Source organism: Gallaecimonas kandeliae, from assembly GCF_030450055.1.
In the GTDB taxonomy this organism is placed as follows: Bacteria; Pseudomonadota; Gammaproteobacteria; order Enterobacterales; family Gallaecimonadaceae; genus Gallaecimonas; species Gallaecimonas kandeliae.
This window is the reverse complement of sequence record NZ_CP118480.1, coordinates 2,899,938-3,013,420: the sequence shown is the minus strand read 5'-3', so window position 1 is coordinate 3,013,420 and position 113,483 is coordinate 2,899,938. Positions and strand designations below refer to the sequence as shown.

Below are 113,483 nucleotides of genomic sequence, written 5' to 3'. Positions count from 1 at the left end.
AGGGCAATATGGCCGTCGCTCATCTGGCTCATCCGCGACAGCAGCCGGGGCAGGGGCAGTGAACTGACCGGCACCCCCAGCCAGTTGGGTTTGATCTTGCCGTTGTGCTTCTGCACGAAGAGGCAGCTGGGCAGGGCAGAGGCGACGATGTTCTGGCGCAGGGCCCTGGCGATGGCGAAGCTGTTCTCGTCTTCGTCCAAGGGTTGCAGCCGCCCTTCATTGGCGTTGATCAGCTGGCTGAAGAAGCGCTTGGCCGGGTGGGCCTGGCTGGTGTTCTGGATCATCAGATGCACCCGGCCCGTCATCTGTTCCTGATGCACCAGCCGGTAGGGGAGCTGCATCAGGTCGAAACGGCTGGACAGCTTCTGCAGCTTGGGCAGGGCCACGTCCAGTTCGGCCGGCAGTTGTTCCTGGGGATTGGCCAGGGTCAGGCAGAGGCCCTGGGTGGAGAAATCGCTGAGCTCCGCCTCCAACTCCTTGCCCTCGAACAGCAACTGCACCTGGGTCTTGTAACGGTAGCGGGGTTCAATGCGCATATCGTTGAAACGCATGGCGATGCGCTGGACCCCTGGGCTGAAATTGATGCGAAAGGCCGTCAGGGCATTGGGATCCTGCCCCACGTCAGGCAGGGCCCGGCAGGCCTCGGTGAGCCAGGCCTGGGTCACGTCCCGCAGCAGGGCCACGCTGCCCAGCTGCTGCAGCTCGGGTGGCAGGGGGGCCAGTGTCGCGTCGGCCAATTGCAGCTCGTTGCCGGCGGCATTGGGATCCTGGTCCAGGGCCGACAGATCGCGTAAATGGGTGGGGTAGAGGTTGACCTTGTAGGCCCGCCAGCCGGGTTTGCGAACGGCGAAACGCAGGAAGCTCAGCAGCATGCCCTTGGTGGCCAGTTCCTCCAGGTCGGTGGCGAAATGGAACACCTTGCCCTGCTGGTGGTGCTCGAAGCAGAGCAGATAGGTCTCTCTTTTGCCCTCTTCCCTGGCCATCAGCGCCAGTATCCGTTGGGGAGGCAGCAACGCCGGCAACAGGCTCTGCTCCTGCTGGAAGAGCTGGTGCTGCAGCTGTTGGTTGTGCTGGGTGGTCAGGCAGTAGCGGGCCTCGCCGTCCTGGTCGAAGAACACCGGCAGGGTGGGGCTGTGGCTGAGCAGCATCTGTTCGAAGCCCCGGGAACGGGTCGTTTCCTGGATATGGCGGATATCCAGTTTGTAGCGGCGCTGGTGGTGTTCGATAAGGGCCTGCAGCAGCCCTTTGATATGGGGATCCGTCTCTTTCAGGCGCAGCCTGACCCGGTTTTCCTGCTGTGAGATCAGGGCATATTGCAGGGGCGGCCAGGGGCGGCGGTTGGCGTCGGTCAGCTTGGGAAAGATGAGCTCCAGATCCGCCTCTGGGTTGATGTAGGCCTGGTCCGACAGCTGCACCTGGGTGCCGCTGGCCGAGATGTCGGTGGTGGAGCCGGTCAGTTCCACCGAGCCCCCCTGGCGGATGATGACGGGGGTGGCGAAGTGCATCCTTTCACTGTCGCGGGTCAGCAGGCTGCCGAAGCGCACCAGCTCCAGCCAGTTGTTCTCTTCTTCCTCTTCCTCGCCGCTTAGCTGGCGCTCCTGGCGCACCGATTGGGCGTAAGCCTCTATGTCCTCATAGATGCCCATGGTATAACGGCCGGAAAACTCCTTGAGGCCCGCTTCGAAAATGCGCCTGGCGCCTTCGTCCAGGTAATGGGTCTGGCCCTTGTATTCCACCAGTTGGCAACGTTTGATGCCTTTGAGCCGCAAGTCTATGACCCGCTGGCAGGGAGCCGCCACGCGCCGCAGCTCCATGCGCAGCAGGAAGCGGGTGTTGTTGTCTTCGCCCTGGGTCAGCTGGTCAAAAAGGGATTGGAACTCTGGTTCTCCGACCAGAGCACGCAGCTGGCTGATGATGGGATGCTTTGACACATCCTTGAATTCAGAGCGGATCTCAAACACGGGCTATTCACTGGACAAGGCGTTACGCCACATTATGTGGCGCCGTATAAGGGCTGTCGAGTAGACCGTTAACAATGATGTCACGAGGCTTGGCATGGCAAAACGCAAAAGCGCTTATGTGTGCAGCGATTGTGGGGCTGACTTCCCCCGCTGGCAGGGGCAATGCAGTGAGTGTGGGGCTTGGAACACCATCAGCGAGGTGAGGCTGGCGGCGGCGCCTTCGAGCCGCGACGGCCGTAGCGGCTATGCCGGCACCACCGGCGCCAAGGTCACCACATTGGCGGACGTCGATCTCAGCGATCTGCCCCGGATCCACAGTGGCTTCGGCGAGCTGGACAGGGTGCTGGGGGGCGGCATAGTGCCGGGTTCGGCGGTGCTGATCGGCGGCCACCCTGGGGCTGGCAAGTCCACCTTGCTGCTGCAGACCATGTGCTTCCTGGCCGAACAGATGCCGACCCTCTACGTGACGGGGGAAGAATCCCTGCAGCAGGTGGCCATGCGGGCCCACCGCCTGGGGCTGCCCACCGGCAAGCTGCGGATGCTGGCCGAGACCAGCATCGAGGCCATTCTCGCCATCGCCGAGCAGGAAAAGCCCAAGGTGATGGTCATCGACTCCATCCAGGTGATGCACATGGCCGACATCCAGTCGGCTCCGGGTTCGGTGTCCCAGGTGCGTGAATCGGCGGCCTACCTCACCCGTTTCGCCAAGCAAAACGGTGTGGCCATCGTCATGGTCGGCCATGTCACCAAGGACGGCATGCTGGCCGGCCCCAAGGTGCTGGAGCACTGCATCGACTGCTCCATCCTGCTGGAAGGGGACAGCGACTCGCGTTTTCGCACCCTGCGCGGCCACAAGAACCGCTTCGGGGCCGTCAACGAGCTTGGGGTCTTCGCCATGACAGGCCAGGGCCTCAAGGAAGTCTCCAATCCCTCTGCCATCTTCCTGCAGCGGGCCGAAGAACAGGCGCCGGGTTCCATCGTCATGGTGGTCTGGGAGGGCACCCGGCCGTTGCTGGTGGAATTGCAGGCCTTGGTGGACGGCTCGCCCCTCGCCAACCCGCGCCGGGTGGCGGTGGGCCTGGAACAGAACCGCCTGGCCATGCTGCTGGCGGTGATGCACCGCCACGGCGGCGTGCAGATGGCGGACCAGGACGTCTTCGTCAACGTGGTGGGGGGCGTGCGGGTGGCCGAGACCAGCGCCGACTTGGCCATGCTGCTGGCCATGGTGTCCAGTTTTCGCAACCGTACCCTGCCGCGGGACATGGTGATCTTCGGGGAGGTGGGGCTGTCCGGGGAGATCCGCCCCGTGCCCAGCGGCTCGGAGCGCCTCAACGAGGCGGCCAAGCACGGCTTCACCCGCGCCATAGTGCCCAAGGCCAATGTGCCCAAGGCCTTGCCCAAGGGCATGGAAGTGGTGGGGGTCAGTAAGCTCTCTGAAGCGCTGGAAGCCTTGCTCTGAAAACTGCTGTGCTCGCCGAATACGGCGTTAAAAGCCCCCTCGAAGTGCTCACTTACTGAGTGTAAGCTGCGCTTTCTTGGGGGCTTTTGCCTTGTCTCTGCTTCGCTCGCGACGTTTTCGCCTGTCTTTTAATGATGGGTGTCGATCAGCTTGCCGAGGTTGCGCTCCAGCAGTTCGGGCGTACCCAGGTTCAGTTCCATCAGCCGGCGCAGGCGGCTGGCGGAGGTCACGTCCATTTCGTTGACCAGGAGGTGCAGGCGCCCCTCGCTGGTGCCCACCAGGGTGCAGTGCATCTCTATGTGGTCACCGCCCGCATCCAGCGGCAGTATCAGCTTGCACAGCTCGCCGATATTGGCCGGCCACTCCTCGGGCCTTTTCACCAGCGCCCCTTTCAAGGACAGATCCAATATGTCGGTATGCCAGCAGTGGGAACCGAGGTAGAGGTCTGCGTCGTGTTGGAAGGGGACGCGATTGAAATCGCGACGTTCTGTTGTCGTTACCATTGGTCCTCCCATAGGGTAAAGCAGTCCCTGTACAGCCAGTTGGTGGAGCCCAGGTACAGCGCCGCCATCCGTTTGAGGTGACCGGATGAATCGGGGCAAATACTCAAGCATTCCACGCCCAGGCAAGTTTCCCTGATAAAACGTATCTGCGCCTGCATCAGGATGAAGGCATCGCCTTCCGGCAGGCGCAGGCTGAGGCTGGCGTGATCGCCGATACGCAACTCCGAGGGAAGAGAGCCGGTCATGACGGCCCCCTGCAGCGACAGGTCAAGGAGGGAAAATTCCCAGCAGCGTTCACCTTTGCAAAGGCGCACTGGGGTGTTGCCAACGAATTGGATGAAACGACTTCGCTCAACCATGGCTTCTATCCGTTAGAGGTTGCCTAAGTATAGAAGCGACCAATAAAAATGCCGCCTGAAGGCGGCATCTCATTTAGCTTTCTGCGGGCTTAACCCAACTTCTTGTACTTGATGCGGTGCGGCTCCATGGCCTGGGCGCCGAACTTGGCCTTCATGTACTCTTCGTAGTCGGTGTAGCTGCCTTCATAGAAGTTCACCTGACCCTCGTCCCGGTAGTCCAGGATGTGGGTGGCCACACGGTCCAGGAACCAACGGTCGTGCGAAATGACCATGGCGCAGCCGGGGAAGTCCAACAGGGCGTTCTCCAGGGCGCGCAGGGTCTCGATGTCGAGATCGTTGGTGGGTTCGTCCAGCAGCAGGAAGTTGCCGCCGGATTGCAGCAGCTTGGCCAGGTGCAGGCGGCCACGCTCACCGCCGGACAGTTCGCCGACCCGCTTCTGCTGGTCGTTGCCGCGGAAGTTGAAGCGGCCCACATAGGCGCGGCTGGGGATCTCGATGTTGCCAACTTTCAGGATGTCCTGGCCGCCCGAGACTTCTTCCCAGACGGTCTTGCTGCCGTCCATCTTATCGCGGAACTGGTCCACGGCGGCCACCTGCACTGTCTCGCCCAGCACTATGGAACCGCTGTCGGGCTGTTCCATGCCCTGGATCATGCGGAACAGGGTGGACTTACCGGCGCCGTTGGGGCCTATGATGCCGACGATGGCGCCCTTGGGCACAGTGAAGGACAGGTCGTCGATCAGCACCCGGTCGCCGTAGCTCTTACGCAGGTTGGAAACTTCCAGCACCTTGTCACCCAGGCGCGGGCCAGGGGGAATGAACAGCTCGTTGGTCTCGTTGCGCTTCTGGAAGTCCTGGTTTTGCAGTTCTTCGAAGCGGGCCATACGGGCCTTGGACTTGGCCTGGCGCCCTTTGGGGTTCTGGCGCACCCACTCCAGTTCTTTCTGGATGGACTTCTGGCGGGCGGCTTCGGACTTCTCTTCCTGCTCCAGGCGTTTTTCTTTCTGTTCCAGCCAGGAAGAGTAGTTGCCTTCCCAGGGAATGCCCTCGCCGCGGTCCAGCTCGAGGATCCAGCCGGCGACGTTGTCGAGGAAGTAACGGTCGTGGGTGATGGCCACGACGGTGCCGTTGTAGTCGTGCAGGAAGCGCTCCAGCCAGGCCACGGACTCGGCGTCCAGGTGGTTGGTGGGTTCGTCCAGCAGCAGCATGTCGGGGCGGGACAGCAGCAGGCGGCACAGGGCTACGCGGCGGCGCTCACCACCGGACAGCTTGGTCACGTCGGCGTCCCAGGGCGGCAGGCGCAGGGCCTCGGCGGCGCGCTCCAGGGTGTTGTCGAGGTTGTGGCCGTCTTTGGCCTGGATCAGATTCTCCAGCTCGCCCTGCTTCTTGGCCAGCTTGTCGAAGTCGGCATCCGGCTCGGCGTAGGCGGCGTAGACTTCGTCCAGCTGGCGCATGGCGTCGATGACGTCCTGTACCGCTTCCTCGACGTTGCCGCGCACCGTCTTGCTGGGATCCAGTTGCGGTTCCTGGGGCAGGTAGCCGACGTTGATGCCGGGCTGGGGCCGGGCTTCGCCGTCGATCTCTTTGTCGACCCCGGCCATGATGCGCAGCAGCGTAGACTTACCGGCGCCGTTGAGGCCCAGCACGCCTATCTTGGCGCCAGGGAAGAAGGACAGGGAAATGTCCTTCAGGATGTATTTTTTGGGTGGTACGACCTTACTCACCCGGCTCATGGTGTAGATGTACTGGGCCATAGGCCTCTCTCTATTGAGGTATTGAACGGCGCTATTGTATCCCATCGGATGGGCCTTGCCAGCGATCCGGGATAGGAAACCGATTGCGTCTCGGGCTAAAATAGCGGCCACTTTTTCCTTGTTGATGAACTGACGGGTAACTTGCCCGGGAGAAACCATGCTGGACTCAAAACTTTCCATCGCCCAATTCGATCCCGACCTCTGGGAAGCCATGCAGCAGGAAGTGCGCCGCCAGGAAGAGCACGTCGAGCTTATCGCCTCCGAGAACTACACCTCCAAGCGGGTGATGGCAGCCCAGGGCTCCCAGCTCACCAACAAGTACGCCGAAGGCTATCCCCACAAGCGCTACTACGGCGGCTGTGAGTATGTGGACATCGCCGAAGACCTGGCCATTGAACGTGCCAAGGCCCTGTTCGGTGCCGACTACGCCAACGTTCAGCCCCATTCCGGCTCCCAGGCCAACAACGCCGTCTTCCTGGCCCTGGTCAAGCCCGGCGACACAGTGCTGGGCATGAGCCTGGCCCACGGTGGCCACCTGACCCACGGCGCCGCGCCGAACTTCTCCGGCCGCAACTACCACGCCGTGCAGTACGGTATCAACGAAGAGACCGGCCTCATCGACTACGAAGAAGTGCGCCGCATGGCCGTGGAGCACAAGCCGAAGATGATCATCGCCGGCTTCTCCGCCTACTCCCAGGTCATCGACTGGTCCAAGTTCCGTGAAATAGCCGACGAAGTGGGCGCCTACCTGTTCGTGGACATGGCCCACGTCGCAGGCCTCATCGCCGCCGGCCTCTACCCCAATCCGCTGCCCCACGCCCACGTGGTCACCACCACCACCCACAAGACCCTGGCCGGTCCCCGTGGTGGCCTGATCCTCTCTGCCTGTGGCGACGAGGACATCTACAAGAAACTGAACTCCGCCGTCTTCCCCGGCAGCCAGGGTGGCCCCCTGATGCACGTCATCGCCGCCAAGGCCGTGGCCTTCAAGGAAGCCCTGGACCCCGAGTTCAAGACCTACCAGCAGCGCGTGCTGGACAATGCCAAGGCCATGGTCAAGGTGATGCAGGACCGCGGCTACAAGATTGTCTCCGGCGGCACCGAGAACCACCTGTTCCTGGTCGACCTCATCGACAAGGACATCACCGGTAAGGATGCGGACGCCGCCCTCGGCCGCGCCTACATCACCGTCAACAAGAACTCAGTGCCCAACGACCCTCGCTCCCCCTTCGTCACCTCAGGTCTGCGCCTGGGTACCCCGGCCGTTACCAGCCGCGGTTTCGGTGTGGCTGAGGTGAGCGAGTTGGCCGGCTGGATCTGCGACGTGTTGGACAACATGGGCGACGAGTCCGTGGTCGAGCGCGTCAAGAGCCAAGTCCTTGATCTTTGCCGCCGCTTCCCCGTTTACGGTTAATAAAAAGCACCGATTCGGGTATCCTTCACTGGCCGCGCAAGCGGCCAGTTTTCTTTGGGAGGCCCAATGCATTGCCCTTTCTGTAGCGCCGAAGACACCAAGGTCATCGATTCCCGGTTGGTGGCGGACGGCCACCAGGTGCGCCGCCGCCGCGAATGCCTCCACTGCCACGAGCGCTTTACCACCTTCGAGACGGCCGAACTGGTGATGCCCCGCATCATCAAGCGCGACGGCGTCCGCGAGCCATTCGACGAGGCCAAGCTGAGGGCCGGCATCATGCGGGCCCTGGAAAAGCGGCCCGTCAGTGCCGAGAAGGTGGAGCTGGCCATCAACAAGATCCAGAGCACCCTGCGCGCCACCGGCGAGCGGGAGGTGAAATCTGCCATGCTCGGTGAACTGGTGATGGAGGCCCTGAAGGGCCTGGACAAGGTGGCCTATATCCGTTTCGCCTCCGTCTACCGCAGCTTCGAAGACATCAAGGATTTCGGCGAGGCCATAGCCCGCCTGGAGGACTAGGCCGTGTTCTCAATGACAGATACCCAATGGATGGCCCGCGCCATCGCGCTGGCGGCCAAGGGCCGTTATAGCACAGAACCCAACCCCGCCGTCGGCTGCGTCCTGGTCAAGGACGGTGAGCTGGTGGGAGAGGGCTGGCACCGGCAGGCCGGCAGCCCCCATGCCGAGGTCCATGCCCTGGCCATGGCCGGGGAAAAGGCCAGTGGCGCCACCGCCTACGTGACTCTGGAGCCCTGCGCCCACCACGGCCGGACTCCGCCCTGTGCCGAGGCCCTGGTCAAGGCTGGCGTCGCCAAGGTGATAGCGGCCATGGTCGACCCCAATCCCAGGGTGGCCGGCAAGGGGCTGGCCATTCTCGAGGCGGCCGGTATCGAGACGGAGCAGGGCCTGCTGGAGAGCGACGCCCGCGCCCTCAACCCCGGTTTTATCAAGAAGATGGAGTCGGGCCTGCCCTTCGTGCGTTTGAAGTTGGCGGCCAGCCTCGACGGCCGCACCGCCCTGAAAAACGGCCAGTCCAAGTGGATAACGGGCGTGGATGCCCGGGCCGACGTGCAGCGACTACGGGCTCTGAGCGGCGCCATCATCACCGGTGCCGGCACAGTGCTCAGCGACGAGCCGTCCCTGAACGTGCGCCCTGCGCAGTTTCCCGATCCCTATCCTCTGGACGAGATACGCCAGCCGCTGCGGGTGGTGCTGGACAGGCGCCAGCGCCTGGGCTCCGACAACGGCTTCTTCCAGGTGCCTGGCCCTACCTGGGTGGTCAGCCATCACAACGACCACAGGGATTTCCCCGACCACGTGGAAAAGCACAAGCTGCCGGAAGAGGGCTTCCTCAAAGCCTTGCTGAAGGCCTTGCCCGTCAATTCAGTGCTGGTGGAGGCAGGGGCCGAGCTGGCCGGCGCCTTCCTGGCCGAAGGGCTGGTAGACGAACTGGTGCTCTACCTGGCGCCGACCTTGATGGGCAGCCTCAGCCGCGGCCTGGTGGACCTGCCGCTCTTTACCGAGATGGGCCAGGCGCCGAGGTTTAAAATCAAAGATTGCCGCATGGTGGGTGAAGACCTGCGCCTGACCCTGGAGGTGTGATGTTTACCGGTATTATCGAAGCCGTGGGCAAGGTGCTGGCCATCAAGCCCGTGGGGGGCGACGTCACAGTGCGCATCCACGGCGGCAAGCTGGATCTCTCGGACGTCAAGCTGGGGGATTCCATCGCCACCAACGGCGTCTGCTTGACCGTCACCCAGTTGCATGGCGACGGCTACAGTGCCGACGTCTCCGGAGAGACTTTGAAGCGTACCGGCTTTGCCAAACTCAAGGCCGGTAGCCCTGTGAACCTGGAAAAGGCGCTGCTGCCCAGCACCCGCCTTGGCGGTCATCTGGTGTCTGGCCATGTGGACGGTGTGGCGACAGTGGAGAGCCGGGTTGAGGCCGGCCGGGCCATCGAGTTCTGGCTCAAGGCCCCTTCGGAACTGGCCCGTTACATCGCCGAGAAAGGCTCCGTGACGTTGGACGGCATCAGCCTCACCGTCAACGACGTCGAAGGGGCCCGTTTCAAGCTCACCATAGTGCCCCACACCCAGGGCGAGACCACGATCAAGGATTGGCGGGCCGGTAGCCTGGTCAACCTGGAGGTGGATCTGCTGGCCCGTTACGTCGAGCGCCTGCTGGCGCCGAGCGAGGCTTCCCAGGGAGCCGTTACACTGGATCTGTTGGCCCGAAGCGGCTTTATGAAATAAGGACTGAGCATGGCCCTGTCACCCATCAAAGACATCATCGAAGACATCCGCGCCGGTAAGATGGTCATCCTCATGGACGATGAGGACAGAGAGAACGAAGGGGATCTCATCGTCGCCGCCGAAAAGGTCACCCCCGAGATCATCAACTTCATGGCCACCCATGGCCGCGGCCTTATCTGCCTGACCATGACCCGTGACCGCTGCCAGCGCCTCAACCTGCCGCTGATGGCCAAGGACAACAACGCCCAGTTCGGCACGGCCTTCACCGTCTCCATAGAGGCGGCCGAAGGGGTCACCACCGGCATCAGTGCCGCCGACCGGGCCCGTACGGTGCAGGCCGCCGTGGCCAAAAACGCCGTGGCCGCCGACGTGGTGCAGCCGGGGCATATATTCCCGATCATGGCCCAGGACGGTGGCGTCCTGACCCGCGCCGGCCACACCGAAGCCGGCTGTGACCTGGCCCGGCTGGCGGGCTTCGAGCCTTCCGGCGTCATAGTGGAGATCCTCAACGAGGACGGCACCATGGCCCGCCGCCCGCAGCTGGAAGTGTTCGGCGAGAAGCACGGCATCAAGGTCGGCACCATCGCCGACCTCATCGAGTACCGCTCCCTGCACGAGACCACCATAGAGCGCATCACCCAGTGCAAACTGCCGACCCTCTATGGCGACTTCGACCTCTTCACCTACCGCGACACCATCGACGGCCGCCTGCATTTTGCCCTGAGAAAAGGCGAGGTCAGCGTCGAGAACCCGACCCTGGTGCGGGTGCATCTGCACAACCGCCTCACCGACCTGTTGCTCTCCGATCGCAGCGTCAGCCGCAGCTGGCCTTTGTACAAGGCCATGGAGCGCATCGGCCGCGAAGGCGGGGTGCTGGTGCTGCTGGGCTCGGAGGAGAGCGACAGCGACCTGGTCCGCAAACTGCTGCATTTCGCCGCCCAGGACTGTGGCCAGGAACCGGCGCCGGCCCAATGGTCCGGCACCAGCCGCCGGGTGGGTGTGGGGTCACAGATCCTGGCCGATCTGGGGGTGGGCAAGATGCGACTGCTGTCCAGCAGCGACAAGCGCTACCACGCCCTCGGCGGTTTCGGGCTGGAAGTGGTGGAATACGTCGCCGAATAAGGTGCTTCGAGTGGGGACGGCCCAGGTCGCGTGCCCTGGTCGAATCTGTAGGCCAATGTCAGGCGCTGTGCTACCATAGCGCCGTTTTTCTCGGGTCAAGAGTCAGCTATGAAGATCATTGAAGGCGGTTTTGCGGCCCCCAAGCACAAGTTTGCGCTGGTGGTATCCCGTTTTAACAGCTTTATCGTCGATTCCCTGGTGGACGGCGCCATCGATGCACTGAAACGCCACGGCCAGGTGCCGGAAGAGCACATCACCATAGTGCGGGTGCCGGGCGCCGTTGAGCTGCCCCTGGCGGCCAAGAAGGTGGCGGCCAGCAAGAAGTACGACGCCATCATCTCCCTTGGCGCCGTGATCCGTGGCGGTACTCCCCATTTCGAGTACGTCTGCGCCGAGTGCAACAAGGGCCTGGCGTCCGTGGCCATGGATTTCGACATTCCCGTGGCCTTCGGTGTGCTGACCACCGACACCATCGAGCAGGCCATAGAGCGGGCCGGCACCAAGGCTGGCAACAAGGGCGCCGAAGCGGCCCTATCCGCCCTGGAGATGGTCAACGTCCTTGATGAGCTGGAGGGCTGATGAAACCCGCATTCCGTCGTAAGGCGCGCCGCCTGGCGCTGCAAGCCCTGTACCAGTGGCAGATGACCAAGGATCCCATCGCCGAGGTGGAGCATCAGTTCCTGACCGAGCAGGACATGAACGAAGTGGACGTGGACTACTTCCGCGACCTCATCGTCGGCGTGGCTACCCACACCGACGAGCTGGACACCATTCTCACCAACTACGTCAGTCGCCCCCTGGATGACGTTGATCTGGTGGAAAAAGCCGCACTTCGTCTTGGCCTCTATGAACTCACCCGCCGTAAGGATGTCCCTTACAAGGTGGCGCTGAACGAGGCCATCGAATTGGCCAAGACCTTTGCTGCCGAAGACAGCCACAAGTTCGTCAACGGCGTACTGGACAAGTTTATCCGGGACCAGCACGGCAAATAGCCCGAACGGAACCCAGAGGAGGGCCAGCAGCAATGCTGGCTTTTTATTGATGGCAAGCCGTGAATTTTCGCTAATCGACAACTACTTCAAGGGAAAGGGCCACCAGCGCAAGGACGTGGTACTGGGCATAGGGGACGACTGTGCCCTCTTGAGCGTGCCCGAGAACACCCTGCTGGCGGTGACCACCGACACCCTGGTCAGCGGCGTCCATTTCCTGCCGGACATGGCCCCACGGGCCATAGGCCACAAGGCGGTGGCAGTGAACCTCTCCGACCTGGCTGCCATGGGCGCCGAGCCGGCCTGGTTGTCCCTGGCCCTGACCTTGCCCAAGGCCGATGATGCCTGGCTCAAGGAGTTTGCCGGAGCCGTCATCGAAGTCTGCGAATATTACGGCGTGACCTTGGTAGGGGGCGACACCACCCGTGGCCCCCTCTCCATTACCATCACAGCCCAGGGCAAGGTGCCTGTGGGAAAACAGCTGACCCGCGGCGGCGCCAAACCCGGTGACTGGCTTTATGTGACAGGTACCCTCGGGGATGCCGGCCTTGGCCTTGCCTTGCTGGAAGGGCGCGAGCAGGCCAGCGCCGATCACCGCGAATACCTCATCAACCGTCACTGCTATCCCACCCCCAGGCTGCTCGCAGGCCAGGCGCTGCGCGGTATCGCTTCCAGCGCCATAGACCTTTCCGACGGCCTGGCCTCGGATCTGGGCCATGTGCTCAAGGCCTCCCATTGTGGCGCCAACCTCTTCCTGGACAAGCTGCCCATGAGCCAGGCGCTGCTGGGGACAGTTTCCCTGGAGTCGGCCTGGCGCTATGCCCTGGAAGCAGGAGACGATTACGAGTTGCTCTTTACCGTACCCGAAGCCCAGAAGGGCGGCCTGGATACGGCCCTGGCCCACAGTGGCGTCAAGCACAGCTGTATCGGCCAGCTGAGAGGTGGCGAAGGGATAAGCTACCTCAACCACGGCCAGCCCGTGGTCCTCGAAGCCCAGGGCTACGAGCACAGCTGGGCCAGTTGATGACGGATCCCCTTAAGAAACTGTCCCTGAAGAATCCCTGGCATTTCCTGGCCCTGGGGTTCGGCTCAGGCCTTGCCCCCAAGGCCCCCGGCACCTTCGGCAGCCTGGCCGCCATACCGCTCTTCTACCTGCTTGCCCTGCTGCCTTGGCCGGCCTACCTAGCCCTGACCCTGGCCGCCGTCCTGGGCGGCATCGCCATCTGCGCCAGGGCCAGCCACGACATGGGAGTCCATGATCACGGCGCCATCGTCTGGGACGAAGTGGCCGGCATGCTGATCACCCTCTTCCTGGCCCCGACCCAGTGGTACTGGGTGCTGGCGGGCTTTGCCCTGTTCCGCTTCTTCGACATCCTCAAGCCCTGGCCCATCGGCTGGGCTGACCGCAAACTACACGGCGGTTTCGGCATCATGATGGACGACGTCCTGGCCGGCCTCCTCGCCTTCGCCTGCCTGCAGGGGCTGCTGGCTCTTCTTTAATCCTCATTCAAAGTCAGAGAATGTTTTTTGCTCAGCTATTTTAAATGCGTGAGTGAGGATTTACTCATCACAAAAAATTACCTTTGTCTAAATTTTAATTTTTTGTTATTTATTCTTGTTGGAATTGTGTTGTTAAAATTTTCTCATGCCATATTTTCAGCTGTTCGTCGCAATGGTGTTGGCCAATTAATGAATGGCTTTCTCTTGAAAATGGCCTTCATGGTGTGAGTGAGTGCTTATTATTTGTATTTTTTAGTTTCCTCTTTTTTATCATTTTATTTTCAAGGTTATTTACAGCCCTGTCTCATTTTTGTAGTTTCTTTCATTGCACTATGCCCTCGGGTGTTTGTGTATTAAATGTAAATAAAAATATAAAATTCATCAGGGAGATGAGACGTGAAAGCGAGTAAGTTGAATATGGCTATTCGTACAGCCATGACTTTGGGAGTGATGGCTGCTTATTCCGTGCCCAGCATGGCCAGCGCAGCCGATGGCAAAGTAGCCAAAGATGATGAAAAAACAGAGCGTATTGAAGTCACGGGCTCCAGGATCAAGCGTATGGGGGCGCTCTCCCCAACCCCGCTGACCGTCATCACTGGTGATGTCATTCAAGACATGGGGGTCACCAACGCTGCCGACCTGCTCAATAAGCTGCCCCAGTCCACCGTAGGGATCTCGCCTGAAACTTCCAACAACACCATTTTCGCCAACGGCCTGAACCAGACCGATCTGCGTGGTTTGGGCACTTCCCGTACTCTGGTGTTGGTTAACGGCCGCCGTTATGTGGCAGGCTCGGCAGGCGATACCGCCGTCGACTTGAACAACATCCCGACCACCATGATTGAGCGGGTGGAAATCATTACCGGTGGTGCTTCAGCCGTCTATGGCTCTGACGCTGTTGCTGGTGTCGTGAACATCATCACCCGCAAGCGGACCGATGGTCTGGAGTTTGACGCCTCTTACACCCAGCCCGAGCAAAGTGGTGGTGCCGAGTCCCAGTATTCATTTGCTTACGGTACAGATTTCCTGCAGGGCAAAGGCAACGTCATGATGAGTGCCGTTCTCGCCGAAGCCAAGCAGATAAAATATACCGATCGCGACTTTACGCGTGACCCTGTTGGCTACGTATATAACCCTGCCAATACTAACAACTCAGACGGTATCTCCAAGCAGATCCGGTATGAAGGCCGCAAACCGCTTAATTGGCTCAATGAGGCTGGCGTTATCAATGCTGGCGGTAACCGTTATACTTGGGACAAGAGCGGTAACCTGAAACTGTTCGATTATGGCAATGGCTCTCTGGACAAGGTTATCGGTGATGCCGGCACAAACCACAACTATTGTAGCGGTGCCTGTGATGGCTATGACCCGGTTAACTACGGTGTGATCCGCACCCCTCTCAAGCGTCAGGTCTATAACGTCAACGCCGACTATCAAATCAACGACGATTTGAAAGTCTTTACCGAGTTGACTTACTCCCACTACAAGTCATACGGCGAAAGCTCACCTGTTTTTCACCGCGGTGTGTCGCTGCTGGCGGATAACGCCTTCCTAAGCCAGGAAGCCAGCGACATTATCTCTGCGGCAGGCGGCAAGGTTTCCATGGCCCGCATGGACACCGAGTTTGGTAACCGCAAATACAACCAGAACCGTGACACTCTCCGTGCGCTGATCGGCGTTGAAGGTTATATCGGTGATTGGAGCTACTCTGCCTTCTATCAGGAAGGGCATCTGGAAGAGAAGACCCATTGGACCGGTGAGATCTTCGCCGATCGTTACTACCAAGCCTTCGATGCCATCAAGGACGCCAACGGCAACATCGTTTGTCGCGACCAGTCTGACGGCTGTGTGCCTCTGGACCTGCTGGGCCAGGGCCAAGCCAGCCAGGAAGCCATCGATTGGGTCAGTACCGATGCGCATCGTGTTGCAAAGACTGAGCAGAAGAATGCCGGCTTTGTGGTCAGCGGGGACCTCTATGAACTGCCCGCCGGTTACCTGAGCACCGCCATTTCCGGCGAATGGCGCCGCGAGCAGTCCCGTACCACTCCCGATAACAACATGATCAATGGGCTGATATTCGGCAACACTTCTTCCAAGTCCTATGGTGCTTACGAAGTAAGTGAACTGGCCGCTGAATTCAGTGTCCCGCTGCTGGCCGATGCCTTCCTGGTTAAAGAGCTGAACCTGGACATGGCCTATCGCTACATGGATTACACTACCGTTGGTAGCAACAATGCCTGGAAGTTGGGCCTGAACTGGGCCGTCAATGACGACCTGAAGCTTCGTGCCACCAAGTCCAAGTCGGTCCGTGCTCCCAACATCGGCGAACTTTTTGATCCCCAGGGGCAAACCTTCGTATCTTTCAAGGATGTCTGCGATGCCGATTTCATCAACGAAAGCGGAGCCAGCCCTAATCGTGCGACCAACTGCCATGCTGCTGGTTTGCCCGAAGGTTGGAAGCCCACGCCCGAGTGGTTCCAGGGCAACAGGCCCGGTTTCAACGCCGGTAACCCTGACCTGAAGGAAGAAACCTCCAACGACTACACCCTGGGCTTTGTCTATACCCCCAGCTATGTACAGGGCCTTACTCTGACGGCGGACTTCTGGAGCTTCGATATTAAGAACGCCATCAACTACATCGATGTCAAAACCGCTGTGAAGTACTGCTACGACTCTGAGAGTCTGGATAACCAATACTGCTCGCGTTTCACCCGTGATCCCAGTACTGGCGATATCATCAGCTTCGTGCAAAGCCCGATCAACGTCGCGACCTACAAGGCCAAGGGTGTGGATCTCGAGGGAGACTACAGCATCAGCCTGAAAGGCATGGGTGACCTGCGCTTCAATCTGCTGGCCACCTACCTGGATGACTGGCGCTACAACCCCACTGGTTTTGCATCCGATATCCAAATCGATGTGGGCGAGTACACCAACCCCCGTTGGAAAGGGCGCTTCACTACTACTTGGAGCTACGACAAGCTGACTCTCAACGCCGTTGCCAGCTATCGTCACCACGCTGTCGGTGATAACAACTATACGGTAGAGAATATTGACTACAACCACATCCCATCGCAAACCGTTTGGGACTTCACCGGTCGTTATGATCTGAGCAACAAGCTTCAGCTGCGTTTTGGCGTGAAGAATGCCTTCGACAAAGCGCCGCCGCGTAATCCCTATACCTACGACGGCGCTGGTTACTACGATACCCTGGGCCGAGCCTACTTCTTGGGCGCCAACTACGCCTTCTAAGGCCGTTGGAAACGGCTATTTCAAGCGGCGCACCTGCGCCGCTTTTTCGTTTCTAGCCTCAGTCGTTCTAACTTCAGGAATACAATGAACCACAGTCAGTCATGGTCACGCTGTTGCTGACAGTCTTGCACAGTCGGTTGGGGGGAACCCCTTCATGCTGTGTAGACCATTAAGCAGGGGTAGTTGGACACCCATGGTAAACAGAGCCAACCGTCGCTTATGCCAGCATGAGTACCTTTTAAAAGAGAAGCCAGAGAGTTGTGGTCGGCACTAGTGGGAGCATTCTGGTTGATAAGTTGCTATGGAGCATTTGTTTAGGTCTTTTGATATTAGTGCTGGCTAAATTTAATCTGAGATGAAGAGACCATATCTGTCGACGAAGTTAAGCGTATCCTTTTCACTTCATCCTTTTGATACAATTTGTTACAGATGTGCCTGATTTTTGTAACGCGTTGTTTGTTTGGGATTTTTATGTTGATTGTGCGTCAGTTGGTGGACGCTTCATGAAGCTATCGGTGAGGCATCTTTTTTCTCTTCTTCACATTGCCGTTTCATTTTTGTAACGTATGCGCGGGGTGCCAATCCTCCTCGCTAATGTAGCGGAGAAAAAATAAAAACTTCTTTCAGGGAGATGAGACGTGAAAGCCAATAAGCTGAATCTTGCCGTCCGAACGGCTATGGCCCTTGGGGTCATGGCTGCCTATGCGATGCCTGTTGTAGCCCATGCTGCTGACAATGCTGCTGCCAAGCAGGACGACACTAAGACCGAACGAATTGAAGTGACAGGTTCCAGGATCAAACGCCAAGGTGCGTTATCCCCGACTCCTCTCACTGTGATCAGCGGTGACGTGATCCAGGACATGGGGATCACCAACGTCGCTGATCTGCTGAACAAGCTGCCTCAATCTACTGTTGGTATTTCTCCCGAGACTTCCAACAACACTATCTTCGCCAACGGCCTGAACCAGACTGACCTGCGCGGCCTGGGCACTGCCCGTACCCTGGTACTGGTTAACGGACGCCGTTACGTTGCTGGTTCTGCCGGTGATACCGCCGTCGACCTCAATAACCTTCCCACCACCATGATTGAGCGCGTCGAGATCATCACAGGTGGTGCCTCTGCCGTTTACGGTTCTGACGCTGTTGCCGGTGTGGTCAACATCATCACCCGTAAGAAGACTGACGGCTTGGAGTTGGACGCCTCCTACACCCAGCCTGAGCAGAAAGGTGGTGCTGAGTCCCAGTACTCCCTGGCCTATGGCACCGATTTCCTGCAGGGCAAAGGCAGTGTCATGATGAGTGCCGTCTATGCCGAAGCCAAACAGATCAAATACGCCGATCGCGACTTTACTCGTAATCCTGTAGGCAGTATCTACAACTCCGCCAATACTGGCCCCAATGATGGCGAACCTACCAAGATCAGCTACACAGGACGTAAGCCCCTGAGCTGGATTAACGAGGCCGGTACCTTCTTCACCTCGGATAACCAGTACACTTGGGATACCAACGGTAATCTCAAGCCTTTCGACTACGGTGATGGCCTTATCCCCGGCCCAGGTACTAACGGAAACTATTGTACTGGTGCTTGTGAAGGTTATGATCCGGTCAATTACAACGTTATCCGTACGCCTCTGAAGCGCCAGGTATACAACCTGAACGCCGATTACCAGATCAATGACGATATGAAGCTCTTTACCGAGCTGACCTACTCTAACTACAAGTCCTACGGTGAAAGCTCTCCCGTATTCCATCAAGGGGTACCGATCTGGTCCGATAACGCTTTCCTGAGTGATGATGCCCGTAACATCATCGACGCCGATGGCGGTGTTGTGGGCATGTACCGTATCGATACCGAGTTTGGTAATCGTAAGTACAACCAGAACCGTGATACCTTCCGTGCCTTGGTGGGTCTGGAAGGTTACATCGGTGACTGGAGCTACTCCGTTTTCTATCAAGAAGGTCATCTGAAAGAGAAGACCCATTGGACAGGTGAGATCTTTGCCGATCGTTATTACCAGGCCTTTGATTCCATCAAGGATGCCAACGGTAATATCGTCTGTCGCGACCAGTCTAACGGCTGTGTGCCTTTGAACCTGCTGGGTCAAGGCCAGGCCAGCCAGGAGGCTATCGACTGGGTCAGCACCGACGCCCACCGCGTCGCCAAGACTGAGCAGAAGAATGCCGGTTTCGTGGTCAGCGGTGATCTCTTCGAACTGCCTGCGGGCGCTTTGAGTACCGCCATCTCTGGTGAGTGGCGCCGAGAGCAGTCCAGGACTACTCCCGATGACAACATGATCAATGGCCTCATCTTCGGCAACACTTCCGCCAAGTCCTACGGTGCCTATGAAGTCAGCGAGGCTGCGGTCGAGTTCTCCGTACCGGTTCTTGCCGATGTCTTCCTTGCCAAGGAAGTGAACCTGGATCTGGCCTACCGTTACATGGACTACACCTCTGTTGGCAACAACGATGCCTGGAAGCTGGGCTTGAATTGGTCTGTGACCAATGATCTGAAGCTGCGTGCCACCAAGTCCAAGTCCGTACGTGCTCCCAACATCTCTGAACTGTATGACCCGCCGGGCCAGACCTTTGAGTCTATTACCGATGTCTGTGACGTGGACAACATCAATGCACCTGAGGCCAGTCAGTATCGCGCATCTAACTGTCATGCAGCCGGCCTGCCCGACGGCTGGAAAGCCACCGATGACTGGTATCACGCCAACCATCCTGGCTTCAACGCTGGTAATGCTGATCTGAAGGAAGAGACCTCCGACGACTACACAGTGGGCTTCGTCTATACCCCCAGCTTCGTCGAAGGCTTGACCCTGACTGCGGACTACTGGAGCTTCGACATCAAGAACGCCATCAACTACATTGATGTCGGCACTGCTGTTAAGTACTGCTACGATTCCGCTAGCCTGGACAACCCCTATTGTTCACGCTTCACCCGTGATCCTAATACAGGTGACATCACCAGCTTCGTGCAGAGCCCCATCAACGTCGCGACCTTCAAGACCAAGGGGGTGGACATTGAGGGCGACTACGGTTTCTCCACAGAATCTGCTGGCAACTTCCGCATCAACCTGCTTGCCACCTATGTGGACGATTGGCGTACCAACCCCACCGGCTTCGCGTCCGATCTGGAAGTCGATGTGGGCGAATACACAAATCCCCGTTTGAAGGGACGTTTCAGCGCCATCTGGACCTACGACAAATGGACCGTCAACGCCGTGGCTGATTACCGTCACCACGCTGTTGGTAATCGGAAGAGCACTATTGAAAGCAACAACTATAACGACATCCCCTCCAGCACCGTGTGGGATTTCACCGGTCGTTATGCTTTCGATGAGCATTTGGAATTGCGTTTCGGCGTGAAGAATGCCTTTGACAAGGCGCCGCCGCGTAACCCCTACACCTACGACGGTGCCGGTTACTACGATACCCTGGGCCGAGCCTACTTCTTGGGCGCCAACTACGCCTTCTAAGGCAAGTTGGAATGGCTATTTCAAGCGGCGCTTCGGCGCCGCTTTTTTGTTTTCAGCCTTAAACCACCTCCTATGGAGGTGGTGATCTGTAGTGGTCAACAATTTCCGTACAGTAAATTAAGTTTTGCCTCGGCTTTTGCCGGAGGCAATCCGTCATTGTGTTGATGTGGCCGTTGCCAGTTGTAGTAGCCCATCAGATAGGCGCTGATGTCCCGGCTGGCTAGGGCCTGGCTGGGATAACCCATGGCCGGTATCCATTCAGATTTCAGACTGCGGAACAGCCTTTCCATCGGCGCATTGTCCCAACAGTTACCGCGCCGGCTCATGCTCTGGCTCATCCGGTAACGCCACAGCCGTTGCCGGAACAGTCGGTTGGCGTATTGGCTGCCTTGGTCCGAATGGAACATCACGCCCTTGGGGCAGCCTCGTTGCTCGTAGGCCATCTGCAGCGCCTTGACTGTCAGTTCAGCGTCAGGCTGCTCAGAGAGCGCCCAGCCCACCACGCGGCGGGTAAAGAGAGCCAGAACCACCGCCAGGTAGCACCAGCGGCTGCTCGCCCAGATGTAGGTGATATCGCCACACCAGACCTGGTTGGGCGTATCGACCTGGAATGAGCGCGCCAACTGGTTGGGGATATCAGGTCGCTCAATGGTCGCTTGCCGGTAGCGGTGGTTGCCGGGCTGCTTGCAGACCAGTCCCGCTTCCTTCATCAAGCGCCGCACCAGGAAACGCCCTATCTCGATGCCCTCGGCGCGGAGCATATCCTTGAGGGTCCGGCTGCCAGCCGCGCTGCGGCTGTGACTGAACAACCGGTTGACCTCGCTACGCAGGTGCAGGCGCCGGGCGTCGATGCGCCGCCCCCGTAGCCGGTGCTCGTAATAGCTGGACGTGGCGACCTCGAACAATGCGCAGATCCTGTCGACCGGCTCTTGCTCCCTTAACCGGTCTATCAGCGCGTACGTTCGAACTCGTCCGACATTAAGAGAGCGGTAGCCTTTTTTAAAATGGCCTTCTCGCGTTCCAGGCGGTTGATGCGCGCTTCCAGCTCCTGGATTTTCTGTTGCTCCGGAGTCAGTGCCTTGCTGGTAGGGGTTCGCCCGCTGCGCTCGGCCTGAAGCTGTTCAACCCAGCGCCGCAGGGCGGTTTCGCCGACATCCAGCGACTGGCTGGCCTGGCTGATGGCATAGCCCTGGTCCAGCACCAGCTTGGCGGCTTCAAGCTTGAACTCGGGAGTGAAGGTACGTCGTTGCCGTTTCATGGAACACCTCTTTTGCGGTGGTGACTCTACCACCTAAATCGGTGTCCGGGATTAGTAGACCACTACAAAGCGACTGAGAATGATGAGTCGCAATCAATAATGAAAAGGGGCCTTGAAGGCCCCTTTTCATTATTGGAAAGATAGGCTTTTCCGTTTCAAGCCTGCCTCAAGGAAGGGCGGGACGGCTCGGCGCATACCACCTGGTTGCGTCCCTGGCGCTTGGCGCTGTAGAGGGCGGCGTCGGCGCGGCGCAGTTGGTCCGAGAAGCTCTCGTTGGCCATCAACTGGGCGCAGCCTATGGAGATATGGACGGGCAGGCCTACGCCTTGCTCCGAGAAGTCGGTTTCGGCGATCAGGCGCCGCAGCTTTTCCGCGGCCTGGGCGGCGGCCTCGAGAGCGGTATCGGGCAGCAGCAGCACGAATTCCTCGCCTCCCCAGCGGGCCACCATGTCCTGACAGCGGCAGTGGCTGCGCATCAGGGCGGCCAGTCGCTGCAGCACCAAGTCGCCGACCCCGTGGCCATAGGTGTCGTTGATGACCTTGAAATGATCGATATCCACCAGCAGGGCCGACAAGGGAGGGCCGTGGCGATGGAAACGGGCCAGCTCCTGATCGGCGCGGCGTTCCAGGGCGTAGCGGTTGTAGGTCAGGGTCAGGGCGTCCTTGGTGGCCAGCAGTTCCAATTGCCGCTGGTAGCGGCGGCGGCCGAGGTCCACCTGATCATAGAGGATGGCCGAAACGGTGATCAGCACCACTGTCGCCTGGCTGACGGTCACTATCAGTATGCCGAGTGAAAGGTCCGGGGAATGTTGGACGGTATTGACCAGCAGGAACCCGGTCAGGAAGGGAATGGAAAAGCCCAGCAGCAGTTGCAGCCTGGCCACCCTGCCGCCCACCCTGGGGCTGAGCAGGGCCCGCAGACCACCTCTGTGGGCGCTGCACAGCAGTATGGCCATGGCCAGAGGGATGACCATGGACACTGTGGTCAGGGAGGTCTCGCCGTGAAAGCGGTTGAGTCCCAGGGCATAGCCGACGATGGCGACTTGGGGAACGGCCAGGCTAAAGGCCGCCAGCAGCTGTGACAATGTCAGGCGAAAGGCCTGGTAGCACAGCAGGGCGGCGGCGCTGGCGGCCAGGCTCAGGGCCGTTAACTCGCCAAGGGCGACGCTGTGGCCCAGGGCGTTGAGTTTGGCCAGGGCTTGTGGAAAGGGAGTCAGTGCCGCCAGCCAGGGGCCGCTCGGCTCGGCCAGGAACAGCCTCAGCAGCATCAGGGCCAGCACCATGGCGGCCAGCGCCGTGCCCAGCCGGTTGTTCCGCAGCAAGGTGGCCAGGGCCAGGGCCAGGGTCGCCGCTGCCGTTAGGGGGTGAGTCCCAGGCCCTGTCAACAAGGGGCGGATCAGCAAGTGCAACCCTAGGGGGTAGGCCAACAGTACCAGGGCTGCGCCTATCAAGGCCGTGGTGGCAAGGATGGGAGAAAGCTTGAGTGCTAAACGGATCAGAGGGTAACGGCTTCGCATTTTCTTATTGGCCTTGGCGAAGGTAAAAAGAAAGGGCTCTTTCGAGCCCTTCCGTCATTCAAGCCGTGCTTTGATGCGGCCTGTGATACCGGCGGCATCCAGCCTCAGCTCAGCCAGGATCTCCGCCTGGGTGCCATGTTTGATGAATTCGTCCGGCAGCCCCAACTGCAACAGCGGCTTGTTGATGCCCTGGCTGTTGAGGAATTCGGCGACAGCCGAACCGGCGCCGCCCATGACGGCATTTTCTTCCAAGGTTACCAACAGCTCATGCTGGGCGGCCATGTCTTGGATCAAGTCCTCGTCCAAAGGCTTGACGAAACGCATGTCGCAGAGGCTGGCGTCCAGGGCTTCTGCGGCCTGGCGTGCCTCGGCAAGCAGGGTGCCGAAGGCCAAAATGGCGACCTTGTTGCCTTTCCTGACCTGTTCGCCCTTGCCGATGGGCAGGGCCCGCATCTCGGCCTGGGGCGCTATGCCGGTACCGCTGCCGCGGGGGTAACGGACGGCGGCTGGACCGTCCCACTGGTAGCCGGTGTAGAGCATCTGCCGGCATTGATCCTCGTCTGAGGGGGTCATCACCACCATGTTGGGGATACAGCGCAGGAAGCTCAAGTCGAAGGCACCCTGGTGGGTGGGGCCGTCGGCACCGACGATGCCGGCGCGGTCGATGGCGAACAGCACCGGCAGCTTCATCAGCGCCACATCGTGGATCAGCTGGTCGTAGGCCCGCTGCAGGAAGCTCGAATAGATGGCCACCACCGGCTTGTAGCCTTCGATGGCGAAACCGGCGGCGAAGGTCACCGCATGTTGTTCGGCGATGGCCACGTCGAAGTACTGTTTGGGGTATTCCTGGCTGAAGCGCACCATGCCGGAGCCTTCGCGCATGGCCGGGGTGATGGCCATCAGCTTGGGATCTCGGGCGGCCATGTCGCAGAGCCAGTCGCCGAAGATCTGCGAGAAGCTGGGGCTGCCGCCCTTGGACTTGGGCAGGCTGGTCTGGGCCGGGTCGAACTTGGGCACACCATGGTAGCCGATGGGGTCCTTCTCGGCCGGCTCGTAGCCCTTGCCCTTCTTGGTCATCACGTGCAGCAGCTGGGGACCCTTGAGGTTGCGCATGTTGCGCAGGCAGTCCACCAGGGCGTTGACGTCATGGCCATCGATGGGGCCTATGTAGTTGAAGCCCAGCTCTTCGAAGAGGGTACCGGGCACCACCATGCCCTTGAGGTGTTCCTCGGCGCGCTTGGCCAGCTCCTTGATGGGCGGCAGGCCGGACAGCACCTTCTTGCCGCCTTCGCGGATGGAGGTGTAGAGGCTGCCGGAGAGCAGCCTGGCCAGGTGCTTGTTCAGGGCGCCGACGTTCTCGGAGATGGACATCTCGTTGTCGTTGAGCACCACCACCATGTCGGTGCCGAGATCCCCTGCGTGGTTCATGGCCTCGAACACCATGCCGGCGGTCATGGCGCCGTCACCTATGACGGACACCACCTTGCGGCCTTCGCCTTCACGCTCCGCCGCTATGGCCATGGCGAGGCCGGCGGAGATGGAGGTGGAGGAATGGCCGACCGACAGCACGTCGTACTCGCTTTCTTCACGCCAGGGGAAGGGATGCAGGCCGTTCTTCTGGCGGATGCTGCCCATCTGGTCCCGGCGGCCGGTGAGGATCTTGTGGGGGTAGGCCTGGTGGCCCACGTCCCAGATCAAGCGGTCGAAAGGGGTCTGGTAGATGTAATGCAAGGCCACCGTCAGCTCCACGGCACCGAGGCCGGAGGCCAAATGGCCTGAAGACTGGCTGACGGATTCCAGCAGGTAGCGGCGCAGCTCGTCAGCCACCTGTGGCAGCTGGTCCTGGGGAAGTTTGCGCAAGGCCTCGGGGGAGGAGATGCCGCTCAAAAGGGGATAGGAGTTCTTATCGGTGCTCATCATCTGTGCTGGCGTCGTTAGCGCTCTCGGCTGATAACAAAGCGGGCGAGGGCGGCCAAATGATCGCTATTGTAGGGCAAGGACGCCAGGCAGGACAGCGCTTCGTCCACAAGGGACTGGGCGAACTCCTGGGCGGCGGCGAGCCCCATCAGGGCAGGATAGGTGGCTTTGTTGTCCCGCTGGTCCTTGCCCTGGGTCTTGCCGAGGGTGGCGGTGTCGGCGGTGACGTCGAGGATATCGTCCTGGACTTGGAAGGCCAGCCCCAACTTGTCGGCAAAATCGCTCAGCAACTGGTACTGCTGCTGGGGGATGTCGGCCATCAGCGCCGGCATTAGCAGGCTGGCGCGGATCAGGGCCCCTGTCTTGTGGGCGTGGATCCGCTCCAGTTGCTCGAGGCTGGTTGGCTGGTCAGTGGCGGCCATGTCCATGGCTTGGCCCCCTACCATACCGGGATAGCCGGCGGCCTGGGCCAGCAGCGCCAGCAGGGCCTTGAAGCCGGCCACAGTCGCGACCTCGGCCTTGGCCAGCTCGCCGAAGGCCAGGGCCTGCAGGGCGTCGCCGGCGAGGATGGCGGTGGCTTCGTCAAAGGCCACGTGCACTGTCGGTTGGCCGCGGCGCAGGGCGTCGTCGTCCATGGCCGGCAGGTCGTCGTGGATAAGCGAGTAGGCGTGGATGCACTCCACGGCCCCTGCCAATGGATCGAGCTTTTCCAGGGGCAGGCCCAGCATCTGACCGGCACCGTAGACCAGGAAGGGACGCATGCGCTTGCCGCCCAGCAGCAGGCCATGGTTCATGGCCGCCTTGAGCCTGGGCTCCAGATCCGGCTGGGTGTCCAGCAAGGTTTTCAGGTAAGCGTCGATACGCTGGCGGCAGGCTGCCTGGAACTGGGCCAGGCTCATTGTTCGGGCTCGTTGAAAGGGGCCAGGGTCTTGCCGTCTTCCAGCAGCATCTGCACTTTTTGCTCTGCGGCCTTGAGCTTCTGCTCGCTGGCCCGGCTCAGGGCCACGCCCCGCTCGAACTGCTTGAGGGCCTCGTCCAGGCTCAGTTCGCCTTGCTCCAGTTGCAGCACTACGGCTTCCAATTCCTGGAGGCTCTCTTCGAAGCTCATATTGTCAGGCTGCTTTTTTGCCATCTTCTACCCTTAAGTCCTGGCCGCTTGCGGTCGATGAAGGTGTGGGCGCACAAATTACTGTCATGCTGGCTTGAACGCAAACATCAGCCCTTGTCCTGCACAAGCTGGCACGCAAAAATAGCTGCCGTCACGCTATAACGTATTGCTGTAAGCGTAAAGTTTTGGGAGAAGTCTTTTGGATCTGGCGACACTCATCGGAATTATCGGCGCCTTCGCCTTCGTCCTCATGGCCATGATGTTGGGGGGCGACCTCAACGCCTTCTATGACACTCCCTCAGTGCTCATCGTCGTGGCAGGCTCGCTGTGCGTGGTGTTGATGAAGTTCAACATGGGCCAGTTCTTCGGCGCCGCCAAGATCGCCGTCAAGGCCTTCATGTTCAAACTGGACAAGCCGGAAGAGCTGATCGACAAGGCCGTGGAAATGGCCGACGCAGCCCGTAAGGGTGGCTTCCTGGCCCTGGAAGAAGCCGAGGTCAAGAACGCCTTCTTCCGTAAGGGGATAGACCTGCTGGTGGACGGCCATGACGTGGACGTGGTGCGTGAAAACCTCAATAAGGACATCAACGAAACCACGGAGCGCCACGAGCGCGGCATCAGCATCTTCAAGGCCATCGCCGACGTGGCCCCCGCCATGGGCATGATAGGCACCCTGGTCGGCCTGGTGGCCATGCTCAAGAACATGGACGATCCCAAGGCCATAGGCCCGGCCATGGCCGTGGCCTTGCTGACCACCCTCTACGGCGCCGTCATCGCCAACATGGTGGCCATCCCCATCGCCGACAAGCTGGGGCTGCGCATGAACGAGGAAATGCTCAACCGCCGCCTGATCCTGGATGCCGTGCTGGGTATCCAGGCCGGCCTCAATCCCAGGGTCATCGAGAACATGCTCAAGAACTACCTGGCCGAGTCCAAGCGCCAGGTCAAGACCACGGACGAATAAGGGATGAGTGACGCACCCAAGTGCAAGTGCCCGCCGCCCGGCCTGCCGCCCTGGATGGGCACCTTTGCCGACCTGATGTCGCTGCTGATGTGTTTCTTCGTGCTGCTGCTGTCCTTCTCCGAGATGGATGTGCTTAAGTTCAAGCAGATAGCCGGCTCCATGAAAAACGCCTTCGGCGTCCAGAACCGCGTCGAGGTCAAGGACATCCCCAAGGGGACTTCCGTCATCGCCCAGGAGTTCAGCCCTGGCCGTCCCGAGCCGACCCCCATAGAGACTGTCCAGCAGCAGACCATGGAGATGACGGAGCAGAGCCTGGAGTTCCAGAAAGGGGAAAGCCAGTACGTCGGCGGCGAGAGCAAGCAGCGGGATAAAAGGGTTGGCGGCGAGTCGTCCACCAAGGGCTCCAAACATAGCGCCGAGAATCCCCAGGAACAGCAGGACCAGATGAACGAGCTGGCCCGCAACATGGCCCAGGCGCTCAATGCCCAGATCCAAGACGGGGCCATAGAGCTGGAGTCCCTCGGCCAGCAGATCGTCATCCGCATCCGTGAGAAGGGCTCCTTCCCCTCGGGCTCGGCCTTCCTGCAGCCCAAGTTCAAGCCCATCATCCAGCAGGTGGGGGAACTGCTCAAGGACGTGCCGGGGGAGATCACCGTTTCAGGCCATACCGACGACCTCAAGGTCCATTCCGAGCTCTACAGTTCCAACTGGGACCTGTCGGTGCAGCGGGCCCTGGCCGTGACCCACGAGCTGCTGATGGTACAGGGCCTGGATCCCAAGCGCCTGGTGGTGCGCGGCTTTGCCGACTCCCAGCCGTTGGTGCCCAACGACACCGAGGCCCACAGGCGCATGAACCGCCGCGTCGAGATCGCCATCAACCAGGGTAAGCCCAAGATAACGGACGAGATCCCGGCCGGCCGGCCCTGACGGCCGAGGCGGTACTTTCGCTTTGGGTGAAAGTACCGCCGCTGGCGGGTATAATCCGCACGCTTTTGGCGCCACTCAGGGTTATGTCGTGAAGTTCATCATCAAGCTCCATCCGGAAATCACCATCAAGAGCAAGTCGGTCAGGCTGCGCTTCATCAAGCTGCTCGAGTCCAACATCAGGGTGGCGCTGCGCCGGGTGGAAGAGGAAGCCAAGGTCGACCGCTTCTGGGACAAGCTGGAAGTGCGGGTCCCGGACGGCGCCGACAAGGCCGCCGTCATCGACAAACTCTGTTGCACCCCTGGCGTCTCCCATGTGCTGGAAGTGGCCGAGTATCCCTTCCAGACCCTTCACGACATCTATGAAGTGGCCCAGCAGGCCTGGGGCGCCAGCCTGGCCTGCAAGACCTTCTGCGTGCGGGTCAAGCGCAGCGGCAAGCATGAGTTCAGCTCCATCGAAGTGGAGCGCTATGTCGGCGGTGGCCTCAACCAGAACAACCCCACCGGCGGGGTGCGCCTCAAGAACCCGGACCTGACCCTCAACATCGAGATCGAAGGCGACAGGTTCTATCTGGTGGCTGGCCGCCACAAGGGCCTGGGGGGCTTCCCCATCAAGACCCAGGAAGATCTGCTGACCCTCATCTCCGGCGGCTTCGATTCGGGTGTGGCCAGCTACCAGGCCATACGCCGTGGCTCCCGCACCCACTACTGCTTCTTCAACCTGGGCGGCAGTGCCCACGAGATCGGCACCAAGCAGATGGCCTACCATCTCTGGGACCGCTTCGGCGCCTCCCACAGGGTCAAGTTCGTCACAGTGCCTTTCGAAGCGGTGGTGGCGGAGATCCTCGAAAAGGTGGAAGACGGCCTCATGGGGGTGGTGCTCAAGCGCATGATGATGCGTGCTGCCGCCAAGGTGGCCGAGCGCATGAACATCCAGGCCCTGGTGACGGGGGAAGCCGTTGGCCAGGTGTCCAGCCAGACCCTCACCAACCTCACCATCATCGACCGCAGCGTCGACACCTTGATCCTGCGGCCGCTGATCTTCATGGACAAACAGGAGATCGTCGACTGTGCCCGTGACATCGGCACCTTCGAGATCGCCGAGACCATGCCAGAGTTCTGCGGCGTCATCTCCAAGAGCCCCAACGTCAGGGCCGACATCCGCAAGGTGGAAGCCACAGAGCTGGATTTCGACATGGCGGTGCTGGACCTGGCCCTGGAGAACGCCAAGGTCATGGACATCCGCGACATCGCCACCGAAGCCCAGGAAAAGGTGGTGGAAGTGGAGGCGGTGGCCGAGGTGCCCAGCGACGGGGTGATCCTGGATATCCGCGCCCCCGACGAGGAGGAAGAATCGCCCCTGGAGGTGGACGGCATCGAAGTGAAGGCGCTGCCTTTCTACAAGCTGGCCACCCAGTTCGGCGACCTGCCCAAGGACAGGCTCTACTTCCTCTATTGCGCCAAAGGGGTGATGAGCAAGCTCCAGGCCCTGTACCTGCAGGAGCAGGGGTTCAGCAACGTGCGGGTCTACAGGCCCCATTGAAAAAAGGCGCCCATGGGCGCCTTTTTTGCCAGCGTCGGCCTCTTTAAGGGATCACCAGGGGAGCGGCGATCCGCTGGGCCGCCTCTTCCCCCACCAGCACTTCCACTATGGCCAGGGCGAACAGCAGGGCCGTGCCTGGGCCCTGGCTGGTGATGAGCTTATGCTGGTGATCCATGACCACCAGGGCGTCGGGCTGGCGGCCATTCGCCGGCAGGCGGTCGTGGAAGCCGGGATGTGCCGTCAACTGGGCCCCTTCGGGCAAGAGATCTTGGGCTTGCAGGGTGAGCACCGGCGCCGTGTCCATGGCGGCCAGCCATTTTCCTTCGGCCTGGTGCAGCCGCAAAGCGTCGCGTAGCCCCTGGTGGTTGGCCTGGCGCTCAGTGCCTTCAAGGCCGCCGGGCAACACCATCACATCCGGCGTCGGCAGGCCGTCCTGCCAGTGGCGGTCGGCCAGCAGATGGACCTTGCGGGCGCACTGCACTTCCAACCCCGGCTCCAGGCTGACCAATTGGGTGTGGATCCCGGCCCGGCGCAGCACGTTGGCCACCCCGACCACTTCCAGCTCTTCCGAGCCCTGGGCGCAAAGGATCCAGGCACTCTTCATTGGTTCAGTTCCCTTATTTCCTGCCAAAGCTGCCGGTGGGAGGGCACCAACAGGCCATGTTCTTCTGCTTTTTCACAAAGATAGCCGCTGATGGCGTCGATCTCGGTTTTTCTGCCGAGGCGCCGGTCCTCCAACATGGAGGAGTGGTTGGCGGCGGTGGCTTTGGCTACCGCCAGCACGGCGGCCAGCAGTTCCTCTTTGCCAAGCACCACTCCTTCGGCGGCCAGCACCGGCTGCATCTCGTGGACCAGGGTATGGATCTCGACCCTGTAGTCCTCCTCCAGCAGGGCGCCGTTGGTCACCTGGTCACGGGCTGTGAGGGGGTTGATGACGGCGTTGATGGCGAGCTTGCGCCAGAGGGGCTTGAGGACATCGGCAAAGCAGGTTGCGGGGGGCATGGCGAGGTTCAAGACGCTATGCACCAGCGGCAGTGCGGCTTTGCTGCCCTTGAAATGGCCATACCAGCATTGGCCGTGGCCCGTCATCACCACCTGCTCGCCCTGGCGGCGGGCGCCATAAGTGGTGGTGGCAAGAAAGAGGGGGTTGGGAAAAGCCTCTGCCAGCTGCTCGTGGGGGCCAAGGCCGTTGCAAAGCAGCACCAGGGGCAGCTCTGGGGCCGGTGCCAGGGCCTGGACGGCCGCCAATGCCTGATGGCTCTTGGTGCAGATGAGCCAGAGGTCGGCGCTCGGTGCCAGGCCGCTGCGGCCTTTGAGGATGACCTGCTGGTCCTGGCGGCGCAGGCGGCCGGCTACCAGCCGCCCTATGGCGCCGTCACCTAGGACGCCGATCGTCGCCATTTAACCAGGGCCAGCAGGCCGTAGGCCAGGGTGATACCGACCACGTCGGCGTACCAGTCATGGATGCTGGACTCCCGGTAGGGCAGGAACCATTGCACCAGCTCGATGAGGGCGCCGTAGCCGGCCAGGGCCAGCCACTGGGGCCAGAGCGGCCGGCGCCAGGCGCCGTAGGTCAGCAGGCTCAGGGTAAAGAAGGCCAGGATGTGCATGCTCTTGTCACCGCCTGGCTGGGGGTAGCTGGCCTTGGTGAAGGCAAGGAAAGCCGTGGCCAGCACGGCCAGGGCCAACAGTATTTGGTAGGTTCGGGTCGAATTCAGCACGGCCTGCATCGGCACTCCAGGTTCAAAGGGTCGCGTCATTGTAAACTAGAGCCCCCGTCCTTGCTCAAGGGTGAACGGTATCATCGTCACGCCTGGCCCAGGGGGCTACCCAGGGCAGCAGCAGCAGGCCGGGCAGGGCAACGACGGCACAAAGCAGGAAGAAATGGGGCCAGCCCATGGCCTCCACCATGTAGCCGGTACCGGCGTTGGCCAGCACCCTGGGCACGGCGGTCAGGGCCGTGAGCAGGGCCAACTGGGTGGCGAGGTAGGTGCGGCTGGCCTCACGGGCGATAAAGGCCGTCAGGGCCGCGGCCCCTAGGCCCACCCCGAAGTATTCGCAGGCCACCACGGCCCCCAGCCACCAGAGGTTGCGCTGTTCTGGCGCCAGGGAGGAGAGCAGGGCATAGCCGAAGATGCTGAGCGCCTGCACCAGGCCGAAGACCCACAGGGATCTGTTGATGCCGATGCGCAGCATGATGGCGCCCCCTACCAGGCTGCCGATCAGCACCGGCCAGAGGGCGGCGTGTTTTGCCACCAGCCCTATTTCCGACTTGCTGTAGCCCATGTCCAGGTAGAAAGGGGTCTGCAGGGCCACCGCCATATTGTCCCCCAGCTTGTAGAGCACCATGAAGGCCAGTACCAGCAACGCCTGCCTGGCGCCCTGGCGGCTGAAGAACTCCTCGAAGGGCTCCAGCACCGCCTGGCGCAGGTTGTGGGGATGGTGAGCGTGGACAGGCTCTTCGGCGATGGCGGTCAGTAGCAGTCCGACCCCCATGAAGGCGGCGGTGATCAGGAACACCGAGGACCAGGGCAGGTGGTCGGCCAGGATCAGCGACAGGGAGCCTGGCACCAGGCCGGCCAGGCGATAGGCGTTGATGTGAATGGCGTTGCCCAGGCCCAGCTCGCTGTCGGCCAGGATCTCCCGGCGAAAGGCGTCGATGACGATGTCCTGGGAAGCGGAAAACACGGCTACCAGTACCGCCGCTGCTACCACCAGGCCCAGGCCCTGCCTGGGGTCGATGAGGGCAAAGGACGCCAGGGCCAGCAGCAGGCCCAGTTGGGTCAGCAGCATCCAGCCTCGGCGCAGGCCCAACAGCGGCAACTCGAACCTGTCCATCAAGGGGGCCCAGAGGAACTTCCAGGTATAGGGAAACTGCACCAGGGATAAGAGGCCTATGGTGCCGAGGTCCACCTGCTGGTCCCGCAGCCAACCGGGCACCAGTTGAAAGAGGAAAAACAGCGGCAAGCCTGAGGCGAAGCCGGTGAGGATACAGAGCAGCATGCGGCGGCTAAGGAAGGGGCGCCACCAGGGGGATTGGGTCAAGTGATAGCCTGGCTTTTTGTAAACCTATGGGTCAGCAAGGTAAACGCCCCTGCCGCCCAAGGCAAACCTTTCAAGGCCTCAGGGCCAGGCCGTCTGGCTCCAGTTCAGTGTCGCCGCGCAGGTAGTCGATGGCGGTTTCCAGGTGGTGGCGGATGGCCCAGTTGCCCCGCAGGTGATAGGGCGGGTGGCGGTTCATCAGCCCCACCAGGTTCCAGAAGGCTTTTTCTTCCTGGCTGGGCGGGGTTTCAGGGCCTTTGCCCAGGGCCTGCCAGCTTTCGAGCAGATCCCAAAGCCGGGCCTGCAGCTGCTCTGCGTCCAGGCCGTAGGCGAGGACAGACTCGGCCATCTCCAGCAGGGCCGGGATCTGGGCTTCCAGGAAATCGCTGACGCTGTCCTGATGTTGTGGGGAAGAGGTCTTGGTCATGAAGTAGAGTATAGGCTCAGCCCCGACGGCCATCGGGGCTGGAACGCAGCGTTTTGCACGCCGTCACTGTGCGGGCAGCAATTTGGCTTTTTTCAGGATCACAGGTGCCGTGGGCACATTGTTGTCACCAACGGCGCTGTTGTATTCGGTGGGCACCGTCTCGATCTTCTCCAGCACGTCCAGGCCTTCGATCACTTCGCCGAACACGGCATAGCCCCAACGGCGCGGTGAGGGATCGAGGCGGTCGTTGTTGGCGACATTGAAGTAGAACTGGCTGGTGGCGCTGTGGGGATCGTCTTCCCTGGCCATGGCGATGGTGCCGAGGGCGTTGGACAGGCCGTTGCCGGATTCGTTGACGATGGGCTCGCGGGTCTTGCGTGGGTTGAACTTGAGGTCGAAGCCGCCGCCTTGGACCACGAAGTCCTTCATGACGCGGTGGAAGAGGGTGTTGTCATAAGTACCGTCCACCACGTAGCGCAGGAAGTTGTTCACCGTGATGGGGGCGCGGGTGCGATCCAGCTCCACCACTATGGTGCCGAAATTGGTTTCCATGCTGACATGGGGGAAGAGGTTGTCCGGTTGCAGATCGTCGGTCTTGATGGCGGCCTGGGCCAGGCCGGTCACCAGCAGGAGCAGGGCGCCGAGAATACGGGTCATGGGATTCTTCCTCTTGTTGTGATGGTCAGGCCGCGAACAGGCGGGTGATCTCGGGGTCGTTGACCAGGGCGGTCATGGTCTTTTCCAGCAGGCGGTTGAGTTCTTCCTCGAGGCGGCCGATGTCCGGCCCCAGTGGCGCCTCGAAGCTGCCGGTACTGGTGAAGCGTTTGGTCAGGGTCTGGCCGTCGCGTTCGGCATAGACTTCCATCACCACCTGCTGCTGGCTCTTGTGGCTGACCAACCCTTCCTCCACCACGGCTTGCAGGGTCAGTAGCCGCACCGACAGGCGGGGACCCGTGGCGGGCTGGATGCTGTAGCCCTTGGCGGTCAGGCCTTCACGCAGGGACTGGCTGAGGCGTTGGTCCAGGCCGGGATCGTTGGTCAAGCTGCTCTTGGCCAACTGGATGACAGCCTGGCTGTTCCTGTTGTCCTGGAAATCGAAACGCACCGGCACCAGGCTGCTGGCCTGGGTGACGGCCGGGGCCGAGGGGTCCAGCCAACTGGTGGTGGGGGTAGTGGCACAGCCGGCCAACAGCAGCAGTGCCGACAAACAAAGGGCTCTCATTTACTTCTCCTTTTTACGGCCTTGAGGATCACGAACTTGCGATCCGAGGCTACCACTTGGCAGCCGCCAAAAAGTCTTTTCAATTTAAGATGATAACCAAGGTGCCTGTTGCCGACGAGCCAGAGCTCGCCGCCGGGGCGCAGCACCCGCTGGGCGTCCTTCATCATCTGCCAGGCCACGTGGTCGGTCACCGCCTGCTGTTGGTGAAAGGGGGGATTGCAGAGCACCAGGTCGGCGCTGACGGATGGAAAGCCGCTCAGGCAGTCGTTGGCCAGGCAGTGGGCATCGACCTGGGGCAGGTTGTGGGCCATGTTTTCCTCGGCCGAGGCCACGGCCAGATAGGACTCGTCCACCAGGCTGTAATGAGCTTCCGGATAGCGGTTGGCCATTGCCAGGGCCAGGACGCCGTTGCCGCAGCCGAGGTCTATGACGCGGTCGAAGCGCCCTTCCGGCAGGTTGGCCAGCATCAGCCGGGCGCCGATATCCAGGCTCTGGCGGGAGAAGACATTGGCATGGTTGGTGAGCGTGAAGGCGGTGCCTTCCAGAGGCCAGCGCAGCGGGGCGGGCATGGGCAGCGGCGCCTTGCCGTCACTATGGCTGAAGAAGGCGCGGGCCTTTTTCCAGCCCAGCAGCCGCTCGGTCGGGCCCAGGTATTTGCCGAGCAGGGCTTCGGCCCGCTCCGGTATGTCCCTGTCCCGACCGGCGAACCAAACCTGGGTGTCGGGGCCGAGCAGAGGCTTGAGCTTGGCCAGCCAGTATTCGAGCAGCGAGAGCTGCTTGGGTATTTTGGCCAACACCAGCTGTGGCTCTTGAGGCCAGGGGGCCTGGGGAGGGACAATGTCCACGCCGGGCAGGCCGAGGCGTTCGAGGTTCTGCTCGATCGCCTTGCGGCTGACGAAGGAGTCGGTCACAGAGGTCAGCTTGAAGCTGGACAGGGCGCAGCTCAAGGCGCCGAAGCCGTCTCCCAGCACCAGCACGGGGCGGGACCTGTCCAACTGGCTCGGCACCAGGCTCTGCAGCAGGTATTCGTCGGCGCTGTCCCAGGCCTGGAGGTTGTCTTCAAGCTGGGGGGGATAGCGCTGCAAGAGGGGAAGATGTTGGGTAAGGGCGGACACGACCGGTTTCCAGACGGCATAAAGCTCCATTTTGACACAATGGGCCTGTCGGTACAGCAGCGCTTGCCGCCCGATCAGTTGGCGCTCTGGCCGGCGGTGATGACGGCAGGTGAAGCCCAGGCCCTCTTTGAGCAGCTACTGCTAGAGCTTCGCTGGACCCAGCCGGAGCTCACCGTCTTCGGCAAGAGCCATCCCATACCCCGCCGCCAATCCTGGGTCGGGGACCCTGAGGCCCACTATACTTATTCGTCCCAGGCCTTCAGCCCTGGCCCCTGGCACCCTTTGCTCAAGGATCTGGCGGTGCAGCTGTCCGGCTTTTTCGGTCAGCCATTCAACTCGGTGCTGGCCAACCATTACCGGGACGGGCAGGATCACATGGGCTGGCACAGCGATGACGAGCCGGAATTGGGGCCTGTGATCGCCATGCTGAGCCTGGGAGCGGAAAGGGAGCTGGCCTTCAGGCCCCGTGGCGGCGGCCCTTCTTTCAAGGTGTCCTTGCCGAGCGGCAGCCTGTTGCTGATGGGGCCAGGCCTGCAGCAGCAGTGGCAGCACGGCCTGCCCAGCAGGGCCAAGGTGGCCGACGGGCGCATCAGCCTGACCTTTCGTCAGGTCAGGGCCTTGAACATCGGTCATTGAAGACGTAAAAAGCGCGTCCTTATTTCAGGAGTAGAGCCATGTCCGTACAGCGCCATATCGAGGATAAACTGCACGTCAGCTTCCAGCCGGCCCACCTGGCCGTGACCAACGAATCCCATATGCACGCCGTGCCCAAGGATGCCGAAACCCATTTCAAGGTGGTGATTGTCTCTGCTGAGTTCGAAGGGCAGCGGCTGGTCAGCCGCCACAGGGCCGTCAACCAGGTGTTGGCGGACGAACTGGCCGGGCCCGTCCATGCCCTGGCGCTCCACACCTACACCGAAGCCGAGTGGGAGCAATACTACGGCCAGGTGCCGGCGTCCCCGGCTTGCCTCGGCGGCTCAAAGTTGGGCTAGACTGGGCAGACCTGTTGTAGAGGCGGCATTATGCCGCCTTATTCATGTCCGGTATTGCCAGCACCACCTGGAAATCTGCCAAAGGGGGCGCAATAGCCATGGTAACGGCCCTTGAAGGGGTGCTAAAATACGCGGCTTGTAATAAGAAGCTGGGCTAAGCCCCGGCAGACAAACGCTTTTCTCGCCGCCTGGATAGGTAAGCATTTCGGGGTGGCGGTCAGCCTACAGAATTCCCTTAACTGTTGTGCAAAGTGCGTATGATAACCATCAAGAAAGGACTTGACGTTCCCATCAGCGGAACGCCCGAGCAAGTGATCCACGATGGTCCAGCCATCAAGACAGTTGCCGTCCTGGGCGAAGAGTACATCGGCATGCGGCCGACCATGCACGTCCGGGAAGGTGATCTCGTCAAGAAAGGCCAGATCATTTTCGATGATAAGAAAAACCCGGGCGTGAAATTCACTGCCCCCGCCGCCGGCAAGGTGGTGGCCATCAACCGCGGCGAGAAGCGTGTGCTGCAGTCTGTTGTCATCGAGCTCGATGGCGACGACGAAGTCAGCTTCCAGCAATACGACGCGGCCCAGTTGGCCAGCCTAGACCGCCAGGTCGTGGTGGACCAACTGGTCGAGTCCGGTCTCTGGACCGCCCTGCGTACCCGTCCCTACTCCAAGATCCCCGCCATCGACAGCACCCCCGCTGCCATCTTCGTTTCAGCCCTGGATACCAACCCCCTGGCAGCTGATCCGGCCGTGGTGATCAAAGAGCAGATCGACGCCTTCAACAACGGCCTGGCCGTGCTGTCCCGCCTGGGTGGCAAACTGTTCGTCTGCAAAGCAGCCGGCAGCGATGTCCAGGTGAAAGCCGCCAACGTCCAGGTTGAAGATGTTACCGGTCCGCACCCCGCTGGCTTGGTCGGTACGCAAATCCACCAGTTGTTCGGCGCTTCCCTGAGCCGTGTGGTCTGGCACCTGGGTTACCAGGACGTCATCGCCGTCGGCAAGCTGTTCGTGGAAGGCAAGCTGGACAGCAGCCGCGTCATCTCCCTGGCCGGTCCCAGCGTCAAGCAGCCTCGCCTGGTGCGTACCCTGGTGGGTGCCAGCACCAGCGAGCTGACCGCCGGTGAACTGAGCGACGGCGAGAACCGTATCATCTCCGGTTCCGTGCTGAGCGGTTCCGAAGCCCACGGTGTGCATGGCTACATGGGCCGTTACCACGTGCAACTGAGCGTGCTGCCCGAAGGCCGCAGCAAGGACTTCCTGGGCTGGCTGACGCCGGGCTCCGACAAGTTCTCCGTGACCCGCGCCTACCTGGGCCACTTCGGTCGCAAGCTGTTCGGCATGAGCACCACCACCAACGGTTCTCCCCGCGCCATGGTGCCGATCGGCAACTACGAGCGCGTGATGCCCCTGGACGTGCTGCCGACCCTGCTGCTGCGCGACCTGCTGAGCGGTGACACCGACAGTGCCCAGCAACTGGGTGCCCTGGAGCTGGATGAAGAAGATCTGGCGCTCTGCACCTTTGTCTGCCCGGGTAAATACGACTACGGCTCAGCCCTGCGTGCTTGCCTGACCAAGATCGAGAAGGAAGGTTGATGATGGGCCTGAAGAACTTCATCGAGCAACTCGAGCCCCAATTCGAGAAAGGGGGCAAATACGAGAAGTGGTATGCGCTTTACGAAGCTGTGGCCACCATCCTCTACACTCCCGGCAAGGTCACCCGTGGCCATACCCATGTCCGTGATGCCATCGACCTGAAGCGCATCATGATCCTGGTGTGGCTGAGCGTGTTCCCGGCCATGTTCTACGGCATGTACAACATCGGCCACCAGGCGCAGCACGCCCTGGCCGCCGGTTACCACCTGGCCGACGTCTGGCAGGTTGCCCTGTTCCACGCCCTGGGCGGTGAGCTCTCCGCCAACTCCGGTTGGGGCAGCATGATGTGGTACGGCGCCTGCTTCTACCTGCCGGTCTATGCCACTGTCTTCATCGTCGGTGGTTTCTGGGAAGTGCTGTTCGCCTCCGTGCGCAAGCACGAGGTGAACGAAGGCTTCTTCGTGACCTCCATACTGTTCGCCCTGATCCTGCCTCCCACCATCCCGTTGTGGCAGGCTGCCCTGGGTATCACCTTCGGTGTGGTCCTGGGCAAGGAGATCTTCGGCGGTACTGGCCGTAACTTCCTGAACCCGGCCCTGGCCGGCCGTGCCTTCCTGTTCTTCGCTTACCCGGCCTACATGTCCGGTGACAGCGCCTGGACAGCGGTCGATGGCTTCTCCGGCGCCACCTACCTGAGCCAAGCTGCGGCTGGTCACATGGACTACGCCTTCAACGGTGCCTGGTGGGATGCCTTCTATGGCAACATCCAGGGCTCCATGGGTGAGACCTCCACCCTGGCCATCTTGATCGGCGGCCTGGCCCTGATCTTCCTGCGCATCGCCTCCTGGCGCATCGTGCTGGGTACCTTCCTGGGGATGGTGGCCATGGCCTACTTCTTCAACCTGGTAGGTTCCACCACCAACGCCATGTTCGCCATGCCTTGGTACTGGCACCTGGTGCTGGGCGGTTTCGCCTTCGGCATGATGTTCATGGCTACCGATCCGGTGTCCGCCTCCTTTACCGACAAGGGTAAGTGGGCTTACGGCATCCTGATCGGCGCCATGGCTGTCCTTATTCGTGTGGTTAACCCGGCATTCCCGGAAGGCATGATGCTGGCCATTCTGTTCGCCAACCTCTTCGCTCCTTTGTTTGACCACTTTGTCGTTCAGGCCAACATCAAGCGGAGGCTCGCACGCAATGTCTAACGAAAGCATCGGCAAAACCATAGGCGTTGTTCTGGCCATCAGCCTGGTTTGTTCCGTGGTGGTCTCCGGTGCCGCCGTGGCCCTCAAGCCTGCCCAGCAACAGAACAAGCTGCTGGACAAGCAGCAAAATATCCTGAGCGCCGCCGGCCTGCTCAAGCCTGGCATGTCCGCCAAGGAAGTACTGGCCGTCTACAAGCAGCACATCGAGCCGCGCATCGTTGAGCTCAAGACCGGCAACTACGTCAAGGAAGTGGACGGCAAAGACGCCGCCAGCTTCGACCAGCGTAAGGCTGCCAAGGATCCCAAGTTCAACACCGAACTGGATCCGGCCATCGACGTGGCTTCCTTGAAGCGCCGTTCCAACTATGCCTCCGTCTACCTCGCCAAGGACGACGCCGGCCAGGTGACCTCTGTGGTGCTGCCGATCCACGGCAACGGCCTCTGGTCCATGATGTACGCCTTCGTGGCGGTCAAGACCGACGGTGACACCGTATCCGGCCTGACCTATTACGAGCAGGGTGAAACCCCTGGACTGGGCGGCGAAGTGCAGAACCCCATCTGGCTGGCCAAGTGGGTAGGCAAGAAGCTTTATGACGACAACGGCAAGCCTGCCATTCAGGTCGTCAAGGGCGGCGCGCCTAAAGGTGATCTGCACAAGGTTGACGCCCTGTCCGGCGCTACCCTCACCAGCAATGGCGTGCAGCACACCTTCCAGTTCTGGATGAGCGACAATGGCTATGGTCCCTACCTGGCTAAGGTCCGCAATGGAGAAGTGAACAATGGCTAACAGCAAAGAAGTCAAAAAGGTCCTCTTTGGGCCGCTGCTCGCCAACAACCCCATCGCCTTGCAGGTGCTGGGTATCTGTTCGGCGCTGGCGGTAACCGGCCGTATGGACAAGGCCTTCGTCATGGGTATCGCCCTGACCCTGGTCACCGGTTTTTCCAACCTGTTCATCTCGCTGATCCGCAACCACATCCCCAACAGCGTGCGGATCATCGTCCAGATGGCCATCATCGCTTCCCTGGTTATCGTGGTTGACCAGATCCTGCGGGCCTACGCCTATGAGCTGTCCAAGGAACTGTCGGTCTTCGTCGGCCTTATCATCACCAACTGCATCGTGATGGGCCGCGCCGAAGCCTACGCCATGAAGAGCCCGCCGTTGATGTCCTTCCTGGACGGCATCGGTAACGGCCTTGGCTACAGCGCCATGCTGCTGACCGTCGGTTTCATCCGTGAACTGTTCGGTTCCGGCACCGTCTTCGGTATCCACGTGCTGCCCCTGATCAAGGACGGTGGCTGGTACCAGGCCAACGGCCTGCTGCTGCTGCCCCCCAGCGCCTTCTTCATCATCGGTAGCCTGATCTGGCTGCTGCGGACCCTGCGTCCCGAGCAAGTCGAGCCTAAGGAGTAATAGCCGTGGAACATTACATCAGCCTCTTGGTCCGCTCGATCTTCATCGAGAACATGGCGCTGTCCTTCTTCCTTGGCATGTGTACCTTCCTGGCCGTGTCCAAGAAGATCTCCACCGCCATGGGCCTGGGTATCGCCGTTACCGTGGTACTGACCATCTCTGTACCGGTTAACCAGCTGGTTACCCATTACATCCTGGCTCCTGACGCCCTGGTCAAAGGCATGGATCTCAGCTTCCTGAGCTTCATCACCTGGATCGGCGTCATCGCGGCCATAGTGCAGATCCTGGAGATGATCCTGGATAAGTACTTCCCGGCACTGTACAACGCCCTGGGTATCTTCCTGCCGCTGATCACCGTTAACTGCGCCATCTTCGGTGCCGTTTCCTTCATGGCACTGCGCGAGTACACCTTCGGCGAGTCCGTGGTCTACGGCTTCGGCTCCGGCTTCGGCTGGATGCTGGCCATAGTGCTGCTGGCGGGTATCCGCGAGAAGCTCAAGTATGCCGACATGCCGGAAGGCGTGCGTGGCCTGGGCAGCGTGTTCATCACCGCTGGCCTGATGGCGCTTGGCTTTATGTCTCTCTCTGGGGTTCAGTTGTAAGCGCGGCTCTGCCGTGCCCAAAACGCAAAGGATAAGTCGATGGAAATCATTCTCGGCGTAGGTATGTTCACCCTGATCGTCATGGTGCTGGTAGCCTTGATCCTGGCTGCCCGCGCCAAATTGGTCGCAGAAGGTGACGTCACCATCACCATTAACAACGATCCGGACAAGGCCATCAAGGTGCCTGCCGGTGGCAAACTGCTGGGCGCCCTGGCCTCCAGCGGTATCTTCGTCTCCTCCGCCTGTGGTGGCGGTGGTACCTGTGGCCAGTGCCGCGTGATCGTGGAAGAGGGCGGTGGCGACATCCTGCCCACCGAACAGTCACACATCAACAAGCGTGAAGCCAAAGAAGGCTGCCGCCTGTCCTGCCAGGTTGCCGTTAAGCAGGACATGAAGATCGAAGTGCCCGAGGAAATCTTTGGCGTGAAACAGTGGGAATGCACTGTGATCTCCAATGACAACAAGGCCACCTTCATCAAAGAGCTGAAGCTGGGCATCCCCGAAGGCGAAGACGTTCCCTTCCGTGCCGGTGGTTACATCCAGATCGAGGCGCCGCCGCACCACATCAAGTACAAAGACTTCGATGTGCCGGAGCAGTACCGCCCCGACTGGGAGCGTTTCGGCTTCTTCAACCTGGAGTCCAAGGTGGATGACACCACCATCCGTGCCTACTCCATGGCCAACTACCCGGACGAGAAGGGCATCATCATGCTCAACGTCCGTATCGCCACTCCGCCGCCCAACAACCTGAGCCTGCCTTGCGGCAAGATGTCTTCCTACATCTGGTCCCTCAAGCCCGGCGACAAGGTCACCATCTCCGGTCCCTTCGGTGAATTCTTCGCCAAGGAAACCGAAGCCGAGATGGTCTTCATCGGCGGTGGTGCCGGCATGGCCCCCATGCGTAGCCACATCTTCGATCAGCTGCGCCGCCTGAAGTCCAAGCGCAAGATCACCTTCTGGTACGGCGCCCGCTCCAAGCGCGAAATGTTCTACGTGGAAGATTTCGACATGCTGCAAGCGGAGAACGACAACTTCAACTGGCACGTGGCCCTGTCCGATCCTCAACCCGAGGACAACTGGGATGGCTACACCGGCTTCATCCATAACGTGGTCTTCGAGAACCATCTCAAGAACCACGATGCGCCGGAAGATTGCGAGTACTACATGTGTGGTCCGCCGATCATGAACGCCTCCGTCATCAAGATGCTCAAGGATCTGGGCGTCGAAGACGAGAACATCCTGCTCGACGATTTCGGTGGTTAATACCCCATGCAATTCAAAGCAGTAATTAAATGGCTGGCCTTCGGGCTAGCCTTTTTATTGGTGGCCTGTTCACAGCAGCCGGCCGAAGTGAAACTGGCCGGCCGTACCATGGGCACCGGCTACCACATCTCCTACTACGATGGTGGCGGCTTGCCGGCGCCACAAGACGTCAAGGCGGCTATCGACGCCAGGTTGGTACAGGTGAACAACCAGATGTCCCACTACCAGCCGGACTCAGAGCTGTCCCGTTTCAACAAATCCAGCAGCACCCAGCCCTTCCCGGTCAGCCCCGCTACCGCCAAGGTGATCGGCGAGGCGCTGCGCATCGGTAAGCTCAGCGAAGGGGCCTACGACGTCACCATAGGCCCCGTGGTCAACCTCTGGAGCTTCGGCCCGGAGAAGCGCCCGGAGCGGGTGCCGACCGACGCCGAGCTGGCCCAGCGCATGAGCGAGGTGGGCCAGGACAAGCTGCATGTGGTGGGCAATACCCTCGTGAAAGACCGTGGCGACATCAACGTCAACCTCTCCTCCATCGCCAAGGGCTATGGAGTGGACGTGGTGGGCGAATACCTGGAGTCCCTGGGTATCGCCAACTATGTGGTGGAGATCGGTGGTGAAGTCCGGGTCCACGGCAGTAAGCCCAAGGGCGAGGCTTGGCGTATCGCCATAGAGAAGCCCGACGTGAACGGCGAAGCGGTACAGGAAGTCATTACCCCGGGTAACATGGCGGTGGCCACCAGTGGCGACTACCGCAACTATTTCGAGGAAAACGGCGTCCGCTATTCACACCTCATCGATGCCCGCACCGGCAAGCCTATCCAGAACCGCCTGGTTTCCGTTACCGTCGTAGCGCCCACCTGCATGGTGGCCGACGGCTTCTCCACCGCCGTCAGCGTATTGGGGCCGGAAAAGGGCCTGGAACTTGCCAAGGATCAGGGTCTGGCCGTGTTCCTGGTGGTCAAGACTGACTCAGGCTTCGAAGAGCGTTACACTGACAACTTCAAGCCCTACCTGGTATCGAGGCACTGATGATGGTTTTTGTGTACACATTCGGCCTTTTCCTGCTGGTGATCCTGGCCATGGCGGTGGGATACATCTTCCAGAAGAAGAGCATCTCCGGTTCCTGCGGCGGCATTGCCGGGTTGGGCCTGAAGAAGGCCTGTGACTGCCCTGATCCCTGTGACAACAGGAAGAAACGCATGGCCAAAGAAGAGGCCAAACGCAAGGCCAAGGAAGCCCTCTGGAACGAGAACCGCATCCTCTGATGCCATCCAATGGAAAAAGCCCGCTAAGCGGGCTTTTTTTTGTGCCTGTACCCCAGCGCTAAGGTCGTCCGTCGCTTTGTCCTGTATTTGCCATTGAAGCCTGATAAAAAAGGGTTTTTGGCAAAACACAGGACTTTAGATGAAAAAGCTATGGCTATCCCTGACGGCTGCCGCTGTTTTGGCGGGCTGCCAATCTACTCCCAGCCATCACCCCACCCACGACAGTGGCCAGACGGTTGTGATGATCTCCCTGGACGGTTTTCGCTGGGATTACATAGAGAAGCACGGCGCCCCCAACCTTGCCGATATGGCTCGCCACGGCGCCAGGGCTGAGCAGATGCGCCCCGCCTATCCCACCAAGACCTTCCCCAACCACTTGAGCATCGTTACCGGCCTCTACCCAGTGCACCACGGCATAGTGGACAACGACTTCTGCGATAAGGACAGGGGCGAGTGCTACGAGATGGGGGACGGCGGCAAGGACAGCACCTGGCTGAGTGGCATTCCCCTTTGGAACCTGGCGGAGCTCAACGGTCTCAAGGCCGCCACCTACTTCTGGCCCGAGTCCGACGCCCAGTACGGCGGCATGACGCCCAGCTATTACTATCACTATTCCAAACATGCCGATTACCACCAGCGGGTGGACCAGATCATCGACTGGCTGAAGCTGCCCAAGGATAAGCGACCCCGCTTCATCGCCGGCTACTTCTCTGCAGTTGACAGCGCCGGCCATCGCTATGGCCCAAATGCGCCCCAAACCCGGGAGGCGGTGCACCGGGTGGACGCCATCATCGGGGAATTGCGGGAGCGCCTCAAGACAGAGGTCAGAGGGCCCGTGGATCTCATAGTGCTGGCCGACCATGGCATGACGCCTATAGACCCTGCCCAGGGTATCGACATCGCCAAGCTGCCCCTGGGCCCGGGTTTCAAGGCGGTCAATGTGTCCACCCGCCTGTTGGTCTACGCCAAGCCAGGTACCGACGCCCTGGCCATTGCCAAGCAGAAGGAAAAACTCAAGGCTGTAGCAGCAGGGCGTTTCGTTATCCGTAGCCTGCAGGAGCTGGCCGAGCGGCATTATGTGGGCAGCCCCCGCATCGCCGACATCATCCTGGAAACCCAGGCGCCGCGTTTCTTTACCGACAAGCCCCTGGACAAGCGCAGCGACCATGGCAACCACGGCTACAGCTACACCAAGGACATGGGCGCGCTCTTCGTGGCAGAAGGCCCCGCCTTCAAGGAAGGGGTGACAATAAAGCCCTTCGATAACGTGGATGTCTACCCCATGGTAGCCAGGATCCTCGGCATTCCCTTGCTGAGCGAGATTGACGGTGATATCGCACCGCTATTGCCTGCCTTGAAGTAGGGAATGCCGGTACAAGAAAAGGCGCCTCAGGCGCCTTTTCTTTTGCATGAAAAAGCCGGCCATAAGGCCGGCTTTGATATCGCTAAGCGACAGGTTTAGAAGCTGTAGCGTACGCCCAGCTTCAGATACCAGGTAGAACGGTTGGTCTCGAAGGTTTGCTTGGTGTCGAAGCCATTGTACAGCGGTGAATACACCAACTGGCCGTTGCTATCCCACTTGGCGCTAACCAGGCTCTTGGTACCGTACTGGCTGTCGGTAACGCGGCCCCAATCCTTGTTCAGCATGTTCAGGAAGTTCTGTACGGTGAAGTAGACAGTGCCTTTTTGGCCTTCTACGAAACCGGGCAGCTCCTGCTGGACTGAGATGTCCATGGTGTTGATCCAAGGCGTGCGGGAAGCGTTCTTCGGTGCGTAACCACCGGCATATTTGCTCAGACCAGCCGCTTCTACGTCTTTCATGAAGCTCTCGTAGGTCATGCCACCGGCGTAAGAGACGTTCGGGTCGTCAGCACCTGTCGGGATGTAGGGCACGTAGTTGGTGTACTTGGCGATGTAGGAGTTATCCCCCAGCGCACCACTGTTCTTATAGGAGTCCAGGACCCAGCTGAAGGGGAGACCGGAGCGGCGTGAGAAGAACATGTTGAACTTGGTGGCGTAGCCTTTGAAGAATTCGTGGCTATAGCCCAGGTTCAGCTTGAAGCTGTGCTCAACCTCGTAGTTGCCGGTGCCCATCAAGGTCTCGTTACGGTTAACCATAACGTTGTACTTGTAGTTGGACGAGGCAATGGAACTGGTGCCGGCGTTGCCTTCTTTCACATCCTGGTGGGCGTAAGAGGCGGTCATGTACAGGCCGTTGTCCCAAGTCTTGCTCAGGCTGGTGGTGATGATGTTGGAATGACCGTCAGCATCGGCGTTGGTCAGCAACATGTCGGTGTGACCATTAACAGAGGGGTCACGGAAGTTATAGATGATACGGCCATCGCTGGTGCGCTTACCGCTGTCAACACGGTTCAGGTCAACCCAGTTCAGATCATCCTTGTTGGTGATACGCAGGTATTCGGCGCTCCAAGTGAAGTCCTTGCCCAGTGTCGGGATGTCGAACTTGTAGTCGAAACCTACGTTGGCGCGCCAACTGGACGGGATCTTGAAGCTCGGGTCCACAGCGGCAACGCTGCCGTCACCGGCAACCATGGTGTCCTGGACGTTTTGCGGTACCTGAGTGATGTCAACGTTGCTCAGGTAGTCACCTACAACGGCGCCCTTGTTATAGTCAACGTAGGTAAGACCATCGTTGCTGTAGGAGTTGGAGATCCAGACGTTCGGCGCACCACCGGAGAAGCGGCCGATACCGCCACGGACGGTCAGGTCGTCGGTGGCGTACCACTTGACGCCAATACGCGGCATAAAGATGCCTTTGCCGTCCAAGTTTTCCTGGTTGGAGAAACCGTAGCGGTCAGCGAAGTTCTGGTTGAAGCTCGGCTTGTCACTGTTGAAGATGCGCTTGTAACGCAGGCCCATGTTCAGCTCAACATCGTCACGGACCGTCCAGTCGTCCTGCACGTAGAAGGCATTGGTGCCCATGACAAAGTTGGCTGCAGCGTCCTGTGCGTTGTTGGTGAAGGCGTTGGAGTAAGACAAGCTGCTGGCGTCACCCGCCTGGTAAGCGGCGATGTCCTTGAAGGTCCATTGACCCAGGGATGTCGGGGCGAACAGGTTGTAGATATCCAGGCGCTCGTATTGCCAACCAAAGCCCAGTTTGTGGTCGCCGATCAGGTAGGTACCGTCCAGATCCACTTTCCAGGTCTTGGTTTCCAGTTCGTTGGCGTGGCGGTAGACGTCCGGGCCAAACTGGATTTGTGCCTTGTCACCATCAACGGCACTCATATTTTCGATAACAACGGTGCCTATGGCTTTGGTCCCCGGTATGGCACCCGTTTTCACGTCTTTGTAAGACACGGCCAGCTCGGTGGAGAAGTCGCTAGTCCAGTCGGAATAAAAATGCAGAGCGTAAGCGTCCAGATCCTGCTGGTTGTTGTACCAGTTGCTGGACGGCCTCAGAGGCTTTGTGCTGTTGGTCTGGTTACGTACTTGGTTACCACGTACCCGCTGGTAAGAGAAGGAGGCACGCTGGTCATCAGTGATGTTCCAGTCCAGCTTGGTCAGCATGGTCTTGTTGGTTTCTTCCGGGCTGCTGTTCCAGTCGCCGATATCCACACCGTATTTTTGCTGGGTGATATCGCGGACCTGGTTGTAAGCATCTTCAGTCCAGTAAGTTTCGTTGGCGGCGCCAGAGTTTTTGGGGCCCCAGAGAACGGAGGTTGGTTTTTTGTAGTTCTCGTAGTTGACGAAGAAGAACAGCTTGTCCTTGATGATCGGGCCACCAACGTTGAAGCCGTAGGTGTCGCTCTTGATGCCGGTGACATCAGTTTCTTCGCCGGTGTAGGGGTTTTTGGCCTTGCCAGTCCAGGAGTCAGAGGTCTTCTCATAGAACAGACCGCCGTGGAATTCGTTGGTGCCGGACTTGGTTACAGCGTTGACGCGGGCGCCGGAGAAACCACCGTATTTGGCATCAAAGGGATTAACGTCGATGGAGACCTGCTCGATGGCATCCATGGAAATCGGTGAACGCTGGGTGGGGTAACCGTTGCTGTTCAGGCCGAAATCATCGTTGAGGCCAACGCCGTCGATGCTGATGCTGTTGTAACGCGGGTTCTGGCCAGCGACAGTCAGCGGGTCATCAGTACCGCCCAGCGTAGTGGCCAGCGGGTTGGCACGGACTACGTCTTTAATGTCACGATTGAAAGACGGCGCGTTTTTGATGTCATTTTCGCTGAATACGCTGGAGCCGCCGGCATTTTGTGAGTAAGCGACTGCAGAGCCGTAAACGGTCAGGGTCTCATCTGCCTGGGCGCTTTTCAGCTGCTCGTTCAGGCGTAGAGTCTCTCCCAACTGCAGGTAAACATCGTCCTTGGAGATATCCTGGTACTTGTCGGAGTCGATAACCACCAGGTAGGGACCGCCAACGCGCAGACCAGAGGCGCTGAAGGCGCCTTGGGCGTTGGTCATCACCTCGGTCACAGTGCCGGTGGGCTGGTGCATCAGGGTGATCTTGGTGTTGGCGGCGGGTTGGCCATCCGGGCCTGTGATAACACCGCGTACGGCAGAGGTGGTATCGGCGGCGTAAGCCACGGAAGATGCGCCCAGGGCAAGGCTCAAGGCCAATGCCAGGCGACTTTTTACGAGTCCCTTGATCATGTCAATTTCCTGTGAAGACGAAGGTTAGAACACGTTTGCTTTGTTGTTTTTGTGCTGCATGTGAAGCTACAGCAGGGCATTGTTTTACACTGCGTTTTTGACAGTTTTATGTCCCGATGCGCCAAACGCGGCCAACTGTAACAAAACGGCAACTGGTCTGTCATCATTCGGGAGCTGTCAAGGAAAAGGTTTTCCGTTCTGATGAAAACCTTTTCTGATGCTACTTTTGCGTCGAACTTCTTTGAACTTGTCTTTTAAATTCGTCTTCGTGACAGGAAGTGGATGGTCTTATGTTAAGGGTTGCAACTTTTAATGCCGCTTTAGAATCGGGCAGTTTTTGCGGAAAAAGTGATCAAGCTCTTGATCCGCAGGCATTGGCCAAAGCTTTGACTGTCCCTTCTCAGCCTCGGCTTTGCCAGGCCGCAGAGGTGATACAGAGGGTCAGGCCTGATCTGTTGCTGCTCAACGAGTTCGACCAATGCTGGCCTGGCATCGAAGGCCTGACAGCCTTCAACCGGGATTTCCTTGGCCACAGCCAAGGCGGCGCCGAGCCTATCCACTATGAGTATCTCCATGTGGCGCCCAGCAATACCGGTGTGCCGGTGGAGGGGGAGTCCGACCTTTGCCAGGGCTTTGGCCAGTTTCCCGGCCATTACGGCATGGCGCTCTTGTCCCGTTACCCCCTGGACTTGCCGGCTTGCCGCAGCTTCCGGTTGTTTCCCTGGTCCGCCATGCCGGGAGCGAGCAGGCCCATGCTGGAGGGCCGGCCTTACCATGAGGACATCCTCTGGCAAAAGCTCAGGCTGTCTTCCAAGTCCCATTGGGATCTGGCTATCGACATCCAGGGCAAGCGGCTGCGCCTGCTGGCCAGCCACCCCACGCCGCCGGTCTTCGACGGCCCGGAGCGGCGCAACGCGGCCCGCAATTTTGACGAGATCCGTTTCTGGGCCGACTATCTCAGCCCGGAGCGCAGTCAGTACATCAGGGATGACCAGGGGCGGGGCGGCGGCCTGGAGCCGGGCCTGCCTTTCCTGGTGCTCGGCGATCTCAATGCCGACCCGGCCAAGGGTGAGAGCCTGCCCGGTGCCGCCGCCCAGCTGCTTAACCATCCCCTTATCGACAGCCGTTTTGTGCCCAGTAGCCCAGGCGGCCTGGCCCTGGGGGACGCCGGGCGCACGGCCGACTGGGGCCTGAGGGTGGACTATGTGCTGCCCTCAAGGCAGGGGCTGGAGGTCAAAGGCGGCGGCGTCTTCTGGCCTGCGCCGGAGGATCCCCAGGCCAGGCTGGTCAGGGGGCCAGAGGCGTCGGATCATCGCCTGGTCTGGCTGGACATCGAGTTGCTGTGACTTCTTGCACCCTTTGCCGTCGTGGCTGGGTGATTGGCCACGATTTCTGCTAGAATCCGCCCCTTTGTAAACCCTTAGAGAATTCCCATGGAAAAGACCTTTATCCCAGGCAAAGATGCGGCCCTGGAAGATTCCATCGCCCGTATCGGCGGCGCCATCCAGGATCTGGGCTTCGACATCGAAGAGGCCCGCTGGCTGAACCCGGCTCCCTTCATCTGGTCCGTGCATATCCGTGACAAGGACTGCCCCCAGGTCTTTTCCAACGGCAAGGGCGCCAGCCGCGAGGCCTGCCTGGCCTCGGCCTACGGCGAACTCATCGAGCGGTTGTCCACCCGCTACCTCTGGGCCGATTTTCGCCTGACCCCGGCCCTTGAGCAGTTCGGCCATGTGCACCAGGCCGACGAGCGCTGGTTCGACGCAGACGGCGACTGGCCTGAAGAGCTGCTGGACGAACACTGCCGTGCCATCTATGACTCTGAAGGTGACTTGGAGCTGGCCGATCTCATCGACCACAACGGCGGCGACTCCGGCCAGGGCGTCTGCGCCCTGCCTTATGTGCGCCAGAGCGACGGCAAGACCGTCTATGTCCCGGTCAACCTCATCGGCAACATCTTCGTGTCCAACGGCATGAGCGCCGGCAACACCCGCGAAGAAGCCCAGGTTCAAGGCCTGTCCGAGATCTTCGAACGTGCCATCAAGAACCGCATCATCGTCGAAGACATCGCCCTGCCGGAAGTGCCCCAAGCCGTCCTCGACCGCTACCCCCATATCGACGCCGGCATCAAGGCCCTGCAGGCCGAAGGCTTTGGCATCCGCGCCCTGGACGCCTCCCTGGGCGGCCGCTACCCGGTGATGTGCGTGGTACTGCAGCATCCCAAGGACGGCGGTGTCTACGCCTCCTTCGGTGCCCACCCCAAATTCGGCGTGGCCTTGGAAAGGGCGCTGACCGAGCTGCTGCAGGGCCGCGCCCTGGATGAGCTCGAAGGCTTCCCGGCCCCCACCACCGACATGGAGCAGGTCACGGATCCCCATAACCTGGAGCTGCACTTCATCGACTCCTCCGGCTATGTGGGCTGGGGCTTCCTCTGCGATAAGCCCGATTTCGACTTCGCCGACTGGGACGACCAGCACGACAACGTCTTCGAGCGCCAGGCCCTGATCGACCTCCTCCATGACGAAGGCCATCAGGTCTACGTCGCCGAGCACACCGCCCTTGGCGCCTATGCCTGCCGTATCCTGGTGCCGGGTTTCTCCGACATCTACCCGGCGGATGAACTGGTCTGGCACAACAACAACCAGGCCCTGGATTTCCGCCCCGTGCTGTTCGACCTCAAGAACGCCACCGAAGACGACTGGCAGGAGCTGCTGGAAGCCCTGGACCACTACTCCGTCAACGACCAGCTGCGGGTGCTGGAATGGGCCGGCATCGTCGGCGACAAGGGCACCCCCTGGGCGCGCCTGCGCATCGGTGAGCTACGCCTCTGGCTGCTGCTGGCCCTGGACCGCCGGGAAGAAGCCTTCGAACAGCTGGGCTCGGTACTGGCCTCAGGCCACCTCACCGACGACGAGCGAACCCTGTACCGTGCCCTGTTCGCGGTGCTGGAGCTGAGCCTGGAAGGCAAGGAGCTGAGCCAGTTCGAACGCGGCCTGATCAGCTACTTCGGGGCAGACAAGCTGGCCCTGGCCAAGGCCCTGGCCAGCGGTGAAGACCGCTTCCCGAACCTCCATGCTCTGGATCCAGAACACCCCACAGAGGGCCACCGCCGCCTGCTGGAGGCCTACGCCAAGGTGCTCAAGGGCCAGTTGCGCTAAACAAGAAAGCCGCCTCAGGGCGGCTTTTTTAATGGCAGGGGCTGACGCCGAAACTGGCCGTCGGCACCGCCTCGTTTGCCCTGCGCAGCCGGCAGTAGGCCAGGGCGCCACCCTGTGGCCGCCAATCCAAGCGGTAGTAGCAGAGCTGCTTGCGCCCGGCCGGGTCGCGCTCCAGGCGCCGCAGCTTTTGCCTGTGGCTGCTGTCCAGCAATTGCCGGTAGCACAGGGTCTGGCCGGGCTGGACAACGGCCAGCCAATCGGATGAATGGAAAGGGTGGGGGCCCAGTGCCGCCCTGGCTGCCACCGGGGCCAGCATGGTTAGCAACTGGGCCAGGTCGTCGACCAGCAGCTCCCGCCTGGGCTGGAAGACGGGGCTGAACTGCACCAACGCGTCCAACCGGCGGGCCAAGGCATGGAAGCAATCGAGCTGCCAGGCCGACAAGGAGCTGGGGGCCGGCATGCCGTCATCCAGGCGCAGCAGCGGGCTGGGGCCCAGGAAGAAGTTGCAGCCCAGGTGCTGCAAGGCGAGCTGGGGCCGGGCCTGGGGCTGTTCGCTGAGGGCCAGCAGCTTTTGATAGTGGCGGGACACGGGGTCGATACAGTCCCTCGGCCAATGGGGGGTCCCATCATGGAAGGCCTGCCGGTAGTGCTCCAGCAGCCAGCCGAGGGCGGCCCAGTAATGCTGGGCCAACAGCGGATAAAGGTGGTAGAGGGCGTTGGCCGGCCCGCTGGCGCCCTGTTCCAGAAGGGCATGATGTCCCCGACCGACCGGCAAGGTGCGTGCTGTGGGCATGGGCTTCTCCTGCGCTGCCTTTTTAGCAGCTTTGCAGCCCTTCAGGGCTTCGGCAAGGATCAGCGGCGTTTTTGCTGCAGGTAGCGGTCCAGGGCGTTGCCGAAAGCCTGGCGCTCGGACTGGCTGATGGGCGGCGGCCCGCCGGTCTGGATGCCGCTGGCGCGCAGGGTGTCCATGAAGTCACGCATCTGCAGGCGCTGGCGGATGGTGTCATCCCGGTACAGCTCCCCCCTGGGATTGAGGGCCTGGGCGCCTTTCTCCATCACTTCGGCAGCCAGCGGTATGTCGGCCGTCACCACCAGATCCCCGGCCAGGGCCTGCTGCACTATGTGGTTGTCCGCCACGTCAAAACCCTTGGGCACCACCTGGCTGCGCACCCATTTGCCGGGCGGTACCTGCAGGGACTGGTTGGCCACCAGCACCACCTCCGTCTGGGTGCGCTCGGCGGCGCGGAAGAGGATGTCCTTGATGACGCGGGGGCAGGCGTCGGCGTCGACCCAGATGGTCATAGCGGGCTCCAGGGGAAAAGGGCCATTGTAACGGCACTTGGCATGGCTTCGCTAAAAATATACGATGTATATATGAATCGTATATTGAGGTGCCCATGGGCATAGTGAAGATCAGCGACCAGCTCCATGACGAGATCCGCGTCGCCAGCCAGGGGCTTTGCCGCTCCATCAACGCCCAGGCCGAGTTCTGGATCCGTCTGGGCCGGGCCTGCGAACTGAACCCTACCCTGAGCGGGGCCGAGCTGCTCAAGCTGTTGGTAGAGGAGGCCAAGGCCCGCCATGATCAAAACTCCTGACGAAATCGCCAAGATGCGGGTGGCCGGTAGCTTGGCCGGCCAGGTACTGAGTCACCTGGTTTCCCTGGTGCGGCCGGGCGTCGACACCCTCACTCTGAGCCGCGAGGCGGAGCGCTTCATTATCGAGGAGCTCAAGGCCAGGCCCTCCACCAAGGGCCAATACGGCTTTCCCGAGGCCATCAACACCTCAGTCAACCAGGTGGTCTGCCACGGCATTCCCAAGGCCGAGGAGATCCTCAAAGAGGGCGACATCCTCAACATCGACGTGACGGTGGAAAAAGACGGCTACATCGGCGACACCAGCCGCATGTTCCAGGTGGGTAGCGTCTCTGCCGAGGCCAGCAAGCTGGTGTCGGTCACCCGCGAGTGCCTGTGGCGGGCCATCGAAGCGGTGCGCCCCGGCGCCCGCCTGGGGGATCTGGGCCATGCCATCCAGTCCCATGCCGAGGCCAACGGCTTCTCAGTGGTGCGGGAGTTCTGCGGCCATGGCATAGGGCGGCGCATGCACGAGCTGCCGGACGTGCTGCACTTCGGCGTGCCGGGCCGGGGCCTGCACCTGGAACCCGGCATGACCTTCACCATAGAGCCCATGCTCAACGCCGGTTCAGCTGGGGTCCGTATCCTGAAGGACCAGTGGACAGTAGTCACCCGTGACCGTCGCCTCTCTGCCCAGTGGGAACACACTGTGCTGGTGACCGACAGCGGCGTTGAAGTGCTGACCCTGAGGGAAGAGGAAAGGGCACTCGCTTAAAATTGCGCCAAAGGTTAAAATGCCGCCCTTTTTGGTTTCAGCAAGGCTCCCAACATTGCTTGTGGGCCTTTGTTTTTGGGGTGTCGATGTTCCGTAGTGTGATGTTCTGGGCCGTGCTGGCCGCCGTGCTGACCGTGCTGGTCGGCGATGTGGTGCTGTTCAACAAGATCTGGCATCTGCCCCTGCCGGCCCTCGACCGCGTCAAGGTCATGGCCGTGGTGGCCTGGCTGGTGAGCGGGGTAATCGCCCTGCTGTTCATGCTGCTGTCCTTCCGCTACACCTTCAAGCCGGTGGTGGGCCTGGCGTTCCTGGTGACCGCCATGGCGTCCTACTTCAGTTGGACCTACGGGGTGGCCATCGACCAGACCATGGTGCGCAACGTGGCCGAGACGGACCCGGCCGAAGTGGCCGATCTGGTGAGCGGCCCCATGCTGCTGGTGCTGGCCCTGGTGATTGCTGCCCTGGTGACCTGGTGGCGCCTGCCCCTCAATTATCCCAAGGGCCTGCGCGGCCTGGGTGTGCGCGGCGGCTGGATCAGCCTCTGCCTGGTGGCCACCCTGGCCCTGCCCTGGATGCAATACGATCTGCTGGCCGGCACAGTGCGCAACTACCGTGAGCTGCGCCATTACGTCAGCCCCATCAACTGGATGGACAGTTCGGTCAAATACGTGGCCAGCCTCACCAAGGCGCCCCTGGTGCACAAGCAACTGGGCTTGGACGCCAAACTGGTGCCCCCGGCCAGGCCGCGCCTGGTGATCATGGTGGTGGGTGAAACGGCCAGGGCCCAGAACTTCGGCTTGGACGGCTATGCCCGCGACACCACCCCCGAGCTCAGCAAGGAAGGGGTAGTCAACTTCAGCCAGCTCAGCTCCTGCGGGACCTCCACCGCCATTTCCGTACCCTGCATGTTCTCCGTTGAGACCCAGGCCGACTTCGACGTGGAGAAAGCCAAGTTCAGCGACAACGTGCTGGACATGCTGGACAGGGCCGGGGTCAAGGTGGTGTGGCGTGACAACAACTCCGGCTGCAAGGACGTCTGTACCCGCGTCAGCTACCAGGCGGTGGCCGACCTGGACGTGCCGGAACAGTGCGACCAGGAATGCTTCGACATGGCGCTGCTCTACCAGCTGAACAAGCTGCTGCCGGCCAAGCCCCAGAACACCCTGGTGGTGCTGCACCAGAAGGGCAGTCATGGTCCGGCCTACTACAAGCGTTACCCCAAGGCCTTCGAACGTTTCACCCCTGTCTGCCGCTCCAACGAGCCCAAGGACTGCAGCCAGCAGGCCCTGACCAACGCCTACGACAACACCATCCTCTACACCGACCACGTGCTGGCCAAGGTCATCGACTTCCTCAAGGCGGTGCCCGGCTATGACACCGGCATGCTCTATGTGTCGGACCACGGCGAGTCACTGGGGGAGTACAACCTCTACCTGCACGGCGCCCCCCGCATGCTGGCCCCGTCCCAGCAGACCCATGTGCCCGGCATCACCTGGCTGTCCAGCGGCCTCGAAGCCCAGCTGGACCTGACCGGCGATTGCCTCAAGGCCCGCGCCGCCCAGCCGGCCTCCCAGGATGACGTCTTCCACTCCCTGTTGGGGATCATGGGCGTCAAGACCCATCTCTACGACGCCAAGATGGACTGGTACGCCCCCTGCGGTGGCCAGTTGGCGGCCGCCGAGCGCCAACAGGACGCCGTGGGCAGCTGAGTTTTCCAGAGGCAAAGAAGGGCAGCCAGGGGCTGCCCTTTTTCTTGCTTCAGGTTCAGGCCGGCTCTTCCCCGGCCGGGGCCGCCGCCTTCTTGCGCGCCGGCAGCTTCATCAGCAGCAGGCTGGAGAGGATCAGCCCTATGCCCAGCCACTGGCTTTGGCCCAGGTGCTCGTTGACCAGCGAGGTGCCGAGCCCCACCGCCACCAGGGGGTTGGTCAGGGCCAACATGCCCATCACCTGGGGCCCCACTGCCTTGATGGAGCGGATCCAGGCCCAGTAGGCCAGCGCCGTGTTGGCCAGCACCAACCAGGCCAGCCCCGGCAGGGCACTGGCCGGTGGCAGCGGCATGGGGCCGGCCAGCAGCCAGGCCATGGGCACCAGCATGGCGCCGCCCAGGGCCAGCTGCCAGGCCGTCAGCCCCAGCAGATCCGACACCGGCCAGCGCTGCATCCAGAGGGTCGCCTGGGCGATCAGCAAGGTGGCGCCCAGGGCGCAGAGCACTCCGATCGGGTCCAGGTGCGCCGAGGGGTTCAGCAGCAAAGCCACACCGGCCAGCCCCACCAGGGCCAGCAGCAACCAGCGCAGCCCCGGCCTTTGGCCATAGCGCAGCCAGGCCACCAGCATCAACGCCAGGGGCAGGGTGGCGCCCAGGGTGCCGGCTACGGCCCCCGGCAAGCGGTAGGCGGCCAGGAACAGCAGGCAGAAGAAGGCGCCGATGTTGCAAAAAGACAGCAACAGCAGCTTGCCCCAAGGCAGGGGGGGCCGGCGGCGGACCAGCATCAACAGCAGCAGGCCTGCCGGCAGGGCTCGCCAGGCGGCGACCCAGAAGGGAGGCAGGCCGGCCAGGCTGAGGCTGACCACCGCATAGGTGCTGCCCCAGAGCAGCGGCGCCAGCAGTGCGATAAGGTAAGACATGTTATCTCCATGGAAAGTATCTTCGTGTCGAGATACATTCTTCTGGGGATATGTCTTTTTATCAAGTATCTTTTTATCAAAATAAATGTTCGGAAAAATGACAATGGATCACGTTGACCAACTGCTGGCCCAGTGGGCGGAGCGCCGGCCTGATCTGGATTGCAGCCCCATGGGGGTTTGGGGGCGGATGTCACGGATGGCGGCCATGGCCAGCAGGGAGATAGAAAGGCCCCTCAAGGAACTGGGGCTCTCCAACACCGACTTCGACGTGCTGGCCACCCTGAAGCGGGGCGGCCAACCCCTGACCCCCACCGAGCTCTACCAGTCGGCCATGCTCTCGTCGGGAGCCATGACCGCCAGGCTCGACAAGCTGGAAGGGCGGGGCCTTATCCACCGCGCGCCGTCGGAGGAAGACAGGCGCAGCCTCAAGGTGGCCCTGACCGAGGAGGGCACGGCCCTCATCGACCAGGCCGTGGCCATCCATGTGGAAAACGAGCGGCGCCTGCTGGCGCCGCTGACTGAGGCCGAACAGCAACAGCTGGCCGCCCTTATGAGGCGTTGGCTCCTGGCCCGCGAGTAAGGGCTATCCAGGCCGCCGCCGCCAGCAGGGCGTCCTTGAGCAGGAAGACGCCGGTGCTGGTCAGCCAGCAGTACATCAGGGCGCCGTCGTAAAAGACCAGGAAATGCAGGGTGATGGCGAAGGTGGCCAGCAGGCCGTAGTAGCCCCAGCGGCGGCTGGCCGGCAGCAGGAAAAGCCCCAGCAAGCCCAGTTCGATACCGCCGATGAGGTTGGACACCCCCTGCTGGCCGAGCCAGCGATAGGGCCAGGCCGTCAGCGGCGAACTCTGCATCAGGCCGGCCACCCCTTGGGCCTCGACACTGGTGAATTTCATGGCCCCTATCCAGCCGAACACCAGGGTGATGCCGGCCATGGCCAGCCAGCCGGCGGCCTTGCGGTGGCCCAGCAGGTAGAGGGGCAGGGCGGCCATGGCCAGGTGCTTAAGCAGGGTCTGGCCCGGGCCCAGGGCCGGGAAACCCAGGCCATCCACCCACACCGGGTAGCAGGCCAGCAGCAGCAAGGGCGCCGCCAGCACCAGCAGCACAGGCCAGAGCGCCTGGCGGTAGCGGGGGCTCAGCAGCCAGAGCGCCAACAGCAGTTGCACCCCGCCCCAGCCCATGGCCAGCCAGGCCGGTATGGGAAAAGGCCCCATGGTCAGCCAGAAACTCAGGTTCATGGCCGTGGACATCAGGGTCGACAACCCCTGCCAGGCCAGGTACAGCACCAGCAGGGCGCGCATCACCAGCGGCATCGCTTTCCTCATTCCTCTGTGGGGGCAATCGCCTAAAAGACCCAGCTCCCGGCCCCATTCTTTCATCTAAGCGAAGCTTTTTGTTCGAATTTTGCGCTGGAATATAGGCTGTGTTCTTGAACAGTGCATGATTGCGTCGCTGTCCCAGAAGGACGTAGCCAAGGCGGCGACTGCAGGGCATAGTGGCCCTATGGGCAAAGTCGTCAACGCAGGGGACGTCCTTCTGGGCTAGACCCTGCGGGCTGGTACCACAGGTCGCCGATGCGGCGTTAGGGCTCGCTTATTTGGGCCCACCAAATCACGCTTACCCTGCCTTGTCTCAGCGATCTGTGGTGCCAGCGTAAGGGATGACCTGTTTAAGAACACAGCCTAAGCTTGGGCTGTGTTGCCATTGAGGGCAGTCAGTGCGAGGAGATTGCAGATGGGACTCTTGGTCAAAGGCCAGTGGCAGGACCGCTGGTACGACACCGACAGCAGCAACGGCGAATTCCAGCGAGAAGCGGCCAAGCTGCGCAACTGGGTGACGCCGGACGGCAGCCCAGGCCCCAGCGGGGAAGGGGGCTTCGCCGCCGAGAGCGGCCGTTACCACCTCTACGTGTCCCTGGCCTGTCCCTGGGCCCACAGGACCCTTATCTTCCGTAAGCTCAAGGGCTTGGAAGAGCACATCTCGGTGTCCGTGGTCAGCCACCTGATGCGCGAGCACGGCTGGACCTTCGACAAGGCCACCGGCTCCAGCGGCGACGCCCTCTACGGCAGCCAGTTCCTGCACCAGCTTTACAGCCGCAACCAGGCCGACTATACGGGGCGGGTGACGGTGCCCCTGCTCTGGGACAAGCAGCAGCAGCGCATCGTCTCCAACGAGTCGGGCGAGATCATCCGCATGTTCAACTCGGCCTTCAACGCCCTGACCGGCAACGAGCGGGACTTCTACCCCGATCCCCTGGCCCTGGAGATCGACGAGATCAACGCCCTCGTCTACGACAAGGTCAACAACGGCGTCTACCGCGCCGGTTTCGCCACCACCCAGGCGGCCTACGAGCAGGCCTTCAATGAGCTGTTCAGTACCCTCGACGCCCTGGAGGACAGGCTGTCCCGGCAGCGCTACCTGGTGGGCAAGCACCTGACCGAGGCCGATTGGCGGCTCTTCACCACCCTGCTGCGCTTCGACCCCGTCTACCACGGCCACTTCAAGTGCAACCAGCGGATGCTCAAGGACTACCCCAACCTCATGGATTATGTGCGGGAGCTCTACCAGTACCCCGGCATCAGGGAGACGGTGGATTTCGAGCACATCAAGTACCACTACTACGGCTCCCACCTCGGCATCAATCCCACGGCCATAGTGCCCTTGGGGCCGGTGCAGGATCTGGACAGCCCCCACGAGCGCGAAGGGGTATGAAAAAGCCCGGCTCAGGCCGGGCTTTTCTTTGTCAGCCGATGGCGATGGGCTCCTCGGCGTAGCGGATCTGTGTCGTCTGTGGCGTGGCCAGCAGGAAGCCCAGGGTCAGGGGCCCGACCCGGCCCAGGAACATCAGCACCATCAGCACCCCCTTGCCCAGCTCGCTGAGCTCAGGGGTGATGCCGCGGCTCAGGCCCACAGTGCCGAAGGCCGACACCGCCTCGAAGCAGAGATCCATGAAGGGCTTGTCGCCGTCGCTGACGCTGAGCACGAACAGTGCCAGGAAGATCAGCATCAGGCTCAGCAAGGTCACGGCCAGGGCTTTGAACACCAGGACCGCCGGCACTGCCCTGTTCAGCACCTTGGTCTGGGGGCGGCGCATCAGGAAGGCGCGGGTGGCGGCGATCAGCACCGCAAAGGTGGTGACCTTGATCCCCGACGCCGTGGAGCCGGGGCCGGCACCGATCAGCATCAGCAGCAGGAACAGCATCACCGAGGCCGGGGTCAGGCCGGCCATGTCCACCGTATTGAAGCCGGCGGTGCGGGTGGTGACCGACTGGAACCAGGCCGCCCACAGCTTGCCCCCCAGGCTCAGGTGGCCGAGGGTGGCGGGGTTTTCCCACTCAGCCAGCAGGAACAGGGCCATGCCTCCCAGGCTGAGCACGGCCGTGCCCAGCAACATCACCCTGGTATGCAGGCCCAGGCCCTTGAAGCGGCGCTTCTGGCCCAGCTCGGAGAGCACCGCGAAGCCGATGCCGCCGGTCATGAACAGTATTGTGATGATGAGGTTGACGGCGCCGTTGTCCACGTAGTGGCTGAGGCTGTCGCTGTCCAGGGCGAAGCCGGCGTTGTTGAAGGCCGAGACGGTGTAGAAGAGGGCATGCCAGAGCCCCTTGCCCCAGCCCATCTGCGGCACCCAGCACAGGGCCAGCAGCGCCACCCCCAGCCCTTCGGCCACCACCACGAAACGGGCCAGGTGCCGCACCAGCCGCAGCACGTCGCTGAGCTGGGTCTGGTTGAGGCTTTCGCGCACCAGGAACTGGTGGCTGAAGGAGACCCGGCCCGCCAAAAGCAGCAGCACCAGCACCCCGAAGGTCATGAAGCCCAGGCCCCCGAACTGGATCAGCACCAGCAGCACGGCCTGGCCTGCCAAGGTGAAATGGGTGCCGGTGTCTACCACTCCCAGGCCCGTTACCGTCACCGCCGAGGTGGCCGTGAAGAGGGCATCCAGGAAGGAGAGGGGGGCAGTGCCGGCAAAGGGTAACCACAGCAGCAGGGCGCCGATGAGGATCAGCGCCAGGAAGCCTGCCGCCAATACCGCCGGCGGGCTGGCGGCCAGGGTCCGCTGCCCCCGCCAGTGGCGGGGGCGGGTCTTGTTGCGCCACATCCTCATAGCAGGCTCGACAGCTCCTGCAGGGCACCCAGTTTGCCTAGCAGCACCAGGGCGTCGCCCTTGGCCAGGCTCAGCTCTGGCGGCGGCGACTGCAGCAGTTCGGTGCCGCGCTTATGGGCCACCAGGCTGATGTTGCGTTTGGCCAGGTTCAGGCTGGCCACGTCCTTGCCGTCCAACAGCTCGGTGGCGGCGATCTCCACCAGGAACAGCTCGTTGCCGAGGGCGATGTAGTCCTGTACGGCCGGGTAGTTGAGGCTCTGGGCCACCCTCAGGCCCATCTCGTGCTCCGGATGCACTATGCGGTCGGCGCCCAGTTTGGCCAGGATCTTGTGGTGGGCCGGGGTCAGGGCCTTGACCCAGATCTGATTCACTTTCAGGCTCTTGAGGTGAAGGGTACAGAGGATGGAGGACTGGATGTCCTCGCCTATGGCCACCACCACGGCGTCGCAGTGGCCGAGGTTGAGTTCGGCCAGGGCGCTTTCGTCGGTGGCGTCCACCACCAGGGCCTGGGTGAGCTGGGGAGCCAGTTGGTTGACCAGCTTCTGGTCGTTGTCCAGGCCCAGGACTTCGTGGCCCTGGCGCATCAATTCCAGGGCTATGGTGCGGCCGAACTGGCCAAGGCCGATGACGGCAAACTGACGGTGCATGATCTTCCTTGGGATAAGGCGTTGTGCCGCCATTATGCCCAAGTTAGCCTTGAGAAACAGGGAATTGAACCGAGGGGCCTATGTGGAAATGGGGGCTGGGACTGCTGCTGGGGGTGGCGCTGCTGGGCGCCGGCCTGCTCTATGGCGCCTGGCCCGCCGGCCTGCAGCTGGCCGGCCTCGGCTGGGGCCAGGCCCAGCGCCTTGTCTATCGCCAAGGGGATTGCACCCTGGCCGAAGCCAAGGCACTGCGCCTGGAAGGCCTCTTCCCCCTGGCCCTCTCCGCCGCCGAGCTTTCCCTCCATACCTGCCCCGCCACAGGTAACGCCAGCCTGCCCAGGCTACCCGCCGGCCATATCAAATTGCCCTCGGTACGCTACGGCGACTGGCCGGCCTTTTCCCTGGAGCTGCAAAGCACGGGAGAGCGGGTCCAGGCCCGGCTCGGCTACCAGCAGAGCCAGTTGGCGCTGGACTGGCAGCCGGCCAGCGGCGAGCTGAACCTCCATGGCCGGTTGACCGATCTGGCTCCCAGCAAGGGTGAAGTGACGCTCGAGGGCCAGGGCCTGTTCGACGGCCGGCTGCGCCGCCTCGAGGTGCTGGCCAGCAGCCCCTCTCTGCTGCTGGCCGGGCAGCAACTGGCCCTGCACGCCAAGGGAGACTTCGACGGTGAGCGCTGGCAACTGGTGGCGGCCAGCGACGGCCCCTTGCAGCTGGCCAGGGAGCTCAACGCCAACTGGCAGCTGCAGGCCGAGGGCAGCCCCCAGGCCCTGGACTGGGCCCGCCTGGAAGGCCAGCTCAGCACGCCCCTGGGGCCACTGCTCCTGGAGGCCAAGGCCCGGGACCTGACTCAGGCCGAGCTCCAGCTGAGCGGTCAGGATCTCAAGGCCCAGGCCCTGCTGACCCGGGACCAGCTGCGGCTGGAAGCCGCCGAACTGCAGCGCAGCGGCCTTACCCTCAGCCTGAGCCGACCGGCCCTGATACCGCTGGCCGCCGGTGGCCAGGTGCCCCTGGCGCTGGTCGGGCGCTACCAGCAGATGGAGCTGGCGGTGGCGGCGAGGCTTCACTGGCAGGGGGGCAGCCTGGGCCTGGACGGCAAGGGCCAGCTCCAGGGCACTTGGCAGGGCCAGCGGCTGGGCGGTGAGCTGCCCTTCATGCTGGACGACCAGGGGCTGACCCTGGCGCCCTTCCAACTGGCCCTGGCCGGCAGCTATGGCAAGGGCCAGCTCAGCAACAAGGCGTCCCAGCGCTTCGACTTCCAGGCGCCGGCCCTGGCCTTGGAGCTGGACTGGCAGTACCAAAAGGCCAGCTTCCAAGGCCAGCTCAGCCTGGCCCGTGCAGCGGACGGCTGGGTGGGGGGCCTTAACGGCGCCAGCTCGCCGCTGCTGGACAAGGGCGGCCACCTGCGGCTCACCAGCGCCTTTCGCTTGAGCCCAGAGCCCATGCTGCTGGCCGGCAGCGCCCTGGCCCTGGAGCAGGGGCTTTGGCAGGACAGGCTGCTGCTGCCGGTCAAGGCCACCCTCAGCCAGCCCTTGCTGCTCCCCGAGCTGAAAGGCGCCTTGGCCGTCCAGGGCCAGGGCCTCCTCTGGGCCGACGGCAAGGTGCCGCCCTGGCAGGGCGAGCTGCATTTGGACGGTAGCCAAGGCCAGTGGCGGCTGGCGGTGCCGGCCTGGCAGGGCGCCCTGGCCGGTAAGCTCGCCGAAACCAAGGGCCACTGGCACGGGGATCTCAAGGGGGAGCTGGCCCTTGGCCCAGGCCTCAGCCAGGCCCTGCCCCTGGATCTCGCCGGTGGCAGACTGGCCCTTGCCGGCAACTGGTCCTGGCCCGAACCTCGCCTCGACGCCAAGCTGCATCTTGAGGGCGCCAAGGGTTACTGGCAGGCCAGCCGCTTTGCCGGCCTGGACGGCGACCTGGCCCTCGGCTGGAACGGGGGCCTCAAGGTCAAAGGGCCATTGAAGCTGGCCGAGCTTGATATTGGCACCCCGGTCAGGGATCTCGAGGCCAGGATTGACTACCAAGACGATCGCCTGGCGCTGACTGGCCTGGCGGCCAAGGCCCTGGGCGGGACCCTGAGTGCGCCGCTGCTCAGCTGGCCCTCGGCTGAGCCCCAGCCGGTCGAGGTGAAGGGGCTGGCGCTGGCGGATCTCGCCGCCCTGCAGGCCAAGCCGGTGGTGGCCCTTGGCGGCCAGCTGGACGGCACCGTGCCGCTGCAGCTGGAAAAGGACGGCATCAGCGTCGTCGGTGCCAGGCTGCACAGCAGCGGGCCTGCCAGCATCCAGGTGCTGGCGGTGGACTCGGTCAACAACCTCAAGGCCAGCAACGGCGGCGTCAAGGTTGCCCTGGACGCCCTGGGCAACCTGGCGGTGGACAAGCTGACGGCGGACTTTGACATGGCCAAGGACGGGGAAGCCCGGTTGGCGGTGACCCTGGAAGGCCGCAACCCCGGCAAGGATGACTTGCCGGTCAAGCTCCATTACTCTCATCAAGAGAACCTCAGGCAGTTGCTGCGCAGCCTGCGTATCGGCGACGAGGTGGCACAAAAGGTACAGTCCGAGATGAAGAAACAAGGAGGGAAACCATGACAGCCAAACTGGCGCCGCTGGCGGCCCTGACCCTGTGGTTTTTGGCGGGCTGTTCGCCAAGGGTGGCCCTGGAGGCTCCCAAGGAGCCCATCACCATCAACCTGAACGTCAAGATAGAGCACGAGATCCGCATCAAGGTGGACAAGGATCTGGACCAGCTCTTCAAAGACGAAAGCGATCTTTTCTGAGGTGAAGCATGAAGAAATGGATATGGACGGCCGTCGCTGCCCTGTTGCTGCCCCTGGCCGCTTTTGCCATGAACCTGGGCGAGGCCAAGGCCCAGGGCCTGCTCGGCGAACAGCCTGACGGCTACCTCGGCGTGGTCAAGGCCACCCCCGAAGCCGTGGCCCTGGCCCAGGACATCAACGCCAAGCGCCGCGCCGCCTACCTGGAGATCGCCAAGAAGAACGGCATCAGCCTGGAGCAGGTGGCCATGCTGGCGGGGCAGAAGGCCATAGCCCGCACCCCGGCCGGCCAGTACATCAAGACCCCTGAAGGCCAGTGGCTCAAGAAGTAGTGCCGTTCTTCTGCTGATACATGGCCAGGTCGGCCTGGCGGATGAGGTCGTCGGCCTTGTCGCCGCTCTGGGCCGGCCTGGCCTGGCCCATGGCCACCTTGAGGTTGAGGGTGTTGCCCAGCACCGTCATGGGGGCCTGGACCGCATTCAAAAAGCGCTGGGCGGCCAGGCGGATGTCCTTGACCGAGGCGAGATCCGGAAGCAGCAGCACGAACTCGTCGCCGCCGATGCGGGCCACCAGATCCCCCTTGCGGGCCGACTGGTGCAGCCGCCTGGCCAGCTCCACCAGCACCCCGTCCCCCACTTCGTGGCCGTAGTCGTCGTTGATGCGTTTGAAGCCGTTGAGATCCAGGTAGAAGAGGGCAAAGGGGCGGCGGCGCTGCTGCCATTGGTCCAGGGCCTGCTCCAGGCTGCGCATGAAGAATCGGCGGTTGGGCAGTTGAGTCAGCACGTCATGGTTGGCCCAAAACTGGGCCCGCAGGTGCTCCCTGAGCATCAGGTAGACCAGGATGGAGACCAGCAGGGCCGACAGCAGGGCCAGCAGGTGCCAAGGCAGCATGGATGCAGGCCTTTCCTTGGTGTCGGCCTGCAGCTGCCAGCTGTCGGACAGCACCTTGAGCGGCAGGCTGAAACGGGGATGGCTCATGGTGGCGGCGCCGTAGATATAGCTCTCCGCCTTGGCAGGGTTGGACAGCCGCAGCTCGAAGCGGTCCACCAGGCTGAAGAAGCCGGCGTCCCGCAAGACGGCGTCGAGATCCACCACCATGCCGACCACGCCCCAGAGCTTGCCGTCCGCCAGGAAGACGGGGCTGCGGGCCACCACCCCTATGCCGCCCTGGATCAGCTTGACGGGGCCGTCCAGCACTGTGCTGCGGCTGCGGATGCAGGCCTCAACGGCCGGCCATTGGTCCGGGAGGCTGCGATAGTCGACACCGATGATGCTCTCGTTGCCTTTGAGGGGGTAGACCTGGCGCATCACCAGATCCGGGGCCGTGACCAGGTCCCGCAGGTGGCGGCTGGAATGGAAGAGGTCGGCCAGCATGGCGTCCACCTCGGCCTTGGAGGCCTTGGGCTGGGTGCGCAGGAAAGACACCAGACCCCTGCTGGTGTAGAGGCTGGCATTGAGGGAGGACTCGATGCGGGCGCGTAGCTCGGTCAGGCTGGCCATCTGCTTGGCGCTGTCGGCCTTCCTGGCGTTCAGCTCCTGGAGGTGCACTATGTACTCCCCAAGAGCCAAAACGGCGGCAAACACTATGACCGCCAGCAACCACAGCTTCTTGGGGTTTTTCATGCCGGGGCACAGCTTTCAATAACGCTCTGATAACTTCATTTAACTGGCAGAGGCGGCAAAGAGCAAGCCGATGTGTGTGTCTCTATGCCGGGAATGCCTGGCTTTTTTGTGAGCATCCAGGCGGCAGCGCTAAGGGGCCCTGGCCTGGCCCAGGCAGCCCTCACCGGGGGCGCGCCTGTGCCGATGGCAGCTGCGCTGCGGCGAGGGGCTGGGCCTGTTATTGCCAAATGCCCAAGGCGACCAGTTTGTTGGTGAAGCGTTCCGCGATCTTGAAGCGGGGGGCTTTGCTGGCATTGGTCAGCAGCACCAGGGCATTGCGTTTCCCCGGGTAGGCAAGGACCAGGGACTTGTAGCCCCGGATGCTGCCGGGATGCCGCGCCACGAGCTGGCCGTCTTTTTGGTAGAGCTGCCAGCCGAGGCCCACGTCGATATCGCCCCAAGGCGTCTTGGCCCTGGGCTTGAGCATCTCCTGGTAGCTGCGCTGGGTGAGAAGGCGCTTGTCCATGGCCAGGGTGAGCACCAGCCAGTTGGCCAAGTCAGAGACGTTGGAGACCAGGCCCTCACAGGGAAAGAACGCCGGATCGTAAGGCCGCTGCTGGGCGCGAGGAAGCGGTTTGCCTTCATAGGTCGGCAGCGCTTCGGACATGACGCCCGAGACGCCGTCGTAATAGCCGCTGCTCGACATCCCCGCCGGCACCAGTATGTGGCGCTTGATGTACTGGTCGAAGGGCATGCCCGAGACTTTGCCGACCACGGCGCCCAAGAGGTTGAACCCCGTGTCGCTGTAATTGAAGACCTTTTGGCCCTGGCTGGTTGCCAGGCTGTCGCCAACGGCTTTCAGGTATTGTGCCTGCCGCCGGTGGGCCTCGTGCGGCACCGGCCGCACCTGATCCCGAAGTCCCGACACATGGCTCAGCAGCTCCCTGATGGTGATGTCGGAAGGGCCCAGTTCAGGCAGGTAGGTCGAGACCCGGTCGTCCAACTGCAGCTTGCCCGCCTCGACAAGCTGCATCACGGCCTGGGCGGTAAAGAGCTTGGAGATCGACGCCAGCCGGAACAGCGTACCGCTGGAAACCGGCTGCTGGTGTCCTTGGTCGAGAAAGCCGGCGCCATCGGCGAACACCACCTTCCCATCCGCTATCACGGCCATGGCGATGGCCGGGATCTGATAGTCCTCCTGGATACTCTGTAATTCCTGGTGCAACGCCGGGAGCGGTTTTTCTGAAACGGCCTGGGAAGAGGCTGGGATCAGCGAGAGGGCAAAGATGATGCTGCTTAATATGCGCATGAAGGGGCCTGGTCGATATCCTTCCGTGTTCGGTGGTGGCTCATGGCCTGATGTTTCGATGGAAGGCTGTGGGTGTGCATTGTCCTACTGCCTCTGCGCAGTTCATCAGCTCTGGAGCGCTTGGGTTAAGCCGACCTCAAAAGTGGACTTGAGGTCGGCTGGGACTGTCTTATTGCGCCGTCACCTCAGCGCCTTGCACCCCTGACAGCGCCTGGGCGATATACCCCAGCAGCGCCTTGTCGATGAAGGTCCCTTCCAGCAGCTGGGGCTCTGCCTGGTGTGCCGCCCTAATCTTCGCGTGGGTCTGTGGATCGTCACCGGCATAGGAGCGGAACAGCGCCATCCACTGGGCTGCCAGGCGCTGCATCTGGGGGGCGTCGGGGGCTGTGCCTTCTTCCAGTTGCTGGCGGACGGCGCCGATCAAGGGTGGCCATAGGGCCCCCTGCTTGCCGTAGTTGGCGCGCATGAACTGGAATTCTTCTGGCGAGAGGTACTTCTCGTAAATCGCCAACTTGCTCTGGGTAAAAGCGCCTTGGATATAGGCCATCATCTCGGGCGTCACACCACTCTGTTCCTGCGCGTCCGGCTCCTGGTACTGCATGGTGTTCAACTTCGCCAGCAACCTGGGATCGCCATCTGTGTCACGCACCAGCATGGCCATCCAGCGCCTGGCCAGGGCCTGCGCCTCAAGGCCCTCAGCAGGCACCTCGGCGCCCATTGCCTGATGAACCTCGTCCACGAGGGACGCCCACTCGGCCCTTACCGCCGTATCCTTCGCATCTAACAGCGGCAGTCTTTCAATCTCGTCAGCCGAAAAATACTTGTCGTACATTGCCATCATCTCCAGAGTCGTTAACCAATCGGCCAACGCCGGTTCTTCCCCTCGCTGCAGCTGCTGATGGAGCTCGGACAAGCGGCCATGCAGCCTCCTGCCCTCTTCGAGCTGCCGCGCCAACGACGCCATCTGTTGCTCGACAATGGCTGCGAGGTTCCTGCCGGGGTCCGCCAGAACTGCCCCGATGTCGGCCAACGGCAAGCCAAAGCGCTTTAGCGCCTGGATCTCGTGCAACCGGGCAACGTCGCCACGGTCATACAGCCTGTAGCCGCTATCGGAACGAGCTGAAGGACTAAGCAACCCAACGGCGTCATAGTGGTGGAGGGTGCGAACCGTCAGGCCACAACGCTGGGCCAGCTCCCCTACTTTGAACAACATGGCATCACTCCTTCTTCAAGCTCGCCGACAAGGCTAGGCCCTCACGTCGCGTCAGGGTCAAGGCCGCCGATTGCTTCTTTTATCTCCATGGAGGCTGGAGCCCGGCTATATGGAGACAGGATTAGCCTGGCGGTTACCCACAAAAGCAAGTGGCCATAGGGCTAAATCGGATAACAAAACGGTACTTTCACCTTGTTAGGTGCCATTCAATCCACCTCGTTTTGAGTAAAGTGCTCACATAAAATTTTTTGCCCAGTGTTTTCCGATTTATTTAGTGGAAAATCGTACACGTCAAGCAATAGCTGCTCGACATATTTTGAAAGCCTATTTTGCATTTCTACATATGTGAAATATATAAGCAACTGGTCCGAAAAATCTTTGTTTTCCCAATGAGTTCGTAAACGTATACCAATGTTGCCCTTACCAACATACAGCGCTCTCATGTGAAAACGTTCATGCTCAGCACAATAGTCACTTTTATGCCAAAGGATGTACACACCCTCTTTATGATCCAGGCCCCATTCGTTGATGTGATGATCGCAGATATTCCGGTCACTAAACCAACCAATGTTCATCCGGGCAATACTTTGCAAGGAAATAGGATTTGCAAGTTCACTTGCTGCGATTAGATCAAACTCATTGTCAGTCTGACCGCATTGACAAGCACAATCTTGAAAGCATCTCGCCACAGTATTATAGATCCTCTGATTGTGTAGCCTAACGCCCAGCACAGGGGCCCCGTGGAGTGGAGGCAACTTGTGGTAAGTTTGCGCAGCAAACCACAAGTTGCCGGAACGTAGCGGGGTCCCTTGCTGCTGATTGTTATGCGTCACGCAGGTTTCGATCATAATTACGTTTAACCGCTTTTAAGAAAGCCATATTGCTATCTGCAATTTCACTTTTTATCTTCACGTTATCTATAGTCAATATTGAACGAAGCGTCTTATTAACCGTTGGATTTTGCCAAACTATATTCCTCATAGCCATAAACACACGGAGAGACATCAGCCTATCGTATTGCGCACAAATATTTAAACTTGATGTCATTATTGCATCAAAATCATCTAAACCTAACACCTGCCCTTTTGCCGCCAATGACCGAACACGTGCGACTCTATCTGTACAAGGAGCAAGGTATTTTTGAAACTCCTCCGAATCACGAGTTCCTTCTTTCTCAAAGTATTCTATTGCACCCTGTTCGATATCTGAAAACTCTTGTCTGCTTTTAATGGCAATTTGAATATAGTTTAAAAACTCCAAAGCAGGATAGACTGCATATATGAGCTCATGAAGTTCATCCATAAAATCATCTAAATATTCAACAAATATATCTGCGCGCTTTTGACTTTTCCATGTGCTTAATGCACTCCAGGCAATGAATGCGGTAATTACCGTAGCGCTTGTGGATATTAGATTGTTTAAGTCTATTCCTGCCAAGTAACATAACAATCTATTCAAAATATTATCCATATGTTCCTTCGCTATATTTCAATTCTTTGTGCGCCAAGCCATGAAGACATGGACCGCGCATAACAGCGTAATAGTGCGCATACGCGCTTTGTCTCATTAGACCAGTGCCTATAAGGTTGTACAAGGCGCTGATCCCCCTATGTATTTCACCAGTGTCATAATATGTCCAAGGATGAAAACGAGCATGCGCGTTATCATTCCAGCCCCGGCTCGACTATCTACTCATCGGATCACGATAAAACCCGCCGCATGAACCACTTGCTACTGGTTGGAGGTGTGAAAACGCGCATTGGTCGGGAAGGATAGTACGCATCCGCCTGCCTACAATGCCGTTCATACTGTATGCCCATCCAAAAAAATTGAAGGGAGCTGGCCGCTGTCCAACGGCCAACCGTGTCAAACCGTCTTGATTTAGCCAAAAGGGCGGGTGGTATGCCTGCGGCATGGCTTGTTGCTTGCCGGGTCCCGCCCCGGCGGGCGGGATACTTTGTTTTCGCACAAAGTCAGCGGGGCTGCCCATCCAAAGGCACCGCCCCTGGCGTTACGCGATGTCCTTACCTCTGGTCGCTCGGAGGCCACCGGCTCATACGCGCTCCCGGCACGTATTCGCCTGCACCTGGGCGGCCCCCTGCCGTCCTGTCTCGGCTGGCCTTTCACTCCCGGCGGTAAGGCGCTCCACTTAAAAGGGGCTCCGGGGTCTCACCTGCCAGCTCGGTTAGCTGTACTGGGCTCTTGTTTCTTCCTTGCGTTGTGCAGAAGCACGAACGGAGTTGCGGGACCTCAGGCCAGAAGCTTAAGCCAATGGTGATGGCGCTTTCGCCCCGTTAAGCGCAGCGCTGAGGCGCCGGGAGCGTGAGCTGGCGCGACAAATTTGCCGGGAGCAAATTTGAACATCGGAACCTGCGACGATGGCCCGTTAGGGCGAGGACCAGGAAGGTCCGAGTAACCAGGGACGCCGAGCGAGCGGAATACGTGGTTGGACCCGCGTATGCAGCGGTCAGCGGCAAGCGACCAGAGGCGAAGAACAAGCGAAGCGTGGGGCCAGGTTTTGGCTGGGCAGTCCCACTGACTTTTGCCGCAAAAGTGCCGCGCATGCAGGGCGCCCCCTGCAAACAAAAAGCCGTGCCGCAGGCACCATCAAGACACGCTACCCCCCTGAGTTGACGGGCCTCACTGTTTTCGTTTCTAAGACAATCCCCCCTCCACAGGTCCCGACTTTTGCCCTCGTAGGTGGTCTTCCACTCCGGGTCAAGCCGCCCACGTCATCAGCTCGAGACGGTTCACTGGCCCTGTCCTTCACGCAACTCCTACACAAAGGAAGGCAGCTGCACGTCAGGCCGGTTGGGGCGCCGGTGCCAAGGCCCAGCGGGAGGCAAAAGCGATAGGGATGCCGAACAGCAGCGTGTGTGACAAGAGGTCAAGGATCGTCGCGACGAGCTTGAAGGCCACAGGGAAAGGGAATGCGGAAAGCGGCAATACGATGAGCCGCATGGCCAGAAAGACGATAGCGCCAAAGGCGATACCACTTGCCAAGGGGGAGCGCACCAGCGCCGGCAAGCGCAGGGCTAGAGCGAGAAAGATCCCGGCCCACAGCAAGGACATGAAGAAATGCAGGGCCAGGCCCCATGCTGCCATGCCAAGCCCCCCGGTAAGTGCCGCGTTGCCGAACAAGCCGCTGGCGACGATTTGAAGCAGGCGGACAGGGGGATGGCCGTTGTAGGCGGCAAACGAGATGGCAAAGGTGATATCGAGGGCTCCTGCAACCAAGCCACCGAGGAATACTGCGGAGAAATACCGGTTATTCATTGTCGTGGTTCCTAAGTTATCTTCGCGAGGGCTCTCGCTTTTGTTGATGAGCTCAGCTTGGCGGTGCAGTGCGAATGTCTATCCACATGGCCTAGACCCCAATCTGCGTGAAGACGCGGCTTCCCACTTTCAGGGACGCCCCGTTACTGCAATGGTTGGGCTGGATGAGTCAATCTTCCTTTAGCCGTCAGGGACGTCGTGAAAATGGCCGTTATACAACGAGGTGATGTCTGGAAGGGCTTGGGAAGTCGAGTCATTGGCGTCAGCCTGGCAGCACTCTTGCTCGCCGCATCCTGTCAGACCTGGGACAGCGGCGCTCCCTGGACCGCATCCTGCAAGTCAAAGCCTTGTTGCAAGGCTTGCCCGAGGCACGCTACCGCCCTTGGAATCAGGTTATCCAAAGTCCCTTTACTCGCCAGCTAACTGGCTGAAATATAAGCATGCTTTTGCAGGCATAACAACAGGAAGCCGGCCTGCGACCGGCCTTGAAGCCCGTGTAGGGGGAAAAGGGGGGAGGGGCCGCCGCCCCTCAAGCCTTCTTACGCGCCAGCTTGACCGCATACATCCGCTGGTCGGCGAGATCCATCAGCTGCTCGGGATCGACACCGTCTTCGGGGAGCAGGGCATAGCCCATGCTGGCCTGCAGCCGGTATTCCCTGCCCTCGAAGGCAAAGGGCGGGGCCATGGCAGATTCGAAGCGCCGGATGGCGGGCACTATGCCGCCTTTCTCGTCGATCGAGGTCAAGAGGACGGCGAACTCGTCGCCGCCCAGCCGGGCCGCCGTGTCGGAATGACGGCTGGCCTGCTGCAGGCGCTTGGCGAATTCGAGGATGACGGCGTCGCCGATGCGGTGGCCCAGGCTATCGTTGATCTGCTTGAGGCCGTCCATGTCGATCATCAGCAACATCGCCGGCTCGCCGCCGCGGCTGGCCTGGGCCGTGGCGTGGCGCAGCCTGTCCATGAAGAGGGCGCGGTTGGCCAACCCCGTCATGCCGTCGTGGGTCGCCCTGATGAAGAGGTCGTGGATGTCGTATTTGACCGAGAAGAAGATGGCCGCCGCCACCACCTCGGACAGCAGGCCTAGCAGGGTGATGTCCAGCGGCTTCAGGCTGCTCGGCTTGGCGAACATGGCCTTGAGCACCCCGACTGTGGTGCCCTGGTGCTTGAGGGGCATGACGATCATGGAGCGCAGGCCGACCTGGCGGCAGGCCAGGCGGTCGACCCTGGGATCGGTTTCCGAGTCTTCGCAGCAGAGGGTTTCCCCTTTCTGGACGCAAAGGCCCGAGAGGCTGTCTTCTATCTTCAAGCGCAGCCCCAACTGGGCCTTGGCGATGCCCGAGGCGGCCCGGTAAACCATCTCGCCATCCTCGGCCAGCTCTATGACGGCGCCGTCGGCCTGCACCAAGGGGACGGTCTGCTCGACGATAAATTGCATCACGCCGCCCAGATCCAGGCCGAGCTTGGCGATCTCGGCCTGGATCTGGATGACTTGCATCAGTTGTTCACGCGAAGGCATGGTCTATTCCTGAGTCCAGCGGCTCTGGCCCAATGGCGGGGAAGTACCGCTTGCTTAGCACATCAACATCCTGCCGTGCGTTTGGGCCTGGCATGGGCGCAGGCTCACTATCCTTACCACAGTATGTGCCGCCGATACCGCTCCCGCTCCTTTCACCCCATTACAGCCAGCTACGATAATGGTAATTCATTGAAAGTAAAAGATATTGTTCGCTGAAGCCGGCGCGGCGCCCTGCCACCGACGGCGGGAGCTTTACCCTTGTTGTCACGAGGCTGGGATGACAAAGACCGTAACGGCATCTTCACGCGCAGCGGACCCTTGGCCGGGCCAGTCAAGGTGGAATACGCCAGGACGGTGGCAACGAGCCCCCTGTCACTTCCTACGGCGTCTTGCTTTTCAGTGGGAAGTTGCCGTCCGCATTTTATCTGTTTTGCCAGTCTATCTCGGCCAGTGCCTCATAAGCCGGGCGGGCGAATAAGAAGCCTTGGAAGAGGTTGATACCCATTTCCCGCAACGCCACGTATTCCTGTGGCGTCTCGACTCCTTCCGCTATCACTTTGATGCCCAGTTCTTCGCTGGTGGCCATGACGCCTCTGACGATGGCATGCTTGCGGCCGTTCTTGTCGATATCCCGGACCAAGTGCATGTCGAGCTTGAGAATGTCGACGTGCAGATCCGCCAGCATGTTCAGGCCTGAAAAGCCGGCGCCGAAGTCGTCCAGCGCCGTGGTAAAGCCCTGTTGCTGGTAGTGGCGGATGATCGACTGCAGGTGCGGAATGTCGTCGACCCTTTCCGACTCCGTCACTTCGAACATGATGCGGGATATGGGAAAGCCAAAGTCTTCGGCGGCTTTGAGGGTCGTCCTGATACAGAGCTCAGGCCGATAGACGGCATTCGGCATGAAATTGATGCTGAGCAGGGACGGCATCTTGAGGCGGGCCGCGAGACTGACTGCTTTGACGCGGCAGGCCTGGTCGAACGCATAGCGGTTTTCGTCGTTCACTTGCTTGAACACCGTTGCCGCCGGCAGGTTCCCTATGCCCCTGACCAGGGCCTCTTGCGCAAAAACCGTCCTGGTGGAGAGATCCAGAATGGGTTGGAAGGCCATGGAGAAATCGAAGCCCAAAGCGGTGCCGTTCAAGCATGCTTGGCAACCCAGTTCACGGTAGTTTTTTACTTCAGACATCGGCGAGCCTTTGAGTCTTTTCGTTGGTTTACTCCCGAGACGCTCACTGAGCGGGAGACGGCCACTTGTACCTGCTGCTCGAGCCGAGACAGCAGCTGTGGATTGGCTCCTTTTGGGGATCAGACCAGAACCGAGCCACGGCGACAAGGGAGGGGAAAGGGGGACGGTCAGCCATCTTCCACACCTGAACTTATTGCTGCCGTTGGCCGACGCGCAAACAATCCCCTGATTGAAACCCCCGGGTGAACTCATGATAGTTCCATATTCTTCAGCTGGTTATATTGCCTGCCTCGGCAAAGCGAGCTCGGGAGGGCCCAGTCCCATGGCCGCCCCGTTTTGAAGGGGCGGCGCCTAGGCCTTGAATGCCGGCGCTGGCATGGTCAGGCTCTAGGCCGCGGGCGAGCTCGGCAATGGGTGGCCGTCGTCTCGGCGGTGTAGCCGGATGGCCAGCCTGGTTGCCAGGGCAGCTGCTAAGCTCACTGCATCGACACCGGCAGTAGAGATCCATGCTCAAACCCCTTTCCCTGACCCAGCACCTGGCCCATCAAAACGCGAGATTAGATGGGGACTTCGGGGTGCTGTGCTGGAACACCCAGAAACTGACCCTGGACCAGCGTTTCCAGCAGCGGCTGGGACTTTTGATGCATCAATACCCCAGCGCCATGCTGCTGTTGCAGGAGGCCAAGCTGCCGTTGGGGCAGCATTTCAACCTGGCCGGGCTTTCCTACGCCATGGCCCCCAACATGCAGACCCTGAGCCACCAGTACGGAGTGCTGACGGCGGCCAACGTCGCCTTCGACGATCTGATACCCCTGCTCAGCCGCCACCGGGAGCTGCGCTTTGCCACCCACAAGAGCGCCATGATCAGCCTGCACCTGCTGGGGGATGGTCAATCCTTGCTGGTGGCCAATGTCCACGCGGTGAACTTCGTGCATCACAAGCGCTTCCTGGCGGAGATGGAGCAGCTGATAGAAAGGCTGCATCGCCATGCCGGGCCCATGGTGGTGGCAGGGGATTTCAACGTCTGGAGCCCCAGGCGCAAACGCTACCTGGAGGCCTTCGCCAAGGCGGCGGGGCTGACCGAGGCGGTGATGGAGGACCGCCACCACGTCAAGAGCCTGTTCCAGTTGCCCCTGGACTTCATCTTTTACCGGGGGCTGAAACTGGAGATGGCCACCGCCATCGATACCGACGTGGTCTCGGACCACAACCCCATCTACGCCCGCTTCTCCCTCTGAAGGCGCTGGCCGGCCAACTGCTCCCCGAACAAACGGGCATAGAGGCCGGCCCTGTCTGCGGCCAGCTCTTGGTGAGAGCCCTGCTGTACCAGGCGCCCCCCCTCCAGCACCAAGACCCGGTCGGCCTTGATGATGGTGGCGTAGCGGTGGGCGATGATGAGGGTGGTGCGGCCCGCCATCAGGTTGTCCAAGGCGCCCTGCACCAGCATCTCGCTGGCACCGTCCAGGGCGCTGGTGGCCTCGTCCAGGATCAACAGTTTGGGGTCGCGCAGTATGGCGCGGGCTATGGCGATCCGCTGTTTCTGGCCCCCCGACAGCTGCACGCCCCTGTCCCCCACCTGGGTCTGATAGCCGGCGGGAAACTGGCTGATGAAGTCGTGGGCATTGGCCAGGCGCGCAGCCTGGATGATGGCCTGGTCGTCGGGAGCCTCGTCCCGGGCGCCGAAGGCGATGTTGTCCCTGATGCTGCCACTGAAGAGGGCGGGCTCCTGTTCGACCACGGCGATGCCCTGGCGCAGGCTTGGCCAGTCCAGGGTCCGGCTGTCTTGGCCACCAAAACGCAGGCTGCCCGACGTCGGTGGGTAGAAGCCCAGCAGCAGGGCCGCCACCGTGGACTTGCCTGCACCTGAGGGGCCCACCAGGGCGACCTTCTCCCCCTCGGCCAGGGCCAGGTTGAAGTTTTGGAGCGCCGCCTTCTCGGGGCGGCCGGGGTAGTGGAAATCCACCGCCTCGAAGGCCAGAGGGCTGGCGGTGCCGGCGTTCCTGCCAGGCTGTTCGGTGGGAGCGGAGTCCAGGATCTCAAAGACCCGCCTGGTGGCGCCGATGGCCCGCATCCAGTCGCTCCAGAAACTGCTGATGGCGCCGGCCGAGGCCGTCACCATGGCCGAATAAAGCACGAAACTGGTCAGCTCCCCCACCGTCAGGGCTTGCTGGGCGATGAGCCTGGCTCCCAGCCAGAGGGTGAACACCAGCACCAGGTAGATCAGCAGGCTGGAGTAACCCTGGAAGCCTGCCAGGTAGCGGGTTCGGGACAGGGACTCGGCCAGGGCGGCAGCCGTGGCGCCCTGGTAGTTGTGCTGGGCCCTGGCCTGGCGATTGAAGGCGTGGATCAGGCGGATATTGGCCAGGTTTTCGTGGGCCACCTTGCCGCAGTCGGCCTGGCAGGCCTGGATCCGGGCCGAGCGCCGTTCAATCTGGCCTCCCACCTTCTTGCCGAGATAAAGGCTGATGGGAATGAAGGGCAACATGGCCAGGCTCAGCAGGGGGGAAGTGGCGATCAGCAGCGCCACCCCGCCCAGGCATACCAGCACAGAGCGCAGCGAGATGGCCATGCCCATGGTGAAGGTATCCTGCAGCTCCTCCACGTCGGCGCTGAGCCTGTTGGTCAGCTCACCGACGTTATGACTGTCGTAGAAGGCGATGCCCTGACGCAGCAAAGCCTGGTGGACCAGCTCTCTGACCCTGGCTACCAGCATCAGGCCGCTGGAGTCGAACAGGTAGTAGCGCATGGCCGTGGCGCCGGCCTGCACCAACAGCAGGGCGGCCATGGCCAGGGCGAAGGTGCCGAACCAGCCGGGGGCCTGGGCCTGGTCCAGGTGGTCGATGAAATAGGCGAGGGCCTTGGGGTAAGCCAACTGGATGGCGATGGTGACTGTCATGGCGGCCAGCCCTGCCAGCAGGCGCCAACGTAGAGGCTTGAGCAGGGCCAGGCGTTTGACGTGGCTGCCCTTGTCCTTGGCGGCGCTCATGCGCTGGCCGCCAGTTCGAGGCGGATCTGCCCCATCTGGTCGAGGAAGCTCTGCCAGTCAGGGTCCCCCACGGTGCCGCCGGCCTGGAGTCGGCCTTCATGGTCCACGAAGAGGTAGAAGGGGGAGCTCAGGCTGGGATTGAGCTTTTTGTAGGCCTTGACGCCGACCCTCAGGGTCAGGGGCGCCAAGGGGGTATCGGCCAGGAAGCGGTTCAGCCGGCCCTGGCCTTCGTTGCTCACCAGCCAGAGATCCAGGCCCGCCGGTTCCAGCAGGCCAGTGAGGGCGGTTAACTCAGGCAGCTTTTCACGGCATTTGGGGCATTGGCTGGACAGGAACAGCAGGGCGCTGGCCCTGCCTTGGTGGTTCAGCAGGATGGGGCTGCCTTCGAGGGTACGGCCCCTGACGGGCGTCAAGAGTTCTCCCGGCGTGACCGGCAGCGGATCTTGGGCGACGGGCGGCTCGCGCAGCAGCCGCAGTATGCGAAAGCTCAGCGCCAGGTTGAGGGCGACGCTCAGCGACAGGATAAGCAGCACCAGTTGGGTGAGGCTCATGGTGCCGGCCTCCGGCCTTGGTAGAAGAGGGTTTCCAGGGTTTCGTGGAAATGGATAAGCCATTGGACCAGTACCAGGGCCAGGGCGCCCAGCACCGCCAGTTCCACCGGGGCCGGGGTATGGCTCTCGCCACCTGTGACGAGGTAAGCGCCGATGGCGGCCAGCAGCAACAGGTTCCTGGCGATGTCGAAACGGGACAGGGGCCTGTCGCTGGTGCCGAAGCAGTGGCAGCGAAGGTTGCCTTCCTGAACATGGCGCCAGGCCACCAGGGCGGTGAAGGCGGCCAGGGCCAGGAAGGCCAGGGCCATGGCGGCGCAGCGGTAGGTCCAGCTTCCCAGCAGGGCCAAGGCCAGCAGGGCTTCGAAGGCCACCAGCGTCCAGCTGGCGGCGCCGGCCAGGGCGGCCGGTACCCCAAAGCTGTCCACCAGGTTCTGACTAAAAGCGTTCAGGGCCCGCCCCTTGCCGAGGGCCGAGAACCCGAAGAAGAGGCCGGCCAGCAGCCGGGCGAGGAGGGCCAGGACGTCCGTTTCAGCCATGGGCACTGCCCCTTTCTTCCCATTGCCCCAGCAGGGCGGCGTCGGTCCGGGTCCGCAGCAGCTGGCGCTCGTTGGTGGCGATAAGGGCATCGTGCCAGGGGGCCTCGGGGCCTTGGCGCAGGCCGCCACCGACCAGGTCTTGCAGGCTCACCGACAATTGCCAGGCAAGGGCTTCGGCTTCGGCGTCGCGGCAAAGGTTCAGCCCCAGGGCCTGCAGCTCTTCGCCTGTGAGGGCGTAGTCGTGGGAGTGGTAGCCGAACATCAGCGTCTCGACGATCCTTTCCCTGGCCTCCTCGTCAGCGCCGGGGAGCTGGAAGGTCAGCAACGCCTTGGCGATGGCCTTGACCTCCTGAGTACTGCGGTAGAAGGCGGTCAGGGTGGGCGGGAACACGCTCTGGCAGAGCAGGGCAAGGGCCTGCTGCTGGGCCTCGGCTTGGTCCAGGCCGAACCAGTCCTGGCAGAGGCTGCCGAAGCGGCGGATATCCTGGCAGGAGAGGGCTGAGGGGGTGCCATCGGCCCCGCCTCCGTGCAGCAGCGGATCTATGGGGGAGAACAGGGCCAGGTCACCGGCGAGGATCTCGTCGCCGGCCAGGGTCAGCAGGGTGGCGGCGGACTGGCAGTGGAAGGGCACTATGAAGCCGAGGTGGTCACAATGCTTTCTCAGCAGCAGGGCGATACGGCGGCTGGCGTTGACCTCGCCGCCCCTGGCCTGCAGCAACACGTCGAGGCGTTCCACCTTACCCAACTGGCGCAGGCAGTCATGGAGGCGGGGCAGCAGGTCCAAGTCCAGATGGGAGGCGCAGAGGACCAGCGCCTTGCTCCGTCGGCACTGCTCCAGCTCCCTGAGCCCGGGGCCGAGGTCCGTTGTCATAGGCTGCGGCATTGGGCCTCCCTGGCCAGGGTGTCCGCCAAGGTCTCCATCAACCCCAACTCAGGGACCAGTTGGTCGACGTAGAGGAACTGGCCGTTGGGGTTGTTCTCGAGAAAGACGTGGTCGTTGTCTGGGGTCACTATCAGGTCCAGGGCGCTGTAGTTGAGGCCATAGCTCTGGACGAAGTGGCGGCAGCGCTCGGCCACCTCGGCCGGGAGCGCTGTTGCCTCGTAGCGGATAGGCGCCGACATGTCCCTTGAGTCCACCTGGGTCCTGGGATCGTCCTGGGAATGGATCTTGGCGGCGAACAGCCGGTCCCCGATCAGGGTCACCCGCAGTTCGTAGGCTTTGGGGACATATTCCTGGAAGTGGCAGGGCAGCTCCCTCACCCCATCCAGTTCCTCCAGGAGGTCGTCCGTTATCAGGGTGGTGGGCAGGCCCTGGCTTATCCGGTCTGCATCCCCGACTTCGTCGGCGGCCAGGTGCGGGCTGGACAGGGACTTGAAGATGATGTCGCCGCCCACTTCGGCCTTGAAGGCCCGGACGGCATCGGGGCAGTTGCTGACCAGGGAGCGCGGCACTGTGAAGCCCAGTTCCCGCGCCCGCTTGAGTTGCTCACCCTTCCACATGGCGCCGCGCATCTGCACCGGGTGGCTCATCCAGAAACAATCCAGGGAATAAAGCCAGCCGAACATGGCCTGGTCCGTCTCCTGCCTGGCATAGGCGGCCTCCTGGGGAGAGAGGTCCGGGCTCAGGAAGGCATAGGGGGCAGGTTTGCGCATCCAGGTGGCGCCCACCTGGTCGAGCTGGAGTTCGGTACCTGAGGGGAGGTGTTCCAGCATCCCGCCATGACGGCGATGGTCAAGGTGCTGGGTGAGCCGGTAGTCACGGGGGAACTGATCGAGGTTCACCCTGAAGAAGCTTTGGCCCCGGGCGGCCAGTAGGGGTTCGAGCCGGTCGGCGTGCAGGTCGTCACTGTGGGTGACGATCAGGATCTTCTTGGTCATGGCGTCTCACAACTGGCCTGAAAAAAAGCCTTGAGCCGGAGCTCAAGGCTTGTGCTTTGGCCGGCTCAGCAGTAGATGCCGCCGTCATAGGCACGGGTGGTGGAGGCGCGGGTGAAGGGGCCAGTGCAGCCGGCGGTAGCGACGTTGTCACGGGCTGTCCACTTCATGTCGGACTTCACTTCCTGCTTCTTCTCGGCCAGTTTGAAGGCGAACAGCTTGGTGTTGTTTTGCTTGGTCATCTTTGATTCCTTCAATGATGTAGCGAATGTTTTTGAGCCAGGGGATCCAGCTCAATCAAGACGTTAGCGACCTTGATTTGTTGTGTCAACAAACTGTTAATTTTTAACCTTTCGCTTATATGGCGAGGTGGACGCTGGGGTTGATTGGCCGGAAAGAGGGGTCTTGTGGCCTCTTTTGTGCAGGCTCTTTGCTCACAGTGCCCTTCAAGTAAAGAAGGACGGTGATACCTTTCTGTCCATGCGATGGCTGCCACCTGCGGCTGCCGAGGTAACAGGCGCCGCCTGGCCAAGGTCAGTCGCGGATCACCTCATAGAGGGCGGGGCCGCCTTTGACGCCCTGGGGCGGCGGGCCTAGCTCCTGGCGCATCTTGGCGGTGGCGGCCCTGAAGGCGGCTTCGCTTTCCCAGATGGCGACGTTGACGAGGTGGAAGCGGGCATCGGGGTCCAGGGCGCGGTGCAGCCGGGTGGAGATGTAGCCGGGCTGGCCGGCGAGGAAATCCCTGGCTTTTTCCCAGTGCGCTAGGGCCTCCTGCTCTTGGCCTTTGGGGATTTCGAAGGGGTTGATCAGGGTAACCTGGGCCATGTTGCCTCCAAGGGTATGGCTGATTTCTCCCGGTACCTGTGCAGGCCGGGGGCTTCGGGGTAAAATGACAGCTTGCTGTCAATGTGTGCGAATAATGACAATGTGCTGTCATTTTATCAAGGGGGAGATCCGACCCATGGATAACGAGAAAGGCCGCCTCTTCACCCAGTTGGTGCTGGCCACCTTCAAGCTGAGTGGCCTGCTGGTCACCGAAGGCGACAAGTTGGTAAAGGGGCTGGGGCTGACCAGTGCCCGTTGGAAGGTGCTCGGCGCCGTGGGCCAGAGCCTGGGGGGCGCCACAGTGCCGGACATTGCCCGCGCCATGGGCCAGGCCAGGCAGAGCGTGCAGCGGATAGTGGATGCCATGGCGGCAGACGGCTTGCTGGAGAGCCGTGACAACCCCCAGCACAAGAGGGCCAGGCTCTTTGTGCTGACGGAGGACGGGCGTCAGGTGCTGGAGAAGGCCGGGAAGCTGCAGGAGCCTTGGGCGGCAGTCCTGGCGGCAGGGCTCACCGAGGAGGAGCTGCGCCTGGCGGACCAGGTCCTGGCGAAGCTGATCGCCGGGCTGGAGGAATAAGCGGAGGACAGGGAGAGTACAGGCCCACGGGCGAGGGTACCCTGAGCTCGGTTTGGGGCACCTCCAGCCCCAGCCTTGGGGTCCCACTGCGGCAAAGGTGTCGTATCCCATGGCCGAGCCCTGGGCCTAGGGCCTTTGTCTCGCAACCCGGGCCGCTTCTTACTGAAGGAAGGGCCAGGTTTGTCCTGCCGCTATGGCGAACCGGCCGTTTCGACTTCGGTGAGATAGGGCCACCTCACCAGCTGTGACACCCAAGCCATGGCCGGGACTCTCATTGCACACAGCAGGGAAAGTGTTCGGCGAGGTAGTCGATCATCAGCCGGGTCCTGAGCGAGACCAGGCGGTCCGGCCACAGCAGCGACACCTTGCGCTCCAAGGGCTGGAATTGCGGCAGCACCGGCACCAGCTCACCGCTGTGCAGGGCTTCTTTGATCAACAGCTTGGGACCGTAGTAGAGGCCCTTGCCCTGGATCGCCTCCAGGGCGCAGATCTCGGCATCGGTGCAGGAAAAGTCCCGCCTCGGCATGAACTCCTGTTGTTCCCCCTGCGGCGAACGGAAATGCCAGTGCTTGATCGGATCGAACACCAGATGTGGGAACTGCTGCAGCTCTGGCAGCGACAGGGGCGGGGTGCTGGCCAACAGGGCCGGCGCCGCGGCGAGGATGAAGGCCAGGCTGCCGATGCGCTTGCACAGAAAGGGCGAGTCGGGCAGTTCGCCGATGAGTATCGCCAGATCGAAATCCGTCTCGTCCAAGGCCAACCTGTGGTTGCAGAGATCGAGCCGGAGTTCGATCTTCGGGTAGCTGTGACGGAAGCTATCCAGCAGGCCCCGGGCCAGCATGGAGCGGGCGAAGGCTACGGGGGCGATGATCCGCAGCGGTCCCTCCACGCTCTGACTCTGTTCCCTGGCCCCCCTGAGCAAGGCCTCGAGGGACAGGAATTGCTGGCAGCATTGCTGGTGCAGTTGCATGGCCCCGGCGGTGGGCTTGAGGTTGTTGGAGTGGCGGTTGAACAGCGACGTGTTCAGCCGCTGTTCCAGGCGTCGGATGGCGCGGCTGAGGGTGGGGACGGATACCCTGAGGTGTAGGGCGGCGCTTTTCAACTGGCCGAAACGCATGACACAGCTGAAGTAGTAGAGGTCTTCCATGGCCGAGCTCCTGACTGCTGGTTGTTGCTCTTTTGTCATGGTTACCGAAATGTAATTTAAATTGCTACTTTTTGTTCTTTAGTCCTGCCCGGCTCCTTTGGCGCTAGGCAAATTAGCGCTTTCGACTCTGGATCTGCGTTTTCAGTACTGGCTATATGCCCCCATCCGGCCCTGGCCTAGCATGCCGTCTGGGCGGTCCGCCCATCCCTTCTCCCTCCTGACCAGCAACAACATAAGGAAGCAATTTATGAGAGTCATTGGGAGCCCCGCATGGGCCAAGGTTGCCACTAATGCCGCGCCAGGCAAGGGGAGCCGCCTCAAGGCGGCGATCACCCTGGTTCTGCTGTGCGCGGCGCCGGCGGCGTCCGCTTACGACGCCGCCTGTTTCACGGAAGGCAATGCCAATACGGACGGCATCACCAGCTGCAAGGACGCAGGGCAGAGCTACTCCGCCGGATCGGGTGCCGGGGTTTGGTGGGTCCAAAACATAAGGGTCAAGGAAGGCTACCGGGTGGACTTCAGCAGGCAGGAGTGGGACGGACCCTATAGCCAATCCTGGCGCCAGGGTAGCTACGACCTGGATTCATGGTGGGAGTACTACCACGGCCGCGGCCCCTTCCAGGTTGTCCACGACGATGATTTTGACGAAAGCACCCAGGTCTGCCTTTACAAGCAACCCGGCGGCAACGGCCTGCGCTATTGCAGCGACCAGGACCTCAGCGGCCTGGCTAACTTCAACGATCTGGCAAGGTCGGTGACCCTGCCGCCAGGCTATGTGGCCGAGCTTTACGAGCATACCGGTTTCCAGGGCGCCAAGCTGACCCTGAGCGACAACCAGGATCTGGGTGACCTGGCAGGCAAGGTGTCGTCCATGAAGGTGTTCAAGGGTCTGGCCGCCTTCGACCCCGGCCAGGACTACTACCTGGTACCCGCATTGGACAAGTACCGGCTGAGCCGCTTCGCCCTGGAGCAGGGCCAGCGGCTGAGCGTTGCCGACTTGGAGGAGGAGGCCGATGGCCAACACTGGCACATAAGCAGCCTGAAGGACGGCGTTGCGGCCCTCGTCGATGGCAATGGTGCCGGCCTCTGCTTCGTCAAGCCGGAGGACCAGGCGACCCTGGGGGGCGATCCCAACAGCGATGCCTGCCGCTGGCAGGTGGAGATCGTCGAGGACAACCTGTTCCGCTTCAAGAACCGCCATTACGGCCAGTACCTGACCATGGCGGACGACAAGAGCGTCTCACTGAGCCAGGAGACGGGGCCGGGCAGCCAGTGGCGGCTCAAGGCCAAGGACGAGGTCCAGTCCTACGCCCGTTACCTGGCCGGCAATGCGCAAGAGCGGATCAGCACCGACCCGGATGCGCCCAGGGTGCCGCCGGCACAGCGCAACGCCAGCTACGGCAGCGACAACGACTACCAGCAAAACGGCTTCGACTGGCGCCGGCTCAACTGGCCCTACGTGGGCTATGTGGGCAGCAGTAATCCTACCGAGCAGCCACCGCTGATCAGCCCCTTCTACCAGGACTCACTGAGCCGCTATCCCTTCGCCGCCCCGGCCGGCTCGAGCAGTGAGCTACCGGACATGCAGCCGCAAAGCGGCTGGGAGCTGGTCAAGCACAACCTGGGCTATCACATGCTCAAGGGTGGCCAGACGGACGTGCCCTTCGACCAGAAGACCTACGGCATGCCCTATGTGATGCTGTATAACCGCTACACCGGCAGGCTGAGGGCCATAGTCCTCTATGATCAGGCCCCCGGGATCTACAACGCCGCCGCCATCGAGCTGAGCCACAGCGGTGGCAACGGCCGGGTCGCCAGCAACCTCTTCTCACCCTATGCGCCCATGTCGTTGGACAGGCAGGCGGGGACCACCAGGGTCACGGCCATGGCGCCGCTGATCGCCAACGAGGACAAGCAATGGATCTACGCCGATTTCGAGCTGGGCTATGATCCCTGCACCGCCTGCTACGCCTCGGTGCTGACCTTGAAGGTCTCGCCCATGGCCAACGGTGAAACCAGGCTCACCGGCCGCTATACCGGCAACAGCGTGCCGGTTCGCGACGCCAGCAGCTTCCTGGACGCCGACTACCTGACCAGCTATTTCAACGACGCCGGCCTGGACGATCGGGTAGGTGCCACCACCTTCAAGAGCTATCGCCAGTTCTACGAGCAGTTCAAGGACCAGAAGGATTACGCCACCGCCGTCTACGACGAGAAGCTGTGGACCAACACCTCGGACAGCGCTACCGCCCTGCAGAAGACGGGCGAAGCCCTGGGCCTGCTGGCCACGGCCAGTCCTGAGCCCATATCGTCTGCGGTGCTGGGGAGCCTGTCGTCCCTCTTCGGCTTCGCCAACTTCAGCGTACCGGCCAAGATCGAAGGCTTCGACCTGCCGCCGCCCATGCCCACGGTCACCGTCGGCGAGATGGCCCTGCGCGGAGAGACCACCTTCATGGGCAATACCGACGACGTCAGCATCGCCACGCCGGGCTCTCTGAATGCCAAGGATGCCCCTGAGACGGGTGCCTACGACAACAGCGGGGCTTATCCCACCTACAACGAGCCGTTGGGGGTCTTCGCCATGGTCAAGCTGCCCAATGTCGGTGTGGCGCAGTGGGTCTCGTCCATCGATGGTGACGGCTACAACTGCACTTCCAGTTTCTATGACGGCAGGCCCACGGGCTGCAACCCCACCACATTGGACGGCAACTTCTACTACACCCTCAATCCCAACTCGGATTGGCATCCCGAGGACGTGGATGTGTTCGTGGCCATAGAACGGCTGGAGAACGGCCGCCGCAAGGCGCAATCGGCCTTCGTGCCCATCGAAAAGTGGCAGCAGCTGCAGGTGCCGGGCTCCACCGGCAACGATGTCCGCTTCAACCTCAAGGTGGTGGTGGCCCAGGCCGGGCTGGTTGCCGGCGGTGTCGAGCGGCTGCTGGCGGACAACGGCGACAGGCCCAGACTGTTGATGACCTACAGCTATCCCTTGAAGCTGTGGCAGCAGCACGACAACGGCTACCTAAAGCGCTATCCCATGGGCACCCCCTCCGGGGTATCCAGGCCCTACCCGGACAAGCCCTTCTACCTGGACCCCCAGGAACTGCAAGGCAGCTTCTGTACGGACGGCGGTTACCAGGTCAGCCAGACGCCCCTGTCCGGCCAGTAGGCGGCAATGAAAAAGGGAGGCGTAGCCTCCCTTTTTTGCGTCCTGCACCAGGCAGGACCGGCAGGGTTCAGGGCGTTTCGCGCCCTGGGCCAAGCAGGGGGCAGAGGAAGTACATGTCCTCTTCGTCCATGTAGCCGTTGCCGTTGAGATCCACCCACCAGCGGCCGCCGAGGTAGCCGGGATCGCCTGGGCCAAATTCCGTTTCGGGGCCCATGGGGCCGTTGGGGTTGAGTTTCTGGAAGCGTCCCTGCATGGGGATGGCGTCCACCACGGCGAAGGTGTCGTAGTAGAGCCCCTGGTCCGTGACGTAGATGACGCCGCCGTTGCTACGGCGGCTGTGGCCGTTGTCGTTGCCGGGGCCGGCCAGGGCCGCCGCCGAGCAGAGCAGCAGGGCTGTGCCCAGGGTTTGGGTCAGTGTCATAGCGATACCCTCCTTTATGCCAAGTGGGATGCGGGGGTGGCACGTCACTGCAAGGAAGAGGACCAGGGGCGGCGGCCTGGTCTTTCAGGTTTTTTACCGGGATGTAAAAAAGCCGCCCGGGTGGACGGCTTGGGATCAGGCTTCCAGGGCCTCTGGGGCCAGGGCCGGGGCTTCCACTTCTATCCAGTCTTTTTCTTCCACCAGGTTGAGGGTGCCGTCGCGGGTGGTGCGGATCGGTACCACCACCTCACAGGCGATCTGCGGTTTGACCGAGGCGAAGATGGGCACGAAGCCGAAGTGGCGGGCGGTGTCGATGATGGCCCTCTGGTTGGAGGGATCGATGTCCGCCGCCTCGTCGATGTACAGCGGGATAAGGTACTTGCCCCGCTCCTTCTCGCTGAGCAGCTGGCGGATGAAGAGCATGCCGCACAGCAGCTTGATGGTGATGCGGGTCCCGTTGGAGCCGGCGGAGTCGATTTTGTCGTAGGATTCGGTGTTGCCGGCGCGGTCCGTGACCCTGAAGCGGATGTCGAAGAGATCGTCCAACGTCAGGCCGGCGCGCTCTGTGCCCACCTTGATCAGGTAGTCCTTGGCCTGGGCCAGGGCCTTGTCGTCGGTGGGCTGGTTGAGATCCAGCAGATCGAAGCTCTGGCCTTCCTCGTAGCGCTTGGAGGTCTCGAGGATGGTGTCGATGTGCTGCACCAGCTGGGGCCTGTCCACCACTTCTATCTTGAAACCCTTGAGGTTGGATATGGGGTGGCGGGTGATGCCGCGGTTGAAGCGCTCCATCTCGCCGTGCAGGCGGTGCAGGTCGCTGCGCAGCGAGGTCAGGGTGCCGGCCACGTCCACCAGGGCTGTCCTGGCCTGGCGGGCTATCACCTCGCGCTCGGCCGGCAGGTTGTGGAAGTAGTTGATCAGCTTCTGGCAGCGGCTTTCCTCGTCCGGGTCGCCGTCGAACTGGCTGATCCCCTGGCGCACCAGGTAGAGGTAGGTGTTGCTGATGTTGAGATCGTGGTCGCGCAGCTCCCGGCACTCGCGGTTGAAGTGCTCGAGGCTGTCGGCCAGGCCGTCCATGTCGAGGCGGATGTCGATCATGTAAGGGGTCTTGCGGCCCGTGACCAGATCCAGTTGATCGTCGATGCGCAGGGCCTTGGCCCGCTCCAGCACCTCGCCCTGGCGTTTGAACTGGTCCTCGCGGACCTTGAGCTGCAGCAGCTCGTCGTTGATGCGGCTCTCCAGGGCTCGCAGCTCTTCCAGCTGTTCGCGCAAGGTAGCCTCTTCCTCGGCCAGGGTGTCGAACTGGGCTTGGCGCTCAGGGTACTGGCTGCGCATCTCGTCGAAGCGCTTGAAGCCGCGCAGGGCCGCCTGCTCTTCCTCCACCTGGCGTTCCAGGGCCGCCTTCTCGGCGAGCCTGGCTTCCAGATCCTGGGCCACCCGCAGCTGGGCGCTGAGCAGTTCCAGCTCGGCTTCCTGCTGCTCTATGGTCTCTTTCAGTACCAGCTTGTCCTCGGCTGAGCTGAAGCTGTGGCTGGCCAGGTGGCTCAAGTCGATGGTGGCACCGGGCAGGTGCATCACCTGGCCGCGGATGGCGCCGGCCACCTGCTCCAGGAAGTCGCCGAAGGCGCCGTCGTCCTCGATGGCCACTTCGCCGCCCTTGGCGGTGGACAGGGCCAGCAGATCCGGGTTCAGCAGCCGGCTGAGCTCGGCCACCTCGCCGGGAGAGAGATCTTCGCGCAGCCGGGAATAAAGGTTGTACTCGAGGTTCTTGAACTGCAGCTTGTTGGAGCTGAGCTGGCGGCGCAGTTCCTTGAGGCGCCGCTCTATGGCGGACAGGGGCTGGGCCTTGACCGAGGCCAGCAGGCCGATGAGGGCCTCGTACTCGGCCTTGAGGCTCTGGATATTGGCGGCCAGGGTGGCCTCGTCCACCAGGGCGAAATCCTGGTAGAGGCCGTCATACTCGGCCAGCCATTGCTCCAGGGCCTTCTTGTTGCCCCCCAACTCCATCAGCTGGCTCTGGTAGAAATTGTTCCTGTCCTTGAGGCCGGCCTTCTCGTCGGCGAGCAGTTCGCGGCGGCGGGCCAGCTCTTGTGTCTTCTCGTCCATATGGTCGTGCCATTGCACCAAGGCCTCGTCCAGGCGCGGCTGGTAGGCGGCCAGTTTGCCCTTGAGCACGGCCCGCCCGTCCAGCAGGTTTTCCAGCGCCTGGACAGCCTGGCTTTCCTTCTCCATGGCCGCCAGCTGGGCGCGCATGCGGTTGACCTTGTCGAAGGCATTGTGCCAGACGGCCAGGAAGTCGATGCGGGCGTTGGAGAAGTGGCGGTCGAAGACCTTGAGCATGAAGCCTTTGACGTCCTGGGCGCTGAGCTTGTGCAGGTTCAGCATGCGCCTGAAGATCTCCTTGTACACGGGCGCATCCGAGACGTTGTTGAGGGGGATGAGCTTCATGTGCAGGTGGTCATAAGGGGTGGCGCCGCCGGTCAAGAGGGCGTTCAGTTCCGAGGCCTTGAGCTCCTGGGGCTGGCAGCCCCTTTCGGCCAGGCGCTCGAAGAGGCGGCCGTAGGGCACTATGGCCTTGCCCTCGGTGTAGTGGCCCAGATCGAGGGCGCCCTGGTAGCAGAAATACTGGTACTGGTAGCCGCTGGCCTTGCCGCGGCCCGCCACCCCTATGGTCATGGTGCGCTCGCCGGGCAGTCTGGCTTCCAGCAGCACATAGGACTTGTCTGAGCCGAAGTAGAACTTGCGGGTTTCCTCGAAGCTGTGGCCGTCCCATTCGGTGAGGCGCATGTCGTTGATCAGCGGGAACTGCAGGGCGTTGATCACCGACGACTTGCCGGTGTTGTTGGGGGCGCAGACCGACACCGACCTGTCCAGGGGCAGCACGCACTTGCCGTAGCCGGCGGTATTGAGCAGGGCCAGTTTGGTGAGGCCGAAAGTCTGTTCAGACATCCAGGGTCTCCTCGGCGTTGTCGGTGGTCAGGGCCAGGGCTGCATCCAAGATGCCGTGGTCAAGAGCGGGCAGCAGTTTGCCCAAGCCAGATACGTTATTCATTGGGCTCCTCCACCGTCAAAGCCAAAGCCGCGTCCAGGAAGCGGTGGCAGGGGGGCAGCAACTTGAAGCCGTCCCCTTCTTCGCGGGCAAAGCCCAGGCGCACCATGCGGTTGAAGACTTCCTTGCGAAGATCCGAGGCGCTCTGCACGTTGAGCTGCTCGAACAGCGGCAGGTGGCGGCTGACCAGGGCGTCCATTTCCTCGAACCCGAAGGTGAGATCGAAAAGGGCATTGACCGGATCCTTGCCGGCGTCCGCCAGATCTTCCACCAGGCAGTAGAGGGTCAGGGCGAACCACTGGGAGGTCTTGGACATGTTGACCGTGGTCTCGGGGGTGTTGAAGTAGAAGAAACCCCGCTCGTCGTGCTTGAGCTCATAGCCGAGGGCCGCGAACAGCCCCTGGTAGGCGTCTTCCTGGGCGCACAGTTCCAGCCAGAGGCCGGGCTCCTGCTCACTGAGGTGGTAGCCCGCCATCAACTTGCGGTGGATGTCTTCCAGGGCCTTGAGTTCGGCCAAATCAATCTGCATGGCGGCTCTCCAGCGGATAAAGGTGAAGGGTGCAGTCCTTGAGGGCCAGGGTCTGGCGCTGGCCATGGGGGTTGTCGGCCTTGAGCTGGAGGTGCTGGTAGAGGTGCAGCAGCTCGTCGGCGGCGAGACTCGGGTACTGGTCCAGCAGCCAGTGGATGGCGCTCTTGTCTTTCGAGGCCTTGAAGGCGGCCTGGACCTCGGCCGGGTCCGGCAGGTTGAGGTTGGCGGCCGGGGCGCGGTCGTCGTCCTCCGGCAGCAGCACTTCCTCTTCCTGGAAGCCGGCGATGTCGCCGAGGTAGGCCAGCAGCTGGTGCTGGCTGGCCAGGGTGCGGCGCATCGTATCGGAGGACAGCACAGGGGTGCGGCCACCCAGGGTCCGCTCCAACCCTTTCTTGCGAATTTCCCCCAGCAGTTGGCTGGCGGCCTTGGCGATCAGGGTGTTCTTGCGCAGCTCCTGGCGCAGGGGCAGCAGCAGGTCGGCGGCGCGTCGCAGGCTCTCGCGGCCCTCGTTGAACAGCACCAGGATGCGGGTGCGCAGCAGCAGCAGGGCGCCGCGCACCTCGAACAGGTGGCCGGAGCGCTCCAGGTGGCGGTACTGGTCGTTGAGCTTGAAGGCCAAGTCGTCCAAGGCCAGGGCGAAGCGGCCGTGGGGCTCGAGCATGTCCAGCATGGGCTCGATGTAGTCGTCGAAGGCGTCCAGCACCAACTGGTATCTGTGGTTCAACGACAGGGCGCTCTGGCTCTTGGCCGTCTCGGCCAGGCGGTAGATGGCCTGTTCGTTTTCCTTGAACTGACCGGCCACCTTGCGCACCAGGTTGTCGATGCGGCGCAGGTAGCGGCGGCTGTCCTCGGCATCCAGGGCGGCCAGGCTCTCCTCGAGCTTGGCGCTGAGACGGGCTATTTCGGCGAGCTGGGCTTCGACTTCACCGCTCAGCCCCAACTGGTGTTCCTTGATGAGGTACTGGACGAACTCGAAGACGGCGCCGTTCAGCTCCAGCAGGCTGGACTTGGGCAGCGGCAGGGCCACTTCCAGGGCCAGGAAGCGCTCCGCTTCCTTGAACACCTTTTCCGGGCCCCAGTCGGGGTACTGCTGGCGGATAAGGGCCTGGAGATCCTGGAAGCTGAAGGGCGCGAAGCCGAACCTGTCCACCAGGCGCTCGAAGCTGGGCCAATGGTCGGCCAGCAGGCGGATGATCTTGCTGGGATGATGCATGTGTTTCTCGGCCTGGCTCAGCAGGCTCTTGTCAGTTGTCCCAAGAGGGCGGGGCGGCGGGCGCCGGTCGCCTCCGGCAGGTTGCCGGGCAACCCCTTTATAAACTGTCTGGCCAGCCAGGCAAAGGCCATGGCTTCCAGCCAGTCGCCGGGGATGCCTTCGTGGTCTGTGATACCCCACTCCAGGGCCGGCAGCCTGGCCTTGAGGGCGGCTGCCAATTGCGGGTTGCGGGCGCCGCCGCCGCAGAGCTGGACCTTGCCCTTTTGCAGCAGCTGTTCGAGGTGCAGGGCTATGGTCTCCACCGTCAGGGCCAGCAACGTGGCCTGGACGTCGGCGGGGTTCTCGTCCCCTTGCAGGAAGCCTTGCAGCCAGTCCAGATGGAAGAGTTCGCGGCCCGTGGACTTGGGCCAGGGCTGGGCGAAGTAGGGTTCAGCCAGCAGGGCGCCGAGCAGCTGGGGTAGCACCTGGCCCTGGGCGGCGAAGGCGCCGTCCTCGTCGAAGGCCAGGCCCAGGTGGCGCCGGGCCCAGGCGTCCATCAAGGTGTTGCCGGGGCCGGTGTCGAAACCGCAGACGGGGTCGCCAAGATAGGTGACGTTGGCGATACCGCCGATGTTGAGCACGGCGTCGCTTTGCAGCACCGACTTGTGGAAGGCCGGCACCAGGGGGGCGCCCTGGCCGCCGAGGGCCAGGTCCTTCATGCGGAAGTTGCTGACCACGTCGATGCCGGCTTCCACCGCCAGGGTGGCGGCGTCCCCTATCTGCACGCTGTAGCCCCATTGGGGCCTATGGCGGATGGTCTGGCCGTGGCTGCCGATGGCGGTGACGGCCTGTGGCGCCACCTGGGCCTTCTTCAGCAAGGCCTTGACCGCCTGGGCCGAGAGTTCGGCGAAGGCGAGGCTGGCGCTCATTACCTGGTCCAGGCCGTCCTGGCCCGGCTGGCAAAGGCCGTGCAGGGACTGGCAGAGCCGCTCGGGCAGGGGCTCGAGGTGGCTCTCCAGCAATTGCAGGCGCTCACCCTCGAAGCGCACCAGCACGGCGTCGATACCGTCCATACTGGTGCCGCTCATCAGGCCGATATAAAGCTCCATCAGTGGCTCCCCTTGGCGGGCTGGGCGCTGGGACGGTATCGCCTGCGCATACGGGAAGTGCCGCTCATCAGGCCGATATAGAGCTCGTCATGCTTCATCACTTCATGGCCACCATGATCCGCTGCTGGGTGCCGAGGCGGGCCAGCAGCTCCTGGGCGTGGGCCTTGAAGGCGGCCAGCTCGGCGGCAGGCACCGGTTGGGCTTCGGGCAGCTTGACGGTGCGGGGGTTGCGGTGCACCCCGCCCACCAAAAATTCATAGTGCAGGTGCGGGCCCGTGACCCGGCCCGTGGCCCCCACCTTGCCGATCAGCTGGCCCTGGTGCACCGCCTGGCCGGCTTTCACCAGCCGCTTCGAGAGGTGCAGGTACTTGGTGACGAACTTCTCGCCGTGCTTGATGAAGACATAGTTGCCGTTGAGGCTGGAATAGGCCGACTTCATGACCCGGCCGTCCCCCGAGGCGTAGACGGGGGTGCCCACCTTGGCGGCGTAGTCGATGCCGTTGTGGGGGCGGACCTTGCCCGTGACCGGGTGCAGGCGGTGGGGGTTGAAGCTCGACGAGATGTACTTGTAGTTCACCGGCGAGCGCAGGAAGGCCTTGCGCAGGGACTTGCCTTGCGGTGTGTAGTAGTTGCCGTCGCTGTGGCGCACCGCCTGGAACAGCTGGCCCTGGTTGACGAAGGTTACCGCTTGGATCTTGCCGTCGCCGATGAAGTCGCCGTCGATGTAGTCCTGGTCGTAGAGCACGGCGAAGCTGTCGCCGCGCCGCAGCTCCAGGGCGAAGTCGATGTCGTAACCGAGGATGTCGGCGATGCCGTCGATGATGTTGGGGGACAGGCCGGCATCGACGCCGGCGTTCCAGAAGTTGGAGCTGATGGTATTGGTGGCGAACTGCTCGTGGTGTTCTACCGGTATCTCGCGGCTTTCCAGGCTAAAGCCCTTGTCGCCCTTGTTGACCAGCAGCTGCTCAGTGCGGCTGGGGCTGTAGCGCAGGGCGGCCAGGCTGCCGTCCTCGGCCTTGGCAAATTCCAGTTTCTCGCCGGGGCGCAGCTCGGTGAGCGGCCTGCCGGCTTTGCCCAGATCTTGAAGCAGTTCATGGAGGACCCGCGCCGAGACGCCGGCGCGGTCGAAAAGCTTGGCCAGGCTGTCGCCGCTTTTGACGGTTTGCCCTTGCCACTGCCATTCGGGAGCGGCAAGAGGCTGGCTGGCTTGGGGCTGGACGGCCACGGCCAGGGGATAGCGCTGCCCCACCTGCAGGCCGTCGTGGGCGCGGGTGGCTTCGGCATCTTCCGACGGCAGGAATAGCAGCAGGCCCAGCAGGGCAGCCACCCCGCCGGCCAGGATCTTATGCCTCTTGGGCAAGGCTTTGATGAGATGCAGCATGGCGTCTGTCTGGCTTGGGCAAATACAAAAAGGCGCGCAGCTCTGCTGCCTTGTTCAACGCTCAAGTCTATCGGCTTTTATTGGCCCAAGCCAATCGGATACACTAGGTCCTTATGTCTTTTGGCAGCGAAATAAGGATACGAAGATGACAGTGGTCCAGGACGCCCTGGAAGTATTGAAGCGGGGTGTGGAAGAGATCCTGGTTGTTGACGAGCTGGTCGCCAAGCTCAAGGAAGGTCGCCCCCTGCGCGTCAAGCTGGGCGCCGATCCGACGGCGCCGGACATCCATCTGGGCCACACTGTGGTGCTCAACAAGCTGCGCCAGTTCCAGGATCTGGGCCATGAGGTCATCTTCCTGATCGGGGACTTCACCGGCATGATCGGCGACCCCACCGGCAAGAACAGCACTCGTCCGCCCCTGACCCGCGAGGACGTGGCCCGCAACGCCGAGACCTACAAGGAGCAGGTGTTCAAGATCCTGGATCCGGCCAAGACCCGCATCGTCTTCAACTCCGAGTGGCTCGAGGGTCTCGGCGCCGCCGGCATGCTCAAGCTGGCCTCCAACCTGACGGTGGCCCGGATGCTGGAGCGGGACGACTTCAAGAAGCGCTTTGCCGGCAACCAGCCCATCGCCATCCACGAGTTCATGTACCCGCTGCTGCAGGGCTACGACTCCGTGGCCCTCCAGGCCGACATCGAGCTGGGCGGTACCGACCAGAAGTTCAACCTGCTGATGGGCCGCGAGCTGCAAAAATCCGAAGGCCAGTCCGCCCAGGTGGTGATGATGATGCCGCTGCTGGTGGGCCTGGACGGCGTCAAGAAGATGTCCAAGTCCGCCGGCAACTACATCGGCGTCAGCGACGCCCCCACCGAGATGTTCGGCAAGGTGATGTCCATCAGTGACGAGCTGATGTGGAGCTACTTCGAGCTGCTGTCCTTCCGCCCCCTGGAAGAGATCCGTGGTTTCCGCCAGGCCATCGTTGATGGCGCCAACCCCCGTGACACCAAGATCCTGCTGGCCAAGGAACTGATCGCCCGCTTCCACAGCGAAGCGGACGCCGAAGCGGCCCACCAGGACTTCATCCAGCGCTTCCAGAAGAACGCCATCCCCGACGAGATGGACGAGCTGACCCTGGAAGCCGGCAGCGAAGGCCTGGCTATCGCCAACCTGCTCAAAGACGCCGGCCTGGTGGCTTCCACCTCCGACGGCATGCGCATGATCAAGCAGGGGGCAGTGAAGATGGACGGCGAACGCATCGATGACGCCAAGCAGGTAGTCGCCCAGGGCACAGTGGCCGTGTTCCAGGTGGGCAAGCGCAAGTTCGCCCGCGTCACCCTGGCCTGAGTCAGGCTCGATAAGAAAAGGGCGCCCTGAGGCGCCCTTTTTCATGGGCCCCCTCCAAGGAGGGGGCTTTTTATTGCCCTTGTTACTGGGCGGTGGCAGTCAGGTTGACGCCGGAGAAGGCCGCGTAGGCACGGATGCCGATGTACCAGGTGTCGGCGGCAGGGGAGCTGATGGCACAGCTCTCATTGTTACCGGTCAGGTAGGGGCGGCAGTTGTAGCTGCTGGTGGTGGGCTGGGAGCCTTTACGCACGTAGAGGTCGGCATCACCGGTGCCGCCGCTGATGGCGACGTTCAGGCTGGTGGCGCCGGCCGGTACCTGGATCGGGAAGTAGACCCAGTTGTGGTAGCTGGCGGACAGGTTGGACTCGTTGACGCTGTTGTCAGAGCCGCCGCCGGTGCTGCCACCGCCGTCACAGCCGTTGGCATTCAGGTAGTCCACGGCATCCTGGGCTTGGACCAGGCCGTAACCGTAGTAGTTGTCACGACCGGCGGTGCCGAGGTCCTTGGCGGTAGCGTCCAGGGCGCTGCGGATCTGGGTCGCGCTGCAGCTGGGGAAGTAGCTCCATACCAGGGCCGCTACACCGGCGACATGCGGGGTCGCCATGGAAGTACCGTTGTAGTACTCGTAGTCGGCGTTGCCGGTCACGGTCAGGGTGGCGCTCTGGCCGGCCTTGCCGGCGAGCTCCAGGCCGGTGGCGCGGTCTACGGAAACAACAGGGAAGGTGGCTACGCCGTTGGCATCCACCAGGAAGTTGTTCTGCAGGCCAGGCAGGCTGGACTTGGAGTAGACCACGGCGCCGACGCCGCCGGCGCTGGCACAGGCCGCGACAGCGTTGACTTCCGGATAGCCGCTGGTGTCTTCGTTGGCGGTACGCTCAACCACGCAGATCTTGCCGCTGGCGCCGCTGCAGCTGGCGCTGGTGCCGCTGGTGGTACAGCTGGCCAGGGGGGCCGTCACTGTGCCGTTGAAGTCGTTGACGACATAGCTGGTGCCGCTCTTGGTGTAGCGGGTCTGGGGTACTACGCCTTTGGCGGCGTAAGAAGCACCACCTACGACCAGGTCGGCTTCGCGGCCGTCACCGGGGATGACGGTGGAGCGGATGGCCACGCCAGGGGCGGACAGTTCTACCTGGTTGTTGTACTGGGAGAAGTAGGCCCACTGCTCGTTGTTGTCCACGGCGCCGACGGAAACGACGGAATCGTAGGAAGCGGGGTAGGACAGGGTGCTGTCGCCACCGTTACCGGAAGCGGCGATGGACAGTACGCCGTCGCTCAGCAGCTGGGCGAAAGCGTTGCTCTCGGTGGTGGAGGAAGCACCGCCACCCAGGCTCATGTTGATGACGTTGGCGCCGTGGCTGGCACAGTCTTCAGCGGCGGTCACCAGGTCGGAAGCGGTAGGCCAGTTGCCGTCGTTGTCGAAGACCTTGACGGAATAGATTGCGACCTGGTCGGCCGGGAAGATGCCGACAACGCCTTCGCCGTTGTTGGCGATACCGGCGATGGTGCCGGCAACGTGGGTGCCGTGGCTGGCGCCAGGTTTGCTCCAGTCGCCGGTGGCGCTGTTGCCTTCACCGCTGACGTTGGTGGTGGTCAGGTCGGGGTGGCCCAGGTAGAAGCCGGTGTCGATGATACAAACCTTGCGGCCGGTAGCGGCGTTGTTGCCGAGGGTACCGGCGGCCTGCACCTTCTGTACGCCCCAGGGCATGATCTCGCCCAGGCTGGACGCCAGGGGCTTACGGATCGGGTCGGGCTCGATGTAGGCGACGCTGGGGTCGGCCTTCATGGCTTTGAGCTGAGCCTTGGTGAGCTTGGCGCCGATGGCGTTGAAGCGGGCCATCCTGTTCTTCACTTTACCGCCGTGCTTGAGCACCAGGTTGGCGTTCTCGCTGGCGCGGGCCAGGCGTTGGCTGTGGTTCATGGCCTGGATGCTCATGTTGCCACGCTCTTTGAAGCGGACTATGTAGCGCTCGCCCTGGTCGGCTTTTTGGGCCACGAAGGGGGCCTGCATGCCGTGTTCGGCCAGGGCCGGTGCTGAATTCAAGGAAGCGCAGAGTGCCAGGGCCACAGGCGCTAGGCGCAGGGCCAGATGGGATTTGGTCATTGTGGTTTGTCCTCAGATATTGTTTTCGTTTTGTTGCCCAGGACCGCCACCGATAGCCTTATCCGGTGCCAGGGCGCCGCCAAGATGTCACATTTGTCACAGAAATGTAGTGATCAAGATCGCCTTTTTGTTTACCGATGGTCGCATCGCAGGCACTTGTAATAAAAGGAGATTTGCCTATGCCCTGGGGCCAGGCGCAAGGGGGCCGGCCCGGGGAACGGGAAAAAGAAAAAGGGGAGGGGATTATATTTTTTACGGCTTTCTAACATTTGGAGGCTGGGAACAGAAGCCGTCATCTTTGCGAAAACGTTTCTACAACAAGCCCTTGTGATCCACCTCTAGAAAATTTCATCTTTCCTCATCAGCAAAAGTTAATGCACGGGGCGGCAGCATATAGAATCAGCTGCAGATCGCTGTGGTCCGAGGAGGGAGTAAGGGTGATAGCCAAGGGCTTTAAATACATGGGTTTATTTGCTTTGTCCTGGTGCCTGTTGGGCCAGGCGCAGGCTGCTGCCGTCGTCAGTGGCCCCGCCTATACCCAGGATGGCCCCTTCAGCCGTGACACTGTGGTGGAAATCGCCCGCAAGCTGTCCCAGAAGCCCTACAAGGCACCTGACAAGCCGCTGCCCGAGGCCCTGGACGACCTGAGCTACGACCAGTACCGCGACATCCGCTTCTCTCCGGAGTCGGCGGTCTGGGCTCATGACGACCTGCCCTATCAGATGCAGTTCTTCCTGCGCGGCCTCTACTACAAGGATCCGGTGGAAGTGGCGGTGGTGGAAGACGGCCAGGCCAAGCATGTGGCCTATGATCCGGCCATGTTCAACGCCGGCCCCATGATCACCAAGCCCCTGCCCAGCGACGATGTCGGCTTCTCGGGTTTCCGCCTCCACGCCCCCATCAACAGGGCCGATTACTATGACGAAGTGGCGGTCTTCCAAGGCGCCAGCTACTTCCGCTCCCTCGGCCGCCACCAGAATTACGGCCTCTCGGCCAGGGGGCTGGCCATCAAGACCGCCGATCCGGGTGGCGAGGAATTCCCCGCCTTCCGCGCCTTCTGGGTGGAAAAGCCCTCCCATGAGAGCAACTCCATACTGGTCTACGCCCTGCTGGACAGCCCCAGCACCACGGGCGCCTACCGCTTCACCATCAGGCCTGGCGACAACACCGTCATGGACGTGGAGGCGACCCTGTTCCCGCGGGTGGACCTGGACAAGGTGGGCCTGGCCCCGGCCACCAGCATGTACATGTTCTCCATGAACGGCCGCCAGAACGCGGACGACTACAGGCCCCAGGTCCATGACTCGGACGGCCTGCTGATCCAGAACGGCAAGGGTGAGCGGCTCTGGCGGCCCCTGGCCAACCCCAGGGAGCTGCAGATCAGCGCCTTCGAGGACACGGCGCCCATGGGCTTCGGCCTGATGCAGCGGGAGCGCCGCTTCGAGCGCTACCAGGACCTGGAAGCCCATTACGAAAAACGCCCCAGCCTCTGGGTGGAACCTGTGGGCAACTGGGGCAAGGGGGCCGTGACCCTGGTGGAGATCCCCAGCCAGTCGGAGATCCACGACAACATCGTCGCCTACTGGGATCCGGCCGAGGTGCTCAAGGCCGGCTCCGAGTACAGCTTCTCCTACCGCCTGAGTTGGGGTACCGAGCCTTTGTCCCGCGCCGTGCGGGTGGTGGCCACCCGTTCCGGCCGGGCCGACATCAAGGGCCCGACCCCGGACCGCCTCTTCGTGGTGGACTACCAGGAAGTGCAGCCGCCGTCCGACAAGCTGCCCCAGGCCATGGTCACCAGCTCCAGCGGCACCATCAGCAATGTGGTGGTGCAGCCCAACCCCAACTGCCAGGGCTACAGGGTCAGCTTCAGGCTCAAACCCGGCGACCAGAAGCTGGCCGAGCTGCGCCTGGAGCTAAAGTTTGAAGACGGCCGCCAGGCCGAGACCTGGCTCTACCGCTGGACGGCCCGATGAACCCCGGAACACCCCAGGAACTGCCGGGGCTGATGCCCCAGCAATCCCTTAAAGCCTGCCAGCGCCGCACCCCCGTCGATGCGGCGGCCGTGCCTTCGCGCTGGCCGCGGCAGCTGGCGGTGGTGGGCAGCGCCCTGCTGCTCTCGGTCTACGCCATCGTCGAGATGTGGATGGTGTTCGCCGCCGGTGGCGTCACCTGGCCCGAATACGTGGTGCTGGTGCTCTTCTCCCTGACCTTCTGCTGGATAGCCCTGGCCTGCACCACCGGCATCGCCGGCTTCCTGGTGCTGCTGCGCCGCAAGCGCCCCGAGTGGGTCCAGGCTCCCCTGAGGGGCCGCACCGTCGTGCTGATGCCGAGCTACAACGAGGATCCGGCCCGGATCTTCGCTGCCCTGGAGGCCATGGCCAGGGGCGTCATGGAAGCGGGTGAAGGCGCCGCCTTCGACTGGTTCATCATCGCCGACACCACCAACCCGGCGGTGATGCTCCAGGAAGAAGAAGCGCTGATGGCCATCCGCGAACGGCTGCCGGATGCCCGCATCTACTACCGCCGCCGCCGTGAGAACCTGGCCCGCAAAGCCGGCAACGTCGCCGACTTCTGCCGCCGCTGGGGCCGCCACTACGACCACATGCTGGTGCTGGACGCCGACAGCCTGATGGAGCCCAGCACCATTATCCAGCTGGCCAGGCGCATGGAGGCCAACCCCGATGCCGGCCTGATCCAGACCATACCCAGGCTCATCCGCGGCACCACCCTGGTGGCGCGGGTGCAGCAGTTCGCCACCCGCATCTACGGCCCCATAGTGGGCACAGGCCTCGCCTGGTGGGTGGACAGGGACGGCAACTTCTGGGGCCACAACGCCATCATCCGCACCAGCGCCTTCATGAGCGCCGCCGGCCTGCCGGACCTGCCGGGCAAGGCCCCCTTCGGCGGCCACATCATGAGCCATGACTTCGTGGAAGCGGCCTTGCTGCGCCGTACCGGCTGGGTGGTGGACATCGCCTGGGATCTCACCGGCTCCTATGAGGAAAGCCCGCCGTCCCTCATCGACATGGCCATCCGCGACCGCCGCTGGTGCCAGGGCAACCTGCAGCACAGCAAGGTGCTGGGGGCCAAGGGGCTGTCCTGGGTGAGCCGGCTGCACATGGTCACCGGCATCATGTCCTACCTGAGTTCGCCGCTCTGGCTGATGCTGGTGCTGGCGGGTTTCGCCCTGGCCCTGCAGGCCCAGTTCATCCGCCCCGAATACTTCCCCGACAGCTTCTCCTTGTTCCCGGCCTGGCCTGTGTTGGACGCCAAGCGGGCCCTGATGCTGTTCGGGGTCACCATGGCCGTGCTGTTTGCCCCCAAACTGCTGGGCCTGACCCTGGCCCTCAAGGACAGCGAGCTGCGCCGCGGCGCCGGCGGCACGGCCCGCCTGCTGAAGAGCTTCTTCTTCGAGGTGGTGCTGTCGGCGCTGATGGCGCCGGTGATGATGCTGATCCACTCAGGGGCCGTGGCCTCGGTACTGCTGGGCGCCGATTCGGGTTGGAACCCCCAGCGCCGGGACGACGGCAGCCTGCCCTGGAAGGACGTCTGGCGCCGCCATCGCAGCCATGTGGCCACAGGCCTGGTGCTGGCGGTGGCGGCCTGGTTCAACTCCTGGCAGCTGCTGGCCTGGCTGTCGCCGGCCATCCTCGGCATGCTGCTGGCGGTGCCTTTGTCCTATTACACGGCCGCCGGCGAGCTGGGCGCCAGGTTCAGAGACAAGGGCTGGCTGCAGATCCCGGAGGAGACGAAAAAGCCGGCCATAGAGCGGGCCCTGGACGCCGTGCTGCCTTTCTACGAAGAGCGGGTGGCCGCGGCTCCGGACCTGGCTCTGCTGGCCCGGGACCCTGTGCTGGGCCGCCGCCGCCTGCCTCTTATCGACAACGTCGCCGAGCGCAGGCCAGGGGAGATCCGCGGACAGGACGCCACCGTCATCACCAAGCTGGGGGACACCAGCGATCCCTGCCTGGCCCTGTCCTACATGAACCCCAAGGAGCAGGCCTGGCTGCTGTCCACCCCCGAGCTTTACCAGCGCTTTTTGGCCATGAGCGCCGCCAAGGTGCGGGCCGAAGCCGGCTGATAAAAAGCCCGCCGGTTGGCGGGCTTTTTTGTGCCTGACACAAGAATCCTAATCTTCTTCTCCGTAGTCTCGGTTGCTTAGCCAGAGGCACTGACATGGATGACGCCAGCCCTGGCGACAGTGCCTTATTCACCGCCGCCGTAGTCGCGGTTGCTTAGCCAGAGGCGCTGGCAGGGATGACGCCAGCCCTGGCGCCCAGTGCCTTATTCATCGCCGCCGTAGTCGCGGTTGCTTAGCCAGAGGCGCTGACATGGATGACGCCAGCCCTGGCGCCCAGTACCTTATTCACCGCCGCCGTAGTCGCGGTTGCTTAGCCAGAGGCACTGATAAGGCGCCAGCACCAGCTCGGCCTGGGCGTCCGGGTAGTGCCGGCCGGAGATCAGATCGAACCAGAGGTCGGTGCTGACCAGGTTGATGCTCGACAGGGCCAGGGCCTGGGGTTGGCCGCTGACGTTGTGGATGGCGAAGATGCTCTGGCTGCGGTCCAGGCTCTGGCGCCAGAAGCCGAACAGCTGCAGCCCCAGGTGCAGGGTGAACTGGGTGGCGTTGGGGTGGAAGGCGGGCTGCTTGCGGCGCACCCGGATCAGGTGGCGCAGCGCCTCGAAGGCCTGCTGGTGGTAGCTGCCGTTGCTGAGCGCCGCGCGCAAGGCCTCCAGGGTCCAGCTGTGGCGGTTGATGGAGCGGTTTCTCGACGTCAGCGCCACCTTCTGGGTGTCGTTCTCGGTGGCGAAGAGGCTGTGGATGTAGAAGGCGGGGATACCTTCTAGCCCCAGCATGATGCAGTGGGCGCAGAGGAAGCGGGCCAGCTGCCACTGCTGCTCGCCGCCTTCGATGCTGTCCCTGAGGGCGTCCCAGAGGCTGATGTTGAGTTCGTAGGGCTTGTCCTCGCCGCCTGTGCGGCGGTAGCTGACCAGGCCGCCGGCCCGCTCTATGGCGCCGATGAAGGCCCCCAGCTCCTGTTCGTCCAACAGATCTTCGGCCGGCCTCAGGCCGATGCCGTCGTGGCTGGCGATGAAGTTGAGGTAGGCGGTGCCGTTCTGGGCCGGCGGCATGCTCATGGCCCAGGTCTTGAGGTGCCGGCAGCTGCCGGACAGCAGGCTGTGGATCAGCAGCGGCGGCAGCGAGAAGTTGTAGATGAGGTGGGCCTCGTTGGCGTTGCCGAAGTAGGTGAGGTTCTCGCGGTTGGGGACATTGGTCTCGGTGATGAGCAGAGCCTCTGGCACCTTGTGGCTGACCAGGGTGCGCAGCAGCTTCACCACCTCGTGGGTCTGCTGGAGGTGGATGCTGGGGGTGCCCGGGACCTTCCAGAGGTAGGCCACGGCGTCCAGGCGGAACCAGCGCACCCCCTGGGCAAGGTAGAAGGCCACTATCTTCACGAATTCCAGCAACACCGCCGGGTTGCCGAAATCGAGATCCACCTGGTCGCTGCTGAAGGTGCACCAGACCCAGCGCTCGCCGTCGTCCGTGGCGACCTGGGTCAGCAGCGGGCTGGATCGGGGCCGCACCACCTGGCTCAAGTCGTCCTCGGGGCTCGCTTCCTTGAAATAGTCCTTGCCCGGGTCGCGGCGGCGTTTGAAGTTCTCGAACCAGGCGCTGCGGCTCGACATGTGGTTGATGACGAGATCCGCCATCAAGGTCTTGTGGCTGGCTATCTGGCTGACATGGCCCCAGTCCCCCAGGGCCTCGTTCACCGACACATAGTCGATGACCGAGAAGCCGTCGTCCGAGCTAAAGGGGAAGAAGGGCAGTATGTGCACCGCCGACAGGCAGTCGGCCAGCTCGCCTGTCACCAGCCTGTCCAGGGTCACCAGGGGTTTCTCCCCCTGGTCCACCACGGAGTTGCCGTAGCTGATCAGCAGCACATCGTCCTGGCTCCAGAGGTTCTGGTGGGGCGAGGGGCCCTGGGCGTCCGGGTCCAGTGCCATGGCGGCCAGCAGCTCCAGGGCCAGGGGCGCCGGATCCCGTTCCGGGTAGATGAATTTGAGGTGGGCCACCAGCTGGCGGAAGAGGGCGCTGTCCATGCTCAGTCTCCCATGAATGCCTGGCAGTCCTCCTCGACGGCCGCTTTCAGCTCGTCGAGGATATCCGGCACTGCGCTCACCACCCGGCTCCAGCTGGGCATGAAGGGGGTGGCCATGGGGTTGGCCAGGAAGGCGTTGCCCGCCTCGACGATGTTCTGGGCGAAGAGCTCCACGGCCTGCTCCTCCTTGTGCCTGTCGTAGGCCAGGCCGTTGATCATGGCGTCGTCGTTGAAGATGTCGATGAAGTCCAGGGCGATGCGGTAGTAGGTGGCCTTGATGGTGCGGATCTTCTCGGTGCTGAAGATCTCGCCGTTGGTGGCCAGCTTTCGGAAGAAGGCCTTGGCGATGTCGGTGCTCATCTTCGACAGGCCCCGCCCCGCGTCCTCCGGGCTCAGCTCCTGGTGTTTGTGGTCGTAGTTGTCGCTGATGTCCACCTGGCAGATGCGCTGGGTGGCCAGGCTGCGGAACATCTCCGACAGCATCCCTATCTCCAGACCCCAGTCGCTGGGGATGTGCAGGTGGCCCACCAGATCCCGGCGCAGGGCGAATTCCCCGGCCAACGAATAACGGAAGCCGTCCATGTAATCCAGGTAATCGTTGTGGCCGCAGACCTTCTGCATGCTGCGGATGAGCGGCGTGACCAGCAGCCGGTTGACCCGGCCGTGCAGTTTGCCGCCGGCGACCCGGGCGTAATAGCCCTTGGCGAAGCTGTAGTTGAACACAGGGTTGGCCACCGGGTAGAAGAGCCGCGCCAGCAGCTCCCGCCGGTAGGTGAGGATGTCGCAGTCGTGCAGGGCCACGGCCTGGCCCTTGTTTGAGGCCAGCATGTAGCCCAGGCAATACCAGACGTTGCGGCCCTTTCCCAGCTCGGTGGGGGCCAGGTTGTGTTTGGCGAGCTTGGCGTCGATGGCCTTGAGGCGGGGGCCGTCGTTCCAGAGCACCCGGTGCTGCTGGGGCAGCCGACTGAAGTACTGGAGGGCGTGGCGGTACTGGCCTTCGTCGGCCCTGTCCAGGCCTATGATGATCTCCGCCAGGTAGGGCACCTTTTCCAGCTCGTCGAGGATGCCGGCCAGGGCCGGGGCTTCCAGCTCCGAGTAGAGGGAGGGCAGCACCAGGCTCATGGGCCTATGGCGGCGAAAGCGCATCAGCTCCTTTTCCAGTTCCTCTACCGGGCGGCGGCTGAGGTTGTGCAGGGTGGCGATGGTGCCGTTCTGGTGGAAATCCGCCATGGCTAGCTCCTGTTGTCGAGAATGTCCTCTATGGCCTGGTTCCAGCCTTTTGGTCCCGGCAGCCGGGTACGCAGGGTCGGTACCTTGGGCCGCAGCGCCTCGCTGCGTGGGGACTTAACCACCACGGCCAGATCGGCGGCCTCCAGCAGGCTGAGATCGTTGGGGCTGTCGCCGAGGGCGATAAGCTGGCGGCCCGGGTAACGCGCACGCAGCGCCTGGACGGCGGTCCCCTTGGAGTATTGGCCCATCACCGTCAAAAAGCGCCCGCCCTGCTGGGCCTGGAGCCCCTGGTGGGCCAGGGCCTGGGTGAAGGCGGCAAGGGACTCGGGGCCGCCCTGCCACAAGAGCGGCTCCGTATATTCGCGCTCGGCGGCCAGGGCGGCCTCTTGGAGGGGCAAGCCGGTGCGCGCCGCTATCTCGGCCTGGCTCCAGTCGGCGAAGCCTTCGAAGGCGAAGCCCTGCTCCCGCAGCCTGCCCAGCACGTCGAGGAGGTGCTGGCGGGGCTCTGCGAAGCCGAGTCCGCTGCCGTCGCCCCAGTCGATGACGGCGCCATTCTCGGCGATGAAGGGGGTATCGAGGGCCAGGGCCTGGCGCAGGCGCCGCAGCTCGGCGCGGGTCTTGGAGGAATTGAGCACCAGGGGGATGGCGAGGCGCTTGAGGCGGTCCAGGGCCGGTTGGGCGGGGGCCCAGTCGTAGCTGTCGTGGTCCAGCAGGGTGCCGTCCAGATCCGTTACCACCAGCCAGTCCGTCATGCTTGGCGTCTCTTGCCCAGCGCCGCGACCATCAAAACCCCGTCAGTCATGGTGCACCGCCACTATGCGGTGGTCCTCGTCCAGCTCCAGCCGGGCCTGAGTGTTCCGGGGATGCTGGGCCAGCAACTGGCGGGTGATGCGTTCGTAGTACTGGATGAAGCGGGCCACCTGGGCGTCGCTCATCACCCCAGGGCCATCCCCTTTGCTGGCCCTGAGCCTATGCTCCTGCTGCTGGCGCCAGCGCAGCACGGCGTCCAGGGAGGGGGCCTGGAGGAAGATCTGGTACTGGATCTGGGCGAAGAAGTCGCCGTAGGGGCCCTTGAGCTGGTCGTTGACGTGGCGGCGCCAGCGGCCGTCGCCGTCTTCTTCCGCCTCGAGGGCGTTGATGGGGGCGGCCAGTTCGGCCTCCTCCTGGGGGCCTGCGCCCAGGCACCAACCTTCCAGCAAGATGATGTCAACGGGGCCCTGGACCCTGGGCCAGCTTGTCTTGGGGGCGCGGTCGTCCTGGGCCTTGTCGAAGCGGGGCAGGGCGATTTCGCCGGGGGCGGCCAGGGCGGTAAGCACCTGCTGGCCGAGCCTGAGGTCGTGGGTGCCGGGAACGCCGCGGGTGGCCAGCAGGGGGTGTACCGTCTCGGCCAGCTTCAGCCGTTCGGCCCGGGTGAGGTAGAGGTCGTCCAGGGACAGGACGGCCACCTTGAGGCCTTTTTCCTTGAGCAGCAGCGCCAGGAAGTCGGCCAGGGTGGACTTGCCGGTGCCCTGGGCGCCGGTGATGCCCACCAGCAAGGGCGCCGGGCACCACTGGCTGCGGGCGGCCAGCAGCGAAGCCAGGGGCAGGAAATGGTCTGTGACGGTGGCCTGATACTGCCTGGGCAACCCATGCGCCGCTATGGCGTCGTCTATGGCTTGGTGCATAAGGCGTTTCCCTCATCAGCCTCCAGCATACGGACTGAACAGGGAGGGATAAAGGCTTTATGCAGTTTTTGTGCGTGAATATGTTATTGCAGCTGGGCGGGCAGGGACTCGTAGTCGAGCATGTCGCGGTGGGTGCGGATCTGGCCTAGGCCGGTGTCCACCTTGAGCTCTGTGATGCCTTTGACCACCACCCAGACCGGCTGGGGGCCCAGGCCGAACTGGGGGCCCGACACCAGGTAGTGGTATTCCCCCATCAGCACCACCCAGTTGCCGATCACCATGTGGTTGTTCTCCACGAAGCGGATCTGGCCCACGCCCCGCTCGGCCTTCTTGAGGAAGGCGAGGATCGCCTGGCGGCCGTTGATGCGCTGGCCGTTGCCCTGGACGTCGGCGCTGGGATCTTCGAAGGTGGCGTCGAAATGGTAGAGCTGCTCCAGCTCGCCGTAATCCATGGCGGTGTAGGCCTGCATGTACTGGCGGGCCAGCAGCAGCGGATCGTCCGCGGCCAGGGTCGGCAGGCTCAGCAGGGCAAGGAGCAGGTACAGCAGTCGCATCGCAAATCCGTAATTCAGTGGAAGGTGAAGTGTGCCAGAGGGGGCCGGCTTCGCCAAGGTCAGCCCATCTCGTCCAGGTGGATGTCCAGCGCCTTCACCGAGATGCGGATCTCCATCACCGACAGCCACAAGGAGGTGCCCAGCAGCAGCAGGGAAATGCCGAACAGCCACCAGGCCAGGTGCGGCGATCCTATGTAGAGGGCCAGCATGGTCAGCACGCAGAAGAAGAAGCTCATCACCCCCGCCTCCTGCATGTAGCGGATCAGCACCACCCGGCGGCGCAGGTTGGCGATCTGCTTCTGGAGGCGGGGGCTGAGGTCCTGGCCGTGGATCTGGCGGATGAGGTTGGCCAGGTGCAGGAAGCGGTTGGAATAGGCCAGCAGCAGCAACGATATGGCCGGGAAGAGCACGGCCGGGGTGGTCAGGGTCAGTTCCATCGGATCTCCTTTGTCATAGGGCCAGCCAGCAGCCGGCCAGCAGCAGGGTGCCCAGCTCGCCCCCCTGCATCAGGCGCCGCAGGCGGCCGAGCTGGAGCTGGGTGGGGGGGGGTGCCGGTCCCACCCTTGGCCTGTCGAAACGCCGGCCCTGGATGCGCAGAGGCCCGCCGAGCTGGCAGCCCAGGGCCTGGGCCAGCATGGCCAAGCCCCTGGGCTTTTCCTTGGTGAAGAGGGCAGAAGCTTTGAGCGGCAGCACCAGCCAGAAGGTGGCCAGGGGCGTACCCGGGCAGCGCAGCAGGCTGGCCGGTGCCCAGGCGGCCCGGCCGAACGCCTGGCAGCCTGGGCGGGCCGGGTGCCAGCGGTCGGCCAGTTGCCACCAGGCCCGCAGCAGCAACGCCACCAGGCCGGTGCCAAGGGCGAAGAGCAGCAGCAGCAGCAGCCGTTCGCGGGCCAGGCGCCAGCGCCCTTCTATTGCTCCCTTGTAGAGACCTTCCTCGCTGAGCTCGCCGCAGTCGCGCTTGAGTACCGTGCCCAGCAGCTGGCGGCCCTGGACCTTGCCGAGGTTTTCCAGGGCCTGGAGCTTGGCCAGGCGGCCGTCGGACAGGGCCAGGTAAAAGCCCAGCCCCTCTATCACCTGGGGCAGCTCGGCGCTCAGCGCCAGCAGGGCGCAGATCAGCAGCAAGGCTCCCCATAGCAGCAACAGCGCCAGCAGCCCCGAGAGGCGACGCTGGCGGGGTTCACCCCTGTTGACCTTGGCGGCCAGGCCGTCGGCCAGGCCGTTCCAGGCGCGCCAAAACGGCAAAGCCGGCAGCAAGAGTGCCGCCGGCCAGGCCAGGAGGGGGGTCAGATCAAGCCAGTTCACTGTCTTTGAGTTGGGCCAGCATGGCGATGACCAGCTCGGCGCTGTGGGTCGCGGCCTTCTCCAGGAAGCTCTCGAAGGAGCCGGGGGATTCCTTGCCGGCGATGTCGGACAGGGCCCGGGTGATGACGAAGGGCACTTCGAACTGGTGGCAGGTCTGGGCTATGGCCGCCGCCTCCATCTCCACGGCGATCATGGCCGGGAAGGCGGCGCGGGTGGCGTCGACCTTGGCCGGATCGGACATGAAGATGTCACCTGTGGTGATGAGGCCAGTCTTGGCCTTGTGGTGGTCCATCTGGGCTATGACTTCCTGGGCCACGGCCACCAGTGTGGGGTGGGGCAGGAAGGCGGCCGGCATGCGCGGCACCTGGCCAAGCTCGTAGCCGAAGGCGGTCACGTCCACGTCGTGGTAGCGCACTTCGGAGGAGATCACCACGTCACCGACGTTGAGGCTGGGGTCGAAGCCGCCGGCGGAGCCGGTGTTGATGACGGCGTCGGGGGCATAGCGCTCAATGAGGATGGTGGTGGCGATGGCCGCCGCCACCTTGCCGATGCCGGAGCGCATCAGCACCACTTCGGCGCCGGCCAACTGGCCGGTGTAGATCTCACAGCCGGCCACCACGTCGGTGTGGAGGTTCTCGATTTGGCTCTGCAGCAGCGCCACTTCCTGTTCCATGGCGCCGATAATGCCGATCTTCATTGGCTAGTGTCCTGATAGGGGGAAAAGCCTAATGATAGCGCGAGCCTCAAGCCGCGGTCACCCCGGCCGTCACCCCCAATTTGGCCAGTATGCCCATGGCCGCCTTGCGGCCGTTGGCGATGGCGGTCACCACCAGATCGGCACCCAGCACCATGTCGCCGCCGGCGAAGATCTTGGGATGCAGGGTACGGCCGTCCGGGGCCAGCACCCGGCCCGCTTCGTCCGCCACCACGCCAAGCTCGGACAGCCAGGCCGGCAGCTGCGGCCTGAAGCCCAGCGCCAGTATCACCGTGTCGGCTTCCAGGTCCCGCTCCGAGCCCGGCACCGGCTCTGGGCGGCGTCGCCCAGAGGCGTCGGGGGCGCCCAGCATCGTTTCCTGGACCCGGATGCCGGTGACTTTGCCATCCTCGGTCAGCACGGCCAGGGGCTGGTGGCAGAAGGCAAATTTCAGCCCTTCCTCTTCGGCGAAGCGCACCTCCTTGGGGGAGCCCGGCATGTTGGCGCGGTCGCGGCGGTAGAGCAGGGTGACGCTGTCGGCGCCCTGGCGCAGGGCGGTGCGGGAGCAGTCCATGGCGGTGTCGCCACCGCCTATGACCACCACCTTCTTGCCTAGCTGGTCGAAATGCAGGCTCGTGTCCTGCATCAATTTCAGGTTCTGGTCGTAGAGATAATGGGCCGCTTCCAGGCAGCCCTGGGCCTCGCTGCCTTCAAGACCGGAGTCGACGCTGCGCGGCGCCCCCAGCCCCAGGAAGACGGCGTCATGGCTGTCCAGTATGGCCTTGAAATCGATATCTTTACCGACACTGGTACCCAGCACGAAGTTGACGCCCATGTCTTTGAGCACCTCGAAGCGGCGCGCCACTATGTCCTTTTCCAGCTTGAAGCCGGGAATGCCGGTGACCAGCAGGCCGCCGATGCTGGCCTCGGCCTCATAGAGGGTGACCTCGACGCCGTTTCTTACCAGCAGATCGGCACAGCCGATGCCGGCCGGCCCTGCGCCTATGACGGCCACCTTGAAGCCCGTCTTGGCCACGAAAGACAGGTCCGGGCGCCAGCCGGCGTCCAGGGCCAGGTCGGCGATGTCCCGCTCCACCTGGCCTATGGTGACGGCGCCGAACTCGTCGTTGAGGGTGCAGACGCTCTCGCAGAGCCTGTCCTGGGGGCAGACCCGGCCGCAGACCTCCGGCAGGGGGTTGGTCTGGTGGGCCAGTTCGGCCGCATCCGTGATGCGGCCCTCGGCGGCCAGCTCCAGCCAGCGCGGTATGGCGTTGTGCAGGGGGCACTTCCACTGGCAATAGGGGGTGCCGCAGTCCAGGCAGCGCTTGGCCTGGTCCTCGCGGACCTCCTCGCCCTGGCGGGCCTGGACTTCCTTGAACTGGGTCACCCGCTCGGCGGCCGGCACCACGGCGCCGGTTTGGCGTGGCACGCTCAGGTAATGCAGGGGGTCTTTCATGATACGGCCTCCTTGAGTTGCGGCTGCCAGCCTTGGGGGTGGATGAGGGTAAAGCGCTGGGCCCAGCTGGGCTCGGCCAGCAGCTCGGCGGCCCTGGCCGAGCCGGTGAGGTTGTGGTGGCGCTTGATCAGGGCGCGGATCTGCTGCACCAGTTCGTTATGCTCGGTGAGGGGGCACCAGTCCACCAGCTCGGGGTTGACGGCGCGGCTGTCCAGGTCCATGACCACGGCCAGGCCGCCTGTCATGCCGGCGGCGAAATTGCGGCCCGTCCTGCCCAGCACCAGCACCAGGCCGGAAGTCATGTATTCGCAGCCGTGATCACCCAGGCCTTCCACCACCGCCAGGGCGCCGGAGTTGCGCACCGCGAAGCGCTCCCCGGCTTGGCCCTCGGCGAAACATTCGCCGCCGGTGGCCCCGAACAGGCAGGTGTTGCCCATGATCAGGGTGTCGGCGGCGACAAAGTGGCTGCCGGGGGGCGGGTTCAGCACCAGGGTGCCGCCAGCCAGGCCCTTGCCCACATAGTCGTTGGCGTCACCCACCAGCCGCACTTCCATCCCCGGCAGGGTGAAGGCGCCGAAGCTCTGGCCGGCGGTGCCGCGGAACTGCAGCCGTATGGGATGGGGGCTGCCGGCGTCGCCATGGGCCTTGGCGATGGCGCCGCTGAGCATGGCCGGCACAGTGCGGTCGGTGTTGGATATGGGGTAGTAGGCCAGCCAGGGGTTATCCAGCTGGGCCTCAGCCAGGATCTTGCCGTTGAGACCCGGCTCCCGCTCCTGCACCACCACCTCGTAGTCGGGCAGGCCGGGCAGGGCCTTGAGCAGCACCTGGCCCAGGGCTTCGTCGCTGCATTCCAGCAGATCCAGGCGGCCTTTGGCCGCAGCCAGGCTTTCAAGGCCAAGGCCGGCCAGCAGTTCGCGGATCTCCCTCGCCATCAGCTGGAAGAAGGCTTCCACCTGCTCCGGCAGGCCCCGGAAGTGCTTGTCGCGCAGCACGGGATGCTGGGTGGCGACGCCGGTGGCGCAGTTGTTCAAATGGCAGATGCGCAGGTACTTGCAGCCCAGGGCCACCATGGGAGCAGTGCCGAAGCCGAAGCTGTCGGCGCCGAGGATGGCGGCCTTGACCACGTCCAGCCCCGTCTTGAAGCCGCCGTCCACCTGCAGCAGCACCTGGTCGCGCATGCCTTCGCGCAGCAGGGCATGGTGGGCTTCCACCAGCCCCAGCTCCCAGGGGCCGCCGGCGTATTTCACCGAGGTCAGGGGGCTGGCACCGGTGCCGCCGTCGTAGCCGGACAAGGTGATGAGGTCGGCGCCGGCCTTGGCCACGCCGCAGGCGATGGTGCCCACCCCCTGGCAGGCCACCAGTTTCACCGACACCAGGGCCTCTGGGTTGACCGTCTTCAGATCATAGATCAGCTGGGCCAGATCCTCGATGGAATAGATGTCGTGGTGGGGCGGCGGCGAGATGAGGGTGGTGCCTGGTGTGGCATGGCGTAGCCTGGCGATTTCTTCCGACACCTTCTCGCCGGGCAGCTGGCCCCCTTCGCCGGGCTTGGCGCCCTGGGCCATCTTGATCTGGATGACTTCGGCGGTGGCCAGGTACTCGGGGGTGACGCCGAAGCGGCCAGAGGCCACCTGGCGGATCTTGGAGCGGCCGAGGCTGCGGCGGCGCAGGGGATCCTCGCCGCCCTCGCCGGAGTTGGAACGGCCGCCGAGGCGGTTCATGGCGATGGCCAGGGCCTGGTGCGCCTCGGGGGAGAGGGCGCCGATGCTCATGGCCGCCGTATCCATGCGCGGGAAGAGGGCTTGGGCCGGCTCCACCCGCTCGATGTCCAGGCCTTGGGTCTGGGGCTTGAGGCTCAGCTTGTCGCGCAGGAAGGCGTCGCGGCCCTGGTGCACGGCCTGGGTATAGCGCTGCCAGGCTTCCCAGGAATGGCTGCGCACCGCCTGTTGCAGGCTCTGCACCACGTCCGGGTGCCAGGCGTGGTATTCACCGCCCGGCTGGAATTTCAACAGGCCGCCGAGCGGCAGGGGGCCCGGCATGAAGGCGTCCTGGTGGCATTTGAGGCTGTCGGCCTTGAGCTCGGCGAAGCCCTTGCCGCCGATAGGGCTCTTGAGGCCGGGGAAGCAGAGGCGGGAGACTTCCTCATCCAGGCCGAGCAGATCGAAGAGGGCAGCGCCGCGGTAGGAGGCGATGGTGCTGATCCCCATCTTGGAGAGGATCTTCTTGAGGCCGGCGTTGATGCCGTTGCGGTATTTCAGCAGCACCGACTTCAAAGAACCGTCCAAGAGGCCGGCATCAACGAGGGCCGCCAGGGACTCGAAGGCGAGATAGGGGTAGACGGCGGTGGCTCCCAGGCCCAGCAGCACGGCGAAGTGGTGGGGGTCGCGCACGCTGCCCGTCTCGATAAAGAGGTTGGCACTGGCACGCAGCTGGCGGTCCACCAGCCTTTCCTGGACGGCGCCCACGGCCAGCGGCGCCGGTATCATCAACTTGCCGTCCTGGACCTGGCGGTCGGAGAGCACCACCAGCACGGCGCCGTCCCTGACAGCCTCTTCTGCGTCTTCGCAGAGCTGCTCTATGGCGGCCTTGAGGTCGCCGTCCTTGGGGTAGGCCAGGCTCAGGATCTGATGGCTCTTCTTGGCCAGCAGCTGATGTAGATCCGAGTAGAGCAGCACCGGGGACTTGAACTGGACCCTGGCGATATGGCCCGAGGTCTCGCAGAAGACGTTCTGCTCGGCACCTATGTAGGTGGTCAGCGACATCACGAAGGCTTCGCGCAGTGGGTCTATGGGCGGGTTGGTGACCTGGGCGAAACGCTGGCGGAAGTAGTCGAAGAGGCTGCGAGGCCCTTTGGACAGGCTGGCGAGCGGCGTGTCGTCGCCCATGGAGCCCACCGCTTCCTTGCCGTCACGGCCCAGCACCGCCACCACCTCATGGATCTCCTCCCGGGTCAGGCCGAAGTACTTCTGCACCCTCTTGAGCTGCTCGTCGGTGAGGTCGCGGATGCCGGCCTGGGCGGCGGATAAGTCCTCGAAGGGAGTCAGCTTGGTGTGGTTCTCGCTCAGCCATTCCCGGTAGGGGTGGCGTTCGGCCAGGTCCCTGTCGATGGCGTCGCTGAACCAGACTTGGCCCTTGTAGGTGTCCACGGCCAGCAGCTGTCCGGGCCCGACCCGGCCCTTGGCCACCACCTCGTCTTCGGCGTAGTCCCAGATCCCCACCTCCGAGGCCAGGGTGATGAGGCCGTCTTTGGTCTCCACCCAGCGGGCCGGGCGCAGGCCGTTACGGTCCAGCTGGCAGGCGGCGAAGCGGCCGTCGGCCATCACCACCCCGGCCGGGCCGTCCCAAGGCTCCATGTGCATGGAGTTGAATTCGAAGAAGGCTTTGACGTCGTCGGCCATCACCGGATCCTGCTCCCAGGCCGGGGGCATGATGAGGCGCATGGCGCGGAAGAGATCCATGCCGCCGGACAGCAGCAGGTCGAGCATGTTGTCCATGGCCAGTGAGTCGGAGCCGGTGGCGCTGATAAAGGGCCTGGCGTCCTGGAGATCCGGCAGCAGCGGCGAGGCGAACTTGTGGCTGCGGGCCCGCGCCCAGTGGCGGTTGCCGGAGATGGTGTTGATCTCGCCGTTGTGGGCCAGGTAGCGGAACGGCTGGGCCAGCTCCCAACGGGGCAGGGTGTTGGTGGAGAAGCGCTGGTGGAAGAGGCAGATGGTGCTCTCCATGCGCAGATCGGTGAGATCGCGGTAGAAGCGCGGCAGGTCGGCGGCCAGGGTCAGGGCCTTGTAGACCACCACCACACAGGAAAGCGATGCTATGTAGGCCTGCTGACCTTCGGCCTCCAGGCGTTTCTCGGCGCGGCGCCTCGCCATGTAGAGGCGGCGCTCCAGTTCGCGCTTGCGCCAGCCGGGCGGGGCATTGACCAGCA

Annotated in this window: 100 protein-coding genes (2 of these 100 cut by a window edge); 43 read left to right on the top strand and 57 right to left on the bottom strand. The window is 62.5% G+C overall.

The window, feature by feature from the left end:
• Positions 1–1,931, bottom strand: the 5' portion of a protein-coding gene (locus tag PVT67_RS14815) for a PilZ domain-containing protein (RefSeq protein WP_301494874.1). 391 nt of this gene lie to the left of the window's left edge; only the first 1,931 of its 2,322 coding nucleotides appear in the window; it begins with the start codon at positions 1,929–1,931; its stop codon lies beyond the left edge, outside the window.
• A gap of 124 nt (positions 1,932–2,055) precedes the next feature.
• On the opposite strand from PVT67_RS14815, the gene radA reads away from it, so the two are divergent.
• Positions 2,056–3,420 carry a DNA repair protein RadA gene (gene radA / locus PVT67_RS14810; protein WP_301494871.1) on the top strand — a complete coding sequence of 455 codons (1,365 nt, stop codon included), beginning with the start codon at positions 2,056–2,058 and terminating at the stop codon, positions 3,418–3,420.
• 128 nt (positions 3,421–3,548) lie between these two features.
• On the opposite strand, the gene PVT67_RS14805 is transcribed toward radA, so the two are convergent.
• The 3 genes from PVT67_RS14805 to ettA form a co-directional block, all read right to left on the bottom strand.
• Complete coding sequence (locus PVT67_RS14805; protein ID WP_301494869.1) at positions 3,549–3,923, bottom strand: PilZ domain-containing protein; 375 nt, start codon at positions 3,921–3,923, stop codon at positions 3,549–3,551.
• Complete coding sequence (locus tag PVT67_RS14800; protein ID WP_301494866.1) at positions 3,917–4,282, bottom strand: PilZ domain-containing protein; 366 nt, start codon at positions 4,280–4,282, stop codon at positions 3,917–3,919. The genes PVT67_RS14805 and PVT67_RS14800 overlap by 7 nt, the downstream gene beginning before the upstream one ends.
• An 89-nt stretch (positions 4,283–4,371) precedes the next feature.
• Positions 4,372–6,036 carry an energy-dependent translational throttle protein EttA gene (gene ettA / locus PVT67_RS14795; protein ID WP_301494864.1) on the bottom strand — a complete coding sequence of 555 codons (1,665 nt, stop codon included), beginning with the start codon at positions 6,034–6,036 and terminating at the stop codon, positions 4,372–4,374.
• 157 nt (positions 6,037–6,193) lie between these two features.
• On the opposite strand from ettA, the gene glyA reads away from it, so the two are divergent.
• From glyA to PVT67_RS14740, 11 genes are all read left to right on the top strand, one after another.
• Complete coding sequence (glyA, locus tag PVT67_RS14790) at positions 6,194–7,450, top strand: serine hydroxymethyltransferase (RefSeq protein WP_301494862.1); 1,257 nt, start codon at positions 6,194–6,196, stop codon at positions 7,448–7,450.
• Between the two features lie 66 nt (positions 7,451–7,516).
• Complete coding sequence (gene nrdR / locus PVT67_RS14785) at positions 7,517–7,966, top strand: transcriptional regulator NrdR (RefSeq protein ID WP_301494860.1); 450 nt, start codon at positions 7,517–7,519, stop codon at positions 7,964–7,966.
• 12 nt (positions 7,967–7,978) lie between these two features.
• Positions 7,979–9,049 carry a bifunctional diaminohydroxyphosphoribosylaminopyrimidine deaminase/5-amino-6-(5-phosphoribosylamino)uracil reductase RibD gene (ribD, locus tag PVT67_RS14780; protein WP_301494857.1) on the top strand — a complete coding sequence of 357 codons (1,071 nt, stop codon included), beginning with the start codon at positions 7,979–7,981 and terminating at the stop codon, positions 9,047–9,049.
• The gene (locus PVT67_RS14775; RefSeq protein WP_301494855.1) at positions 9,049–9,699 is read left to right on the top strand and encodes a riboflavin synthase; all 651 of its coding nucleotides are present in this window, start codon (positions 9,049–9,051) and stop codon (positions 9,697–9,699) included. The genes ribD and PVT67_RS14775 overlap by 1 nt, the downstream gene beginning before the upstream one ends.
• Before the next feature lie 9 nt (positions 9,700–9,708).
• A complete protein-coding gene (gene ribBA, locus PVT67_RS14770; protein WP_301494853.1) occupies positions 9,709–10,821 on the top strand; it encodes a bifunctional 3,4-dihydroxy-2-butanone-4-phosphate synthase/GTP cyclohydrolase II in 1,113 nt (370 codons plus the stop codon).
• A gap of 108 nt (positions 10,822–10,929) precedes the next feature.
• Positions 10,930–11,400 carry a 6,7-dimethyl-8-ribityllumazine synthase gene (gene ribH / locus PVT67_RS14765; protein WP_301494851.1) on the top strand — a complete coding sequence of 157 codons (471 nt, stop codon included), beginning with the start codon at positions 10,930–10,932 and terminating at the stop codon, positions 11,398–11,400.
• Complete coding sequence (nusB, locus tag PVT67_RS14760) at positions 11,400–11,813, top strand: transcription antitermination factor NusB (RefSeq protein ID WP_301494849.1); 414 nt, start codon at positions 11,400–11,402, stop codon at positions 11,811–11,813. The genes ribH and nusB overlap by 1 nt, the downstream gene beginning before the upstream one ends.
• Before the next feature lie 49 nt (positions 11,814–11,862).
• Positions 11,863–12,834 carry a thiamine-phosphate kinase gene (gene thiL / locus PVT67_RS14755; RefSeq protein WP_301494847.1) on the top strand — a complete coding sequence of 324 codons (972 nt, stop codon included), beginning with the start codon at positions 11,863–11,865 and terminating at the stop codon, positions 12,832–12,834.
• Positions 12,834–13,310 (top strand): phosphatidylglycerophosphatase A, encoded by a 477-nt coding sequence (locus tag PVT67_RS14750; RefSeq protein WP_301494844.1) that lies wholly within the window; start codon positions 12,834–12,836, stop codon positions 13,308–13,310. Before thiL ends, PVT67_RS14750 begins: the two co-directional genes overlap by 1 nt.
• Positions 13,311–13,706: 396 nt before the next feature.
• Entirely contained in the window at positions 13,707–16,559 is a 2,853-nt protein-coding gene (locus tag PVT67_RS14745; protein WP_301494842.1) for a TonB-dependent receptor domain-containing protein, read from the top strand.
• 638 nt (positions 16,560–17,197) lie between these two features.
• The gene (locus PVT67_RS14740; RefSeq protein ID WP_301494840.1) at positions 17,198–20,041 is read left to right on the top strand and encodes a TonB-dependent receptor plug domain-containing protein; all 2,844 of its coding nucleotides are present in this window, start codon (positions 17,198–17,200) and stop codon (positions 20,039–20,041) included.
• Between the two features lie 95 nt (positions 20,042–20,136).
• Here the strand turns inward: PVT67_RS14740 and PVT67_RS14735 are convergent.
• The 5 genes from PVT67_RS14735 to PVT67_RS14715 all read right to left on the bottom strand — a co-directional run bounded on the left by PVT67_RS14735 (position 20,137) and on the right by PVT67_RS14715 (position 25,865).
• Positions 20,137–21,299, bottom strand: a protein-coding gene (locus PVT67_RS14735; RefSeq protein WP_301494838.1) for an IS3 family transposase whose coding sequence is annotated in 2 segments (ribosomal slippage) — positions 20,137–21,044 and positions 21,044–21,299 — 1,164 coding nt in all. Because the reading frame shifts where the segments join, the coding sequence is not laid out codon by codon here.
• 155 nt (positions 21,300–21,454) lie between these two features.
• Positions 21,455–22,726: a GGDEF domain-containing protein gene (locus PVT67_RS14730; RefSeq protein WP_301494836.1), complete on the bottom strand. Its 1,272-nt coding sequence runs from the start codon at positions 22,724–22,726 to the stop codon at positions 21,455–21,457.
• A gap of 144 nt (positions 22,727–22,870) precedes the next feature.
• Entirely contained in the window at positions 22,871–24,733 is a 1,863-nt protein-coding gene (gene dxs / locus PVT67_RS14725; protein ID WP_301499717.1) for a 1-deoxy-D-xylulose-5-phosphate synthase, read from the bottom strand.
• A gap of 17 nt (positions 24,734–24,750) precedes the next feature.
• Positions 24,751–25,632 carry a (2E,6E)-farnesyl diphosphate synthase gene (gene ispA, locus PVT67_RS14720; protein WP_301494834.1) on the bottom strand — a complete coding sequence of 294 codons (882 nt, stop codon included), beginning with the start codon at positions 25,630–25,632 and terminating at the stop codon, positions 24,751–24,753.
• Positions 25,629–25,865, bottom strand: coding sequence for an exodeoxyribonuclease VII small subunit (locus PVT67_RS14715; protein WP_301494832.1), 237 nt, complete (start codon positions 25,863–25,865; stop codon positions 25,629–25,631). Before PVT67_RS14715 ends, ispA begins: the two co-directional genes overlap by 4 nt.
• A gap of 175 nt (positions 25,866–26,040) precedes the next feature.
• Between PVT67_RS14715 and pomA the strand changes: the two genes are divergently transcribed.
• From pomA to thiI, 3 genes are all read left to right on the top strand, one after another.
• Positions 26,041–26,805: a flagellar motor protein PomA gene (gene pomA / locus PVT67_RS14710; RefSeq protein WP_301494830.1), complete on the top strand. Its 765-nt coding sequence runs from the start codon at positions 26,041–26,043 to the stop codon at positions 26,803–26,805.
• A gap of 3 nt (positions 26,806–26,808) precedes the next feature.
• Positions 26,809–27,732, top strand: coding sequence for a flagellar motor protein MotB (locus PVT67_RS14705; protein WP_301494828.1), 924 nt, complete (start codon positions 26,809–26,811; stop codon positions 27,730–27,732).
• Between the two features lie 88 nt (positions 27,733–27,820).
• Positions 27,821–29,272 carry a tRNA uracil 4-sulfurtransferase ThiI gene (gene thiI, locus PVT67_RS14700; RefSeq protein ID WP_301494826.1) on the top strand — a complete coding sequence of 484 codons (1,452 nt, stop codon included), beginning with the start codon at positions 27,821–27,823 and terminating at the stop codon, positions 29,270–29,272.
• A gap of 43 nt (positions 29,273–29,315) precedes the next feature.
• Here the strand turns inward: thiI and PVT67_RS14695 are convergent, their stop codons facing one another.
• From PVT67_RS14695 to PVT67_RS14660, 8 genes are all read right to left on the bottom strand, one after another.
• Positions 29,316–29,876: a DJ-1 family glyoxalase III gene (locus PVT67_RS14695; RefSeq protein WP_301494824.1), complete on the bottom strand. Its 561-nt coding sequence runs from the start codon at positions 29,874–29,876 to the stop codon at positions 29,316–29,318.
• Positions 29,873–30,673: a ketopantoate reductase family protein gene (locus PVT67_RS14690; RefSeq protein ID WP_301494821.1), complete on the bottom strand. Its 801-nt coding sequence runs from the start codon at positions 30,671–30,673 to the stop codon at positions 29,873–29,875. Before PVT67_RS14690 ends, PVT67_RS14695 begins: the two co-directional genes overlap by 4 nt.
• Positions 30,652–31,002 carry a VanZ family protein gene (locus PVT67_RS14685; protein WP_301494819.1) on the bottom strand — a complete coding sequence of 117 codons (351 nt, stop codon included), beginning with the start codon at positions 31,000–31,002 and terminating at the stop codon, positions 30,652–30,654. Before PVT67_RS14685 ends, PVT67_RS14690 begins: the two co-directional genes overlap by 22 nt.
• A gap of 55 nt (positions 31,003–31,057) precedes the next feature.
• Entirely contained in the window at positions 31,058–32,317 is a 1,260-nt protein-coding gene (locus PVT67_RS14680; protein WP_301494817.1) for an AmpG family muropeptide MFS transporter, read from the bottom strand.
• 70 nt (positions 32,318–32,387) lie between these two features.
• The gene (locus PVT67_RS14675; RefSeq protein WP_301494815.1) at positions 32,388–32,741 is read right to left on the bottom strand and encodes a hypothetical protein; all 354 of its coding nucleotides are present in this window, start codon (positions 32,739–32,741) and stop codon (positions 32,388–32,390) included.
• Between the two features lie 63 nt (positions 32,742–32,804).
• Positions 32,805–33,398 (bottom strand): peptidylprolyl isomerase, encoded by a 594-nt coding sequence (locus PVT67_RS14670; protein WP_301494813.1) that lies wholly within the window; start codon positions 33,396–33,398, stop codon positions 32,805–32,807.
• Positions 33,399–33,423: 25 nt separating this feature from the next.
• Entirely contained in the window at positions 33,424–33,963 is a 540-nt protein-coding gene (locus PVT67_RS14665; protein WP_301494810.1) for a YajG family lipoprotein, read from the bottom strand.
• Positions 33,960–35,078 (bottom strand): methyltransferase, encoded by a 1,119-nt coding sequence (locus tag PVT67_RS14660; protein ID WP_301494808.1) that lies wholly within the window; start codon positions 35,076–35,078, stop codon positions 33,960–33,962. The genes PVT67_RS14665 and PVT67_RS14660 overlap by 4 nt, the downstream gene beginning before the upstream one ends.
• Positions 35,079–35,117: 39 nt before the next feature.
• Between PVT67_RS14660 and PVT67_RS14655 the strand changes: the two genes are divergently transcribed.
• From PVT67_RS14655 to PVT67_RS14605, 11 genes are all read left to right on the top strand, one after another.
• On the top strand, positions 35,118–35,714 hold the full coding sequence (locus tag PVT67_RS14655) for an alpha-ketoglutarate-dependent dioxygenase AlkB family protein (protein WP_301494806.1): 597 nt from the start codon (positions 35,118–35,120) through the stop codon (positions 35,712–35,714).
• Positions 35,715–35,752: 38 nt separating this feature from the next.
• Entirely contained in the window at positions 35,753–36,070 is a 318-nt protein-coding gene (locus tag PVT67_RS14650) for a BolA family protein (protein WP_301494803.1), read from the top strand.
• Between the two features lie 257 nt (positions 36,071–36,327).
• On the top strand, positions 36,328–37,662 hold the full coding sequence (locus tag PVT67_RS14645) for a Na(+)-translocating NADH-quinone reductase subunit A (protein ID WP_301494801.1): 1,335 nt from the start codon (positions 36,328–36,330) through the stop codon (positions 37,660–37,662).
• A gap of 2 nt (positions 37,663–37,664) precedes the next feature.
• Positions 37,665–38,867 (top strand): NADH:ubiquinone reductase (Na(+)-transporting) subunit B, encoded by a 1,203-nt coding sequence (locus PVT67_RS14640; protein ID WP_301499716.1) that lies wholly within the window; start codon positions 37,665–37,667, stop codon positions 38,865–38,867.
• On the top strand, positions 38,860–39,654 hold the full coding sequence (locus PVT67_RS14635; RefSeq protein WP_301494799.1) for a Na(+)-translocating NADH-quinone reductase subunit C: 795 nt from the start codon (positions 38,860–38,862) through the stop codon (positions 39,652–39,654). Before PVT67_RS14640 ends, PVT67_RS14635 begins: the two co-directional genes overlap by 8 nt.
• The gene (locus tag PVT67_RS14630; protein WP_301494796.1) at positions 39,647–40,279 is read left to right on the top strand and encodes an NADH:ubiquinone reductase (Na(+)-transporting) subunit D; all 633 of its coding nucleotides are present in this window, start codon (positions 39,647–39,649) and stop codon (positions 40,277–40,279) included. The genes PVT67_RS14635 and PVT67_RS14630 overlap by 8 nt, the downstream gene beginning before the upstream one ends.
• 5 nt (positions 40,280–40,284) lie before the next feature.
• Entirely contained in the window at positions 40,285–40,881 is a 597-nt protein-coding gene (gene nqrE / locus PVT67_RS14625; protein WP_301494793.1) for an NADH:ubiquinone reductase (Na(+)-transporting) subunit E, read from the top strand.
• A 39-nt stretch (positions 40,882–40,920) separates the two neighbouring features.
• A complete protein-coding gene (gene nqrF, locus PVT67_RS14620; RefSeq protein ID WP_301494791.1) occupies positions 40,921–42,144 on the top strand; it encodes an NADH:ubiquinone reductase (Na(+)-transporting) subunit F in 1,224 nt (407 codons plus the stop codon).
• Between the two features lie 6 nt (positions 42,145–42,150).
• Positions 42,151–43,173, top strand: a complete 1,023-nt coding sequence (locus PVT67_RS14615; RefSeq protein WP_301494789.1) for an FAD:protein FMN transferase — start codon at positions 42,151–42,153, stop codon at positions 43,171–43,173.
• Positions 43,170–43,409 (top strand): (Na+)-NQR maturation NqrM, encoded by a 240-nt coding sequence (gene nqrM, locus PVT67_RS14610; protein WP_336407853.1) that lies wholly within the window; start codon positions 43,170–43,172, stop codon positions 43,407–43,409. The genes PVT67_RS14615 and nqrM overlap by 4 nt, the downstream gene beginning before the upstream one ends.
• A 139-nt stretch (positions 43,410–43,548) precedes the next feature.
• Positions 43,549–44,772: an alkaline phosphatase family protein gene (locus PVT67_RS14605; RefSeq protein WP_301494784.1), complete on the top strand. Its 1,224-nt coding sequence runs from the start codon at positions 43,549–43,551 to the stop codon at positions 44,770–44,772.
• 95 nt (positions 44,773–44,867) lie between these two features.
• Here PVT67_RS14605 and PVT67_RS14600 read toward each other — a convergent pair whose 3' ends face one another.
• Positions 44,868–48,026, bottom strand: a complete 3,159-nt coding sequence (locus PVT67_RS14600) for a TonB-dependent receptor (protein ID WP_301494781.1) — start codon at positions 48,024–48,026, stop codon at positions 44,868–44,870.
• A 428-nt stretch (positions 48,027–48,454) separates the two neighbouring features.
• Here PVT67_RS14600 and PVT67_RS14595 point away from each other — a divergent pair, with 428 nt between their 5' ends.
• Positions 48,455–49,372 carry an endonuclease/exonuclease/phosphatase family protein gene (locus PVT67_RS14595; protein WP_301494778.1) on the top strand — a complete coding sequence of 306 codons (918 nt, stop codon included), beginning with the start codon at positions 48,455–48,457 and terminating at the stop codon, positions 49,370–49,372.
• An 87-nt stretch (positions 49,373–49,459) separates the two neighbouring features.
• The gene (gene ycaO / locus PVT67_RS14590; RefSeq protein WP_301494776.1) at positions 49,460–51,184 is read left to right on the top strand and encodes a 30S ribosomal protein S12 methylthiotransferase accessory factor YcaO; all 1,725 of its coding nucleotides are present in this window, start codon (positions 49,460–49,462) and stop codon (positions 51,182–51,184) included.
• Positions 51,185–51,212: 28 nt separating this feature from the next.
• Here ycaO and PVT67_RS14585 read toward each other — a convergent pair whose 3' ends face one another.
• Together PVT67_RS14585 and PVT67_RS14580 are read right to left on the bottom strand one after the other, a co-directional pair.
• Entirely contained in the window at positions 51,213–51,977 is a 765-nt protein-coding gene (locus PVT67_RS14585; protein WP_301494774.1) for a hypothetical protein, read from the bottom strand.
• 59 nt (positions 51,978–52,036) lie between these two features.
• On the bottom strand, positions 52,037–52,486 hold the full coding sequence (locus tag PVT67_RS14580) for a YaiI/YqxD family protein (protein WP_301494771.1): 450 nt from the start codon (positions 52,484–52,486) through the stop codon (positions 52,037–52,039).
• 95 nt (positions 52,487–52,581) lie between these two features.
• Between PVT67_RS14580 and PVT67_RS14575 the strand changes: the two genes are divergently transcribed.
• From PVT67_RS14575 to PVT67_RS14565, 3 genes are all read left to right on the top strand, one after another.
• Positions 52,582–52,782 carry a ParD-like family protein gene (locus PVT67_RS14575; protein ID WP_301494769.1) on the top strand — a complete coding sequence of 67 codons (201 nt, stop codon included), beginning with the start codon at positions 52,582–52,584 and terminating at the stop codon, positions 52,780–52,782.
• Entirely contained in the window at positions 52,766–53,533 is a 768-nt protein-coding gene (map, locus tag PVT67_RS14570) for a type I methionyl aminopeptidase (RefSeq protein WP_301494767.1), read from the top strand. Before PVT67_RS14575 ends, map begins: the two co-directional genes overlap by 17 nt.
• An 86-nt stretch (positions 53,534–53,619) precedes the next feature.
• Positions 53,620–55,242 carry a phosphoethanolamine transferase gene (locus PVT67_RS14565; RefSeq protein ID WP_301494765.1) on the top strand — a complete coding sequence of 541 codons (1,623 nt, stop codon included), beginning with the start codon at positions 53,620–53,622 and terminating at the stop codon, positions 55,240–55,242.
• Positions 55,243–55,297: 55 nt separating this feature from the next.
• Here PVT67_RS14565 and PVT67_RS14560 read toward each other — a convergent pair whose 3' ends face one another.
• Positions 55,298–56,158, bottom strand: coding sequence for a DMT family transporter (locus tag PVT67_RS14560; RefSeq protein WP_301494763.1), 861 nt, complete (start codon positions 56,156–56,158; stop codon positions 55,298–55,300).
• A 97-nt stretch (positions 56,159–56,255) separates the two neighbouring features.
• Between PVT67_RS14560 and PVT67_RS14555 the strand changes: the two genes are divergently transcribed.
• Positions 56,256–56,738, top strand: a complete 483-nt coding sequence (locus PVT67_RS14555) for a MarR family winged helix-turn-helix transcriptional regulator (protein ID WP_301494761.1) — start codon at positions 56,256–56,258, stop codon at positions 56,736–56,738.
• Here PVT67_RS14555 and PVT67_RS14550 read toward each other — a convergent pair.
• A complete protein-coding gene (locus PVT67_RS14550) occupies positions 56,707–57,468 on the bottom strand; it encodes a DUF417 family protein (RefSeq protein WP_301494759.1) in 762 nt (253 codons plus the stop codon). The genes PVT67_RS14555 and PVT67_RS14550 overlap by 32 nt on opposite strands.
• A 421-nt stretch (positions 57,469–57,889) precedes the next feature.
• Between PVT67_RS14550 and PVT67_RS14545 the strand changes: the two genes are divergently transcribed.
• Positions 57,890–58,867, top strand: a complete 978-nt coding sequence (locus PVT67_RS14545) for a glutathione S-transferase family protein (RefSeq protein WP_301494757.1) — start codon at positions 57,890–57,892, stop codon at positions 58,865–58,867.
• Between the two features lie 31 nt (positions 58,868–58,898).
• Here the strand turns inward: PVT67_RS14545 and PVT67_RS14540 are convergent, their stop codons facing one another.
• Together PVT67_RS14540 and PVT67_RS14535 are read right to left on the bottom strand one after the other, a co-directional pair.
• Complete coding sequence (locus PVT67_RS14540) at positions 58,899–60,254, bottom strand: TrkH family potassium uptake protein (protein WP_301494755.1); 1,356 nt, start codon at positions 60,252–60,254, stop codon at positions 58,899–58,901.
• A 2-nt stretch (positions 60,255–60,256) separates the two neighbouring features.
• Positions 60,257–60,907 carry a potassium channel family protein gene (locus PVT67_RS14535; RefSeq protein ID WP_301494753.1) on the bottom strand — a complete coding sequence of 217 codons (651 nt, stop codon included), beginning with the start codon at positions 60,905–60,907 and terminating at the stop codon, positions 60,257–60,259.
• Between the two features lie 80 nt (positions 60,908–60,987).
• Between PVT67_RS14535 and PVT67_RS14530 the strand changes: the two genes are divergently transcribed.
• From PVT67_RS14530 to PVT67_RS14520, 3 genes are read left to right on the top strand one after another with little or no spacing between them, the layout of a single operon-like run.
• The gene (locus PVT67_RS14530) at positions 60,988–63,483 is read left to right on the top strand and encodes an intermembrane phospholipid transport protein YdbH family protein (protein ID WP_301494751.1); all 2,496 of its coding nucleotides are present in this window, start codon (positions 60,988–60,990) and stop codon (positions 63,481–63,483) included.
• On the top strand, positions 63,480–63,671 hold the full coding sequence (locus PVT67_RS14525; protein ID WP_301494749.1) for a YnbE family lipoprotein: 192 nt from the start codon (positions 63,480–63,482) through the stop codon (positions 63,669–63,671). Before PVT67_RS14530 ends, PVT67_RS14525 begins: the two co-directional genes overlap by 4 nt.
• An 8-nt stretch (positions 63,672–63,679) precedes the next feature.
• Positions 63,680–64,000: a YdbL family probable chaperone protein gene (locus tag PVT67_RS14520; protein WP_301494747.1), complete on the top strand. Its 321-nt coding sequence runs from the start codon at positions 63,680–63,682 to the stop codon at positions 63,998–64,000.
• On the opposite strand, the gene PVT67_RS14515 is transcribed toward PVT67_RS14520, so the two are convergent.
• The 8 genes from PVT67_RS14515 to PVT67_RS14480 all read right to left on the bottom strand — a co-directional run bounded on the left by PVT67_RS14515 (position 63,990) and on the right by PVT67_RS14480 (position 73,770).
• Positions 63,990–65,291, bottom strand: a complete 1,302-nt coding sequence (locus PVT67_RS14515; protein ID WP_301494745.1) for a diguanylate cyclase domain-containing protein — start codon at positions 65,289–65,291, stop codon at positions 63,990–63,992. The two genes, PVT67_RS14520 and PVT67_RS14515, sit on opposite strands and share 11 nt — an antisense overlap.
• 217 nt (positions 65,292–65,508) lie before the next feature.
• Positions 65,509–66,579, bottom strand: a complete 1,071-nt coding sequence (locus PVT67_RS14510) for a serine hydrolase domain-containing protein (protein ID WP_301494743.1) — start codon at positions 66,577–66,579, stop codon at positions 65,509–65,511.
• A gap of 169 nt (positions 66,580–66,748) precedes the next feature.
• On the bottom strand, positions 66,749–67,792 hold the full coding sequence (locus PVT67_RS14505; RefSeq protein WP_301494741.1) for a MerR family transcriptional regulator: 1,044 nt from the start codon (positions 67,790–67,792) through the stop codon (positions 66,749–66,751).
• Positions 67,793–67,998: 206 nt separating this feature from the next.
• Entirely contained in the window at positions 67,999–68,640 is a 642-nt protein-coding gene (locus tag PVT67_RS14500) for a hypothetical protein (RefSeq protein ID WP_301494739.1), read from the bottom strand.
• A complete protein-coding gene (locus PVT67_RS14495; protein WP_301494737.1) occupies positions 68,615–69,262 on the bottom strand; it encodes a hypothetical protein in 648 nt (215 codons plus the stop codon). Before PVT67_RS14495 ends, PVT67_RS14500 begins: the two co-directional genes overlap by 26 nt.
• A 1,332-nt stretch (positions 69,263–70,594) precedes the next feature.
• Entirely contained in the window at positions 70,595–71,068 is a 474-nt protein-coding gene (locus tag PVT67_RS14490; RefSeq protein WP_301494735.1) for a hypothetical protein, read from the bottom strand.
• A 529-nt stretch (positions 71,069–71,597) separates the two neighbouring features.
• Positions 71,598–72,584 (bottom strand): sensor domain-containing diguanylate cyclase, encoded by a 987-nt coding sequence (locus PVT67_RS14485; protein ID WP_301494733.1) that lies wholly within the window; start codon positions 72,582–72,584, stop codon positions 71,598–71,600.
• A gap of 421 nt (positions 72,585–73,005) precedes the next feature.
• Complete coding sequence (locus PVT67_RS14480) at positions 73,006–73,770, bottom strand: EAL domain-containing protein (RefSeq protein WP_301494731.1); 765 nt, start codon at positions 73,768–73,770, stop codon at positions 73,006–73,008.
• 506 nt (positions 73,771–74,276) lie between these two features.
• On the opposite strand from PVT67_RS14480, the gene PVT67_RS14475 reads away from it, so the two are divergent.
• Complete coding sequence (locus PVT67_RS14475; RefSeq protein WP_301494729.1) at positions 74,277–75,008, top strand: endonuclease/exonuclease/phosphatase family protein; 732 nt, start codon at positions 74,277–74,279, stop codon at positions 75,006–75,008.
• On the opposite strand, the gene PVT67_RS14470 is transcribed toward PVT67_RS14475, so the two are convergent.
• The 7 genes from PVT67_RS14470 to PVT67_RS14440 all read right to left on the bottom strand — a co-directional run bounded on the left by PVT67_RS14470 (position 74,987) and on the right by PVT67_RS14440 (position 80,543).
• Positions 74,987–76,756 (bottom strand): ABC transporter ATP-binding protein, encoded by a 1,770-nt coding sequence (locus PVT67_RS14470; protein ID WP_301494727.1) that lies wholly within the window; start codon positions 76,754–76,756, stop codon positions 74,987–74,989. The two genes, PVT67_RS14475 and PVT67_RS14470, sit on opposite strands and share 22 nt — an antisense overlap.
• The gene (locus PVT67_RS14465; RefSeq protein WP_301494725.1) at positions 76,753–77,307 is read right to left on the bottom strand and encodes a TlpA family protein disulfide reductase; all 555 of its coding nucleotides are present in this window, start codon (positions 77,305–77,307) and stop codon (positions 76,753–76,755) included. Before PVT67_RS14465 ends, PVT67_RS14470 begins: the two co-directional genes overlap by 4 nt.
• On the bottom strand, positions 77,304–77,843 hold the full coding sequence (locus tag PVT67_RS14460; RefSeq protein WP_301494722.1) for a MauE/DoxX family redox-associated membrane protein: 540 nt from the start codon (positions 77,841–77,843) through the stop codon (positions 77,304–77,306). The genes PVT67_RS14465 and PVT67_RS14460 overlap by 4 nt, the downstream gene beginning before the upstream one ends.
• Positions 77,836–78,714, bottom strand: coding sequence for an SDH family Clp fold serine proteinase (locus PVT67_RS14455; protein ID WP_301494721.1), 879 nt, complete (start codon positions 78,712–78,714; stop codon positions 77,836–77,838). Before PVT67_RS14455 ends, PVT67_RS14460 begins: the two co-directional genes overlap by 8 nt.
• Entirely contained in the window at positions 78,711–79,721 is a 1,011-nt protein-coding gene (locus PVT67_RS14450; protein WP_301494719.1) for an MvdC/MvdD family ATP grasp protein, read from the bottom strand. The genes PVT67_RS14455 and PVT67_RS14450 overlap by 4 nt, the downstream gene beginning before the upstream one ends.
• A 65-nt stretch (positions 79,722–79,786) precedes the next feature.
• Positions 79,787–79,960 (bottom strand): hypothetical protein, encoded by a 174-nt coding sequence (locus PVT67_RS14445; protein WP_301494716.1) that lies wholly within the window; start codon positions 79,958–79,960, stop codon positions 79,787–79,789.
• A 292-nt stretch (positions 79,961–80,252) separates the two neighbouring features.
• A complete protein-coding gene (locus tag PVT67_RS14440; RefSeq protein ID WP_301494714.1) occupies positions 80,253–80,543 on the bottom strand; it encodes an antibiotic biosynthesis monooxygenase family protein in 291 nt (96 codons plus the stop codon).
• Between the two features lie 136 nt (positions 80,544–80,679).
• On the opposite strand from PVT67_RS14440, the gene PVT67_RS14435 reads away from it, so the two are divergent.
• On the top strand, positions 80,680–81,120 hold the full coding sequence (locus PVT67_RS14435) for a MarR family winged helix-turn-helix transcriptional regulator (protein ID WP_301494712.1): 441 nt from the start codon (positions 80,680–80,682) through the stop codon (positions 81,118–81,120).
• A gap of 271 nt (positions 81,121–81,391) precedes the next feature.
• Here the strand turns inward: PVT67_RS14435 and PVT67_RS14430 are convergent, their stop codons facing one another.
• The gene (locus PVT67_RS14430; protein ID WP_301494709.1) at positions 81,392–82,267 is read right to left on the bottom strand and encodes a LysR family transcriptional regulator; all 876 of its coding nucleotides are present in this window, start codon (positions 82,265–82,267) and stop codon (positions 81,392–81,394) included.
• A gap of 247 nt (positions 82,268–82,514) precedes the next feature.
• Here PVT67_RS14430 and PVT67_RS14425 point away from each other — a divergent pair, with 247 nt between their 5' ends.
• Positions 82,515–85,436: an RICIN domain-containing protein gene (locus PVT67_RS14425; protein ID WP_301494707.1), complete on the top strand. Its 2,922-nt coding sequence runs from the start codon at positions 82,515–82,517 to the stop codon at positions 85,434–85,436.
• 67 nt (positions 85,437–85,503) lie between these two features.
• Here PVT67_RS14425 and PVT67_RS14420 read toward each other — a convergent pair whose 3' ends face one another.
• From PVT67_RS14420 to PVT67_RS14395, 6 genes are all read right to left on the bottom strand, one after another.
• Entirely contained in the window at positions 85,504–85,857 is a 354-nt protein-coding gene (locus tag PVT67_RS14420; protein ID WP_301494705.1) for a hypothetical protein, read from the bottom strand.
• A 135-nt stretch (positions 85,858–85,992) separates the two neighbouring features.
• Entirely contained in the window at positions 85,993–88,803 is a 2,811-nt protein-coding gene (locus tag PVT67_RS14415; protein WP_301494702.1) for an ATPase, read from the bottom strand.
• 95 nt (positions 88,804–88,898) lie between these two features.
• On the bottom strand, positions 88,899–89,432 hold the full coding sequence (locus PVT67_RS14410) for a condensin complex protein MksE (RefSeq protein WP_301494700.1): 534 nt from the start codon (positions 89,430–89,432) through the stop codon (positions 88,899–88,901).
• Positions 89,422–90,645 (bottom strand): hypothetical protein, encoded by a 1,224-nt coding sequence (locus PVT67_RS14405; protein WP_301494698.1) that lies wholly within the window; start codon positions 90,643–90,645, stop codon positions 89,422–89,424. The genes PVT67_RS14410 and PVT67_RS14405 overlap by 11 nt, the downstream gene beginning before the upstream one ends.
• Positions 90,646–90,662: 17 nt before the next feature.
• Complete coding sequence (locus tag PVT67_RS14400) at positions 90,663–91,733, bottom strand: anhydro-N-acetylmuramic acid kinase (RefSeq protein ID WP_336407759.1); 1,071 nt, start codon at positions 91,731–91,733, stop codon at positions 90,663–90,665.
• 97 nt (positions 91,734–91,830) lie between these two features.
• Positions 91,831–93,114, bottom strand: coding sequence for a peptidoglycan DD-metalloendopeptidase family protein (locus PVT67_RS14395; protein WP_301494696.1), 1,284 nt, complete (start codon positions 93,112–93,114; stop codon positions 91,831–91,833).
• A gap of 145 nt (positions 93,115–93,259) precedes the next feature.
• On the opposite strand from PVT67_RS14395, the gene tyrS reads away from it, so the two are divergent.
• Positions 93,260–94,459, top strand: coding sequence for a tyrosine--tRNA ligase (gene tyrS, locus PVT67_RS14390; protein ID WP_301494694.1), 1,200 nt, complete (start codon positions 93,260–93,262; stop codon positions 94,457–94,459).
• Between the two features lie 82 nt (positions 94,460–94,541).
• Here the strand turns inward: tyrS and PVT67_RS14385 are convergent, their stop codons facing one another.
• Positions 94,542–96,560 (bottom strand): S8 family serine peptidase, encoded by a 2,019-nt coding sequence (locus PVT67_RS14385; protein WP_301494692.1) that lies wholly within the window; start codon positions 96,558–96,560, stop codon positions 94,542–94,544.
• A gap of 109 nt (positions 96,561–96,669) precedes the next feature.
• On the opposite strand from PVT67_RS14385, the gene PVT67_RS14380 reads away from it, so the two are divergent.
• From PVT67_RS14380 to mdoH, 3 genes are all read left to right on the top strand, one after another.
• Complete coding sequence (locus tag PVT67_RS14380; RefSeq protein WP_301494690.1) at positions 96,670–96,891, top strand: hypothetical protein; 222 nt, start codon at positions 96,670–96,672, stop codon at positions 96,889–96,891.
• A 130-nt stretch (positions 96,892–97,021) separates the two neighbouring features.
• Positions 97,022–98,533: a glucan biosynthesis protein G gene (locus tag PVT67_RS14375; protein WP_336407758.1), complete on the top strand. Its 1,512-nt coding sequence runs from the start codon at positions 97,022–97,024 to the stop codon at positions 98,531–98,533.
• Entirely contained in the window at positions 98,530–100,641 is a 2,112-nt protein-coding gene (mdoH, locus tag PVT67_RS14370) for a glucans biosynthesis glucosyltransferase MdoH (RefSeq protein ID WP_301494688.1), read from the top strand. The genes PVT67_RS14375 and mdoH overlap by 4 nt, the downstream gene beginning before the upstream one ends.
• A 281-nt stretch (positions 100,642–100,922) precedes the next feature.
• Here the strand turns inward: mdoH and PVT67_RS14365 are convergent, their stop codons facing one another.
• The 10 genes from PVT67_RS14365 to gltB all read right to left on the bottom strand — a co-directional run.
• On the bottom strand, positions 100,923–102,662 hold the full coding sequence (locus PVT67_RS14365; RefSeq protein ID WP_301494686.1) for a sugar phosphorylase: 1,740 nt from the start codon (positions 102,660–102,662) through the stop codon (positions 100,923–100,925).
• Between the two features lie 2 nt (positions 102,663–102,664).
• Positions 102,665–103,891 (bottom strand): glycosyltransferase family protein, encoded by a 1,227-nt coding sequence (locus PVT67_RS14360; protein ID WP_301494684.1) that lies wholly within the window; start codon positions 103,889–103,891, stop codon positions 102,665–102,667.
• Positions 103,892–103,893: 2 nt separating this feature from the next.
• Positions 103,894–104,643, bottom strand: coding sequence for an HAD-IIB family hydrolase (locus PVT67_RS14355; RefSeq protein ID WP_301494682.1), 750 nt, complete (start codon positions 104,641–104,643; stop codon positions 103,894–103,896).
• 42 nt (positions 104,644–104,685) lie between these two features.
• Complete coding sequence (locus tag PVT67_RS14350; protein WP_301494680.1) at positions 104,686–105,555, bottom strand: kinase; 870 nt, start codon at positions 105,553–105,555, stop codon at positions 104,686–104,688.
• Between the two features lie 83 nt (positions 105,556–105,638).
• The gene (locus PVT67_RS14345) at positions 105,639–106,109 is read right to left on the bottom strand and encodes a nuclear transport factor 2 family protein (RefSeq protein WP_301494678.1); all 471 of its coding nucleotides are present in this window, start codon (positions 106,107–106,109) and stop codon (positions 105,639–105,641) included.
• 59 nt (positions 106,110–106,168) lie between these two features.
• On the bottom strand, positions 106,169–106,546 hold the full coding sequence (locus tag PVT67_RS14340) for a DUF2721 domain-containing protein (protein ID WP_301494676.1): 378 nt from the start codon (positions 106,544–106,546) through the stop codon (positions 106,169–106,171).
• Between the two features lie 13 nt (positions 106,547–106,559).
• Positions 106,560–107,408 carry a CobD/CbiB family protein gene (locus tag PVT67_RS14335; RefSeq protein ID WP_301494674.1) on the bottom strand — a complete coding sequence of 283 codons (849 nt, stop codon included), beginning with the start codon at positions 107,406–107,408 and terminating at the stop codon, positions 106,560–106,562.
• Positions 107,395–108,105 carry a 5'-methylthioadenosine/S-adenosylhomocysteine nucleosidase gene (mtnN, locus tag PVT67_RS14330; RefSeq protein WP_301494672.1) on the bottom strand — a complete coding sequence of 237 codons (711 nt, stop codon included), beginning with the start codon at positions 108,103–108,105 and terminating at the stop codon, positions 107,395–107,397. The genes PVT67_RS14335 and mtnN overlap by 14 nt, the downstream gene beginning before the upstream one ends.
• Before the next feature lie 46 nt (positions 108,106–108,151).
• Positions 108,152–109,561 (bottom strand): glutamate synthase subunit beta, encoded by a 1,410-nt coding sequence (locus PVT67_RS14325; RefSeq protein ID WP_419181039.1) that lies wholly within the window; start codon positions 109,559–109,561, stop codon positions 108,152–108,154.
• Positions 109,555–113,483, bottom strand: the 3' portion of a protein-coding gene (gene gltB / locus PVT67_RS14320) for a glutamate synthase large subunit (protein ID WP_301494668.1). It continues 397 nt past the right edge of the window; only the last 3,929 of its 4,326 coding nucleotides appear in the window; its start codon lies off the right edge, out of view — the gene reads right to left on this strand; the stop codon is at positions 109,555–109,557. Before gltB ends, PVT67_RS14325 begins: the two co-directional genes overlap by 7 nt.

Bases quoted from the DNA above. Each gene is read 5' to 3' on its own strand.
- radA (WP_301494871.1), top strand. From the start codon at position 2,056: ATGGCAAAACGCAAAAGCGCTTATGTGTGCAGCGATTGTGGGGCTGAC.
- PVT67_RS14805 (WP_301494869.1), bottom strand. From the start codon at position 3,923: ATGGTAACGACAACAGAACGTCGCGATTTCAATCGCGTCCCCTTCCAA.
- PVT67_RS14800 (WP_301494866.1), bottom strand. From the start codon at position 4,282: ATGGTTGAGCGAAGTCGTTTCATCCAATTCGTTGGCAACACCCCAGTG.
- ettA (WP_301494864.1), bottom strand. From the start codon at position 6,036: ATGGCCCAGTACATCTACACCATGAGCCGGGTGAGTAAGGTCGTACCA.
- glyA (WP_301494862.1), top strand. From the start codon at position 6,194: ATGCTGGACTCAAAACTTTCCATCGCCCAATTCGATCCCGACCTCTGG.
- nrdR (WP_301494860.1), top strand. From the start codon at position 7,517: ATGCATTGCCCTTTCTGTAGCGCCGAAGACACCAAGGTCATCGATTCC.
- ribD (WP_301494857.1), top strand. From the start codon at position 7,979: ATGACAGATACCCAATGGATGGCCCGCGCCATCGCGCTGGCGGCCAAG.
- PVT67_RS14775 (WP_301494855.1), top strand. From the start codon at position 9,049: ATGTTTACCGGTATTATCGAAGCCGTGGGCAAGGTGCTGGCCATCAAG.
- ribBA (WP_301494853.1), top strand. From the start codon at position 9,709: ATGGCCCTGTCACCCATCAAAGACATCATCGAAGACATCCGCGCCGGT.
- ribH (WP_301494851.1), top strand. From the start codon at position 10,930: ATGAAGATCATTGAAGGCGGTTTTGCGGCCCCCAAGCACAAGTTTGCG.
- nusB (WP_301494849.1), top strand. From the start codon at position 11,400: ATGAAACCCGCATTCCGTCGTAAGGCGCGCCGCCTGGCGCTGCAAGCC.
- thiL (WP_301494847.1), top strand. From the start codon at position 11,863: ATGGCAAGCCGTGAATTTTCGCTAATCGACAACTACTTCAAGGGAAAG.
- PVT67_RS14750 (WP_301494844.1), top strand. From the start codon at position 12,834: ATGACGGATCCCCTTAAGAAACTGTCCCTGAAGAATCCCTGGCATTTC.
- dxs (WP_301499717.1), bottom strand. From the start codon at position 24,733: ATGAGCACCGATAAGAACTCCTATCCCCTTTTGAGCGGCATCTCCTCC.
- ispA (WP_301494834.1), bottom strand. From the start codon at position 25,632: ATGAGCCTGGCCCAGTTCCAGGCAGCCTGCCGCCAGCGTATCGACGCT.
- PVT67_RS14715 (WP_301494832.1), bottom strand. From the start codon at position 25,865: ATGGCAAAAAAGCAGCCTGACAATATGAGCTTCGAAGAGAGCCTCCAG.
- PVT67_RS14705 (WP_301494828.1), top strand. From the start codon at position 26,809: ATGAGTGACGCACCCAAGTGCAAGTGCCCGCCGCCCGGCCTGCCGCCC.
- PVT67_RS14695 (WP_301494824.1), bottom strand. From the start codon at position 29,876: ATGAAGAGTGCCTGGATCCTTTGCGCCCAGGGCTCGGAAGAGCTGGAA.
- PVT67_RS14690 (WP_301494821.1), bottom strand. From the start codon at position 30,673: ATGGCGACGATCGGCGTCCTAGGTGACGGCGCCATAGGGCGGCTGGTA.
- PVT67_RS14685 (WP_301494819.1), bottom strand. From the start codon at position 31,002: ATGCAGGCCGTGCTGAATTCGACCCGAACCTACCAAATACTGTTGGCC.
- PVT67_RS14675 (WP_301494815.1), bottom strand. From the start codon at position 32,741: ATGACCAAGACCTCTTCCCCACAACATCAGGACAGCGTCAGCGATTTC.
- PVT67_RS14670 (WP_301494813.1), bottom strand. From the start codon at position 33,398: ATGACCCGTATTCTCGGCGCCCTGCTCCTGCTGGTGACCGGCCTGGCC.
- PVT67_RS14665 (WP_301494810.1), bottom strand. From the start codon at position 33,963: ATGAGAGCCCTTTGTTTGTCGGCACTGCTGCTGTTGGCCGGCTGTGCC.
- PVT67_RS14655 (WP_301494806.1), top strand. From the start codon at position 35,118: ATGGGCCTGTCGGTACAGCAGCGCTTGCCGCCCGATCAGTTGGCGCTC.
- PVT67_RS14650 (WP_301494803.1), top strand. From the start codon at position 35,753: ATGTCCGTACAGCGCCATATCGAGGATAAACTGCACGTCAGCTTCCAG.
- PVT67_RS14645 (WP_301494801.1), top strand. From the start codon at position 36,328: ATGATAACCATCAAGAAAGGACTTGACGTTCCCATCAGCGGAACGCCC.
- PVT67_RS14640 (WP_301499716.1), top strand. From the start codon at position 37,665: ATGGGCCTGAAGAACTTCATCGAGCAACTCGAGCCCCAATTCGAGAAA.
- PVT67_RS14635 (WP_301494799.1), top strand. From the start codon at position 38,860: ATGTCTAACGAAAGCATCGGCAAAACCATAGGCGTTGTTCTGGCCATC.
- PVT67_RS14630 (WP_301494796.1), top strand. From the start codon at position 39,647: ATGGCTAACAGCAAAGAAGTCAAAAAGGTCCTCTTTGGGCCGCTGCTC.
- nqrF (WP_301494791.1), top strand. From the start codon at position 40,921: ATGGAAATCATTCTCGGCGTAGGTATGTTCACCCTGATCGTCATGGTG.
- PVT67_RS14615 (WP_301494789.1), top strand. From the start codon at position 42,151: ATGCAATTCAAAGCAGTAATTAAATGGCTGGCCTTCGGGCTAGCCTTT.
- PVT67_RS14605 (WP_301494784.1), top strand. From the start codon at position 43,549: ATGAAAAAGCTATGGCTATCCCTGACGGCTGCCGCTGTTTTGGCGGGC.
- PVT67_RS14600 (WP_301494781.1), bottom strand. From the start codon at position 48,026: ATGATCAAGGGACTCGTAAAAAGTCGCCTGGCATTGGCCTTGAGCCTT.
- ycaO (WP_301494776.1), top strand. From the start codon at position 49,460: ATGGAAAAGACCTTTATCCCAGGCAAAGATGCGGCCCTGGAAGATTCC.
- PVT67_RS14585 (WP_301494774.1), bottom strand. From the start codon at position 51,977: ATGCCCACAGCACGCACCTTGCCGGTCGGTCGGGGACATCATGCCCTT.
- PVT67_RS14580 (WP_301494771.1), bottom strand. From the start codon at position 52,486: ATGACCATCTGGGTCGACGCCGACGCCTGCCCCCGCGTCATCAAGGAC.
- PVT67_RS14575 (WP_301494769.1), top strand. From the start codon at position 52,582: ATGGGCATAGTGAAGATCAGCGACCAGCTCCATGACGAGATCCGCGTC.
- map (WP_301494767.1), top strand. From the start codon at position 52,766: ATGATCAAAACTCCTGACGAAATCGCCAAGATGCGGGTGGCCGGTAGC.
- PVT67_RS14565 (WP_301494765.1), top strand. From the start codon at position 53,620: ATGTTCCGTAGTGTGATGTTCTGGGCCGTGCTGGCCGCCGTGCTGACC.
- PVT67_RS14560 (WP_301494763.1), bottom strand. From the start codon at position 56,158: ATGTCTTACCTTATCGCACTGCTGGCGCCGCTGCTCTGGGGCAGCACC.
- PVT67_RS14555 (WP_301494761.1), top strand. From the start codon at position 56,256: ATGACAATGGATCACGTTGACCAACTGCTGGCCCAGTGGGCGGAGCGC.
- PVT67_RS14550 (WP_301494759.1), bottom strand. From the start codon at position 57,468: ATGCCGCTGGTGATGCGCGCCCTGCTGGTGCTGTACCTGGCCTGGCAG.
- PVT67_RS14545 (WP_301494757.1), top strand. From the start codon at position 57,890: ATGGGACTCTTGGTCAAAGGCCAGTGGCAGGACCGCTGGTACGACACC.
- PVT67_RS14540 (WP_301494755.1), bottom strand. From the start codon at position 60,254: ATGTGGCGCAACAAGACCCGCCCCCGCCACTGGCGGGGGCAGCGGACC.
- PVT67_RS14535 (WP_301494753.1), bottom strand. From the start codon at position 60,907: ATGCACCGTCAGTTTGCCGTCATCGGCCTTGGCCAGTTCGGCCGCACC.
- PVT67_RS14530 (WP_301494751.1), top strand. From the start codon at position 60,988: ATGTGGAAATGGGGGCTGGGACTGCTGCTGGGGGTGGCGCTGCTGGGC.
- PVT67_RS14525 (WP_301494749.1), top strand. From the start codon at position 63,480: ATGACAGCCAAACTGGCGCCGCTGGCGGCCCTGACCCTGTGGTTTTTG.
- PVT67_RS14520 (WP_301494747.1), top strand. From the start codon at position 63,680: ATGAAGAAATGGATATGGACGGCCGTCGCTGCCCTGTTGCTGCCCCTG.
- PVT67_RS14515 (WP_301494745.1), bottom strand. From the start codon at position 65,291: ATGAAAAACCCCAAGAAGCTGTGGTTGCTGGCGGTCATAGTGTTTGCC.
- PVT67_RS14510 (WP_301494743.1), bottom strand. From the start codon at position 66,579: ATGCGCATATTAAGCAGCATCATCTTTGCCCTCTCGCTGATCCCAGCC.
- PVT67_RS14505 (WP_301494741.1), bottom strand. From the start codon at position 67,792: ATGTTGTTCAAAGTAGGGGAGCTGGCCCAGCGTTGTGGCCTGACGGTT.
- PVT67_RS14500 (WP_301494739.1), bottom strand. From the start codon at position 68,640: ATGATCGAAACCTGCGTGACGCATAACAATCAGCAGCAAGGGACCCCG.
- PVT67_RS14495 (WP_301494737.1), bottom strand. From the start codon at position 69,262: ATGGATAATATTTTGAATAGATTGTTATGTTACTTGGCAGGAATAGAC.
- PVT67_RS14490 (WP_301494735.1), bottom strand. From the start codon at position 71,068: ATGAATAACCGGTATTTCTCCGCAGTATTCCTCGGTGGCTTGGTTGCA.
- PVT67_RS14485 (WP_301494733.1), bottom strand. From the start codon at position 72,584: ATGCCTTCGCGTGAACAACTGATGCAAGTCATCCAGATCCAGGCCGAG.
- PVT67_RS14480 (WP_301494731.1), bottom strand. From the start codon at position 73,770: ATGTCTGAAGTAAAAAACTACCGTGAACTGGGTTGCCAAGCATGCTTG.
- PVT67_RS14475 (WP_301494729.1), top strand. From the start codon at position 74,277: ATGCTCAAACCCCTTTCCCTGACCCAGCACCTGGCCCATCAAAACGCG.
- PVT67_RS14470 (WP_301494727.1), bottom strand. From the start codon at position 76,756: ATGAGCGCCGCCAAGGACAAGGGCAGCCACGTCAAACGCCTGGCCCTG.
- PVT67_RS14465 (WP_301494725.1), bottom strand. From the start codon at position 77,307: ATGAGCCTCACCCAACTGGTGCTGCTTATCCTGTCGCTGAGCGTCGCC.
- PVT67_RS14460 (WP_301494722.1), bottom strand. From the start codon at position 77,843: ATGGCTGAAACGGACGTCCTGGCCCTCCTCGCCCGGCTGCTGGCCGGC.
- PVT67_RS14455 (WP_301494721.1), bottom strand. From the start codon at position 78,714: ATGACAACGGACCTCGGCCCCGGGCTCAGGGAGCTGGAGCAGTGCCGA.
- PVT67_RS14450 (WP_301494719.1), bottom strand. From the start codon at position 79,721: ATGACCAAGAAGATCCTGATCGTCACCCACAGTGACGACCTGCACGCC.
- PVT67_RS14445 (WP_301494716.1), bottom strand. From the start codon at position 79,960: ATGACCAAGCAAAACAACACCAAGCTGTTCGCCTTCAAACTGGCCGAG.
- PVT67_RS14440 (WP_301494714.1), bottom strand. From the start codon at position 80,543: ATGGCCCAGGTTACCCTGATCAACCCCTTCGAAATCCCCAAAGGCCAA.
- PVT67_RS14435 (WP_301494712.1), top strand. From the start codon at position 80,680: ATGGATAACGAGAAAGGCCGCCTCTTCACCCAGTTGGTGCTGGCCACC.
- PVT67_RS14430 (WP_301494709.1), bottom strand. From the start codon at position 82,267: ATGGAAGACCTCTACTACTTCAGCTGTGTCATGCGTTTCGGCCAGTTG.
- PVT67_RS14425 (WP_301494707.1), top strand. From the start codon at position 82,515: ATGAGAGTCATTGGGAGCCCCGCATGGGCCAAGGTTGCCACTAATGCC.
- PVT67_RS14420 (WP_301494705.1), bottom strand. From the start codon at position 85,857: ATGACACTGACCCAAACCCTGGGCACAGCCCTGCTGCTCTGCTCGGCG.
- PVT67_RS14415 (WP_301494702.1), bottom strand. From the start codon at position 88,803: ATGTCTGAACAGACTTTCGGCCTCACCAAACTGGCCCTGCTCAATACC.
- PVT67_RS14410 (WP_301494700.1), bottom strand. From the start codon at position 89,432: ATGCAGATTGATTTGGCCGAACTCAAGGCCCTGGAAGACATCCACCGC.
- PVT67_RS14405 (WP_301494698.1), bottom strand. From the start codon at position 90,645: ATGCATCATCCCAGCAAGATCATCCGCCTGCTGGCCGACCATTGGCCC.
- PVT67_RS14400 (WP_336407759.1), bottom strand. From the start codon at position 91,733: ATGGAGCTTTATATCGGCCTGATGAGCGGCACCAGTATGGACGGTATC.
- PVT67_RS14395 (WP_301494696.1), bottom strand. From the start codon at position 93,114: ATGCTGCATCTCATCAAAGCCTTGCCCAAGAGGCATAAGATCCTGGCC.
- tyrS (WP_301494694.1), top strand. From the start codon at position 93,260: ATGACAGTGGTCCAGGACGCCCTGGAAGTATTGAAGCGGGGTGTGGAA.
- PVT67_RS14385 (WP_301494692.1), bottom strand. From the start codon at position 96,560: ATGACCAAATCCCATCTGGCCCTGCGCCTAGCGCCTGTGGCCCTGGCA.
- PVT67_RS14375 (WP_336407758.1), top strand. From the start codon at position 97,022: ATGGGTTTATTTGCTTTGTCCTGGTGCCTGTTGGGCCAGGCGCAGGCT.
- mdoH (WP_301494688.1), top strand. From the start codon at position 98,530: ATGAACCCCGGAACACCCCAGGAACTGCCGGGGCTGATGCCCCAGCAA.
- PVT67_RS14365 (WP_301494686.1), bottom strand. From the start codon at position 102,662: ATGGACAGCGCCCTCTTCCGCCAGCTGGTGGCCCACCTCAAATTCATC.
- PVT67_RS14360 (WP_301494684.1), bottom strand. From the start codon at position 103,891: ATGGCGGATTTCCACCAGAACGGCACCATCGCCACCCTGCACAACCTC.
- PVT67_RS14355 (WP_301494682.1), bottom strand. From the start codon at position 104,643: ATGACGGACTGGCTGGTGGTAACGGATCTGGACGGCACCCTGCTGGAC.
- PVT67_RS14350 (WP_301494680.1), bottom strand. From the start codon at position 105,555: ATGCACCAAGCCATAGACGACGCCATAGCGGCGCATGGGTTGCCCAGG.
- PVT67_RS14345 (WP_301494678.1), bottom strand. From the start codon at position 106,109: ATGCGACTGCTGTACCTGCTCCTTGCCCTGCTGAGCCTGCCGACCCTG.
- PVT67_RS14340 (WP_301494676.1), bottom strand. From the start codon at position 106,546: ATGGAACTGACCCTGACCACCCCGGCCGTGCTCTTCCCGGCCATATCG.
- mtnN (WP_301494672.1), bottom strand. From the start codon at position 108,105: ATGAAGATCGGCATTATCGGCGCCATGGAACAGGAAGTGGCGCTGCTG.